Genomic DNA, 112,781 nt, shown 5'->3' with positions numbered 1-112,781 from the left:
CGTACGACCGAGATCGCCTCGGTGCTCGTGTACCGGTAGCCCCCGCGGAACTCGCTCGGGATGCCGGCCGCCGCCAGCGCGGCCGAGATCTGCGGCCCCCCTCCGTGCACGACAACCGGGAAGAGCCCCGCGTAGCGGAGGTAGACCATGTCCTCGGCGAAGGCCCGCTTGAGGGCGTCGTCGACCATGGCGTTGCCGCCGAACTTGACGACGACCACCGTGCCGGAGAAGCGCTTGAGCCAGGGCAGCGACTCGATCAGGGTGGCGGCCTTGACGGCCGCGAGCTCCTGCTCGTCGCTGTGCACCACGTCGGAGACGGCCATCAGCTGGAGTACGCGCTGTTCTCGTGCACGTAGTCGTGCGTGAGGTCGTTCGTGAGGATCGTCGCCTCGTGGCCGCCCGACCGGAGGTCGACGAGCACGTGGACGGCGCGCGCCGTCAGGTCGACGGCGTCGCTCGGTCGATCGGGCGCCCCCGCGTGGCAGACGCGGACGCCGTTCATGGAGACGTCGACGTCGTAGGGATCGAACTCGGCCGAGGTCGTCCCGATCGCCGCAAGGACGCGGCCCCAGTTCGGATCGTTGCCGAAGACCGCGGCCTTGAAGAGGTTGTTGCGGGCGATCGAGCGCCCGACCTCGACGGCGTCGTCGTCGCTCGCGGCCCCGACGATCTCGATGCGGATGTCGTGCGAGGCGCCCTCGGCGTCGGCCTGCAGCTGCTCGGCGAGGTCGGCGCAGAGCTCCGTCACCGCAGCCCGGAACTCCTCTGCATCGGGGACGACGCCCGACTCGCCGCTGGCGAGGAGCAACACGGTGTCGTTGGTCGACATGCAGCCGTCGGAGTCGAGCCGGTCGAAGGTGACCCGCGTCGCCGAGCGGAGCGCGTCGTCCAACCCGCCGTGGTCGACGTCGGCGTCGGTCGTGAGGACGACGAGCATGGTCGCCAGACCCGGTGCCAGCATGCCGGCCCCCTTCGCCATGCCACCGACCACCCAGCCGTCACCAGCCACCACGGCCTGCTTCGGCTTCGTGTCGGTCGTCATGATCGCCGTCGCCGCGTCGAGGCCGCCGTCGGCCGTCAGCGCCGACGCCGCGGCGATCGAGCCGGAGAGGACCTTGTCGCGGAAGACCTGATCGCCGACGCCGATGAGACCCGTCGAGCACACCACGACGTCGCCGGCCGACACGCCGAGCGCCTCCGCGACCGTCTCGGCGGTGGCGTGCGTCGTCTGGAAGCCGAACGGACCCGTGAAGCAGTTCGCGCCTCCTGAATTCAGCACGACGGCCTCGGCGACGCCGTCGCCGACCACCTGCTGCGACCAGAGCACGGGGTGGGCCTTGGCCCGGTTGCTGGTGAAGACCGCCGCCGCGCTCTTGCGGCGCCCGCGGTTGACGACGAGGGCGACATCGGGTCGACCGCTCGTCTTGAGGCCCGCCGTGACACCGGCGGCGACGAATCCCTGGGCTGCGGTGACGCTCACGGTGCCACTCCGTTCACGGTGAGGCCCGCGGTCTCGGGGAGACCGAGGGCGATGTTGGCGGACTGCACCGCGGCGCCCGCGGTGCCCTTCGCCAGGTTGTCGATGGCGCTGACCACGACCAGCCGGTCGGCGTCGACGTCGACCGCGAGTCCGATGAGGGCGGTGTTGGCGCCGACGGTGTCGGCCGTGCGCGGGAACTCGCCCGCGGGCAGGAGGTGCACGAACGGCTCGTCGGCGTAGGCGATCTCGTACGCGGCGCGCACGTCGCTCTCGCTCACGCCGGGAGCCAGCGTGGCCGTCGAGGTCGCCAGGATGCCCCGCGACATCGGCACGAGGACGGGGGTGAACGAGATGCTCACCTCGGTGGCGCCGGCGACGCGGAGGTTCTGCTGGATCTCGGGCACATGGCGGTGGGTGCCGCCCACCCCGTAGGCCGACGCCGAACCGAGGATCTCGCCGGCGAGGAGGTGCGGCTTCAGAGCCTTGCCCGCGCCCGAGGGCGCGACGGCGAGCACGGAGACGATGTCGGTGCTCTCGACGAGACCGGCACGGACCGCCGGAGCGAGAGCCAGGGTGATCGCGGTCACGTTGCAGCCGGGCGCCGCGATGCGACGCTCGCCGACGAGCGCCTCGCGCTGCCGCGTGCCGTCGGCGTGGACGAGCTCGGGGAGACCGTAGGCCCACGCCCCGTAGAACTCGGTGCCGTAGAACCGGGCCCAGTCGGCCTCGTCGGTGAGGCGATGGTCGGCACCGCAGTCGATGACGAGCGTCTCGGCGGGCAACTCGGCCGTGATGGCCCCGGACTTGCCGTGAGGCAGGGCGAGGAACACGACGTCGTGACCGGCGAGGTTCTCGGCCGTCGTCTCGACGAGGGTCAGGTGCGCGAGCGAGCGCAGCTGGGGTTGCAGCGCGATGAGCGGCTGCCCGGCGTTCTGGAACGCCGTGACGGTGCGCACCTCGAAGTCGGGATGCGCGGCGAGGAGCCGGAGCAGCTCGCCGCCGGCGTAGCCGCTGGCGCCGGCGACGGCAACGGAATGAGGCATGGGTCCACCCTAATGTTCGATTCGGTCGAGGATCGGGGGCGGCGACGCCTGGCGAGTGTCAGTCGCGGAGCGCCGCCCCGAATCGCTCGCCGGCCAGACGGACGGCGCCCTGCTTGGCCTCGGTCGCCTCGGCGGCCGTCAGGGTGCGGTCGTCGGACCGGAATCGCAGGGCGAAGGTCAACGACTTCGAGGCGTCGGGCAGCCCCGCGCCGCGGTAGTCGTCGACGAGACGGACCGTCTCGAGCAGCGCACCGGCGCCCTCGCGGACGGCGGAGAGGACCTCGCCCGCCGAGACGTCTTCGGCGACGACGAGGGAGAGGTCTTGCGTGGCGGCGGGGAACGACGAGATCGGGGTCGGCTGCAGCTCGACGTCGGCGAGGGCGATGACCCGGTCGAGGTCGATCTCGCCGACGGCGACGACCCGGGGCAGATCGAGGTCCGCCGCACGCTGGGGCAGCAGCTCGCCGGCGTGACCGACGACCTCGCCGGCCACGACGACCTCGGCCGTGCGACCGGGGTGCAGCGACGGGTGCGAACCCTGACGGAAGACGGCCTCGGCACCCGCTGCACGGACGGCGACGCGGAGATCGTCGAGCACGTCGGCGAGGGACGCCGGGAGGGCGGCCTGACCGGGCTGGCGGTCGATCGCCTGGCCGAGCGCGAGCACGGCCAGGTGCCGGGGCTGACGCGGGATGCTCGCCTCGAGCGACGCGAGCACCTCGACGGAGGGTCGTTCGGCGCCGAGCGGCACGCTCTCGGTGCCGTAGGCCCGGTCGGCCTCCGGCAGGAAGACGGTGCCGGTCTCGAACAGCGACAGGTCGACGAGCCCGCGTGACGAGTTGCGTCGGGCGATCTCGAGCAGACCCGGGACGAGCGAGCGACGCAGCTCGGGCGCGGCGACGTCGAGCGGATTGGCGAGCCGGACACCGGGGCCGCCCGCACCGTCGAGACCGCCGAAGGCGGCGTTCTGCGCGGAGCTGACGAACGGGTAGGCCGCGACCTCGGTGGACCCCGCGGCGGCGAGCGACGACGACACCTGACGGCGCAGCTTCTGCTCACGCGTGAGACCCCGCCCGGGAGGGGCGACGGGCAGCACGGACGGGATGCGGTCGTAGCCGGTGATGCGCGCGACCTCTTCGACCAGCGACGCGGCGTCGACCAGGTCGGGACGCCAGGACGGCGGTGCGACCGACCAGCCGTCGGCCGCCGGGACGACCTCGGCGCCGATCGACGTCAGCGCGTCGACGATCTCGGTCGACGTGTAGTCGACCCCGATCAGGCGGGAGGCGCGCTCGGCCCCCAGGGAGATGGCCGCTCGCGGAGCGGTCGCGTCGAGCGAGGAGCCCAGAGCGTCGGCGGTGCCGCCGCCCCATTCGACGAGGAGGTCGACGACGCGCTGTGCGGCGGGCGCCGAGACCCGGGGGTCGACGCCCCGCTCGAAGCGGCGCGAGGCCTCGCTCGGCAGCTTGTGCCGACGGGCGGACCGGGCGATCGAGATCGGGTCGAACGTGGCGGCCTCGATGAGGACGTCGGTCGTCGCGGTCGTGATCTCGGTGCGGGCGCCGCCCATGACCCCGGCGAGCCCGACGGCCCCGGTCGAGTCGGCGATGACGAGATCTTCGGGGTGCAGCGCGCGCGTCTTGCCGTCGAGGGTCTCGAGCTGCTCGCCGGTCTCGGCACGACGGACGGTCAGCCCGCCGTCGAGGGTCGCGAGGTCGTACCCGTGGATGGGCTGACCGAGTTCGAGCATCACGTAGTTCGTGACGTCGACCGGGAGCGAGACGCTGCGGACGCCGGCGAGACGGAGCCGAGCGGACATCCACGGCGGGGTGGCGCGCGAGGCGTCGACGCCTCGGACGACCCGCGTGACGAAGGTCGAGACGGCGGCGGCGCCTCGGACGGGAGCCTCGTCGCGGACCTCGACGGAGAAGCCCTCGCCCGGTGCGACCGAGACGGCCGCGGCGGGGTCGCGGAACGTCGCGCCCGTGGCGTGCGAGTACTCGCGGGCGACGCCGCGGATGCTGAACGCGTAGCCGCGGTCGGGGGTGACGTTGATCTCGACTGCGGCCTCGTCGAGCCCGAGGAGCGCGATGGCGTCCGTGCCGACCTCGGGGTCGAGGCCGAGCGACGAGAGCAGGAGGATGCCGTCGTGCTCGTCGCCCAGACCGAGCTCACGCGTCGAGGCGATCATGCCGTCGGACACGTGACCGTAGGTCTTTCGGGCGGCGATCGGGAACGGACCGGGCAGCACGGCACCGGGCAACGACACGACGACCTTGTCGCCGGCGACGAAGTTGTGCGCCCCGCAGACGATGCCGCGGACGTCGTCGGGACCGACGGCGACCTGGCACCAGTTGATCGTCTTGCCGTTCTTCTGCGGCTCGGGCACGAGTTCGAGCACCTGGCCGACGACGAGCGGACCCGTCACGTCGCCGACGTGCACGTCTTCCTCTTCGAAGCCGACGGACACGAGCGCCGCGTGGACGTGCTCGAGGCTGACGTCGCTCGGCAGGTCGACCCATTCGCCCAGCCAACTGATCGGTACCCGCATCAGACCACCATCCCGAACTGCTCGCTGAAACGGACGTCGCCCTCGACCATGTCGCGCATGTCGTTGAGGTCGTTGCGGAACTGCAGGGTGCGCTCGATGCCCATCCCGAAGGCGAAGCCCTGGTAGACGTCGGGGTCGATGCCCGCGGCCCGCAGCACGTTCGGGTTGACCATGCCGCAGCCGCCCCACTCGACCCAGCGCGCCCCGCCCTTGGCGTTCGGCTGCCAGACGTCCATCTCGGCGCTCGGCTCGGTGAAGGGGAAGTAGTTCGGACGGAGGCGGATCTGCGCCTCGTCGCCGAACATCGAGCGCGCGAGGTGCTCGAGGGTGCCGCGGAGGTTCGCCATGGTGAGCCCCCGGTCGATGGCGATGCCCTCGATCTGCGTGAAGACCGGCGTGTGCGTCGCATCGAGCTCGTCGGTGCGGAACACACGGCCGGTCGCGACGTTGTAGACCGGCAGCTGCTTGGAGAGCAGCGTGCGGATCTGCACCGGCGACGTGTGCGTGCGGAGCAGCAGGTGCTCGTCGACGGGATCGACGAAGAAGGTGTCTTGCATGGCGCGCGCCGGGTGGTCGGCGTCGAAGTTCAGCGCGTCGAAGTTGAACCACTCGTGCTCTAGCTCTGGGCCCTCGGAGACCTCCCAGCCCATGGCGACGAAGAGGTCGACCATGGTCTCTTGCAGGAGGGCCAGCGGGTGACGCGACCCCACCCGGCGACGAGACGGCAGGGCGGAGACGTCGACGGTCTCGTCGGCCAGCCGAGCAGTCTCTTCGAGCTCGACCAGCTCGGCCTCGCGGGTGGCCACGGCCTGGTTGACCCGTCCCCTGGCCTGGCCGACGAGCTTGCCCGCCGCGGCCTTCTGGTCGTTCGGCAGATCGCGCATCCCGGCGTTCATCCGCGCCAGGACGGACGCCTCACCCGTGTGCTGCGAGCGTGCGGTCTTGAGCTCGGCGACGGACGCCGCGGTCGAGATGGCGACCAGGGCGGAGTCGACCGCCGACGCGACGGCGTCTTCGGAGATGGGGACGGTGTCTGACACGAGAACCAAGCTTAGCGATCGTCGGGAGGCGACCCGCACCTCCTCGGCGCTCCGGGGAGGCGAGAGGGGGTGCAGGGAGGACCGGGTCAGGTCGATGTGGTCTGCGAGCCGCCCGTCGTCGCGTCGACGGACGGACGCCCGGCGCGCGCCAGCAGGCCGGGACCGCCGAGCCCGCCGCCGCGGGGCTTCTTCATCACGCCGCGGCGACCCGTCCGCCGGTCGACGATCCGGACGACGTAAGAGAACGCGAGGTTCGTCAGCAGGTACACGACGAGCACCACGGCGAAGAGGGTGAAGGTGTAGTTGCTGCCGTACGAGGTGCCGAGACGGTTCAGACCCCGACGCGTCAGCTCGACGTAGCCGACGATGTAGCCGAGCGACGTGTCTTTCAGGAGCACCACCAGCTGCGCCAGGATGATCGGCAGCATCTGGCGGAACGCCTGCGGGAACTCGATCGCGAAGCGGGTGCGCACGGGCGAGAGGCCGATGGCGAGACCCGCCTCGCGCTGCCCCTTCGGCAGGGCGGCGATGCCCGAGCGGAGAGCCTCGCCGATGAGGGCGCCGTTGTAGACGGCGAGTGCGGCGACGACCGCCCAGAAGGCTCCCGTCGAGAAGACGAGGAGGATGAACAGCATCATCAGCAGCACGGGCATGCCGCGGAAGAATTCGAGGACGATCGTCGTCGGAACCCGCACCCAGGCGGTGCGCGCCGTGCGGAGGAACGAGAACAGGACGCCGATGGCGACGGCCAGGACGGACGCCACCGCAGCGGCCCGCACGGTCGCGAGCCAGCCGCCCGCGATGTTCCGCCACAGGTTGCGGTCGAGGATGATGTCCCAGCGCGACGGGTCGAGCACGCTCGCCGTGACGGCGCCGTTCGCGCTGATGCGCGGGCGCCCGAGCAGGTAGACGAGGTACGCGACCAGGGCCAGCACCAGGACGACGCCGACCACCGAGATGATGCGCGACGTGCGGCGGGCCTTGGGACCGGGGGCGTCGTAGAGGACGTTCGTGCTCATCGCAGGACCGCGACCTTCTTCTCGACGAGGGCCGCGACGCGGCCCAGCGTGATGGTGACCACCAGATAGAACACGGCGACGGACACGAGCGTCGTGATGACCGCGTCGCCCCGGTCGTTGGCGATGAACCGGCCGGCCGCGAACAGCTCTGCGACGAAGAAGCCGCCGGCGACCGAGGTGTTCTTCGTGAGGGCGATGAGCACGTTGATCAGCGGCGGGATGACCATGCGGATCGCCTGCGGCATGATCACGAGGCTGAGCGTCTGGCCGAAGCCGAGGCCGATGCTGCGGGCCGCCTCGGCCTGCCCGACCGGCACGCCGTTCACACCGGAGCGGACTGCTTCGGCGACGAACGGCGACGTGTAGAGCGTGAGACCCACCACCGCGAGCGGGAAGTAGCCGATCCCGACGCCGAGGTAGGGCAGGACGAACGCGCAGAAGAACAGCACGAGAGTCAGGGGGATGTTGCGGATCGCCTCGGTGTAGACCGTGGCGAAGACCCGGAACGAGGCGACCGGCGAGATGCGGAGGGCCGCGACGACGAAGCCGATCACGATCGCGCCGACGGCGGACAGTGCCAGCAGCTGCAGCGTCGTGACGAACCCGCCCCAGAAGCGGGGCCAGTTCTCGGTCACGGCGTCGAAGCCGGGGATGACGTCCAAGGGGTTCACCGGGACTCCAGGTCAGAGGGCTGCCGAGAGGGCAGGAGGCGGTGGTGGGCACCGCGGGCGGGTCGCGCCGCGGTGCCCACCGGGGTGGTGACTAGTAGCGGTCGATCGCCGGGGGCTCGGGCGTCTCGAGCACGGCGCCCGCCGTGGACTCCCAGAGCTCGTCCCAGGTGCCGTCGTCTTCGGCCTCTTCGAGGGTGTCGTTGATGAACATGCGGAAGTCGGTGTCGTCGAGCGCCAGACCGATGCCGTAGGGCTCCTCGGTGAAGGGCTCGCCGACGACCTCGAACTCGCCCTCGTTCTGGTCGGCGAGACCGGCCAGGATCACGTTGTCGGTCGTCACGGCCGCGACCGCGCCGGTGCGGAGGGGCTCGAGGCAGTTCGAGTACGTGTCGGTCGCGATGATGTCGTCCGTGTACTCGGCGATGTTGGCCTCGCTGGTCGAGCCGCTGACCGTGCAGACGGCCTTGCCCTCGAGGTCTTCGGCGCCCTCGATGCCGTCGGGGTTGCCCTCGAGCACCAGCAGGTCCTGGCCGGCCTGGTAGTAGGGACCGGCGAACGAGACGACCTTCTTGCGCTCGTCGTTGATCGTGTAGGTCGCGATGACGAGGTCGACGTCGCCGTTCTGGATGAAGGGCTCGCGGTTGGCGGACACCGTCTCGACCCAGGTGATGCCGTCGGCGGGGATGCCCAGCTTGGCTGCGACGAGCTTGCCGATCTCGGCGTCGAAGCCCTGCGGGTTGCCGGAGCCGTCGTCGAGGCCGAACAGGGGCTGGTCGAACTTGGTGCCGATGGTGATCTCGCCGGCCTCGGCGAGGCGGGCCATCGTCGTGCCGTCTTCGAAGTCGGAGACCTCTTCGACCTCGACGGCGCTGTCGGGGGCGGCCGAGTCGGTGCAGGCCGACAGGCCGAGCACCGTGACGGCTGCTGCGGCTACGGCTACGAAACCTCTACTGAGTCGCATTCTGTTCTCCTTGCTGTGTGACCCGGACGCCGATCGGCGGACGGGGGCTCCGGGGTCGGGCCGCAGGACGGACACGCGGCGACGACGGGGTCTGTCGATCAGTGGGTGAGGATCTTCGACAGGAAGTCGCGCGCCCGATCTGACGTCGGCGCGGTGAAGAACTGCTCGGGGGTGCTCTCTTCGACGATCTCGCCGTCGGCCATGAAGACGACCCGATCGGCCGCCTTGCGGGCGAAGCCCATCTCGTGGGTGACGACGATCATCGTCATGCCGTCTTTGGCCAGCTGCACCATGACGTCGAGGACCTCGGTGATCATCTCGGGGTCGAGCGCGCTGGTCGGCTCGTCGAGGAGCATCACCTTCGGATCCATCGCGAGGGCGCGGGCGATCGCCACCCGCTGCTGCTGACCGCCCGAGAGCTGCGAGGGCATCTTCTGAGCCTGGTTCGCCACGCCGACGCGCTCGAGGAGCTCTATCGCCCGCTTCTCGGCCTCGGCCTTGCTGCGCTTGCGGACCTTGATCTGGCCCAGCGTGACGTTCTCGAGCACCGTCTTGTGCGCGAAGAGGTTGAAGCTCTGGAAGACCATGCCGACGTCGGCCCGCAGACGCGCGAGCTCGGAGCCCTCTTCGGGGAGGCGCGTGCCGTCGATCGAGATCGTGCCGTCGTCGATCGTCTCGAGCCGGTTGATGGCCCGGCACAGCGTCGACTTGCCCGAACCGCTCGGCCCGATGACCACGACCACCTCACCCCGGGAGACCGTCGTCGTGATGTCCTTCAGGACGTGCAGTTCACCGAAGTGCTTGTTGACGTGGTCGACGACGACGAGGGGTTCCATGCGACCACACAAACAGGTGGGTCTGACGGGCGCAAATTCACAGCGGATTCGTAACGCGATCGAAACGACACGGGCGGGCGCCTGTCGAGGCGACCCGCGCCTCCTGCAGGTCAGCTCCGGTGCGCGAAGGCGCTCTCGTAGAGGCAGACGGAGGCCGCGGTGGAGAGGTTCATCGACTCGGCGTGCCCGTAGATCGGAACGACGACGGCACGGTCGGCCAGCTTGAGGTCGTCGTCGGTCAGCCCTCTGGCCTCGTTGCCGAAGAGCCAGGCCGTCGGGGCCGAGAGGACGCCCTCGCTGCGCACCGCGAGCAGGTCGTCGCCCTTGACGTCGGCGGCCAGCACCTGGATGCCCGCCTCGGCGCAGCGCGCCACCACGGACGCGAGATCGGCGCCGACGGCGACCGGCACGTGGAAGAGCGAGCCCGTCGTCGCGCGGACCACCTTGGGGTTGTAGAGGTCGACGCTCCGACCGGTCATGATGACCGCGTCCGCGCCGGCGGAGTCGGCCGCACGGATGATCGTGCCGGCGTTGCCCGGATCGCGGACCTCTTCGAGGATGGCGATCAGACGGGGGCCGCCGTCGCCCGTGTCGGCGAAGACGTCTTTGACGGCGGTCGGGAACTGGCGGCAGACGGCGATGATGCCCTGAGGGGTCACCGTGTCGGACATCGCGGCGATGACCGCCTCGCTGACGAACTCGATCTCGAGCTCGGCCTCGCGGGCGGCCGCACCCACCTGCGGATGACGCTCGAGCGCCGTCGGCGTCGCAAAGAGATCGACGAGCAGTTCGGGCCGGAACGCGAGGGCCTCGGACACCGCCTGGGGGCCCTCGAGCAGGAACGACCCGGTGTCGGTGCGCGCGTCGCGCTTGGCCAGCTTCGCCACGGCGCGGACGCGGGGCGATCGGGGATTGTCGAGGAGGGAGGTGCTCACTCCCCCACTATGCCTCACCCGGCCTCGGGAGCCGGGACGCACGACGGCCCGGACGGTGAGACCGTCCGGGCCGGGGTGGTGCAGTGGCGCTGGTGACTACGCGGCAGCCTTGGGAGCCGAGGTGTCGGCGGGCAGCGCGGCCTTCGCGGTGGCGACGAGGCCGGCGAAGGTGGCGGGCTCGTTGACGGCCAGCTCGGCCAGGATGCGGCGGTCGACCTCGACGCCGGCCAGGGACAGACCCTGGATGAGGCGGTTGTAGGTCAGGCCGTTCTGACGCGACGCGGCGTTGATGCGCTGGATCCACAGACGGCGGAACTCACCCTTGCGGGCGCGACGGTCGCGGTACGAGTAGACGAGCGAGTGGGTGACCTGCTCTTTGGCCTTGCGGTACAGGCGCGAACGCTGACCGCGGTAACCCTCGGCACGCTCGAGGATCACACGACGCTTCTTGGCGGCGTTGACCGCTCTCTTGACTCTTGCCATTTTCTTGTTCCTCTACGTTCGTGTCAGCGGTCAGTGACCGAGAAGCTTCTTGGCGACCTTGGCGTCGGCGGGGGCGAGCACCTGGTCCTGGTTCAGGCGAGCCTTGCGCTTGGCGCTCTTCACCTCGAGGTTGTGTCGCATGCCGGCCTGCTGCTTCATGATCTTGCCGGAACCGGTGACCTTGAAGCGCTTCTTGGCGCCGGAGTGGGTCTTCTGCTTGGGCATGTCTTACTTACTTTCTTCTGTCGGTTCCGCCGGTGCGTCGGCCGGAACCTCGTCGGACGTCGGGTGCTTCGGCGCCTTGTTGGCCACCTTGCGAGCTTCTGCCTCGGCCTTGGCCTCGGACTTGTTCTTGTGCGGCCCGATCACCATGACCATGTTGCGGCCGTCGATGGTGGGGGTCGACTCGACGCTGCCCCACTCGGAGACGTCTTCGGCGAAGCGCTGGAGGAGACGGACGCCCTGGTCGGGACGCGACTGCTCGCGACCGCGGAACAGGATCATGGCCTTGACCTTGTCGCCGCCCTGGAGGAAGCCCTCGGCGCGCTTGCGCTTGGTCTCGTAGTCGTGCTTGTCGATCTTCAGACGGAAACGCACCTCTTTGAGGATGGTGTTCGCCTGGTTGCGACGAGCCTCCTTCGCCTTCTGCGCAGCCTCGTACTTGAACTTTCCGTGATCCATGATCTTGGCCACGGGAGGCTTCGAGTTGGGGGCCACCTCGACCAGGTCGAGTTCGGCCTCTGCTGCGAGACGCAGGGCCATGGCGATGGGGACGACACCGACCTGTTCTCCGGCAGGTCCGACGAGGCGGACCTCGGGGACGCGGATACGGTCGTTCGTACGGGGATCGCTGATGCGGAACTCCTCTGTCGTTGCTTCGTCACCCGCCGGACCGGTGGTCACGGCAGGGAAAGAGGAGTTTCGCGACGCGCTGCGCCATCCGAACGTCGTGCTCGGATGGTGCGACGGAACATCGCTGCACCCTGGCTGCCGACCCTCGAGGAGGATCGGCGGGGTACCAACAACCCGGTAACCTAATCGAACGGTCAAGCGCGGGTGGGAGAATCTCCACTTTCGCACCGAAGCAGATGCTTCGGAGCCTCGACGAGCTTAGCAGAGGATCTTCACGTGAGCCACACCCCCGAGCACTCCCCCGACTTCGCCTTCTCCGCCCCCGGCGACGAGGCACGCGACATCGCCGACGTGAACGCCGTGGAGGTGATCAACACCGTCGCCGTGCACCTGATGAGCGCGGCCGCCGTGAAGGTCGGGCTCGCCGACGACCCGCGCGCCCAGACCGACCTCGACGAGGCCCGCAAGCTCATCACCTCGTTGGCCGGCCTGATCACGGCCAGCGCACCCGAGATCGGCGATCAGCACGCCCGCGCCCTCCGCGACGGGCTGCGGTCGCTGCAGCTGGCCTTCCGTGAGGCGTCGGCGTTCCCCGACCCCATCGGCCAGGGACCCGGCGAGAAGTTCACGGGGCCGGTCAACTAGACCGCGCCTCCTGCCGCAGTCCCGCCGGGTCGGACCGCGGCGGAGCGTGCAGCCGCAGTCCGTCAGACGGAGACGACTTTCACGGCCATGCTGTCGACCCGGTCGGCGATGATCGCATCTGCGGCCCACGCCGTCTGAAGGCGGCCAAGCAGAGCCGTCAGCGCCTCGCGGTCGAGCCCGGCACGGACGCCCAGCTGCACGACGATCTCGGGGCCGCCCAGCCGGGCGCCCTCGTAGCCGGGGGCGATGACCAGGCCGGCCAGCGCCTCCTCGTCCGCCCCAGCGTCGAGGAAGGCCCGCAGCACGGTCTCGTCGGCGTGACTCGGCAGCCACGGCAGGTCTTGCGCGACCGCCCACAGGGCCGGTCGGCGCAGGGCGAACGCCGTGGGCGACCCCGGGTCGAGCACGAGCCGGTCGGTCGACTCGGACGCCGCCGCCAGGGCGATCCGCCGGGCGTCGGCCGGCACGGGACGCGCCGTGGCGCTCCAGACGGACAGCGCCGCCACCGAGGTGAAGGCGGGCAGCACGTCGCGCCCGTCGGGGCCCGCCACCGTCACGATGGACAGCTCCTGAGTCTTGTCGACCCGTCGCCCCTGCTCGTCGAGGTCCTCGTCGCCCGCGACCGCCACGAGGGGGACGAGCAGCCGCGCGGGTCGCAGCGCGTCGACGACGGTGTCTTCACCGACCTCGCCGAGGTGGAACCGCTTGAGAGCCTCGAGGAGGCGCGGGTCGGCCGAGCCGTCGTCACCGGCGAACGCCGTGTCGTGATGATCGAAGGTGCGACCCTCCCAGGGCCGACCGGCGCTGTCCGAGCCGGGCGTCGACATCAGTCGGAGGCGACGTCGAGGGCCGCGGCCAGCGTGAAGGCGCCCGAGTAGAGCGCCTTGCCGACGATTGCGCCCTCGAGGCCCTGCGGGACCAGCTCGCGCAGCGCGACGAGGTCGTCGAGGCTCGAGATGCCGCCCGATGCGATCACCGGGCGATCGGTGCGATCCATCACCTGACGCAGCAGATCGACGTTCGGCCCCTGGAGGGTGCCGTCCTTGGTGACGTCGGTGACGACGTAGCGGGCGCACCCGGCCTCCTCGAGACGGGCGAGGACCGTCCAGAGGTCGCCGCCCTCCTCCGTCCAGCCACGCGCGGCCAGCGTCGTGCCGCGCACGTCGAGCCCGACCGCGACGGCCTCGCCGTACTCGGCGATGACATGCGCCGCCCACTCGGGGTTCTCGAGGGCCGCCGTACCGAGGTTGATCCGCTTGACACCCGTGCCGAGGGCGTCTTCGAGGGAGCGGTCGTCGCGGATGCCGCCGCTCAGCTCCACGTTGATGCCCTTGACCTGCTTGATGACCTTCTTGATGACCGACCGGTTGTCGCCCCGCCCGAAGGCCGCGTCGAGGTCGACCAGGTGCAGCCACTCGGCGCCCTGGTTCTTCCAGTCGTCGGCCGCCGCGACGGGGTCGCCGTATCCGGTCTCGCTGCCGGCCTCCCCCTGGGTCAGACGGACGGCCTGCCCCCCGGAGACGTCGACGGCCGGGAACAGGGTCAGGCTCGGAGTCGTGCAGAAGTCGCTCATGTCGTCTCTCTCGCGGCGGCGCCGCGCGGATCGCGTCGGGGCCCCGCTGAGCGCGGGACCGGAGTCGGGTTCGGGAGGGTCAGAGTGTGCCGAGCCAGTTCGAGAGCAGCCGGATGCCCGGCCGCCCCGACTTCTCGGGGTGGAACTGAGTGGCCCAGAGCGGTCCGTTCTCGACGGCGGCGACGAAGCGGCCGCCGTGGTCGGCCCACGTGACGTGCGGCTGCGGGAACGGCGGGATCACGTCGAGGGTCCACGACTGGGCCGCGAACGAGTGGACGAAGTAGAAGCGCTCGTCGGCGACGCCGTCGAACAGCGTGCTGCCCTCGGGGACGTCGACGGTGTTCCAGCCCATGTGAGGCAGCACGTCGGCCTTCAGCTCGTCGACGACACCGGGCCATTCACCCAGCCCGCCCGCCGTCGCACCGCGCTCGACACCGCCCTCGAAGAAGACCTGCATGCCGACGCAGATGCCCATCACGGGTCGCCCGCCGGCCAGACGGCGATCGATGAGCTCGCCGCCGCGGACGGACTCGAGCGCGCTCATCACGGCGCCGAAGGCCCCGACGCCCGGCACGAAGAGGCCGTCGGCCGCCTGCACCCGGGCGCGATCGGCCGTCAGCTCGACGTCGGCCCCGGCGAGCTCGAGGGCCTTGACCGCCGAGTGGACGTTGCCGCTGCCGTAGTCGAGCACCACGACGGAGGGACGGGCCGTCACAGCGCGCCCTTCGTGGAGGGGATGCCGACCACCCGCGGGTCGGGCTGCACCGCCTGGCGGAGGGCCCGCGCGAAGGCCTTGAACTCGGCCTCGGCGATGTGGTGCGGGTCACGCCCGCCGAGCACCCGGATGTGCACCGTGATGCCGGCGTGGAATGCGATCGCCTCGAACACGTGGCGCACGAGAGACCCCGTGAAGTGACCGCCGATCAGGTGCAGCTCGAAGCCCTCAGGCTCGCCGCCGTGCACGAGGTACGGGCGACCGGAGATGTCGACGACCGCCTGCACCAGGGCCTCGTCGAGCGGCACCAGGGCGTCGCCGTACCGTGCGATACCCGACTTGTCGCCGAGCGCCTGACGGAGCGCGGTGCCGAAGGCGATGCCGATGTCTTCGACCGTGTGGTGCGCGTCGATGTGCGTGTCACCCGTCGCCGCCACCCGCAGATCGATCAGCGAGTGCTTCGACAGCGCCGTCAGCAGGTGGTCGAAGAACGGGACGGACGAGTCGATGCTCGACGAGCCGGTGCCGTCGAGGTCGAGCGACAGCGCGATGCGCGACTCGCTCGTCTCACGCTCGAGGGAGGCCACGCGGGTAGGGGTCTGTTCGGTCACGAGGAGAGCCTAATGTCGCGCAGCGCCTCGAGGAACGCCGTGGTCTCGGCCTCGGTGCCCGCACTGACCCGGAGGTGGTGGGGGATGCCGAGGTTCCGCACGATGATGCCCCGGGCGAGCAGACGCTCGAACACGTCGGCCGGATCGTCGACCCCGCCGAACAGCACGAAGTTCGACCAGGTCGGCCAGGGCTCGTAGCCGAGCTCGGTCAGCACCCGGACGATCCGGTCGCGTTGGGTGGCGATCTCGCCGACCATGGCGAGCATCTCGTCGGCGTGGGAGAGCGCGGCGATCGCGGCGGCCTGGGTCAACGACGACAGGTGATAAGGGAGGCGCACCAGACGGAGCGCGTCGGTCACGGCCGGATGGGCGGCGAGGTATCCGACTCGCGCCCCGGCGAAGGCGAAGGCCTTGCTCATGGTGCGGGAGACGATGAGACGCGGCCGGCCTTCGAGCAGGGTCAGAGCGGTGGGCTGGCCGACGGGCATGAACTCCGCGTACGCCTCGTCGACGAAGACGATTCCGTCGGTCGCATCGTAGGCGGCCTCGACCGTGGCGAGGTCGAGGGGCGTGCCCGTCGGGTTGTTCGGACCGCAGAAGAACACGATGTCCGGTTCGGTGCGACGGATCTCGGCGACCGCAGTCTCGGGGCTGATGGTGAAGTCGACGTCTCGCGCACCCTCGACCCAGGTGCTCCCGGTGCCCGCCGCGATGATCGAGTGCATCGAGTACGTCGGAGGGAAGCCGAGGACGCTCCGCCCGGGGCCGCCGAAGGCCTGGAGGATCTGCTGGATGACCTCGTTCGAGCCGTTCGCCGCCCAGATGTTGTCTCGGGTGAGGCCGTGACCCAGATAGGCGGCCAGGGAGTCCCGCAACTGCGTGAACTCGCGGTCGGGATACCGGTTCACCTCGAGGACGGCCTGCGCGATCGATGCGACGATGTCGCGTGCGACGTTCTCGGGAATCGGATGCGTGTTCTCGTTGACGTTGAGAGCGACCGGCACCCTGGTCTGCGGTGCGCCGTACGGCGTCAGGCCACGGAGGTCGTCACGGATGGGAAGGTCGTCGAGACTGAAGGACACCGCTCCATGGTAGGTCTCCATCAGACGGAGTCCCGAATCGTCGGCCCTCGGCTGGCAGCGGTCGCGACCCCTCGAGGTCTCTTCAGACGGAGCCGCAGTCGACCGTCCGTCAGTCGGAGTACTGAGCGGGGACGGCGAGAGACTGCCCTGCCGCGACCTCGGTGCTGCTGAGGTTGTTCAACTGCACGATGTCGCTGATGACGTCGCGAGGGTCTTTGGTGGGTGCGATCTCGGACGCGACCTGCCACAGGGTGTCTCCCCCGTCGACCGTGACGTAGTCGAACGACACCGCACCGGCGGTGTCCGATGCGACTGCACCGGGCCCGGCGAGGAGCACGCCGCCGACGACACTGGCGACGAGCAGACCGACGGCGGTGCTGACGACACGACGCCCCCGCCGGGTGATGCGCAGCCGGACGCGCGGGGGCGAAGAGAAGGAGGCGACGGCGTCGTCGGTGGGGGTGGGAGTGGCAGTGGTGGTCGTGATGGCGCTCATGAGGTGGTCCTTTCACCGCTAGAGGAGACGTCCGTGTTCGTGCCCGGCGATCGGCCGGGAACACCGGGCACGAAGACGTGTTCCGAACATATCTTCGATCAAGGTCGATTTCAACCCCGATGTTCGATTTTCTCGACGTGGATCGGCGACACACTCGAACATGTGTTTCGCCGAAGACGCCGCATCGGATACGGTTTCGATCGGTGGTCCGAGTAGAACAGCGACCACCGACATCCACGGCAGGAGACACATGAGCGACGCGCAGCGCACCCGGTCGACCGAGACGGGCTCGGTCACGCGCAAGGAGCTGACGGCCAAGCAGACGTCGATCCTGACGGCCATCCAGCAGAGCATCGGACAGCGCGGATACCCGCCGAGCATGCGGGAGATCGGCGACGCCGTCGGTCTGAAGTCGCTGTCGAGCGTGACCCACCAGTTGAACCAGCTCGAGCTCGCGGGTCGCATCCGACGCGATCCGAACCGGCCCCGCGCCCTCGAGGTCCTCTCGACCGAGGCGCCCGCCCTCGCACCCGTGACGAGCATCCTCACGACGAGCGACGACGGCGACACCGCGCACGTCCCGATGGTGGGGCGCATCGCCGCCGGCATCCCGATCACGGCCGAGCAGCAGGTCGAGGACGTGATGCCCCTCCCCCGCCAGCTCGTCGGCAAGGGCGACCTCTTCATGCTGCGGGTCGTCGGCGACTCGATGATCGACGCCGCCATCTGCGACGGCGACTGGGTCGTCGTCCGGCAGCAGAACTCGGCGGAGAACGGCGACATCGTGGCCGCCATGCTCGACGACGAGGCGACGGTCAAGGTCTTCCGTCAGCGTGACGGCCACACCTGGCTGCTGCCCCGCAACAGCGCGTTCGAGCCGATCGTCGGCGACCACGCTCAGATCGTCGGCAAGGTCGTGGCCGTGCTCCGGTCGGTGTGACCCCGACTCGACGAACGACGAAGCCCCCCGCCATTTGGCGGGGGGCTTCGTCGTGGTCGACTCGGTCGGCTCAGCTCGAGACGGCCTCGCGGTCGACGAACGGCGACAACCACGCCACGTCGCTCGGGTAGACCCGGGCGTGCACGCGCGTGCCGGCCTCCTCGTACGCCGTCTCGACGACACGACCCGAGTCGTGGAGATGAGAGACGACGTCGCCCCTGTCGTACGGCACGAGCAGCTCGAGTTCGACGTCAGGGGTCGGAAGGGTCGAGGCGATGCGCTCGAGGAGCTCGTCGATGCCCTCGCCCGTCCGGGCGGAGACGAAGACCGCGGTCGGGACGAGGCCCTGGAGCACGAGTCGCTGGTCGGGGTCGACCAGGTCGCTCTTGTTGAACACCACGATCTCGGTGATGTCGCCCCCGTCGACCTCGCTGACGACCTCGCGGACCGTCGCGAGCTGCGCCGCCGGATCGGGGTGCGAGCCGTCGACGACGTGGACGATGACGTCCGACGCCGCGACCTCCTCGAGGGTGGAGCGGAACGCTTCGACCAGCTGATGCGGCAGGTTTCGGACGAAACCCACCGTGTCGGCGTACGTGAACGGCCGGCCGTCCGTCGTCGAGCTCTTGCGCACCGTCGCGTCGAGGGTCGCGAAGAGGGCGTTCTCGACGAGCACGCCCGCACTCGTCAGCCTGTTGAGCAGGCTCGACTTGCCCGCGTTGGTGTAGCCGGCGATCGCGACCGAGGGCACCTCGTTGCGGTCGCGATTGGCCCGCTTGGCGTCGCGCGCGGGCTTCATCTCCTTGATCTGCCGACGGAGGCGCGCCATGCGCGTGTGGATCCGTCGCCGATCGAGCTCGATCTTGGTCTCTCCGGGGCCGCGGCTGCCCATTCCGGCACCCGCGCCTCCTACCTGGCCACCGGCCTGCCGCGACATCGAGTCGCCCCAGCCGCGCAGTCGGGGCAGCAGGTACTCGAGCTGCGCCAGTTCGACCTGCGCCTTGCCCTCCCGGCTCTTGGCGTGCTGACTGAAGATGTCGAGGATGACGGCCGTGCGGTCGATGACCTTGACCTTGACCACGTCTTCGAGGGCACGTCGCTGGCTTGGCGCGAGCTCCGTGTCGGCGATCACCGTGTCGGCGCCGAGAGCCGCGACGGTCATCCGCAGCTCTTCGGCCTTGCCGCTGCCGAGGTACGTGCTCGGGTCGGGGTTGGGCCGACGCTGCAGCAGCCCGTCGAGGACGACGGCGCCGGCCGTCTCGGCCAGGGCCGACAGCTCGCGGAGGGAGTTCTCGGCGTCGGAGAGCGAGCCCTGCGAGTAGACGCCGATCAGGACGACGTTCTCGAGCCGGAGCTGGCGGTACTCGACCTCGGTGACATCCTGGAGCTCGGTCGAGAGCCCCGCCACGCGACGGAGCGCCTGGCGATCGTCGCGGTCGAACTGGTCGCCGTCCGAGCCGGTGTCGTGCAGAGAGCGGGTCTGGATCGCCTGCGCAGGCGAGAAGACGGTGTAGGCGGAAGCCCGGGACGCCGCACGGTCGAGCACGCGGGCGACGACGTCGTCACCCTGCTCGGAACGCTCGGCATCGAGCGGGTTCGTGGGGAGGTCTGTCATCGGAGTGATACTAGCCCTTTCGTCAGGCAGTGAGCGGGGAGCCGATTCGGCCGCCCGTGGGGATTGTCGATAGGTTGTGGGCCATGGCGAGCGAGCACTACTTCTCTTCGGAACCGGAGAGCCTGATGCGGCGCCGGACCATCTCGGTGACCCTCGCGGGCCGCGAACTCGAACTCACCACGGCCGCGGGCGTCTTCAGCCCCGATCGGGTGGACGCCGGGACGGCCGTCCTCCTGGCCGACGTGCCCACGCCGCCGACCTCGGGTCATCTGCTCGATGTCGGATGCGGATGGGGGCCCATCACCCTGAGCCTCGCGTTGTCGTCACCCGACGCGACGGTCTGGGCCGTCGACGTGAACAAGAGGGTGCTGGAGCTCGTGCGCGAGAACGCCCGGGCCGCAGGCCTCGAGAACGTCAACGCCGTCGAGCCCGACGATGTTCCCGCCGACCTGCGGTTCTCGACGATCTGGTCGAACCCGCCCATCCGCGTCGGCAAGAACGAGCTGCACGGGCTCTTGACCAAGTGGCTCCCCCGACTGGAGGTCGGGTCGGACGCGTGGCTCGTCGTCCAGAAGAACCTCGGCGCGGACTCGCTGCAGAAGTGGATGAACTCCGAGCTGGGCGACGTCGTCGACGTGACCCGCGCCTCCACCAGCAAGGGCTACCGCGTCTTGACGGCCCACCGTCGCTGATCAGCGAGGCAGGCCCGACGACGGCGGTCAGATCTCGAGCGCCCCGTTGAAGACCAGATCGGCCGGACCGCTGAGCGAGACGTGCTCGCCGTCGTCCGTCGGCACGACCAGGACGCCGACCGTGCCACCCGGGACCTCGACGCGCCACTGATCGGGCGCCCCGGCACCGGCCCAGTGCCGCGTCGCGAGGGCCGCCGCCGCCGCTCCCGTGCCGCACGAGAGGGTCTCGCCGCTGCCCCGCTCGTGCACGCGCATGCGGATGTGGCCGATGCCGTCGACCACCAGGGGGTCGGCCGGGACGACGAACTCGACGTTCGCGCCCTCGACGGGTGCGGGGTCGAGGACGGGGAGGTACGAGAGGTCGAGCGCGTCGAGCTCGTCGTCGGTCGCCAGCGCGACGACGACGTGCGGATTGCCGACGGACAGCGACAGACCGGGGCGGGCCGCATGCAGCTCTCGAGCCCGCACCGTCGGCGACTCGTCGGAGAGCGACCAGAGGCCGAGATCGACCTGGAAGCCCGTCATACTGCGCTGGACGTGGCGCACCCCCGCCCGCGTGCCGATCGCCAGGGTGCCGCCCGGCTCGAGCGTCGCGAGGCCGCGGTCGGTCAGGTAGCGGACGAAGACCCGGATGCCGTTGCCGCACATCTCGGCCGCACTGCCGTCGGCGTTGTGGTAATCCATGAACCACTCGGCGGCCGGGTCTTCGGCCAGGGCGTTCCGGCCGTCGGGGAGGTGCTCGGACCGGACGGCACGGATCACGCCATCGCCGCCCACGCCGAAGTGGCGATCGGTCAACGCCCGGATCGCCACGGGGTCGAGGGGGAACTCGCCGTCGGGGTCGGAGAACAGCACGAAGTCGTTGCCCGTGCCCTGGCCCTTGGTGAACTGGAGAGTGGTGGTCACGCGTCGAGTGTATCGAGGGCCGCCTCGACGCCCCCGGGGTCGCCGGACCGCACCCAGCGGACGTCGGGGTACCGACGGAACCAGCTCACCTGACGACGCGCGTAACGGCGGGTCAGAGCCGCACTGGTCTCGATGGCGTCGGACTCCGTCAGCTCGCCGCGCAGCTGGGCGGCAGCCTGCGCGTAGCCGATCGCTCGACCCGCCGTGACGCCGCGCTCGAGACCGTGCGCGAGGAGACCGCGGACCTCGTCGACGAGGCCGTCGCGCCACATCCGCTCGACCCGGGCGTCGAGTCGCTCGACGAGGGCCTCTCGATCGTCGCGCACGCCGACGATGGCCGAGGGGCGCCAGCGGGCCGCCTCGTCGGGCAGGCGGGCCGAGAACGGCTCGCCGGTCAGCTCGCCGACCTCGAGGGCACGGACGAGACGGCGGATGTTCGTCGAGCCGATCTTCTCGGCGGCCAGCGGATCCCGGTCGCGCAGCAGGCGGAAGAGCGCACCCGGCCCCTGGGCCTCGCCGACGGCCTCGTAGCGCGCACGGATGGCCGGGTCGGTGCCCGGGAACCGGAGGTCGAACAGCACACTCGACACGTAGAGCCCCGAGCCGCCCACGAGCACCGCCACCGCACCCCGCCCGTGGACCTCGTCGATGACCGTCCGGGCGCGCCGCTGGTACCACTCGACGCTCGCCTCGTCGGTCACATCGAGCTCGTCCAGGAGGTGGTGCGGTATGCCCCGCCTCTCGGAGACCGGCAGCTTCGCGGTTCCGATGTCCATGCCCCGGTAGAGCTGCATCGCGTCGGCGTTGACGATCTCCGCCGGGCGACCGCTCGACCGGAGCCGCTCGGCCAGGTCGAGGGACAGCGCGGACTTGCCGGTGCCCGTGGCACCGACCAGGGCGATCAGCATCTCTCGTCGACCCCGCGGACTCAGCGGAGACCGTCGGCGGCGTCGTAGATGGGCGTCGTCGACACGCGCAGGGTCGGCAGACCCAACGACACCCTCGGTGCCCCGGAGGCGCCGGTCGAGCCGGTCGCGGACGCCGGCACCCCGCACGAGTCGGCCTGGGCGCGGTCGTAGGCGTCGCCTGCCCGCGTGCGTCGCACGTCGAAGACGGAGCCGATCGACGACTCGGCGAGGAGATGGAAGGGAGCCGCCCCGGTCACGTCGACCGTCACGACATCGCCCGGTCGAGGCGCCTCGACTCCGTCGGGGACGTCGAGGTGGACGAGACGGCTGTCTTCGGCCCGACCGGACAGCCGGTGGGTCTCGGCGTCCTTCCGACCCTCGGTCGCCGAGATGAGCACTTCGACCCTTCGGCCGACGAGAGCGCGGTTCTCGTCGAAGGAGATCCGGTCTTGGAGGGCCGTCAGCCGCTCGTAGCGTTCTTGGACGATCTCTTTGGGGATCTGATCGGCCATCTCCCCCGCGGGCGTGCCGGGTCGGACGGAGTACTGGAAGGTGAAAGCCGAGGCGAAACGCGCCTCCTCGACCACTCGGAGCGTGTCGACGAAGTCGGCTTCGGTCTCACCCGGGAAGCCCACGATGATGTCCGTCGAGATCGCCGCGTCGGGCATCGCGGCCCGGACCCGGTCGATGATGCCCAGGAACTTCGCGCTGCGATAGCTGCGTCGCATCGATCGGAGGATCGCATCGGACCCCGACTGGAGGGGCATGTGCAGCTGCGGCATCACCGCAGGGGTCTCGGCCATGGCGTCGATGACGTCGTCGGTGAAGGCGGCCGGGTGCGGGCTGGTGAAACGGACGCGCTCGAGGCCGTCGATGGCGCCGACGGCACGGAGGAGCTTGCCGAAAGCGAGGCGGTCGCCGAACTCGACCCCGTAGGAGTTGACGTTCTGACCGAGCAGGGTCACCTCGATGGCACCGTCGTCGACGAGGGAGCGGACCTCGGCGAGGATGTCGCCCGGGCGCCGATCGCGCTCTTTGCCGCGCAGCGTCGGCACGATGCAGAAGGTGCAGGTGTTGTTGCAGCCGACCGAGATGGAGACCCAGCCGGAGCTGACCGAGTCGCGCTTGGCCGGCAGGGTCGAGGGGAACACATCGAGCGATTCGAGGATCTCGACCTGCGCCTCGTCGTTATGACGAGAACGCTCGAGGAGCGTCGGCAGCGCCCCGACGTTGTGGGTGCCGAAGACGACGTCGACCCAGGGCGCGCGCTCGAGGACGGCCTCTTTGTCTTTCTGCGCGAGGCATCCGCCCACGGCGATCTGCATGCCCTCCCGCCGCCGCTTGACGCCCGCCAGCCGCCCCAATGTGCCGTAGAGCTTGTTGTCGGCGTTCTCTCGGACGGCGCAGGTGTTGATGACGACGACATCCGCTTCACCGTCGACGGCCGGCTCGTAGCCGGCGGCCTCGAGGGATCCGCTCAGACGCTCGCTGTCGTGCACGTTCATCTGGCACCCGAACGTCCGCACCTCGTAGGTGCGACGCGCGGGAGCCGCGAGGCCGTCTACTCGGGCTTCGGAGACCGGGGCAGGGAGAACCGTCGACATAGTCGGAGAGTCTACGGCCGCGGCCCCGGTCGACCGATCATCGGAAGCGGACGCCGCCCCGACCGCGAGGAAGAGCCTTCTCCACCGCCCGACGGATCGTCTCGGACCGATAGCCGCGGCGCATCAGGTACCCGTTCAGACGCCGCTCCGCGGTCGCCTGATCGAGCCCCTGCAACGACGTGGCGCGCTTCAGCGCCCACTCGTCGGCGCGTGACTGCTCGTCGTCGTCGTCGATCTCGGACATCGCCTGCTCGATGAGCTCGGGCGCGATGCCGCGACTGCGGAGCTCGCTCGTGACAGCGCCGCGACCGAGGCCCTTGCGCTCATGCTTGCTGCGCACCAGGTTCTCCGCGAGCTCCCGGTCGTTGAGCAGACCGACACCCTCGAGTCGTTCGACCTCGTCGCTGACGACCTGCTCGTCGAGGTCACGGGCTGCCAGAAGAGAGGCCATCTCAGCGGAGGAGACCCCTCGGCGCGCGAGGGCATGCATGCTGATGTTCTCCGCTCGGCTCCGCTGCGCGTCGAGCCCCTCGGGCTCTGGTTCGGGCTCGTCGTCTTCGTCGACCGGGTCGAGCGCGTCGACCGCTCTCGGCCCGGACCAGTGATCGGTGATCGCGGCCAGGGCGGCCGCAGTCGACCGGACGGCGTCAGACTCGGCCGGGACCGAAGCCGGCTTGCGCTTCGAAGCTCGAGCCGAGGCCGACTCGTGGCCCGACTGGGGCTCCGGCTCCGACTCCGAACGGGCGCTCGCGAATCGGAAGACGTCGTCTACGCCGTGACTCGTCGACTCGGCGGCGACATCATCTGCGGTCGACTCATGGCCGACCTCGTCGTCACTCGGCGCCGCATCGGCCCACTCGTCTTGAGGAGCACTGCCGCCGGCAGCGGGCTTCGACGCCCCTCGGCGACCGAACAGCGGCGTGACCGGAGCCAAGTCGACCGTCGAGTCGCCGTCGCCGGACGTGGTCATGCGCCCTTCCGTGCGGCGATCTTGGTCTCGATCGATGCGACGGGTTCTTCGACGGCCTTAGCGCCCCCGACACCGAGCTTGGCGAGGATCTTGTGCTCGATCTCGTCGGCGATGGCCTTGTTGTTGAGGAGGAAGTTGCGCGAGTTCTCTTTGCCCTGGCCGAGCTGGTCGCCCTCGTAGGTGTACCAGGCGCCGGACTTGCGGACGATGCCGTGCTCGACGCCGAAGTCGATCAGGCTGCCCTCTCGGGAGATGCCGACACCGTAGAGGATGTCGAACTCGGCCTGCTTGAAGGGCGGCGCCATCTTGTTCTTGACGACCTTGACCCTTGTGCGGTTGCCAACTGCGTCGGTGCCGTCTTTGAGGGTCTCGATGCGGCGGATGTCGAGACGCACCGAGGCGTAGAACTTGAGGGCCTTACCACCGGCTGTCGTCTCGGGGCTGCCGAAGAACACGCCGATCTTCTCGCGCAGCTGGTTGATGAAGATCATCGTGGTACCGGTCTGGCTCAGACCACCCGTCAGCTTGCGGAGCGCCTGAGACATGAGTCGCGCCTGGAGCCCGACGTGCGAATCGCCCATCTCGCCCTCGATCTCGGCCCGCGGCACCAGAGCCGCTACGGAGTCGATGACGATGAGGTCGATGGAGCCGGACCGGACGAGCATGTCGGCGATCTCGAGGGCCTGCTCACCCGTGTCGGGCTGCGAGACGAGGAGCGCGTCGATGTCGACGCCGAGCTTTCTCGCGTATTCGGGGTCGAGTGCGTGCTCGGCGTCGATGAAGGCCGCGATGCCGCCGTTGCGCTGCGCGTTGGCGATCGCGTGCAGGGTCAGCGTGGTCTTACCGGACGACTCGGGGCCGTAGATCTCGACGATGCGGCCACGGGGGATGCCCCCGATTCCGAGCGCGACGTCGAGCGCGATCGAGCCGGTGGGGATGACGGCCACGGGAGCACGCTCGTCGCTGCCGAGACGCATGACCGCGCCTTTGCCGAACTGGCGGTCGATCTGGGCGAGTGCGGTCTCGAGGGCCTTCTCGCGGTTCTCTGCTGAGGGCATGATGTTCTCCTTCGTGGTGGTCGTCCGTGCGCCTGTAGGCTGTCGCGTCGCCGCCGACCGGTGGGACAAGGTCTTCGTCGCTACGACAAGGCTGGTGCCGCCGGTCACTCCGGCGGCGGGAACGTCGATACGAGAACGCTACGGACGACCACCGACATCGGAGTCGACGCCGGCCACCGAAGTGGAGTTCTCGGACCGATCAGGTCCTGGGGAGGACGCTATCACCGGTACGAACACATGTTCGACTTCCATGGCGCGGCGTGTCGAACATCCGCACGATCACGGGCAGACGGGCGGAGGTGCGACGTCGAGCCTCAACGACGAGGCGCGGGTAGACCGACACCATGCCGTCTCGACTCCGGTACGCCCTCGGCGTCGCAGAGCGCGAGCCAGACGTCTCTCGGCGGGACGCCCTGCACGAGAGCCTGCTCGGCGGTGAGCTCGCCCACGGCCGACATCACGAGATCGCGCATCAGGATGCGCCCGTACGCCTCGCCGAACTGGTCCACGACGGCTCGGTGGAACTCGCTCTTGCGCATCAGTGGAGGGTACCTCTCTGTCGACGGGGCGGCGTGCTCAGCTGCGCCGCGCCTCCGGAGGGGCTCAGGAGACGACGAACGCCCCCGTCGGAGGACCGGGGGCGTTCGTGACGGGGTGGGGACTCAGCGCACCGCGAGATCGGTGTCGAACTCGGCGACGAGCTCGTCGGGGAGCGTGTCGGGGATGGGATTGAGACCCTCGATGACGGCCATGCGGTCGCCGACCTCGCGCATGATGACCGAGATGGGAGTCTCGAGCGCATCGGCGACGGAGGCGAGGATCTCGGAGCTGGCCTCTTTCTGACCGCGCTCGACCTCGCTGAGGTACCCGAGGGCCACGCTCGCCTTGCTCGCGACCTGGCGAAGGGTGCGGCCCTTCTGCAGACGGAAGTCGCGCAGGACGTCTCCGATTTCTTGACGAACCAGAACCATGGGACCCTCCTCCGAACGGACGCCCACCCTGACGGACTGTCGGGGGGTGGGATGGTGATACTAAAGCGCAGTTGGCTGTAACTGTAACCAGCGGGGACTGTGCGACCCTTGTGAACCTGCCAGATGTAACGAGACCGAAACGCGGTCTATTCCCTCGCGTCGACCAACCACGAGTGCAGAGCCGTGAGTGATTCGGAGACGGTGCCCCGTCGGATGGCCTCGCGGTCTCCCGTCAGGTCGAGGGCCACCACCCGCGTCTCGTCTCCCCAGGCGACACCGACGAAGACGACACCGGGATCGTGGCCGCCCTGCGGACCGGGGCCGGCGACACCGGTGGTCGCGAGGCCGATGTCGGTGGGGGTGCCGCCGGTCTCGACCACCCCGCGGACTCCCGCCGCCATGGCCTCGGCCACGTCGGGGTCGACGGGCCCGCGGTCGGCGAGCAGTCGGGCGTCGACGCCGAGCAGGGTGTGCTTCAACTCCGTCTGGTAGGCGACGACACCGCCGCGGACGACCGCGGATGCTCCGGGCACGGCGATCAGCTCGGCGATCAGCAGGCCGCCGGTGAGCGACTCGGCCACGCCGATCGTGAGCCGTCGACGGGTGAGCTCGGCGACGACGTCGCCGGCGAGCGTCATGACGGTCGACCGTGCTTCGCCGCCACCCTCAGGTAGTCGAGCCCGGAGACCAGGGTCGCCACGACCGCGGCCGTCATGAGGACTCCGTTGACCCAGTGCATGCCCGACCCGAGGAGGTTCCAGAGCGGGAAGAGCGCGAGGGTCACGGCGACGGCCTGCAGGACGGTCTTGAGCTTGCCGCCCCGGGACGCGGGGATGACCCGATCACGGATGACGGCGAATCGGAACACGGTGATGCCGATCTCGCGGACGAGGATGAGAGCCGTCACCCACCACGGGAGCTCGCCGAGGATCGAGAGGGAGACGAGGGCCCCGCCGATGAGGACCTTGTCGGCGATCGGGTCGACGATCTTGCCGAAGTCGGTGACGAGGTCGAGACCCCGGGCGAGCATGCCGTCGAGGCTGTCGGTGAGGATGGCGACCACGAACAGCGCGGCCGCGGCGATGCGCAACGAGCCGTCGGCGCCGTCGTCGATGAGGAGCCACGCCATGAACAGCGGCGCCATGAGGATGCGCACCACGGTGATGATGTTGGCGATGTTGGCTGTGCTCGCCGGGCCGGGGCCTCGGCGGGCCACCCGGCCTCGGAAGGGGAAGGTCGCGCCGCGGGGGGCGCCGTCGCTGTCGGTCACGTCAGTCTCTCCCGGTGAGGTTCCAGGCGTCTTCCGACCCCTCGTCGTCGTCGACCTCGGCGTAACCCCGCGTCATCGCCTCGACGGGGTCGTCGTCGATGGCCGCCCCGGCTCCGCCTCGACCGGGCTGCGCCGGACCGGCATCGCCCCCGCCGCGGATCTTCGTCAGGACACCCGACAGCTGCTCGGTCGTCACGAGGACGTCGCGGGCCTTCGACCCCTCGGAAGGACCCACGATGTCGCGGGACTCCATGAGGTCCATCAGGCGACCCGCCTTGGCGAAGCCCACCCGCAGCTTCCGCTGCAGCATCGAGGTCGACCCGAACTGCGTGCTGACCACGAGCTCGACGGCGGCGAGCAGCAGCTCGAGGTCGTCGCCGATGTCGCCGTCGATCTCCTTCTTCTCGACGACGGCCGCGACGTCAGGCCGGTAGTCGGGACGGGCCTGACGGGTCACGTGCGCGACGACCTGGGCGATCTCGCTCTCTTGCACCCAGGCGCCCTGCACACGCATCGCCTTGGACGCACCCATCGGGAGGAACAGCCCGTCACCCTGGCCGATGAGCTTGTCGGCGCCGGGCTGGTCGAGGATGACGCGGGAGTCGGTGACGCTCGAGACGGCGAACGCGAACCGCGAGGGGACGTTGGCCTTGATCAAGCCCGTCACGACGTCGACCGACGGACGCTGGGTCGCGAGCACCAGGTGGATGCCGGAGGCGCGGGCCAGCTGGGTGATGCGCACGATGCTGTCTTCGACGTCACGCGGCGCGACCATCATGAGGTCGGCCAGCTCGTCGACGACGACGAGGAGATAGGGGTAGGGCTTCAGCGTGCGAGCGCTGCCCGCAGGCAGCACGATCTCGTCGTTGACCACGGCGCGGTTGAAGTCGTCGATGTGCCGGAACCCGAAGCTGGCCAGGTCGTCGTAACGCATGTCCATCTCTTTGACGACCCACTGCAGCGCCTCGGCCGCCTTCTTCGGGTTCGTGATGATGGGGGTGATGAGGTGCGGCACGCCGGCGTAGATCGAGAGCTCGACGCGCTTCGGGTCGATGAGCACCATGCGGACGTCGGCCGGCTTGGCGCGCATCAGCAGCGAGGTGATCATCGAGTTGACGAAGCTCGACTTGCCCGAGCCGGTGGCACCCGCGACCAGGAGGTGCGGCATCTTCGCGAGGTTCGCGACGACGTAACCGCCCTCGACGTCCTTGCCCACGCCGATGGTCATGGGGTGGGTGCTCTTGGCGGCGGCCGACGACCGGAGCACGTCGCCGAGGGCGACGATCTCCTTGTCGGTGTTCGGGATCTCCACCCCGATGGCGCTCTTGCCCGGGATGGGCGACAGGATGCGCACCTCGTTCGAGGCGACGGCGTACGCGAGGTTCTTGGTGAGCGCTGTCACTCGCTCGACCTTGACGCCGGGACCGAGTTCGATCTCGTAGCGGGTGACCGTGGGGCCGCGCTTGAGACCGGTCACCTTGGCGTCGACGTTGAACTGGTCGAGCACAGAGGTGATCGAGGCGACGATGGCGTCGTTGGCCTCGCTGCGGGCCTTCGCGGGCTCGCCGACGGCGAGGGTCGTCACGGCCGGTAGACGATAGGGCACGTCGTCGGCGGACGGGTCGACGGACTCGAGCGACGGAGGCGCCGGCTCGTCGAGGTCGGGGGCGAGGAACGCGGAGGCGGCGTCGCTCTCGCCCTCGGCGGGGATGGCCTCGGGGACGGGGACGGGGAGCACGGTCGTCGCCGCGGTGGGCTCGGGGTGCAGGGGGATGTCGATGCCCTGGGCGCGGACGGCGTCTTCGGCCCGGTCGAGATCGGCCAGGAGGTCGGAGGAGAAGACGTCGGTCTCGGCCGTGGCGGGAGACGCCTGGGGAACGGGCGGTGCGGCCGGGGTCGTGTCGAGCTCTTCGAACGCCGGTCGGCGCTTCTTGCGGCGGCCGATCACCTCGGTCGGAGCGGTCGCGGCGGCGGGCCGGACGAGCGGGGTGTCGTACGCCGGGTCGTCTTCGCGCTGCCCGGGGTTGCGTCGCCACCAGGGCAACGACTCCGGCTCGCCGCCCGCGTCGGCGGACTCGGCGGCGGCCGCCGCCGCAGCCGCCCGGTCGTCGACGGTCTCGCCGAAGAGGTACGAGTAGAGCTCGCCGAGTCGACGACCGATGCGGTTCGGCGGCGTCTTGGTGATGATCAGGATCGAGAAGGCGAGCAGGACGACGACCAGCGGGACCGCCACCCACTCGGTGGCCAGGGCGACGAGCCAGGATGCGACGACCCAGCCGAGGACCCCTCCCCCGGTGGCGAGGGCCGGCATGCCGTCGGAGGCCTCGGGCTGACCGCCGAAGATGTGGCAGAGGGCGCTGATCGACACGAGCGACAGACCCAGCCCGATGCCGATGCGCGTGTTGTCGTGGACCGAGGAGGGATGCCGGAAGAGCCACCCCGCGAAGAGGATCATGATGACCGGCAGGGCGTAGGCCACCCGGCCGAAGAGACCGCCGAACGTGTACGCGTCGAAGCCGATCGCGAGGGGACTGGTCGGGTTCAGCCACTCGACGACACCCCCGGCGATCGCCAGGAGCACGAGGAAGAACGGCACGCCGTCTCGACGCTCGCTCTTGTCGAGCGTCTCGCGGCCCAGCAGCCGGAATGCGGCGCCGGTCATGTGCGCCAGCCCCATCCAGGCCGCCGCGAGCGGGTTCGGCCCCTCTCGGGCGGGCGCGGGCGCCGGCGTGGTGGGCAGCTTCTTCGTGGCCTTGGTCGCGTCACGCGCCGAGGACGCACGCGAGCCCGAGCGGGAGCGCGGGGTCGACTTCGTGGGCGTGGCCATGGGCTCCACGGTACCGCCCACCACCGACGCCGGTCGGATCCGGTCGCGTGTGTCCGGGTGCCCGACCGGGAGGCGACCTCAGACGGCGATGACGACCGGCACGATCATCGGTCGGCGCCGATGCTTCGTGTTGACCCAGCGACCCACCGTCCGTCGCACGACCTGACTGAAGGCGTGGGTGTCGCGCACGCCGTTCTCAGCCGCCTCGGCGAGGGCCGCGACGATCTTCGGGGCGACGTCGTCGAAGACCCGGTCGTCTTCGGCGAACCCTCGCGACTGGATCTCGGGGCCGACGACGACCCGGCCGGTGGACGCGTCGATGGCGACGAAGACCGAGATGAAGCCCTCTTCGGACAGGATGCGTCGGTCTTTCAGATCGGCGTCGGTTATCTCGCCCACGGTCGAGCCGTCGACGTAGACGAAGCCCAGGTCGAGCTGCCCGACGACTCGGGCGATCCCGTCGCGGAGGTCGACGACGACGCCGTCCTGGCCGAGGATCGTGTTGCCGGGCGCCACACCCGTTCGTTGAGCCAGGGCGGCGTTGGCGTACAGGTGGCGGTGCTCGCCGTGCACGGGCAGGACGTTCGTCGGCCGGAGCACGTTGTAGCAGTACAGCAGCTCGCCCGCCGAGGCGTGCCCCGACACGTGCACCTTCGCGTTGCCCTTGTGGACGACCTTCGCCCCGAGCTTCGTCAGCCCGTCGATCACGCGATACACCGCGTTCTCGTTGCCCGGGATGAGGCTCGACGCGAGGATGATCGTGTCGTCGGCGCCGATCTCGATCTGGTGCTCGAGGTTGGCCATCCGGGCCAGCACGGCCATCGGCTCGCCCTGCGATCCCGTGCTCATGTAGACGATGCGGTCGTCGGGCAGGTCTCGCGCCTTCTTCGCGTCGATCAGCACCCCGTCGGGCACCGTCAGGTACCCGAGGTCGGCCGCGATGCCCATGTTCCGGACCATCGACCGCCCCATGAACGCGACCCGGCGGCCGTTGGCGTGCGCCGCGTCGAGCACCTGCTGCACGCGGTGCACGTGACTCGAGAAGCTCGCCACGACCACGCGCCGGGGAGCCCGCCGGATGACGTCGTCGAGCACCGGTCCGATGTCGCGCTCGAGAGCGGTGAAACCGGGCACGTCGGCGTTCGTCGAGTCGGGGAGGAAGAGATCGACCCCCTCTTCGCCGAGCCGGGCGAAGGCGCGCAGGTCGGTGATCCGCCCGTCGAGGGGCAGCTGGTCCATCTTGAAGTCGCCGGTGTGCAGCACCAGACCGGCGGAGGTGCGGATGGCGACGGCGAGGGCGTCGGGGATCGAGTGGTTGACCGCCACGAACTCGAGCTCGAACGGCCCGAGCGTCTCGCGTCCGCCCTCGGCGACCGTGAGGGTGTACGGGCTGATGCGATGCTCCTTGAGCTTCGCCTCGATCAACGCGAGCGTCAGCTGCGAGCCGATCAGCGGGATGTCGGCCCGCAGCCGCAGAAGATACGGCACGGCGCCGATGTGGTCTTCGTGACCGTGCGTCAGCACCACGGCCAGGATGTCGTCGAGCCGGTCGCGGATCGGCGCGAAGTCGGGGAGGATCAGATCGACGCCCGGCTGGTGCTCTTCGGGGAAGAGCACCCCGCAGTCGACCACGAGCAGCTTGCCGTCGATCTCGTAGACGGTCATGTTGCGACCGATCTCGCCCAGACCGCCCACCGGGATGACGCGGAGCGTGCCGTCTTCGAGCGGCGGCGGGGTCTGGATCGTGACGGGCATGAGGTCCTTCGGGAGTGGTGGGGCTCGAGCCCCGGGATGTCGCGGCGACCGAGGAGGCGCGGCTCAGCGGGTCGTGCCGTGCACCTTGGGCAGGGCGCCACCCGCCGCGGCGTTGCGATCGGGTCGGAACCGGCTGAGGTCGAGCCCCGGGATGGCGCCGACGTGCGCGAGCTCGTCTTCGATGAGGGCCGCCTCGCTGTCTTCGGGGCCGACGAGGGGCAGTCGGACGCGCGGGCTCGAGATGCGACCCAGCCCGTGCAGGATGTACTTGGCCGCGACCGTGCCGGGCACGTGCGTCATGACCGCGCGGACGAGCGGTTCGAGCATCTGGTGGGCCTGGGTCGCCGTGTGCAGGTCGCCCGCGTTGACCGCGTCGATGATGGTGCGGTACGGGGCCGCGGCGATGTTGGCCGTGACGCCGATGAGGCCCGAGGCGCCGATGGCCAGGTGCGGCAGCACGTTGGCGTCGTCGCCGGAGAAGTAGAGCAGGTCGGTCTGGTTCAGCACCCGGCTGACCTCGGAGAAGTCGCCCTTCGCGTCTTTGACCGCGACGATGTTCGGGTGCTTGGCCGCGCGGAGGATCGTCTCGTACTTGATCGGGATGCCGGTGCGACCGGGGATGTCGTAGAGGATGACAGGCAGGTCGGTCGCATCGGCGATCATGCGGAAGTGCGTGAGCACACCGGCCTGCGTCGGCTTGTTGTAGTACGGGGTGACGATCATGACGCCGTCGGCGCCGGCCTTCTCGCTGGCCTTGTAGAGCTGGATCGCGTGGGCGGTCTCGTTCGAGCCGCCGCCCGTGATGATCTTGGCGCGCCCGGCCGAGACGGACTTGCCGACCTCGACGAGACGGAGCTTCTCGGGGTCGGTCAGGGTGCTGGTCTCGCCAGTGGTGCCGGTGACCACGATGCCGTCCGCCCCGGCGGTGATGCAGTCGTCGATGTGCTTCTCGACGGCCGGCCAGTCGACCTCCCCGTCTGCGGTGAAGGGGGTGACGAGGGCCACGAGGACCTGACCGAAGGGGTTGATGATGTTCGACACGGAACCAGCGTACTTGCTCTCGTCGGCGGCGAGGCGGGGACGGGCCGGAGCGCCGTCCCCGCCTCTCGGCGGTCAGGGCGCGACGCGACCGTTCGTGCCGAACGCGGCGTACGTGAGCGGCATGAGCTCGGCCCAGATGTCTTCCATCTTCTCGGCGCACATCTCGATCTCGCGCTGAGGGAACGACGGGAAGTGCGTGCCCTCGCGCTTGGTCCGCAGGCTGAGGAAGTTCATCAGCGACCGCGCGTTGACCGTGACGTACATCGACGAGTAGATGTTCAGCGGCAGGACGATGCGGGCGACCTCGCGGGCGACCCCGGCGTCGAGCATGCGCTTGTACGAGGCGTACGCCTCGCGCGAGGTGCGCTCGGTCTCGGCGCGCACGAGCTCGCTCTGCTCGGGGGTGCCGGGCAGGAAGTCGTAGGCGCCGGGCTTGCCGACCTGCTGCAGGTTGCGCTGCGCGGAGGGGACGTAGAAGACCGGGTTCAGCTCGCGGTAGCGGCCGCTCTCTTCGTTGTAGCTCGCCATGCGGTGCCGCATGAACTCGCGGAACACGAAGATCGGCGCCTGGACGTAGAAGGTCATCGAGTTGTGCTCGAACGGCGAACCGTGGCGGTCGCGCATCAGGTAGTTGATGAGCCCGGCGCCCTTGGTCGCCTGGGCGCCGTCGGCGGACGCCTGCGCGCCGTCGAGGGTCAGCTCGCCCATGGTCGAGACGCGGGCGGCGAAGAGGACGTCGGAGTCGTGGGCGCTCGACCGGACCAGCTCGACGGTCACGTCGGAGCGGAACTCGACGGCGGATTCGGGGGTGGACGGGGCGAGGGGTTCGGCATCGGTCACGGCGTCGACTCTACAACCGGTGACGGGGTGCTCCGAGGGCGACCGACGGACCCGCACCGCGCCTCCTCGGCACCCGGTCGACACCGAGGAGGCGCGCCTAGGCTCTCGAGGAGGGCGCGGTCGCGCCTCGCCGCCGATCGAGAGCAGGACCCATGAACGACGCCCCCCGGACGGTCCTGATCGCCGGAGCCTCCGGCCTGATCGGCACCGAGCTCTCGACCCAGCTGCGCGCCGCCGGTCACACCGTGCTCTCGCTCGTCCGCGGCGAGCCGCGCGACGACACGCAGTTCACCTGGATTCCCTCGGCCGGAGTCGTCGACACGACCCTGTTCGATCGAGCGGACGTCGTCGTGAACCTGTCGGGCGCCTCCTTGGGCCGTCTGCCCTGGACCCGCGGTTACAAGCGCGAGATCGTCGGCTCGAGGGTCGACGCCACCCGGACTCTCGTCGCGGGCATGCGCGCCGCGTCGACGCCGCCCACGGTTTTCCTCAGCGGCTCGGCCGTGGGGATCTACGGCGACCGCCCCGGCGACCGGCTGACCGAGTCGAGCCCACGCGGCACCGGGTTCCTCAGCGATGTCGTCGCCGAATGGGAGCGGACCGCGCTGACCGCACCCGACGGCGTGCGGGTCGCGCTGATGCGCACCGGGCTCGTCGTGGGCCCCGGCGGCGCGCTCGCGCCCCTCCTCCCCCTCACCCGCTTCGGTCTCGGCTCGCGGCTCGGCACCGGCGACCAGTTCTGGCCGTGGATCAGCCTGCACGACGAGGCGGCCGCGTTCGTCCACGTGATGGCCTCCGAGCTCGACGGCCCGATCAACCTGGCCGGACCCACCCCGGCGACGAGCGACGCCCTGACACGTCGACTCGCGCACGACCTGTCGAAGCCGTACGCCCTCACCGTGCCCGAGTTCGTCATCTCGACCGCGATGCAGGAGGCCGGTCGCGAACTGCTGCTGCCCAGCCAGCAGGTCGTGCCCGAGAAGCTGCTCGCCGACGGCTTCGTGTTCCGTCACCGGACGGTCGACGAAGCCGTCGATGCGCTCGCCGCCGGTCTCTGACGGGTCGACGACGAGGCGCAGGCCGGAGAGCCGAGGAGGCGCGGGTCAGGCCCTGCCGCGCCGACGCAGCGTGATGGCCCAGCGGATCGCCTGTCGCGCCCGACGCCGATCACCGCACGCATCGTAGGCGAGACCCAGCCGGAACCAGGCGCGGTAGTCGTCGGGGGCCTGCTCGACCGCCTCGCGGTAGGCCGGGAAGGCCTCGTCGGCGGCGGCGCGGTCGTACCGGCCCGAGGGCCTGCGCGGCACGTCGTCGACGGGCAGCTGGTCGGCGGCGCCCAGCTCGCGCACGATCGCCTGGGTCGCCAGACCGAAGCGGATCTCGGCCACGAGGGCGAAGACCCCGAGGAGCGGCAGGACCACGAGACCCACGCCGAGACCGACGGCGACCGCCTCGCCCGTGGCGAAGAGGGCGACGGCCCGCTGACCGACCAGCACGATGTAGAGCACGAGCAGGGCGGCCATCACGAGGGCCGCGACACGGCCCTTCACGGGCAGGCGCGCATCGGTCGGCGGGCGCGCAGGGGTCGGCGGGCGCGCATCAGTCGAGGGGCAGGACGCTGTCGAGCCCCACGACGACACCGCTGACGGTCGGCGCGGCCGACATCGCGACGAGCAGCCCCTGCTCGTAGGCGCGCTGGGACAGCGTGTCGTGCGTGAGGGTGAGGGTCTCGCCCTCGCCGCCGAAGACGACCTCCTGCTTGGCGACGACCCCGCGGAGGCGGAGGCTGTGCACCGGCACGCTCGCCACCTGCTGCCCGCGGGCCCTCTGGTCGGACGAGGGGGCCGAGACCGGCCCGAGATCGCGACGCGCCTCGGCGATCAGCTCGGCGGTGCGCACCGCCGTGCCCGACGGGGAGTCGACCTTGCCCTGGTGGTGGGTCTCGACGATCTCGACCGACTCGTAGAACCGGGCGGCCATCGTGGCGAACCGGGTCGCGAGCACCGACCCGAGTGAGAAGTTGGGGACGACCAGGACACCGGGGCCGTCGACGTCGGCGACGATCGTCGAGAGGCGGGCGATGCGCTCGGCGCTCCAGCCCGACGTGCCGACGAGCACGGGGATGCCCGCCCGCACGACGTGCTCGACGATGCCGGGGCTCACGGCCGGGTGCGTGACGTCGACTACGAGATCGGCCCCGACGACGCGGTCGAGATCGTCTCGGGACGAGAGCCCGGCGTGGAGCTCGAGGTCGGGCGTGCGCTCGATGAGATCGACGATGAAGCCCCCGAGCGTGCCCGTGGCCCCGACGACGGCGATGCGGGAAGTCATTGGTCAAACCTACCGGGCGACGGACCGTCGAATACGATCGGGGGATGCCTCGATTCCGCGAGATGCCCGTGAGCTCGACCCCCGCCTCCTCGTTGCTGTCGGAGTACTTCGACGAGCGGGCCGCGACGTTCCCGGTCGCGCAGGGCAGCTATCACACGGCCACGCCGGTCGACGCGACCTTCACTCCCCCGGCCGGCGTGTTCGTCGTGGCCGTCGCCGACGGGGCGGCCGACGCGAGCGTCCGCGACGCGGGAGGCGTCGGCGACGTCACACCCGACGGCGACGACGCGCTGGCCTGCGGCGGTGTCCGCCGACTCGAGCCGGGCGCCGACGGTCGGGTCCGCTACGAGGTCAAGCACCTCTTCGTGCGACCCGTCGCCCGCGGTCGGGGTCTCGGTCGTCTCGTGCTCGCCGAGCTCGAGCGCCGCGCGATCGACCTCGGCGCCGAGCAGCTCGTGCTCGACACGAACGACAGCCTGGAGGCGGCCGGCGGCCTCTACCGCGCAGCGGGCTACTCGCTGATCGAGCCGTACAACGACAACCCGAACGCGACCGCCTGGTACGGCAAGACCGCCCGCTGACCGGTCGGTCGAGCGATCGGACCGAGGGCTCTCACCGACCGCTCGGACCGTTCGGTCAGATCGACTGGTCGACGGGCAGGCCCGTCCGCAGCTCGACGGGCAGGTGCCCGAGGTCGTTGTGGGTGACCAGCTCGGGCGGCTTCGCCGAGCGCACGCGGATGATCGTCAGACCGGCATTGGCCTGGTTGACGCCCATCCAGCGCCAGGCCGGCGCCCCGAAGACCTCGCGGACGAACCAGCCGATGACGAAGTTGTGGGTGATCAGCAGATCGTGCCGGTCGTCGCGCGCGGGCGTCAGCCACTCGGAGACGGCGTCGGCCATCTGCGCCTGACCGGCTTCGATCTCGTCTTCGGTGACTCCGCCGAAGAACGGCTTGTACGCCGCCGGCATGTCGGGGGTCGGCCCCGACGGCACGCAGTCGAAGAGCAGCGTCGACGGCTGGGATTCGAGGGCGGGCAGTCGCTCGGTCATGATGCGCGCGGTCTCGGCCGCCCGCTCGAGGGGCGAATGCCAGGCCGCGTCGAACGGCACGCCGCCGAGACGCTCGGCGATGAGTCGCGCCTGACGCTTGCCGCGCTCGGAGAGCGGACCGTCGGGCAGCCCGTGCTCGGCGTCCTGCTGTTCGCCGTGGCGCACGAGGTAGAGGTAGTGGGACACCGTCGTCTCCTGGTTCATCGGATGGCGGACGACGTCGGGACCGTCGCCGCTCGGGTGGGGAGCGTCGTCTCGTCGACCTCGCCGACGACCACGGTCGACAGCGGGCCCGAGCGCAGGGCGGCGGCCAGGTCGCGGACGTCGTCGGTCGGCACGGCCGCGAGTCGGGCCAGCGAGGCGTCGAGATCGACGAACTCGCCCATCGACAGCTCGGCGCGACCGAGGCGGTTCATCCGGGTGTCGCTGTCTTCGAGAGCGAGAGCCGCGGCGCCGCCCAGCTGACCGAGCGCACGGCGGTGCTCGTCGGCCGTGATGCCGTCGGTCGCGACCTCGTCGAGCTGCTCGAGCATCAGGCGGGCCACGTCGCCCGCGTTGGCCGGCGCGCACCCCGCGTAGAGGCCGAACAGACCGGCGTCGGAGTAGCTCGGGGCGAACGAATACACCGAGTAGGCCAGACCGCGGCGCTCTCGCACCTCTTGGAAGAGCCTCGACGACATGCCGCCGCCGAGCACGGAGTTCAGCACGGCCATGGCCGAGCGGCGGTCGTCGGTCACCGGGAGGCCCGGGAAGCCGAGGAGGAGCGTCGTCTGCTCGAGGGGTCGGCGCACGATGACGAGGGGCTCGCCCTGCTGCGGCGCCGTCTCGGCGCCGGTCGCCGGACGACGGGGCACAGGAGGCGCGGTGTCGGTGGACCAGTCGGACCGCCCGATCGCGGCCTGGAGACGCTCGACGAGGTGATCGTGGTCGACGGCGCCCGCGACCGTCACGACGAGGTCGCGCGGGCGGTACGTGCGGAGGTAGTGCCGGTGGACCTCGTCTCGCGAGGCGCTCCGGATGCTGCCGGGCGACCCGCCGATCGGTCGACCGAGCGAGTGGTCGCCGAAGACCGACTCGAACAGGCGCTCGCCCCCGACGTCGCTCGGGTCGTCGTCGGCCATCGCGAGCTCGTCGAGGATGACGCCGCGCTCGGTCTCGAACTCGAGGGGATCGAGGACCGACGAGGTCACCATGTCGGCGAGGGAGTCGACCGCGTCGTCGAGGTCGACGTCGCGGACCCTGGCGTAATAGCAGGTGCTCTCTTTGCCGGTGGCGGCGTTGTGCTCGCCCCCGACGGACTCGAAGGCCACGGCGATGTCGAGGGCCGACCGGGTGGGTGTGCCCTTGAAGAGCAGATGCTCGAGGAAGTGGGTCGACCCCCGGTCGCCGTCGCCCTCGTCACGGCTGCCGACGGCGACCCAGAAGCCGACCGTGGCGCTGCGGGCCCCGGGCATGCTCTCGCTGAGGATGCGCACCCCCGTGGGGAGCACCGTCCGCCGCACGAGCGAGCCGCCCGTCGCCTCGAAGGAGAGCTCGACCTCGTCGAGGGGCAGTGCGACCGGTCCGTTCATCGAGGCGAGCCTACCGCCCGCCCCTGACACCCGAATTGGGGGACGGAATGCGGACAAACAGACGGGTTGGTCTGTCCTCATCGGTGTTACAGTCGTCACACCGCAGTCGACCCGTCCCCCCACGAGAGACGGCTGCGGCGGCTGGTCGGACATCATCGCAAGGTCCGGAGCGCGCGTCCCCCACGCGGCTCTAAGCCGATATGTTCCAAGGAGCCACGCTGTGACGGTCGATTCCCCCCAACCGGCCGTCCAGCGTCTCCCTGGCCGACCCCGCGCCGACCAGAAGACGCCCGGCGCCCGCGCCCGCGTCCTCACGACCGCCGATCGCCTCTTCTACGACGAGGGCATCCGCGTCGTGGGCGTCGACCGCCTCATCGCCGAGTCGTCGGTCACGAAGGCGACCTTCTACAAGCACTTCGGCGCGAAGGACACCCTCGTACTCCAGTTCCTCGCCGTGCGGCACGATCGCGACGTGGCCGCTCTCGCCGAGACCGTGTCGTCCGCTCCCGACGGCGTCGCCGCCGTCCGCAGCTTCGTCGACGCCTTCGCGACCCGACTCCAAGAGCCCGGCTTCAGAGGCTCCGCCTACGCCAACGCGGCGGCCGAGTTCAGCGACCCGACCCACCCCGTCCGCGTCGCCATCAGCGAGCACCGCGAATGGCTCACCGACGCGCTCGTCGAGCTCTTCAAGAACGCCGGCCACCCGATGCCGGGCGATGCCGCCGACGACTTCCAGCTCGCACTCGACGGCGCCGAGGTCGGCGCCTACGCCGGCGACGCCATCGCCGCCTCCGCGTCGTTGCGCCGCACCGCGGACCGCCTGCTCGACGCCTGACGCGCGCCGCGCCTCCTCGGCCCTCCCCGGACCTCTCCCCCGCTCACGTCACGCACGCGATCCCGCGCCTGACCGGAAGGGTGTGAAGATCGCGACCGTTTCGTCTCGCGAGGGGGCTCAGGGCGCTGCTGGTCGGTGTTTTCGGCACGATCGGTCGGGTTCGGCACGCCGGAGCGAGCCGCGCCGGTCGGGTTCGGCACGCCGAAGCGCCTCGCGCCGGTCGCCTCTGTGAGCCGACGCCGGAACCGCCGGTGCACCCCGGGATCGGACGGTGCCCGAGGTGGGCGGTCGTCTTACGCGGAGACCCGATCGAGGTCGAGCACCTGGAGGCGCGTCAACTGCACGCGGACGGCCTGCGCCAGCTCGTACACCTGCTTCGCATTCGTCGCGCTCGCGACCGGGGCCACGACGTTGGGCTTCGTGAGCAGCCAGGCCAACGAGATCGCGGCGGTCGACACCTCGTGCACCGAGGCGATCCGGTCGAGCTCGTGCAGGATGCGCAGCCCGCGTTTGGTCAGCTGCTTCGCGAGATCAGGACGACGCTGCGACCCGGCGAAGTCGGCACGGGTGCGGTACTTGCCGGAGAGGAATCCGCTCGCCAGGGCGAAGCGCGGCATCACACCGAGACCCAGCTGACCGGCCACTCGGGCGAGACCCTTCTCGTACTCGCCGCGGTTGAGCAGGTTGTACTGGTTCTGGAGCGCGACCATCGGCGCGACCCCGAGCATTCCCGCGGCGATCCGGGCCTCGTAGAGCCGGTTGCCCGAATGATGGGAACCGCCGAAGTACCGGACCTTGCCGGCGCGGATCAGGTGGTCGACGGCGAGGAGGGTGCGCTCGAACGCCACCTCGGTGTCGTCGACGTGGAGGTACAGCAGATCGATGCGGTCGGTGCCGAGGCGCTCGAGCGAGGCCTCGACGGCGCGCTCGATCGCCTTCGGCGTGAGACCCGGGTTGTCGGCGCTCTTGCCGACCTTCGTCGAGACGACCATGTCGTCACGCGATCGACGATCGCGCATCCAGGAGCCGATCATGATCTCGCTGCGCCCCCCGGCGTACGAGTCGGCGGTGTCGACGAAGTTGCCGCCGAGATCGAAGTAGGTGTCGAGGACCGCGCGCGTCTCGGTCTGGTCGGCCGTCCAGCCGAAGACGTTCCCGCCGAGCGCGAGGGGGAACACCCGGAGATCGGACGTGCCGAGTCGACGGCGCGGCTGGATGATGCCCAGATCGACCGGAACGGTGGCCTGGTCAACCGCGGCAGCATGCTGCGACCGGGGGCGGACGGCACCGGAGGGGACGGCTTCTGAGCGGACGGCCGCGTCGGGCTCGGCGGCGGCCGCCTGTGCGGTCGTGGCCGTCGAGTCGGTCACCGACAGTCCTCCTCCGCTGGCGCACCCTCACCCGTCTGAGCTGGACGGATGCCAGGGTCTGCGCCTCATCGTCAGAATACGACCCCGGCCCTCGTCGCGCGCGCCGCCGCACCGAATCGTTACGTGAAGAATCGTCCTATTTCCACTCGAGCCTGAGACGACCCGCTCATGGGCCCGGAACGCCGACGAGCCCGCCGCGACACGAGGTCGCGACGGGCTCGTCGGTTCAGGCGGGTGCTACGCGTCGACCGACTCGTCGGTCGACGTCTCGGTGGCGCCGCTCGAGTCGGTGTCGGCCGACTCGGCGACGACCGGAGCGAGCGAGAGCTTGCCGCGGTCGTCCGTCTTCGTGATCTCGACCAGGATCTTCTGGCCGACTCCGAGCACGTCCTCGACGTTCTCGACGCGCTTGCCACCGGCGAGCTTGCGGACCTCGCTGATGTGCAGCAGGCCGTCCTTGCCGGGGAGGAGCGAGACGAAGGCACCGAACGACGCGATCTTGACGACGGTTCCGAGGAACTGCTCGCCGACCTCGGGGTTGGTGGGGTTCGCGATCGCGTTGACCTGGGCACGAGCGGCCTCTGCCGACGGGCCGTCGACGGCACCGATGTAGACGGTTCCGTCTTCTTCGATGCTGATGTCGGCGCCGGTGGTGTCCTGGATGGAGTTGATCGTCTTGCCCTTCGGGCCGATCAGCTCGCCGATCTTGTCCTGCGGGATCTGGACCGAGATCACGCGGGGCGCGGTCGGGGCCATCTCGTCGGGAGCGTCGATCGCGGAGTTCAGGACGCCGAGGATGGCGGTGCGCGCCTCCTTGGCCTGCTTCAGCGCGGCGTCGAGGACGGCGGTCGGCAGACCGTCGAGCTTCGTGTCGAGCTGGATGGCCGTGACGAACTCGGACGTGCCGGCGACCTTGAAGTCCATGTCGCCCAGGGCGTCTTCGGCGCCGAGGATGTCGGTCAGCGCCGCGTAGCGCGTCTGGCCGTCGACCTCGTCGGAGACGAGGCCCATGGCGATGCCGGCGACGGGGGCCTTGAGGGGCACACCGGCGTTCAGCAGCGACAGGGTCGAGGCGCAGACGGAGCCCATCGACGTCGAGCCGTTGGAGCCGAGGGCCTCGGACACCTGACGGATGGCGTAGGGGAACTCCTCGCGGCTCGGCAGCACCGGCACGAGGGCGCGCTCGGCCAGGAAGCCGTGCCCGATCTCGCGACGCTTCGGCGAACCGACGCGGCCGGTCTCACCGGTCGAGTAGGGCGGGAAGTTGTAGTGGTGCAGGTAGCGCTTCTTGGTGACCGGGCTCAGCGAGTCGATCTGCTGCTCCATCTTGAGCATGTTCAGCGTGGTGACGCCCATGATCTGGGTCTCGCCGCGCTGGAAGATGGCCGAGCCGTGCACGCGCGGGATGACCTGGACCTCGGCGTCGAGCGGGCGGATGTCGGCCAGGCCGCGCCCGTCCATGCGGATCTGCTCGGTGAGGATGCGGTCGCGGACGACCTTCTTCGTCGCCGACTTGTAGGCGGCGCCCACCTGGCCGTTGGCCGTCTCGGGCAGCTCGCCCGCGGCGACCTTGGCCGCGATGGCGTCCTTGACGGTCGCCTTGAGGGCGTCGTCGGCGTCCTGGCGCTCGATCTTGCCGGCGATCTTGTAGACCTCGGCGAGCTCGGTGCCCGCGGCGGCCGTGACGGCCTCGAGGACCTCGTCGGTGTAGGGCAGGAAGACCGGGTAGTCGGCGATCTCCTTGGCGGCCTGCGCGGCCATCGTGGCCTGGGCCTCGACGAGCTGCTTGAGGAACGGCTTGGCGGCTTCGAGACCCTGGGCGACGACGGCCTCGTCGGGCTTCGTCGCGCCGCCCTGGATGAGACCCCAGGCGTGCTCGGTGGCCTCGGCCTCGACCATCATGATCGCGACGTCGTCGTTGCCGGCGGCGTCGGTGACGACGCGACCCGCGACCGTGAGGTCGAAGACGGCGTCGGCCAGCTGCGAGGCCTTCGGGAAGGCGACCCACTGGTCGCCGATCAGCGCGAGGCGCACACCGGCGATGGGGCCGGAGAACGGCAGACCGGAGATCTGGGTGGAGGCGCTGGCCGCGTTGATCGCGAGAGCGTCGTAGAACTCGTCGGGAGCGATGCTGAGCACCGTGATGACGACCTGGACCTCGTTGCGGAGACCCTCGACGAACGAGGGGCGCAGGGGCCGGTCGATGAGACGGCAGACGAGGATGGCCTCGGTCGAGGGGCGGCCCTCGCGACGGAAGAACGAGCCGGGGATCTTGCCCGCGGCGTACGAGCGCTCTTCGACGTCGATGGTCAGCGGGAAGAAGTCGAAGTTGTCCTTCGGCTTCTTGCTGGCGCTGGTGGCGGACAGCAGCATGGTGTCGTCGTCGAGGTAGGCGGCGACGGCTCCTTGGGCCTGCTGGGCGAGACGACCGGTCTCGAATCGGATGGTGCGCTTGCCGAACTTGCCGTTGTCGAGCACGGCTTCGCCGAACTTGATCTCTGGACCCTCCATGTGGGGGTTTCTCCTCTTTGTTTTGAATCGATGCCCCGTGTGGGCCTCGATGTCGTACCGGGAGCGGGCGGCGTGGACGGCATGAGGACATGCACGTGCAGCAACGCGACGGAGGCGGTGGCACGTCTGGCCAACAGTGAAGACGGTCGGACCCCGCCTCCGATCGCGACTCGATGCGTCGATCGGGGCATTCCGCCTGCCACCACCGGTGACCAGCAGCCGTACCGGCCTGCTCCGAGCGCGATCCTAGCACCCGGGTGTGACCGCCTCACGGAGCCGGAGCGGGCGGCGCGCCCCGAGGACGAAGAACGGCCCCCGCCCTGCTGAGCAGGACGGGGGCCGTCGTCGAGACGTTCGGAGCGCGAAGACTAGCGGCGCAGGCCGAGACGACCGATGAGCGTACGGTAGCGCTCGATGTCGACCCGGGACAGGTAGCCCAGGAGTCGGCGGCGCTGACCCACGAGGAGCAGCAGACCACGACGCGAGTGGTGGTCGTGCTTGTGCTCTTTGAGGTGCTCGGTGAGGTCGAGGATGCGCTGCGTCATCATGGCGACCTGGACCTCGGGGGATCCGGTGTCGCCGGGGTGGGTCGCGTATTCTTCGATGATCCGGGTCTTGACGTCAGGTGCGAGTGCCATAGGTGGATCCCCTTTCAGTTCGTTGCGCGGTGCCCGTCACCGGATGTGCGAGCTCTCTTGTTCCGCGGCCGTTCAGACGGCAACCTGAGGAGCCTACCAGACAGGGGCGGCGGACCGGGCGCCCGCGGGTCGACGCCGGCGGCGACGGGGCAGGGCCAGACCCACGAACACCGCGCCGATGACCGCGCCCAGCGTGTTCATGACCAGGTCTTGCGGGTCGGAGAACCGGGTGGCCGACAGATAGGCCGCCTGGTACCACTCGATGCCCACGGTCGCCGCGAAGCCGACGACGATGCCGACCCACCAGAACCGCCTGGGCAGCAGCAGCGCCGGGAACATGCCCATCGGCACGAACATGGCGACGTTCGCCGCGGCCTCGACCCGGGCGAAGGTGATCCACGACGTCTCGTCGTGCCGGGCGAAGAGGTCGAGGGCGCGCCAGAGCAGCTCGGTCGTACCGGGCCCGTAGACGCTGGGGCGCAGCGTCATCCACGCGACACCCGCCAGATAGACGAGGGTGAGCAGGAGGAGGACGGCACGACGCATGACTCCATGGTGACGGACGCGACCTGGGGATCGGGGCCGCGCCGGCGGAGTTCATCCTCCAGGACGACGCCGGGCGGGCGGGTGCGGGGCCGGCGACCCGAGGAGGCGCGGTGCCAGGGAGCCGCGCACCGCGCCTCCTAGGCTCGTCGCGTGGACCTCGTCGCCGAACTCTGGAGCCGCGTCACCCTCGTGGCGCAGCCGCTCCCCCTCCCCTGGCTGCTCGCCGCCGTCGCCGTCGGCCTCGCGGCCGTGCTCGTGCCGGGCGCCTGGCACACCGTGCGGCACGCCGTGACCGTCGTGCACGAGGGCGGCCACGGACTCGCCGCGGTGCTCACGGGGCGGCGGCTGTCGGGGATCCGCCTGCACTCGGACACCTCGGGGCTGACCGTGTCGCGCGGGCCGCGCACCGGCCCCGGCATGGTGCTGACGCTGCTCGCGGGCTACACCGCGCCGGCGATCGCGTCGCTCGGCGCGGCCTGGCTGCTGTCGGCCGGCTACGCCGCCGGGCTGCTCTGGGCGCTGCTGCTGCTGTTGGCGCTGATGCTCGTGCAGATCCGCAACTGGTTCGGTCTCTGGGTGGTGCTCGTCGGGGCGGCCATCGTCGTCGCCGTCACCTTCTTCGCCTCGCCGCCCTGGCAGAGCGCCTTCGGCGTCGCCCTGACGGCCGTGCTCGGCTTCGGCGCTCTGCGGACCTCGCTCGAGCTGCAGCGGAGTCGCCGCCGCTCGCGCACGACGGGGTCGGACGCGGACCAGCTGGCCGCCCTGACCCGCGTACCCGGGGTCGTCTGGGTCGGCGTGTTCGTGATCGTCGCCCTGGTCTGCCTGGCCGGCTCGGCCGGGCTGATCTTCCCCCAGACGATCGAGCTGGCGCGCTCGCTCGGCTGAGCCGGGTCTCCGGCGGCTGAGTCGGGTCTCGGCCGCTCGGGTCAGGCCGGGCGGGTCGGGCCGGGCCGGGCCGGCGCGGATCAGGCCGGGGCGGAGCCGAGCGCGTGGACGGGGAGGCGCGGCGCCAGACGGTCGCGCCCGCCGAGACCGTCCAGCTCGAGCAGCACGGCCAGCCCGACGACCTCGTACCCGGCGCGCTCGAGCAGCGTGACGGTCGCCTCGGCGGTGCCGCCGGTGGCCAGGACGTCGTCGACGACCAGCACCCGCGTGCCCTTCGGCAGCTGACTGGGGCGCAGCTCGAGGGTCGCCTCGCCGTACTCGAGGGCGTAGCTCTCGCTCAGCACCTCGCCGGGCAGCTTGCCCGCCTTGCGGACGGTGAGGACGCCGACGCCCTGCTCGATCGCGATGCCGCCGGCGAGTGCGAAGCCGCGGGCCTCGATGCCGGCGACCGCCTGGAACGACCCGTCGAACGGTTCGCTGAGGGCCGTGGTGACGGTCGCGAAGGCGTCGGCGTGGGAGAAGAGCGGGGTCACGTCGCGGAAGAGGATGCCCGGTTTCGGGAAGTCGGGGACGACGGCGATCAGGTCGTCGAGGAGGGCGGAGACGTCGGTGGTGGACATTCACACGAATGTACCGGGCGTAGCATCGCGCCATGAATGTGGGACAGTCCCCCCGCCTGCTGGGCCTCGTCGCCGCCGCCGTCGTCATCGCCGGCGGCGTCGCGATCGTCGTCGTCCAGTCCGGCCTGCCGAACCGGGTCTCGGGTGCGGACACCGCGCCTCCCTGGCCGGTTCCCGCCGTGGCCGATCGACCCGCCCGCGCGGCGGCGGCCGGTCTGACGAACGTCTGGGGCGAGGACCTCGCGATGCACGTGCACAGCCACCTGTCGATCACGGTCGACGGCGAGCCCGTCACCCTGCCCGGCGACATCGGCCACGACGCCGATACGAAGTTCGCGGCGCCGCTGCACACCCACGACACCACGGGCATCGTCCACGTCGAGTCGCCCCGGCGGGAGACCCTCGTGCTCGGGCAGCTCTTCACCGAGTGGGACGTCGACCTCGACGCGACGAGCATCGGCTCGCTGGGCGCGGACGACGGGTACGCGCTGACGACGTTCGTCGGTGGTTCCCGCTACCCGGGCGACCCGGCGGGCATCCCCCTCGGCGACTTCGACGACATCGCTCTGGTGCTCGCGCCGACGGGCGAGACCGTCACCGCGCCTCCCGCCTTCGACTGGCCCGACGAGTACCGCTGACGCCCGCCGCCGCCCGGCCTCACCCGGGGCCGGGAGCGCCGGGCCAGCGGACCGGGACGGGGAGACGGAGCGGCGTCGCCTCGGCGGGCGCACCGGAGGCGATCGCCGCGATGAGTCGTGAGGCGGCGACACGGCCGAGGTGCTCGCCGTCGACGTCGATCGCGGGGACGCCCTGCAGACCGAGGGCGTCGACGACCATCCGCTCGGAGCTGACGACGGGCGCCGCGGCGACGCCTGCCCCTCCGCCGCGGAGGACGAACATCACGCCGAGGCCGATGGCCGTGGCGTAGGGCACGACGGCATCGGCGCCCGAGGCCATGACGTCGGCCGCCGCCCGCACGCCGGCCTCGAACGTCGCCGGGTACGGACCGAGGACGGTCAGCTCGGCCCGGCCCCGGGCGGCCTCGACGACCGCGGCCGTCCGCTGCAGATTCTGCCACGAGCCGTCGGGGCCGCCGAGGTAGACGATGCGCCTGCGGCCCTCGTCGGCGAACCGCGAGACGAGCGATCCGAAGGCCGTGGCCGTGTCGGCGACCACCGAGGAGGCGCCGGTCACCTCCCGATCGACCAGCACGGTGGGCTTGTGGGCGATCGCCGCCCGCACGACGTCGTCGGGCCCGCGGGGCGCCACGACGATGAATCCGTCGACCTGGTGCGACAGGCGCTCGAACGCCGTGAGCTCGGCGACCCCGGCGAGGGGGTGCACGGCCACCGTGAGCTGCAGGTCGGCCTCGCCCGCCTCGGCCTGAGCCCCGGCGATGATGGGGGTGAAGAACGCGTTGTCGAGCGTGGGCACGACGACCGCGACGACGCCCGTGCGACCGCGGGCGAGCTGGCGGGCCGCGCGGTTGGGCACGAACCCGAGCTTCTGGGCCGCCGACAGCACCCTGGCCGCGGTCTCGGGGGCCACGAGCTCGGGGCGGCTCAGCACCCGCGAGGCGGTCGCCTTCGAGACCCCGGCGAGCGTCGCGACGTCGGCGAGCGTGGCCAGTCGCCCCGGGCCGCTCATCGCCCGCCCCCGCCGCTCGCGCGCCACCCCGTCGTCATGCCGTCAGCCTAGGGCGTCGACTGAAACCGGTCTCGCAGGGGGCGTCGCGGGTTTTACACGTTGTTTACACGGACGGGACGGTTCGGGCGCTGCACGCCCCTAGGGTCGATGTAACCGGTTGCATCGCTCGGACCCTGAGCGGCGATCCCGACACCGGCCGCACCCGCCACACCGATCGGAGGCACCCCCGTGACGTCCCGCAAACCCGCGCTGCTCCTGCTGCTGCCGGGTCTCCTCCTGCTCGTCGTGGGGTTCGCCGTGCCGTCCCTCGCGATGCTGTTCGCGCCTCCCGGGGTCACCGCCGTCGAGATCGTCGGTCGCCTCGGCGGGATGCTCACCGACCCCTACGATCTCCGCATCATCGGTCGGACGGTCGGGCTCGGCCTGATCGTCACGGTGATCTGCGTGTCGCTCGGGTTCCCGATCGCTTACCTGCTCGCCCGCTCGACGTCGCGCTGGTCGGGCGTGCTGCTGGCCCTCGCGATCTTCCCCCTGCTGCTGAGCAACGTCGTCCGCACCTTCGGCTGGCTCGTGCTGCTCGGCAAGAACGGCGCCATCGGGCAGCTGCTGACCACCCTCGGACTCGTCGACGAGGCGCCGCAGCTGCTCTACACCGAGCTCGCCATCGTGCTCGGCCTGACGCAGCTCTTCCTGCCGCTCGCGATCATCTCGTGCTATTCGGCGGTGGCCCAGGTCGACCCCGGTCTCGACGACGCCGCGCGCGGTCTCGGCGCGAGCCGCACCCGCACCTTCTGGAGCATCGTCGTGCCGTTGTCGCTGCCGGGGGTCGTCGTCGCCGCGACCCTCGTCTTCGCCGGCTCGGTGACGGCGTACACGACGCCCTACCTGCTCGGGGGCTCCGGTCAGCGGATGCTCGCCACGCAGCTCTTCTCGTACTCGAGCGTCACGATCGACTGGGCCGGCGCCTCCGCCACCGCCCTGATCATGACCGTGCTCGTCTTCGCCGTCTCGGGGCTGTCGACCCTCGTCGCCCGGAAGGGAGCCACCTCGTGAAGACCCGCCGCCCCGTCGCCGGTTCGCTCGCCGTCGCCGGCTACGTCGTCATGATCGTTCCGATCCTGTTCGTCGTCGCCACCGCCTTCACCTCGGGCAGCACGCTGAGGTTCCCGCCGCAGGGCTTCTCGCTGCGCTGGTTCGAGGCCGCGCTCGGCTACGACCCGTTCGTCTCGGCGCTGCTGTCGAGCCTGCAGCTCGCCCTCGTCGCCACCGTGCTCGCGCTCGCCGTCGGGGTACCCGCCACGCTGGCGATCCACCGCGGCCGACTGCCCGGCAAGGGGCTGGTCGAGGGGCTGTTCCTGTCGCCGCTTATCGTGCCCGAGCTCGTCGTCGGGCTCGCGCTCTACCAGCAGCTCGTGATCGGGTTCCGGCTCGACAACTTCCCGGTGCTCCTGATCGGGCACACCGTGCTGATGCTGCCCTACGCCGTGCGGGTGACCGGGGCCTCGCTCGCTCTCGCCGACCCGGCGCTCGAGGAGGCCGCCCGCGGTCTCGGCGCCTCGCCCCTCCGCGCCTTCTTCACCGTGACGCTGCCCCTGCTGCGACCCGGCATCTTCTCCGCCGCGCTGCTCAGCTTCGTCACGTCGTTCAACAACGTGCCGCTGTCGCTGCTGCTGCAGAGCCGCGACTTCCGCACCCTTCCCGTCACGATGCTCGACTACGTGCAGCAGAGCTACGACCCCATGGTCGCGGCGATGGCCACGCTGATCCTCGCGGGCACCGTCGTCATCGCAGTCATCGCCGAACGCACCGTCGGCTTCGCCAAGATCTTCGGAGGCATCAACAGATGAGCACCGCAGCAGAATTCGTCGCCGTGAGCCAGGTCTTCGGCGACTTCACCGCCGTCGACTCGATCGACCTCGCCATCTCCGAGGGCAGGCTCACCACGCTGCTCGGCCCGAGCGGCTGCGGCAAGACCACGAGCCTCCGCATGCTCGCCGGCTACTCGGCGCCGACGTCGGGCACGATCAGGATCGGCGGGGTCGACAGCACCCGCACCCCGCCCGAGAAGCGCGACCTCGGCATGGTGTTCCAGTCGTACGCGCTGTTCCCCCACCTGTCGGTCGCCGAGAACGTCGGGTACGGCCTCAAGCTGCGCGGCGTCGACACCGCCGAACGCCGTCGGCGCGTGATGGAGACCCTCGACCTCGTCGGACTCGCGCACCTCGCGGGCAGCAAGCCGAAGAAGCTCTCCGGCGGTCAGCAGCAGCGCGTGGCGCTGGCCCGGGCCATCGCGATCCGCCCGAAGCTGCTGCTGCTCGACGAGCCCCTGTCGAACCTCGACGCCCGGCTGCGGGTGCAGATGCGGGCCGAGATCCGCCGTATCCAGGGCGAGACCGGTCTCACCGTCGTGCTGGTCACCCACGACCAGGACGAAGCGCTCGAGATGAGCGACGACATGGTGCTGATGCGCGCCGGTCGCATCATGCAGCAGGGCGCCCCGCAGCAGGTGTTCCCGAACCCCGCGAACCGCTTCGTCGCCGAGTTCCTCGGGTACGAGAACTTCGTCACGGCCGCCGACGGCACCTCGCTGGCCGTCCGACCCGAGCACCTCGCGGTCACCCCCGGCGGCCCCGCAGGAGGCGCGGCACACGACGGTCTGCAGCTCGCCGGCCGCGTCACCGACGTCGCGTACCGCGGGGTGGACCTCCTGGTGACCGTGCAGGCCGTCGACGCCGCCGGAGCGGACGTCCGACTCGTCTCCGACGTCCGCAGCACCGGCGTGGAGACGATCGCGATCGGCGACCCGGTGACCGTCTCGGCGCCGGCCGGGCGACTCGTCGCGGTCGCCGACTGACACCCGGGGGCTGCGGCGCCGACCCGCGCCTCCTCGGCTCCCCCTCCCTCTGCTCTTCAGCGTTCCCCTCCCGACCGGTCTCACCGAGACCGCCCCGAAAGGACACGACCATGACCACCACCATCCGCACCCGCCTGGCGCTCGTCGCCGGCGTCGCCGTGACCACCCTCGTGCTCGCCGGCTGCTCGTCGAGCGGCGACGAGCCCGACGCGAACAGCATCACCGTCAGCACCTTCCCGTTCGGGGTGGAGGAGTTCCAGGAGGCGGTGATCGACCCGTTCACGGAGGAGACCGGCATCGAGGTCGTCGTCGACACCGGATCGAACTCCGACCGCCTGTCGCAGCTGCAGCTCGCCGGCGGCGAGCCCGAGGTCGACGTGATGCTCATCTCCGACTACTACGCGGCGCTCGGGCAGGAGGACGAGCTCTTCCAGCAGGTCGACGCCTCGGCCGTCCCGTCGCTCGACGAGATCGCCGACTTCGCGACGGAGGAGGAGTACGTCGGGCCGGCCTACAGCTACCAGCTGAACGGCACGATGTACTCGACCGACGAGCTGACCGCCGACGAGGCCGCCTCGTGGAGCCTCTACGGCGACGACGACCTGTCGGGCCGGGTCGCTCTGCCCGACATCTCGGTCACCGCGGGCCAGCTGATGGTCTCGGGCGTCGCCGACGAGTACGGCGACGGACCCTACGACATCGACGCCGCCCTCGAGCAGCTCGGCGAGTGGGCCCCCGGCGTGCTGCAGTTCTACAGCTCGTCGACCGAGGTCACGAACCTGCTGACCCAGGGCGAGATCGTCGCGGCCGACTCACTGAGCGGGTTCGCGACCGACCTGGTCGCCTCGGGCGAGCCCGTCGCCTGGACCGCCCCCGAGACAGGGCGCTACATGGCGACCAACCGCGCGATGATCCCCACCGGCGCCGAGAACGTGGACGGCGCGAACCGCTTCATCGACTACCTGCTGTCGGAGGAGGCGCAGACCGCGTCCGCCGAGATCGTCGGCGACCTGCCCGTCAACCCGTCGGCCACGGTGCCCGACTCGATCGAGGCCGTCGTGGGCGACATCGCCGCCGACCCCGTCGCCGCCGGCTACTCGACCCTCGACCCCACCGAGCTGGTGCCGACCCGCTCGGAGTGGGTCGACCGCTTCGCCCGCGAGGTGACGTCGCGCTGATGGGTGAGACCGCACTGCCCGGACGCGACCTGCCCGGGGCCGCACTGCCCGGACGCGAGCTGCCCGGGGCCTACCTCGACCGGCTGCCGAAGACCGATCTGCACTGCCACCTGATCGGCACGGTGCGGGCCGGCACGTTCGCCGAGCTCGCCCGTCGCGAGGGGCTCGCCCTGCCGGCCGAGCCCGAGCGCATCTTCGCCGACATCAACTCGCTGCCGCCCGACCCGGCCCTCTACCGCGACACCCGCATCCCGGTGCCGCAGGGGCGGAGCGCCGACGAGCCCGAGGTGTCGTACTCGCTGTTCCAGGCGTCGAACTGGGTCGTCGAGGTGCTGCGCGATGCCGACGACCTGACGCGCATCGTCTACGAGGCCTTCGAGGACGCCCACCGCAGCAGCTCGACGCGTCATCTCGAGCTGTTCTTCGACGCGGTGCCGCCGCACCTGGAGTCGCTCGGGTACGCGGGCTCGGTCGAGGCGTACGCCGAGGGCATCCGGATGGCCGAGCGCGACTTCGGCATGACCGGGCGGATGATCCAGGGCATCGACCGCAGCCGGAGCGGCGAGCACGCGCTCGCCCTCGTGCGGCAGGTGGTCGACAACCCGCACGAGTACGTCGCGGGCATCGGTCTCGACAACCTCGAGACCTCGGGCCCGCCCGAGCGGTTCGTCGACGCCTACCGGCTCGCGGGCGAGGCCGGGCTCGGCCGGACGGCGCACTCGTCGGAGCACTCCCCCACGGCCGTCAACACCGTCACCTGCCTCGATCTGCTCGGCTGCGACCGCATCGACCACGGGTACTACGTGCTCGAGGACGACGACGTCGTGGCGCGGATGCGCGACGAGCAGGTGGCCTTCACCGTCGTCTCGACCACGTCGCGTCGCTCGTGGCGACCGTGGCGACGCGCCTCGATCGAGGCGATGCTCGCCGCGGGCCTGAACGTCGTGCCCGCGTCGGACGACCCGGGCATGTTCCCGACGACCCTCGCCGCCGAGTACCGCATCGTGCACGAGCAGATCGGCGCCACCGCCGACCAGGTGCGGGTCATGGCCCTCGCCGGGGTCGACGCGAGCTGGCTGCCCGCCGCCGAGAAGCAGACGCTGCGCGCGGACTTCGAGCGCGACATCGCCGCGCTCGACAGCGAGTTCGCGCTCGTCGGCTGACGAGGCGAGCGCTCGTCGGCTGACGAGGCGCGCGCTCGTCGGCTGACGAGGGTCGCGCCCGTCGACCGACGAGGCGCGCCTCGTCAGCTGACGACGGTCAGACGCTGGGTGGGGCGCGTCATCGCCACGTACAGGCTGGCGTTGCCCCGCTCGGCACCGGTCCGGATGCGCTCGGGGTCGACGACGACGACGGAGTCGAACTCGAGGCCCTTCGCGGTCGCCGGGCTGAGCACGGAGACCGGCTTGGTCAGCGAGGCCGTGCCCGCGGCGACCAGGCCGGGCAGCGCCGCCGACAACGCGTCGACGAGCGTGGCGACGGCCTGCGCGGGGGCGACGACCGCGAGGGTCCCGTCGCCGTCGATCTCACGGTCGGCCCGCACGGCGTCGACCGTGGCGCGGACAAAGTCGTCTCTCGAGGAGGCGCCGGTCACCTCGAGCACCGGCCACTCGCTCGAGCGCACCGACCTGCTCGGGGTGATGCGCAGACCGGTCGCCTTCGCGACGTGCTCGGCGTACTGCACGATCTGCGTCGGGGTCCGGTAGTTGACCGTCAGCTCTTCGAGAGTCCACGGGGCGCTGGTCGGGGCCTCGGTGCCGCGACGACGACGACCCAGGAGGCTCTGCAGGGCGCGGTCCCACGAGTCGGCCGACGCCGGGCTCGACGCCTGCGCGATGTCGCCGACGACGGTGAACGACCGCAGCGGGCACCGACGCGACAGCAGACGCCACTGCATCGGCGAGAGCTCCTGCGCCTCGTCGACCACCACGTGGCCGAAGGCCCAGGTGCGGTCGCCGGCCGCACGCTCGGCCGTGGTCATCGAGGCGGCCCGTTCGGCGAACCCGCCCGCGATCTGCTCGGCCGACACCATGCCCTCGACGCCCATGTTCTCGATCGCGCGCTCGGCGTTCTCGATGTCGCGCTTGCGCTGCTGCTTGCGCGCCAGCTTGTCGGGGTCCACGCCGGCCTGGAACTCGCCGAGCAGCTCGGCCGCCTCGTCGAGGAGGGGGACGTCGGAGATCGTGAACTCCGAACCCCGGGGGCGCTGCAGCAGGGCGCGCTCGGCGGGGCTCCAGCGCGGGGTCAACGACGCCAGCCAGTTCGGCCGGGCGTAGAGGTCTTCGACGAGCTTCTCGGCCGAGAGCGGCATCCACGCCGTGTTCAACAGCACCCGCACGTCGTACGACTGGCGGATGTCCTCGCGGAGCACCGCCTCGTCCGATTCGTCGACGGTCGTGCCGTGCTCGCGCATCTGAGCGACGAGCAACCGGGTGAGGGCCGACAGGGCGCCCTTGTTGAACGTGACGCGAGCCTCGTTGTGCGGCTTGCCCCGTTCTTGGGCACGACGCATCGCGTCGCCCACGAGGTCGGGCTGGACGACGAGGCGCTCGCCGTTGATGTCGATGGTCGTCGACTCGGTCGGGCGCACCTGCCGCGACCGGACCGCACGGCGGATCAGGTCGGCCATCTCGGCGCGGCCCTTGATCGCCGCCGTCTCGGGCGCGTCGTCGAGCTGGGTCTCGAGGCCCGGGTAGAGACCGCCGAGGCTCGACAGCACGACGCCGCTCTCGCCGAGCGACGGCAGCACCTGCTCGATGTACCGGAGGAACGACCGCGACGGGCCGACCACGAGCACACCCGAGCCGCGGAGGCGCTCGCGGTGCGAGTAGAGGAGGTACGCGGCGCGGTGCAGCGCGACGGCGGTCTTGCCCGTGCCCGGTCCGCCCTGGACGACGAGCACGCCGTCGAGCGGTGCGCGGATGATGCGGTCCTGTTCGGCCTGGATGGTCGCCACGATGTCGGTCATGCGCCCGGTGCGCTGCGCGGTGAGGGCGGCCATGAGCGCGCCCTCGCCCTGCAGCTGCACGTCGTCGCGGTCGAGCAGGTCGGGGTCGAAGACCTCGTCCTCGAGCCGGGTGACGGTGCGCCCGTCGAGGGTCAGGTGACGCCGGGCCCGCACGCCCTGCGGAGTCGCCGCGGTCGCCTGGTAGAAGGCGGCCGCACCCGGCACGCGCCAGTCGAGCAGGATCGGGTGGTGCAACCGGTCGCGGAGGCCGATGCGGCCGATGTAGCGGTACCGACCGCCCTCGCCGGCCTCGGCCGGGGCGTCGACGTCGCCGCTCTGACCGAGCTCGTCGGGCTCCTCCAGCTCGAGGCGCCCGAAGGCGAGCCGCTCGTCGACGGCGCCGAGCTGGGCGATCGTGTCCTCGTAGAGCCGCGCGTACGAGTCGCGCTCGCTGCGGCTCTGGTGATTGCCCCCGACGGTCTCGCGCCGCACGGTCTCGAGACGCCCTCGGGCGTCGGCTTTCAACTCGTCGAGTCGCGAGTAGAGCGTGCCCACGTAGGCGCGTTCGCGGTCCAGCTCAAAAGACAACAGTCACTCAACCCTTCGGGAAAGTCGGCGTGTCAGTCTACCTGCCGCCGGACGACCGAACGCCCCCGCCGGGTGGCTGGGGGCGCTCGGTCGACACGGCGGTGTGCCGGTCAGAACTCCTCGTGGGTCTCGGGGTCGCCGTCCCACAGCCGACCGCGCTCGAGGCCGCTGATGGCCTCGACCTCGGCCGCCGTCAGCTCGAAGTCGAAGACGTCGAGGTTCTCGCGCTGGCGACCGGGGTCGGCCGACTTCGGCACCGGGACGGCGCCGAGCTGGACGTGCCAGCGGAGCACGACCTGCGTCGGGGTCTTCCCGTGCGCGGCAGCGATGTCCGTGATGACCGTCTCACTGAGCAGCTCGCTCTGCTTCGCGAGGGGGCTCCAGCTCTCGGTCACGATGCCCATGCGCTCGTGGACGGCCCGGAGGCCGGCCTGCGGGAAGTACGGGTGCAGCTCGATCTGGTTGACCGCCGGCACGACGCCGGTCTCGTCGGCCAACCGCTGGAGGTGAGCCTCGGTGAAGTTCGAGACGCCGACGGACGAGACGAGGCCGTCCTCCTGCAGCTTCACGAAGGCGCGGAACGAGTCGACGTACTTGTCGACCCGCGGCAGCGGCCAGTGGATCAGGTAGAGATCGACCCGCTCGAGGCCGAGGGTGCCGAGGCTCTCGTGGAAGCTCGCGATGGTCTCGTCGTAACCGTGGTGCCGACCGGGCAGCTTGGTCGTGATCACGAGCTCGTCGCGGGGCACGTCGACCCGTCGGACGGCCTCGGCCACCGCGTCTTCGTTGCCGTAGTTGAGCGCCGTGTCGATCAGGCGGTAACCCGACTCGATGGCCGTGGCGATCTGCCCGGCGCCCTCGGCGCCGTTCATCCCGTACGTGCCGAGCCCGAGGCTCGGGAGGGTGCGACCGTCGTTCAACCCGACGGAGGGTGCCGAGGCCGCCGTCATCAGCTGACGCCGAGCAGGTCGATCACGAAGATGAGGGTCTTGCCCGAGAGCGAGTGACCGCCGCCGGCGGGGCCGTACGCGAGGTGCGGGGGGAGGACGAGCTTGCGACGTCCGCCGACCTTCATGCCGGGGATGCCCTCCTGCCAGCCGAGCACGAGCGCCGCGAGCGGGAAGTTGATCGGCTCGCCGCGGCTCCACGACGAGTCGAACTCCTCGCCGGAGTCGTACTCGACGCCGAGGTAGTGCACGTTGACGGTCGAACCGGACTTCGCCTCGTCGCCGTCGCCGACGGTGATGTCGACGATCTGCAGCTCGGTGGGGGCGGGGCCCTCGGGGGCGTCGATCTCGGGCTTGATGCTGGGGTCGTGAGTCATACCGACCATCCAACCACCGACGGACCCGACCAGACGAAGGAGGGTCGACCGCTCGTGTCCTCCCTGCGAGGCTCGAGTGGTCGACCCACCGTCCGTTCGCACCGAGATCTGCTCATCGATGCGAACGAATGGACGATACCTCCGCTCCCGGGCCGCGCAAAATCGACGATGATGGAGTCTTGTCCACTCCTCCCGGCGCACCGCGACGACCGCTCTTCGTCGACCTGACGCCCCTCCGCGCGAGCCCCGCCTTCGCCCGGCTCTTCGTCGGCAACACCGTCAGCGGCATCGGCACGCAGCTCACCGTCGTCGCCGTCGGCCTCGAGGTCTACGACATCACCCGCTCGACCTTCGCCGTGGCCCTCGTCGGCGTGTTCTCGCTCGTGCCGATGATCGTGGCGGGCCTCTACGGCGGGATGCTCGCCGACGCGTTCGACCGACGGAAGGTGGCCCTCGTCGCGGCCGTCTTCGCCTGGCTGTCGACGGCGGCGATCGCCCTGCACGCCTGGCTCGGGGTCCGCGAGGTCGCGCTGCTCTACCTGCTCGCCTGCGTCAACGCCGTCGCCGTCGCCGGGACGATGATCGCGACCTCGCGGGCGGCGATCGTGCCCCGCCTGCTGCCCACGCGCCTCCTCCCGGCCGCCGCAGCCCTCGGCGGCATCGGCACCGGCCTGATGCTGACCGTCGGCCCCGCTCTGGCCGGGGTGCTGGTCGCGGGGGTGGGGTTCCCGCTCACGTACAGCGTCGACGTCGTGCTCTTCTCCTTCGCATTCGTCGGCATCCTCACGCTGCCGCCCATCCGACCCGAGGGCGAGACCAGCCGACCCGGCCTGTCGTCGCTCGCCCAGGGCATGCGGTTCCTGCGGAGCTCGCCGAACATCCGCACCACGTTCGTCGTCGACCTGATCGCCATGACCTTCGGACAGCCGCGGGTGCTGTACCCGGTCGTCGGCACCCTGGTGATCGGAGGAGGCGCGGTGACCGTCGGAGCCCTCACCGCCTCCTACGCCGTCGGCTCGCTGCTCAGCAGCGTGTTCTCCGGCCGTCTGGGGCAGGTGCGGCTGCAGGGCCGGGCGGTCAACCGCTCCATCGCGGTCTACGGCGCTTTCATAGCGGCCTTCGGGGTCGTCCTGGCGCTGACGCCGATGCGAGCGGGCGGCGCTCTCGGCGACGGTCTGGCCGACGCCCGACCGGTCGCCCTCGTCGCGGCCGCGATCGCCTTGGCCGGGGCGGGTGCGGCCGACAACGTCAGCTCGATCTTCCGCTCGACGATCCTGCAGGCCGCGGCGCCCGACTCGATGCGCGGGCGCCTGCAGGGGATCTTCATCGTCGTCGTCACCGGCGGGCCCCGCCTCGGCGACCTGTTCGTCGGACTCGTCGCCGCGGTCGGCGTCGCCTGGCCGCCGCTGCTCGGCGGAGCGCTCGTCGTCGTCCTGCTCGGGGTGGTGGCCCGGCTGACGCCGTCGTTCCGCCGTTACGACGCGACCGCGCCGACGCCCTGATCGCGCGCCCGGCGGGACGACGGGCAGGACGCCCGGAGGGACGACGGGCGCGGTCGGCGAGGGAGGTGCGCGGCCGTCACCACTGCGGAGGCAGCGGACGCCCCCACTGGTCGTAGTACACCGGCTGCCGCCCCCGGCCCGCGCCGTCGTAGCCGCTGCCCATCGGGCGCCCCGATCCGTCGACCCAGGGCGTGCCGTCGGGACGCGGCGCGTGATCGGCGAACGCGGTGGCGGGCGCCTGCAACGCGGCCCGGCTGGCGCCGAGCGCCTGCAGCAGCTCGGCCTCGTCGCGGCCGGCGACCGCGTCGAGCTCTCGGCGCCCCTTGAGCATCCGCTGCCGGGTCGACGCCAGCCGGGTGGCGTCCGATACGAAGCGCTTCATGGCGGGACCGAGGCCGTTCGCCGCGGCCCAGCGGCGGGCGCGGCGACGCCCGGCGGAGGTCGAGAGCATGGCGACCTCGTCGGCGCTGAACCAGCCGACGGCCGCGTACTCAGCGAGGCGGGCGTGCGTGGTTCGGCGCTCGCTGCGGCGCAGGAAGATGACGAGCCCCACCATCGCCGCGAAGATCGGCACCTGCACCAGCAGGTAGTAGGCGAAGAACGCCCCCCCGACGACGACGAGCGCGCCGTTCCAGAGGGCGTGCAGCGCGATGGCCGGGACGAGACCCGCGAAGAAGAAGCCGATGGCGCCGAACGGGCCCGTGCGACGGACGGCGTAGCCGAGGGCGACGCCGGTGCAGGCCGTGTACATGACGTGGGCGAAGGGCGACATGATCGCCCGCACCAGGAACGTGAACACGAGCCCCTGGCTGCCGGTCGCGAGGTCGTCGGCGACCTGCACGGCGAAGTACTGGATGTTCTCGACGAAGGCGAAGCCGGCCGCCACCGTGGCGGCGTAGACGATGCCGTCGACCGGGCCGTCGAAGTGGCGGCGGAAGATCCAGAGCACCAGCAGCACCCCGAAGCCCTTGGCGGCCTCTTCGACGACGGGCGCCTGCACGACCGCCCCGAAGAGATCGGCGGAGTCGCCATCGGCGAGACCGAAGACGGCCCGGACGTTGCCGACGACGATGTCGACCACGAGCGCGGTGCTCACGGCGACGGCTGCGCCCCAGAGGAACGCGAACAGCAGCGCGACCCGGGGCTCGGGCTCCCACCGGTCGACGAGCCAGATGCCGACCAGCACGATCGCGAGCGGCACGAAGGCGAGCAGCGCGCCGGCCGCGATCAGCGACGGGCGGAGGAAGATCAGGAAGTACACGACCACGGCGAGCGCGAACACCCCGATGACGGTGAACCCGACCGCGAGCGCCACCGTGCTCGCGACGCGGGGCCGAGGAGGCGCGGGTCGGCTGAACACCGGCTGCACCGGGTACCACACCGGCTGCGGGTTCGGCGTGACGGTCGACGACCTGGGGTGGTCGTGGCCGCGGGGATCGTTCCAGGTCATGCCTCGACCTTAGGGGCAGCCGGGATCGGCCGAGCGGCCGGGGCGGGCGACGGGCCGGCGGTATCCTCGGGGGATGTCGTCGACCCGGTCCCTGCCCGAGGACCCGACGATGCTCCGCTACGTCGTCATGCGGGTCTGGCACGACTTCCTCCGGCATCGCACGATCGATGCGGCGGCCTCGCTGACGTTCTTCGCCCTGCTCGCCCTGGTGCCCACGGCCCTGGCGCTCGTGTCGGGCGTCGCCCTGTTCGTCGACGACGGGCGTGACGCGGTCGAGGAGATCCTCGTGGTCGCGAGGTACATCCTCACGCCGAACGCGGTCGAGTCGCTGCGCAGCCCGCTCGAGCAGATGCTGAGCCTGTCGAGCCCGGGGCTCGCGTTCGCCATCGGCCTGTGGCTGACCCTCTGGTCGCTGTCGGCCTACGCCACGGCGTTCGGTCGGGCGATGAACACCGCCTACGAGGTCGAGGAGGGGCGACGCATCTGGAAGTTCCGCGGCCACATGATGATCGTGACGCTCGTGCTGATGGTCTCGCTCGCGCTGATCGCGGTGATCCTGCTGGTGACCCCGACCCTCAGCGATGCGGTCGCCGGTCGTCTCGGCATCGGCCGCCCCTGGACGGACCTCTACAACGTGCTCAAGTGGCCGGTGCTGGTCGCCCTCGCCGTGCTGTCGGTGGCCGTCCTCTACTTCTTCACGCCGAACGTCCGACCGCCTCGCCTGCGCTGGGTGTCGTACGGCGCCATGGTGGCGCTCGGCGGCTGGGCGCTCGCGACCGCGGGCTTCGCGACCTACGTGCTGACGGTCTCCAACTACGACCGCTTCTACGGCTGGGTCGGCGGCGTCGTCGTCGTGCTGCTCTACGCGTACATCAGCAACTTCGTGTTGATCATCGGGGGCGAGCTCGACAGCGAGATCCTCCGCATGCGTCAGCTGCGGCGCGGGGTGAAGGCCGAGGAGGTCATCCCGCTGCCGATGCGCGACACGGCGCGCAATCACATCCTGGCGCGCAACCTCGCCTGGGACATCCGGGTCGGCCGCGCCATCCGCGAGCGGTCGCTGCGCGAGAACGGCGGGGTGCTCGACCCCGACGAGCTGCGGCGGCTGCACCTGCGCTCCGAGCACGAGCAGGCGGCGGCCGACGCCGAGCGGGAGCACGCGGCGGAGCGCTCCGAGCAGACCGACACGACCAGCCACGCGCCCTCGACCCCCTGATCAGGAGGCTCCGGTCGCGAGGCCTCCGTCGGAGGGCTGCGACCTGCAGGAGGCGCGGTGCCGGTGCGACCGGCACCGCGCCTCCTTCGCCGCCGTCGCCTCCGGCCTGCCGCGCCCGCCTCAGCCGGCGGTCTCGTCGGCGGGGTTGCGCGCCCCGGCCGAGTTGGCCGCCCGGGCCACCGCCGCGGCGGGGTCGTCGACGTCGATGATCGGGATCGAGCTCGTGACGGCCTCGAGCCCCGAGAGGCGCGCGGGCGACAGGACCTTCTGCACCTGCGCCTCGCTCATGAGGCCCGCGGCGACGACGAGCGCCGAGATGGAGCCGTTCGTGGTCAGCGCCGTGTGGGCGATCGCCGCGGCCGCCGCGTAGCCGATGTAGGGCGTGAGCGCCGTGACGCTGCCGACGTTGGTGTCGACCTGCTGGCTGAGCCGCGCGCGGTTGGCCTCGATGCCGTCGACGCAGTTGACCCGGAGCGTGCGGCAGGCGTAGGTCATCCACTGCAGACTCTGCATCACCGAGTGCGTGATGACCGGTTCGAAGGCGTTCAGCTGCAGCTGACCGGCCTCGGCCGCCATCGTGACGGTGAGGTCGGCCCCGGCCACCGAGAACGCCACCTGGTTGACGACCTCGGGGATCACGGGGTTGACCTTGCCGGGCATGATCGACGAGCCCGCCTGGCGGGGCGGCAGGGTGATCTCGCCGAGGCCCGCCTGCGGCCCGGACGACAGCAGCCGCAGGTCGTTGCAGATCTTCGAGAGCTTGATGGCGCTGCGCTTGAGGGCGCCCATCAGCGTCATGAAGACGCCCGTGTCGCTCGTCGCCTCGATGAGGTCGGGTGCGGTGACGAGGTCCATGCCCGACAGCTCGCCGAGGTGGCGGCGGACGGCCTCGGCGTACTGCGGGTCGGCGGTGATCCCGGTGCCGATGGCGGTCGCGCCCAGGTTGATCTCGCCGAGCAGCGGCACGACGTCGCGCAGCCGCTGCACGTCTTCGCCGAGGGTGTGGGCGAAGCCGACGAACTCCTGGCCGAGGGTCATCGGCACGGCGTCCTGCAGCTGGGTGCGACCGACCTTCAGCACGTCGTGGAACTCGGCGCCCTTCGTCGCGAACGACGTCGCGAGCAGGTCGAGCTCGTCGAGCAGGCGGCGGAGCGTCAGCACCATGCCGATCTTGATCGACGTCGGGTACGTGTCGTTCGTGCTCTGGCTGCGATTGACGTCGTCGATGGGGTGCAGCCGCGCGTAGTCGCCCTTCGCGTGACCGAGCAGCTCGAGCGCCCGGTTCGCGATGACCTCGTTGCTGTTCATGTTGGTCGACGTGCCGGCGCCGCCCTGGATGACCCCGACCGCGAACTGGTCGTGCAGCGCCCCGCCGCGGATCTCGACGCACGCGCGTTCGATGGCCTCGGCCTTGGTGCGGTCGAGCACGCCGATCTCGACGTTGGCGCGGGCCGCCGCCTGCTTGACGAGCGCGAGGGCGATGACGAGGTCGGGGTAGACCGAGATCGGCCGTTGCGAGATCGGGAAGTTCTCGAGCGCGCGAGATGTGTGGATGCCCCAGTAGGCGTCTGCGGGGACCTCCCGACTGCCCAGCGAATCGGTCTCGGTGCGGGTGGCTGCTGCTGTCTCGTGCGTCACGGGTGGTGCGCCTCCGGTCGTCAGTCGGGCCCGGTCGTCGTCGATCGGGCGGTGACCACGACTGTACCGGCGCGGGCCCTCACGGGGCGGCGGGCCGAGGAGGCGCGGGTCGGGTCGACCCGCGAGGGTTCAGCTGTGGAGGGCGGGCACGATCAGGTAGATGCCGAACAGGACGCCGAGCGCGCAGACCACGAAGCAGGCGTAGCCGGCGATCGTGCGCACCCGTGCGCGGTCGTCGACGGCGAGCAGGCGCAACCCGAACGAGTAGAGCGACACCAGGGCGGCGGCGGAGAAGAGCGCGACGAGCGCGACCACGACGAATGCGGACCAGTCGATCATCAGCGCACCTCGTCGTCGGTGGTGGAGCCGCTGCGCGTCGCGGCGGAGGCCGGTGGATCGTCCATCCGGACGAACGGCGCCTCGACACCGGCCGCCGGCGTGTCGACGCGTCCGCGGCGGTCGGCCCGGCGGGCCCGACGCCGCGAGAGGACGGACGTCGCGGCGACGTCGACCTCGATGGCCGAGCCCTGGTCGTGCGGCCGACGGCGCGAGACGACGAAGATGCCGGCGATGACCGTGGCACCGACGACGGCGTCGATCACGAGGCCGGGGAGACCCCACGACGCGATGAACGCGGCGACGGCGCCCACGGCGGCGGATGCCGGGAGCGTGATGAACCAGGCGACGACGATCTTGCCGGCCGTGCCCCACTGGATCTTCGAGCCGCGGCGACCGAGACCGGCGCCGATGATGGAGCCGCTGGCGACCTGCGTCGTCGACAGGGCGAAGCCGAGGTGGCTCGACGCGAGCACGGTGGCCGTCGTGGACGCCTCGGCCGAGAAGCCCTGCGTGGGCTTGACCTCGGTGAGACCGCCTCCCATGGTCTGGATGATGCGCCAGCCCCCGGTGTAGGTGCCGAGCGCGATGGCGAACGCGCAGACCACGACGACCCAGAACGGCGGGCCCGAGTCGGGGGCGAGCAGACCGCCCGCGATCAGCGTCAGGGTGATGACGCCCATGGTCTTCTGCGCGTCGTTCGTGCCGTGCGCCAGGGCGACCAGCGACGAGGTGAAGATCTGGCCGTAGCGAAACCCGCCCCGCTCGCTCTTGTCGTCGCGCCGTCTGGTGATCGTGTACGCCAGGCGCGTCGCCGTGTACCCGACCACCCCGGCGATGAGCGGCGCGAGCAGCGCCGGCAGCACGACCTTCGACAGGACGACGCCGAAGTCGACCGAGCCGAGCCCGGCACCCACCAGCGCGGCGCCGATCAGACCGCCGAAGAGCGCGTGCGACGAGCTGGACGGCAGACCGCGCAGCCAGGTGAACATGTTCCAGACCACGGCGCCGATCAGCCCGGCGAAGATCATCTCGGGGGTGATCAGGACTCCCCCGTCGCCCTCCCGGATGATGCCGCCCGAGACGGTCTTGGCGACCTCGGTGCTGAGGAACGCGCCGACGAGGTTCAGCACCGCGGCCACGGTGACCGCGACCCGGGGCTTCATCGCCCCGGTGGCGATCGGCGTCGCCATCGCGTTCGCGGTGTCGTGGAACCCGTTGGTGAAGTCGAAGAAGAGGGCCACCGCGATGACCAGGACGACGATGAGCGTGATATCCACCGGCTGAGTGTCACAGCTGGGTGAACGGCGGTCAACTCGGAGGTGGACGCGAGGTGTCTCGCGGGCGGTGCCGAGCGGTGGCCGTCGGTCGTCAGACGTGCGGCACGAACTCCTGCCAGGCGCGGCGGCGCTCGCCCCGTGGATCGTGCTCGACGCGGTCGCGCACGTCGATGATCAGGGTCCGACGACGGAACGGGTCGTAGGTGGGCCAGCCTTCGACCGACCCCGTGCGGACGAACTCGAGCCATCGTGCGCGGGTCCGGGCCGAGGCCCGCACGAACGCACGACGCCCGCCGAGCAGGCTGAGCGCCCAGCCGAACGGGGAGCGCATCCGGTCGTAGACGCCCCAGAGCTCGAGCCCGTGGAACGCGTCGAGACCCGCGACCCGCAGGATCCGCGTGGTGGCGTCGAACCGGTAGAAGCGGACGGGCTGGTGCACCGCGTGCCGCTCGGCCACCTTGACGCTGGGGAACCAGAACGCGAAGTCCCCGCCGAAGTCGAGGGCGGCGGGGCGCGACGGGAGCCCCGGGTAGTGCTTCTTGATCTCGCGTCGCGACTTCTTCTTCGTCGCCGCGAAGATCGCCCGGATGCGCGGCTTGGTCGTGGCGAGGATGTCGCGTCGCCCCGTGAAGACCGAGCCCTCGCGGTCGTTCGTCCCGATGATCAGCGGCACGGGATGCGCCCGCCCCGCCTTGAACGCGTCGAGAGGGCGTTCGGGCAGGAACCCGCCGTCGATGACGGGGCTGAAGCAGATCGTGCCCGGATCCTCGTCGGGGATCCTCAGCTGCAGCTGACTCGCGGCCCGGACGATCGCCCCCGTCGGCGCGACGGCGAGCAGCTCGGCCGCGTCGTCGACCGAGGTCGACTCGAGGTCGTCGTCCCGCAGGGCGTGGGTGAGGATCTCGAGGAACTCCCCCGCCCAGCGCCGGGTGACCTCGGGCGGGTAGACGGCGTTCGGCGGCGAGCTCTGAGCGATCACCCCGGCGAACAGCCCGCGAGCGCGCGGCACCGTCATGAGCGTCGTCACGGCGTTGCCGCCCGAGCTCTCGCCGGACAGCGTCACGCGATCGGGGTCGCCGCCGAACGACCGGATCGTGTCGCGGATCCACTCGAGGGCGGCCACCTGGTCGCGCAGCCCGAGATTGGACTCGAGCGGGCGCTCGGGGGTGGCCCAGTGCGTGAAGTCGAGGTAGCCGAACGCGCCCAGCCGGTAGTTGAAGCTCACGTAGACGATGCCGCCCTCGCGGACGAGCGTCTCGCCCTGCCTCGGGTGCTCGCGCGACGAACCGACGCTGTACGCGCCGCCGTGCACGAAGACCAGCACGGGCAGGTCGTCTCCCGCGGCGCTGCCGTCGGGCGCGATCACGTTGATCGTGAGGCAGTCCTCGCTGAGCGGCGTCGTCGCGTCGACGCCGACGAACTGCACTCTGTCCTGCGGGGCGGCGGGCCCGAACCGGGTCGCGTCGCGGACGCCCGCCCAGCCCGGGGCGGGCTCGGGGGCTCGGAACCGGAGGGGCCCGACAGGAGGCGCGGCGTAGGGGATCCCGCGCCACGCGACGACGCCGCGCTCGCGGAGTCCGCGGACGGACCCCTGCGGGGTCGTTCGGACGAGGTCGTCGGCGGGGGCGCTCACCCGACGATGCTACGAGGGCGGAGGCGCCGGTTCGGCCGCGTTCATCCGACGTTCTCCTAGCGGCGCGCTGACAGGATGGAGGCATCTCCTTGCAGTCGCTGCATCCGACGCGGCTGCCCGACACGACGGGACGGTCGCCTCCGCATGGAACTCGCCGAGCTGCTGATCATCCTCACGGGCTCTCTGATCGTCACCGCCTTCGCCCGCTGGCGCGGCCTGCCGGCCCCGTTGCTGACCGTCGGCGTCGCACTGCTCGTCTCGTTGATCCCCGGTGTGCCCGACGTCGAGATCGACTCGGAGCTGATCCTGACCGTGGTGCTGCCGCCGCTGCTCTACTCCGCCGCCCTCGACGTCTCGCTGCTCAACTTCCGCGAGAGCCGGGCCCAGATCGCCCGGCTGGGCGTCGGCGCCGTCGTCGTCACCGCCTTCGCCGTGGGCGGCGTGGCCTACCTGATGATCCCCGACATGACCCTGCCGGCCGCACTGCTCGTCGGGGCCGTGGTCGCGCCTCCTGACGCGGTGTCGGCCGCCGCCATCGGGCGGAGGCTCGGTCTGCCCCGCAAGGTGATGACCGTGCTGTCGGGCGAGAGCCTCATCAACGACGCGGCGTCGCTGACGCTCGTGAAGGTGTTCCTCGCCATCGTCGGCGGGGCCAGCCTCACGGTGTGGGACGACCTCGGCATCTTCGCGCTGGCGATCGGGGTCGGGGTGGCCGTCGGTCTCGTGCTCGGCTTCGTCGCGCACCGGGTGCGGATGCGCATCGACGACCCGGTCATCGAGAACGTCATCGGACTGCTCCTGCCGTTCGTCGCCTACATCACGGCGGAGGAGCTCGGCGGATCGGGCGTGCTCGGCGTCGTCGCCGCCGGGCTCTACGTCGGCTTCAACTCGCCGCGGACGGGCTACGCGACCCGGCTGCAGGAGCGCCCGTTCTGGTCGGCGGCGGACGTCGTCCTCGAGGGCTTCGTCTTCGCCCTCATCGGGCTGCAGCTGCGGGCCGTGGTGCTCGACGTCGCCGACAGCGAGCGGGGTCTGGGGCAGAGCGTCGGGGTCGCGCTCGCCGTGCTCGCGGTCGTCGTGCTCGTCCGCCCCGTGTTCGTCTTCGGCAGCCACTACGCCGCGCGCGCCGCCCGCTACGTGTTCCTGTCGCCTCTGCTGCGGAGGCTCCGCAGGGTGCCCGCGCTGCGGAGGGCCCGGGCTGCGCCCGCTCTCCGCGCGGTCCGCTACCGGCCGCAGCCCCGGATGGACTGGCGGCAGCTCACGGTCATCTCGTGGACGGGCATGCGCGGCGTGGTGACGCTGGCCGCGGCCGTGTCGATCCCCGCCGTCACCCAGTCGAGCATCGCGGTGCCGGCCCGCGACACGATGTTCCTGATCGCGTTCATCGTGACCGTGGGGACCCTGCTGATCCAGGGCCTGACCCTGCCCGTCGTGATCCGCGCCCTCGGGGTCCGCGACGAGACCCAGCGCGACCGCGACCTCGCCGCCGAGCTCGAGATCTTCGCGACCAGCACGGAGGAGACGATGGCGTACGTCGAACGCCGCCGACCTGTGTGGGAGGAGCGCTGGGGCGCGGAGCTCACCGACCGCGCCGTCCGCTCGACCACCACGCGTCTGCTGCGTCAGAACGAGGCCCTGCAGCGCACCGCGGTCGACGACGCCGACGAACGCGAGGCGAACGGCCCGACGGACGACCAGGCCCGCAGGAGGCGCGAGGCACCGCACGCGATCGGCACCATCCGTCGGGAGCTGCTGGCCAAGCGTCGCGAGGTCGTGCTCCGCGAACGCGACGCGGGCAACCTCGACGAGGAGGTCATGCGGCGGGTGCTGCTCGGGCTCGACGCGGAGGAGCTCGCCATGGACACCTCGGCGCTCGCCAGCACGAGGTCCTGAGGGGTCGACGGGCGGAGACCGCGGCGTACCCTGGAGGACGGCGGACGAGGCGAGAGCAGGCGGCAGTGACGGACACGACGGCGGGATCGACGACGGGCGGATCGGCGGGAGGCGCGGCGGACGACGGCGCGGGCGGCGCGGATCGAGCCGGTCGGACCGGGCCCGGCCGCTTCCGTCGGTGGTACTCGACCCTCCACCCGTCGCTGCAGCTGATCGGGCTGCAGCTCTGGCTGCCGCTGTTCTTCATCGTCGGCTTCTGCCTCTGCTACATCGCGGCGTTCCATGCGCCGCATCCGCACGACGTGCCGGTGGCGATCGTCGGCTCGTCGTCCGAGCTGCAGACGACCCTCGACGAGCGGCTGCCCGGCGCGATCGAGCTGCGCTCGTACGACGACGTGGCGGAGGCGCGGTCGGCGGTCACGAGCGGTCGCGTGGCGGTCGCCTACGATCCGGGCGACGACGCCCTCTACACGGCGAGCGCGCACCAGTACCAGGTCGCCGCCCTGATCCCGGCCATGCTGACGCCGGTGATCGAGGCGGAGGGGGCGGCGGCGCCCGCGGTGACCGACCTCGCCCCGCTGCCCGCCTACGACGAGTACGGCACGGTCTCGCTCTACCTGATGCTCGCCTGGTGCATCGGCGGCTACATGGTCGCCATGTTCATCGGGCTGATGGGCGCGCCGCTGCGTCACCGCACCCGCACGACCGTGATCGTCGTCGGCGGGGCGGTCATCTCGCTGATCACGAACGTCCTGGCCGGGCCGGTGGTCGGCGCCGTGCAGGGTCACTTCCTCGAGCTCTTCCTGCTGGGCTGGGGATGGATCATCGCGATCGGCCTCGCCGTCAACGGCATCAGCTACTTCGTCGGTCGGTTCGTCGCCCTGCCCGCGATGATCGTCTTCGTCTTCCTGTCGATGCCGGCCTCGGGCGGGGCCTACCCGTCGTGGTTCATGCCCCAGCCGTTCGCCTGGCTGAACAACGTCGTGGTGGGCAGCGGCATCACCGAGATGCTGAAGCGGGCCCTCTACGACGTCGGCCCCGGCTACGGTCGCGGACTCACGATGATGCTGGCCTACGCGGTCGCGGGGGTCGTGCTGATGGTCACCGGCAAGAAGTGGTGGGAGCGACGTCGGATCCGCCGCATCGTGACGGGTCGCACGACCATGTTCGCGGACGCCCAGAACGCGAACCGCGACTTCCTGGTCGCCGAGCGCGACGAGGTGCTGCGACGCCACGGGCTCGTCTCGACCGACACCGGCACGATCAACACCGTCGGCGTCGACGAGCGCGGCGACCTGGACGACGGCACGTCGGGCGACATGTTCCTCGGTTCGCCCGGCGGCCTCGAAGACGACACCCTCGACACGCGGCCGATCCCGACGAGACCCCGCCGGTAGGCTGACCGGTCGTGAACCGATCCGCCCTGCACCGCCTGCTCGTCGCGGTCGTCGTCGTCCTGCTGGTCGCCGCCGCCGCCCTCTACGTCCTGAGCGTCACGCTCGCACCGGGCGGCCGTGACGTCGCCGGTCTCTTCGTGGGCTACGCGTGGGGCGCGGTCGTGCTGGCCGTGCTGGTCGGCGTGGTCGACTTCTTCGTCCGCTCGAGCGGCTCCCGGTCGCACCGCGGCGAGCGCTGACCCCGGCCGATCAGGCGGACGGAGCGCCGACGGGCGGCATGCCGTCGGGCAGAGGCCGATCGGAGGCGACGCTCGCGAGGTCCTCGCCGAAGGTGAACTCGTGCGAGACGGCGCCGCCGGCGAGCACGGCCGGGAGCCACACGCGCGCGTCGCTCCACATCTCGTCGAGCGGCAGATCGTCGAGCGCGAACCAGGCGGGGGCGAGCTCGTCGCTCTCGACGGGCTCGCCCGACCAGCGCGTCGTGACGAACACCGTCGAGCGCTGACTCCACGACTCGCGGTGCGGGAACAGATAGAGCAGATCCCCGCGGCGGTCGAGGTCGCCCGGCTGCACGACCACGCCCGCCTCCTCCGCGATCTCGCGGACGATCGCGTCGAGCGCCGACTCCCCCGCCTCGAGCTTGCCGCCGAGACCGACGTACCGCCCCGTGCCGAGACCGCGCTTCTTACGACCGAGCAGCACCTCCGTCCGCCCCTCGACCCTGCGGAGGAGGTAGGCGACGCACACTCGGTAGACCATGCGCCGAGGCTAGCGGCCCCGCGACCGTCGAGGCGCTCGCGCGTAGGCTCGTCCGCATGCCCGAGACACCCGACGCGCCCCGAGGGGGCGTGCCCGAGTTCCGTGGGGCCGGTCGCAGCCTCGAGGTGCTGCGGGCCGAAGCGCACGACGAGCTCGCGGCCCTGATCGAGCTCCGGTGCCGCAACGGCGAGGACCCGTGGGACGTCATCCCCGGTCTGCCCACCGTCGACGAGCAGGTCGTCATCTCGATCCGCGCCGCGGCGCGAGGCGTCGACGGGGTGCCCGTCGCGGGCGGGCTGGGCACGACCGACGAGCTGAGGTTCCTCCGGACGGTCGCGCTCTGGCACCCCGAGCTGTCGCGTGCCGTGTGGTCGCTGATGGGCCGGATCGACGCCGCTTCGCACTGAGCGCGCATCGCGGCCTTCAGTAGGGTTGGCGGATGGCTTCCGTCCCCGCGCCCCGCGCTCCGAAGAGACCCGTCACTCGCAGCCACCACGGCCACGACTTCGTCGACGACTACGAATGGCTGAGGGCGAAGGAGGACCCGGAGGTCCTCGCGCATCTCGAGGCCGAGAACGCCCACACGACCGCGGAGACCGCGCATCTCGCGGGTCTCCGCGAGACCGTGTTCGACGAGATCAGGAGCCGCGTCCAAGAGACGGACCTCGGCGTCCCCGTCCGGGAGGGCTCGTGGTGGTACTACTCGCGGACGGCCGAGGGCTCGCAGTACGGCATCCACTGCCGGGCGCCCATCGCCGGCCCCGACGACTGGACTCCCCCGGTCTTCGGCGCCGACCGCCCCGCCGAGGGCGAGCAGGTCCTCCTCGACGGCAACGTCGAGGCCGACGGACACGACTTCTTCTCGCTCGGCAGCTTCGACGTCTCCCCCGACGGCCGACTGCTGGCCTACGCGGTCGACACCGAGGGCGACGAGCGCTACACCCTGCGGATCCGCGACCTCGAGTCCGGCTCCGACCTGGACGACGAGATCGCCGACACCGCCCCGGGCGCCCTCTTCGACGCCACCGGTCGCTACGTCTTCTACCCCACGGTCGACGAGTCGTGGCGCCCCGACACCATCTGGCGTCACGAGGTCGGCCGGGCGGCCGACGACGTCACCGTCTTCACCGAGCCCGACGACCGCTACTGGATCGGCGTGGGCCTGACCCGCAGCCGCCAGTACCTCGTGATCGACATCGGCTCCAAGATCACCAGCGAGACCTGGCTGCTCGACTCGAGCGACCCGACGGGCGAGTTCCGCGTCGTGTGGCCGCGCCGCGAGGGCGTCGAGTACGAGGTCGAGCACGCGATCGTCGCGGGCAGCGACCGCCTCCTCGTCGTCCACAACGACGGCGCCGAGAACTTCGAGCTGGTCGACGTGCCGGCCGACGACCCCACCTCGACCACCGACCGCCGCGTGATCATGCCGCACCGCGCCTCCGTCCGGCTCGAATCGGTCGACGCGTTCGCCGGCCATCTGGTCGTCGAGTACCGTCGCGATGCACTGCCCCGCTTCGCGGTCGTCCCGCTCGACGCCGACGGCTACGGCGACGTGACCGAGGTCGCGTTCGACGAGCCGCTCTTCGCCGCGGGCGTCGGCGGCAACCCCGAGTTCGCCCAGCCCACCGTCCGATTCGGCTACACCTCGTTCGTCACCCCGTCGACCGTGTACGACCTCGACGTGCGCACCGGCGAGCGTCGCCTGCTCAAGCGGCAGAACGTGCTCGGCGGCTACGACCCCGCCGACTACGAGCAGTCGCGCGAATGGGCCACCGCGGCCGACGGCACGCGCGTGCCCGTGTCGCTGGTCTGGCGCCGCGACGCCGTGCCGACCTCGGGCCCCGCGCCCGTCCACCTCTACGGCTACGGCTCGTACGAGCACAGCATCGACCCGGGCTTCAGCGTCGCCCGCCTGTCGCTGCTCGACCGCGGCGTCGTCTTCGCCGTGGCGCACGTGCGCGGCGGCGGCGAGCTGGGTCGCGCCTGGTACGAGGGCGGCAAGACGCTGACGAAGAAGAACACGTTCACCGACTTCGTCGACGTCGCCGACCACCTCATCGCCGAGGGCCGCACCACGCCCGAGCTGCTCGTCGCCGAGGGCGGCAGCGCCGGCGGCCTGCTGATGGGCGCGGTCGCCAACCTCGCGCCCGACCGCTTCGCGGGGATCGTCGCCGCCGTGCCCTTCGTCGACGCGCTCACGAGCATCCTCGACCCCGATCTGCCCCTCACGGTGATCGAGTGGGACGAATGGGGCGACCCGCTGCACGACGCCGAGGTCTACGAGTACATGCGCGGCTACAGCCCCTACGAGAACGTGCGCGAGGGCGTCGCCTACCCGCGCATCCTCGCCGTGACCTCGCTCAACGACACCCGCGTGCTCTACGTCGAACCCGCCAAGTGGGTCGCCCGGCTGCGCGACGTCGGCGCGCCCGTGCTGCTGAAGACCGAGATGTCGGCCGGGCACGGTGGCGTGAGCGGTCGCTACGAGTCGTGGCGCGAGCGCGCCGTCGAGATCGCATGGATCCTCGACGTGCTCGGTCGCGCCTAGGCGGCCGACCCGGGCGGGCCGGCCCGACCCGCGGACTCCGAGGAGGCGCGGGTCGGCCGGGCCGGCGGCCGTCGGCAGGTCAGCCCTCGGCCCCGAGGCCCCTCGCCAGCTTCGACCGCGACGACGAGACGACGGCCCCGGCGGCGAGGACACGCTGCTCGACCGCGTCGAGCAGACCCTCGCCCGGCTCGCCGTCGACACCCGGCGCGAGCTCGACCTCCCACTCGCGCCAGCGACGCTCGGCGCCCGACGCGAGTCGCGTCGCGGTGACCACGTCGTCGGCGACCTCGGCGAGGGCCGAGTCGTCGTCTGCCAGCAGCATCAGCACCGAGCGGTTCGTCGCCAGCCGGAGCACGGGGCGCACCGAGCGCCCGTCGAGCACGCCGGCGACGAGTGCCAGCAGGTCAGCGGGCACCGGCTCGTCGGCGGATCCGAGCGGCCAGTGCACCTCACGACGGCCCGTCGTGCCGGCCTGCGGCGGCAGCTTGAGGTGCCAGCCCTCGTCGCCTCCGCCCTCTCGCCTCCTCAGGGTCGTCCGGGCGGCGACGAGCGCGTGGTCGTCGGTGTCCCAGTAGGTCGCCACCAGCTCGACGGCGGGTCGCGGCTCGGTGCGCCCGACGACGAGCCCTCCCCCGGAGACCCCGCCCAGGTCGGGGACGACGGCAGTCTGGTCGACGTCGTACTTGCGCTCGATCTCGGTCTGCTCGGTGCGGCTCATGCCTCCAGTTGTAGCCGGTCGCCGGGTGCGGGGCGAGCGGCCCGCCCCGTGAGGGAGGCGGGACGACGTCGTCGAGCCGCGCGCGCCTCCTCGGGGGCTCGCCGCGCCTCCTCTGCCACGCCGCCTCGGGGGCTCGCCCCGCGCCTCCTCGGCCACGCCGCCTCGGGGGCTCGCGCCGCGCCTCCTCGGCCGGGCGGGCGTAGGGTCGTCGCATGAGCGACGTGGCACCGAGTCTGGCCGGATGGATGGCGCGACAGCGCTGGTACGCGACGAAGGGGCGGACGCCCGCGTTGCGGGTCATCGGGTCGTACGAGTCCGATCTCGGCGACGCGCTCGCCCTGACTCTGCTGATCATCGACGAGGCCGGCGACACCCCCGTGCTGTACCAGGTGCCGCTGGTGAGCCGCGAGGCACCGCTTCCCGGCGGCGACGCGGCCTTCATCGGCTCGGCCGACGGCCGCTACCTCTACGACGGGCCGCACGACCCCGCCTACGCCCGCGAGCTGCTCCGCACGATGACGGACGAGGCGCGCATCGACGGCGCCGACGTCTCCGTCGAGGGCACCCGCATCGTCGACCCCGGCACGGTGCGGCGCTCGCGCGTGCTCTCGGGCGAGCAGTCGAACACCTCGATCATCTACGACGTCGAGGGCGGACCGGTCGAGCACGTGATCGCCAAGGTCTTCCGCGTGCTGCACCACGGCGACAACCCCGACGTCACCACCCAGGCGTCGCTGACCCGCGGCGGCTCGACCCACGTGCCGTCGTCGTTCGGCTCGCTGCGCGCCACCTGGACCGACCCGGGCCGAGACGGCGGGACCGCCACCGGGCACCTCGCGTTCTCGCAGGAGTTCCTGCCCGGGCTCGACGACGCCTGGCGCGTCGCGCTCGCGGCCGCGGCGGCCGGGACCGACTTCACCGCCGAGGCGCACGACCTCGGCGTGGCCGTCGCCGAGATGCATGCCACCCTCGCCGTCGAGCTCGGCAGCGTCGCCGCGGGGCCCGACGAGATCGACGGCGCCCTCGTCAGCATGCGCCGGCGCATCGCCACGGCGGCCCGAGAGGTGCCCGAGATCGCCGAGCACGAAGCCGCCATCTCGCGCGTCTACGACGCGGCCGGTCATCTCGCCTGGCCCGACCTGCAGCGCATCCACGGCGACCTGCACCTCGGACAGGCGCTGCTGTCGCCCGAGCGCGGCTGGATGCTGATCGACTTCGAGGGCGAGCCGCTGCGCCCCATGCCCGAGCGCTCGCGTCCCGACCTGCCGATCCGCGACATCGCCGGGATGCTGCGCTCGTTCGACTACGTCGCCGGGTCGCTCGCCCACGAGTCGACGCCGGTCGACGCGCGCGACTGGGCCCACGACGCCCGCAAGGCCTTCGTCGACGGCTACATCGCATCGTCGGGTGTCGACATCCGCGCGGCCCGCGCACTGCTCGACGCCTTCGAGATCGACAAGGCCGTGTACGAGGCGATCTACGAGAGCCGCAACCGGCCCGACTGGATCAGCATCCCGCTGACCGCTGTCGCCCGCCTGGCGGCGCGGAGCACGCCCGCCGCCGGCTGACGGTCGCGTCTGCCGGGCCTGCCGGGCCGAGCCGAGGAGGCGCGGTGCCGGCCTTCGAGGACCGGCACCGCGCCTCCTGACGCACTCGACGAAGTGACGCGAAGCGGCGCCTCGGCTCACCCGAAGGGGCCCTTCGAGTCACCTCGATGCACAGGGGGCCGCGGCCCCTGCAACGAAGTGACGCGAAGAGGCGCCTCTGCGCCCCGAAAGGGCCGAATCGAGTCACATCGTTGGGGGCGGACGCGGGGCGCGGCGCCTGGGCTCGCCAGAGCGCCCGTTCGAGCCACCTCGATGCGCTCGGGCCACCGCCCCCGAAACGAGGTGACTCGAAACGGCGCCTCGACGCCCCGGAGGGGTCGTTTCGAGTCATCTCGACGCTCCGCGGCGCGCGGCGCGCGCCTACGGCCGGGGGATGTTCCGCAGGTTCGACCGGGCCATCGCGACCGCCTCCCCCGCGCCGCCGTTCATGACGATCTTCGACAGGGCGAGCGAGAACCCCTTGACCTGAGCGCCGCTGATCGTCGGCGGCAGAGACAGCGCCTTCGGGTCGGTGGCGATGTCGACGAGGGCGGGTCCGTCGTGCTCGAACGCCGCCTCCAACGCCGTGCGGAGATCGCGCGGGTCGTCGACGTGCACCGCGTGGATGCCGATCGCCCTCGCGACGGCCGCGTAGTCGGTGTACGGCACGTCGACGCCGAAGTCGGGCAGCCCGTCGACGAGCATCTCGAGCTTGACGAGCCCCAGCGTGCTGTTGTTGAACACGACGATCTTCACCGGCAGCCGGTACATCTGCGCCGTGACCAGCTCGCCCATCAGCATCGACAGCCCGCCGTCGCCCGAGATCGACACGACCTGCCGCTCCGGGAACGCCATCTGCGCTCCGAGCGCATGCGGCAGCGCGTTCGCCATCGACCCGTGCAGGTACGACCCGAAGATGCGTCGCTCGGGCGTCGGGGTGATGTACCGGGCGGCCCAGACGTTGCCCATGCCGGTGTCCGCGGTGAAGATCGCGTCGTCGGCGGCGACCTCGTCGACCAGAGAGGCCGCGTACTCGGGGTGGATCGGCCGCATCCCCTCGACGTCCTTCGTGTAGGCGCCGACGACACCCGACATCAGCCGCTCGTGCTTCTTGAGGGTCTTCTCGAGGAACCTCCGGCTCCTCTTGCGGCGGACGAGGGGCATCAGCGCACGGAGGGTCGGCGCGATCGCCCCGTGGACGGGCACGTGCACGTCGGCCCGACGACCGATCACCTCGGCCTTGACGTCGACCTGCGCGATCGTCACCTCGTCGCCGTCCGGCAGGAACTGCGGGTACGGGAAGTCCGTGCCGAGCAGCACGAGCAGGTCGGCGTCGTGGATGCCCGCGTGGGCCGCCCCGTAGCCGAGCAGCCCGGTCATGCCGACGTCGAACGGGTTGTCGTACTGGATGACGTCCTTGCCGCGCAGACTGTGCCCGATCGGCGCGCCGATCAGGTCGGCGAGCTCGATGATCTCGTCGTGCGAGCCCCGACCGCCCTCGCCGACGAACAGCGCCACCGTCTTCGCCCGGTTGATGGCATCCGCCAGAGCCTCGACGTCCGCGGCGGCGGGGACGAGCTCGGCGGCCCCGACGGTCACGGGGGTGGGCACGCGACCGGCGGCGTCCAGCTCGGCGATGTCTCCGGGCAGCGTGATCACGCTGACTCCCTCGCCCGCCAGGGTGTGGCGGATCGCCGACGCGACGACGCCAGGCGACTGCGGCGCCGTCGAGATCATCTCGCTGTAGCCCGAGCACTCGACGAAGAGCCGGTCGGGGTGGGTCTCCTGGAAGTACCCCGAGCCGATCATCGTGCTCGGGATGTGACTCGCGATCGCCAGGACCTTCGCCCGGCTGCGATGGGCGTCGTAGAGACCGTTGATCAGGTGCAGGTTGCCGGGGCCGCACGACCCCGCGCAGACGGCCAGCTCGCCGCTCATCTGCGCGTCGCCGGAGGCCATGAACGCGGCGGCCTCCTCGTTGCGGACGTGCACCCAGTCGATGCCGCCCTTCGCCGACCCCCCGGTCCGCCGGACGGCGTCGACGATCGGGTTGAGGCTGTCGCCGACGATGCCGTAGATGCGCCGGACCCCGGCGGAGACGAGCTGGGCGATGATCTGATCGGCGACCGTGTCGGCCATGGGGTTCCTCCTCGTGGTGTGCCTGATGCGGCTCCCAGCCAACTCCCCCGCCGCTCACCGGCGACCAGGCTTAGGCTCGGGTCATGAGTGACACCGCCACCGCCTACGTCCCCGCCGCCGGATCGATCACGATGTTCAGCACCTCGTGGTGCGGCTACTGCGCCCGCCTCAAGCAGCAGCTCGGCAAGCAGGGCATCGCCTACACCGAGGTGAACATCGAGGAGGTCCCCGGCACCGCCGAGATCGTCCAGAGCGTCAACGACGGCAACCAGACCGTGCCGACGATCATCTACCCCGACGGCTCGACGGCCACGAACCCGTCGCTCGCCGACGTGCAGGCGAAGCTCGGACTGTAACCGCGCCTCCTTCGCCATCCCGACGAACCGACGGCTGCCTCGCATCGATGCGAGGCAGCCGTCCGTCGTTCGGCGGGCGGACCCGACCGGAGCCGAGGAGGCGCGGTGCGGGCCCTGCGGATCAGCTCTGCGCGCGCGGGGCGAAGAACTCGATCTGGTTGCCGTCCGGGTCCTTCACCATGAGGGCGTGACCGAAGTCGGCGTCCTGCAGGTCGGACTCGATGCCGGCCGCCGTGGCCTGCTCCTGCCAGGCGACGACGCCGTCGCGGTCGGCGACGGCGAGACCGATGTGGTCGAGCCCGGGGGTGGTCGGGTTCGAGACGTCGGCCGAGCCGTGCGTGTAGGCGGTCACCCCGAGGATCTGCCCGTTGCCCACCGGGAACAGGTGGCGGTCGAGGCCGTCGAGCTGGATGCGGCCGACGGGCTCGGCGCCGAGCAGCTTCTCGTAGAACGGCAGGCTGGCGTCGAGGTCGGACACGGTGATGGCGACGTGGGCGTAGCCCTGGATCTCGGGCATGGTGTGCTCCTAGGGGTCGAGTGCGGGTTCAGGATCCACTGAACCCGCGCTCTCTGGGAGACGACCCCCGCACTGCGCGCAGGGGACAGCGGCCGGCTCGCTGCCGGCCGCGCCGCGAGTCAGCCGCCGAGGGCCTCGGTCAGCATCGCGATCAGGGCGTCGAGCTGCACGTCGGTCGACGCCGCGAGCTCGCTGTCGTCGCCGTCGAGGGCCCGGGCGGCGAGCCCCGCCTTGCTGTCGATCAGCTCGGCGATCTTGGTGTCGATCGTCTGAGCGGCGATGACGCGCCACGCGGTGACCGGCTCCTCTTGGCCGATGCGGTGCACGCGGTCGATGGCCTGCGTCTGCTCGGCGTCCGTCCACGACAGCTCGGCGAGCACGACGTTCGAGGCGACCTGCAGGTTGAGCCCGACGCCGGCCGCGGTCAGCGAGCAGACCACGACGGCGACCTCGGGGTCGTTCACGAAGGCGTCGATCTGGCGCTGGCGCACCGCCGGCGTCTGGTCGCCGCGGATCGACGCGTACTTGATCCCGCGCTTGGCGAAGGTCGCCTCGGCGGTGTCCATGACGTCGATGTGCTTGGCGAAGAAGACGACCTTGCCGACGTTCCGTGCCAGCTGCGCGGTGTAGTCGGCGGCGAGCCCGGCCTTCGCCTGCCCGATGCGGCGCACCATGCTGAAGACGTTCTCGCCCGACGACGACGAGCGGCTGTCTTCGAGCTCCCATCGAGCGACCTGGCGGACGAGGTCGTGGTCGACGCCGTCGACGCGGACGCCGGAGGTGCGGGTCGACAGGGCGGACCGGTACCGCTCGACGAGGCGGCGGGCCAGCTCGCGCTCCGCCTCGCGGATCGAGCGGCCGACCTCGTCGTCGAGCTCGACGGGCAGGTCGGCGACGCGGCGGGCCGGGATGTCGGCGGCGACGTCGACCTTGCGGCGGCGGACGATGCCCATGTCGATGACGATCTCGCGGGCCGACGAGAAGAAGCCGGGGTCGGCCGGGGTGAGACCGGCGTCTTCGAGGCGTTCGAGCAGCTCGGCGTTCGGCTTCTTCTCGCCGATCCAGCCGAGGAACTCCCAGATGGCGCGGAAGTCCTCGATGTCGTTGATCAGCGGCGTGCCGGTGAGGGCCATCAGCAGCGGGTGGGCCGTGCGCTGACGGATGCGCTGCGACAGCTGCATCACGTGGCGGGACCGCTGCGACTCCTTGTTCTTGATGAAGTGGGCCTCGTCGACGATCATGCCCTTGAAGCCGAGCTCGCCGAGCCAGCCGACGTGGCGGTCGAGCACCTCGTAGTTGACGATGACGACGTCGGCGAACGCGTCGAGGTTCTCGCCGTCGCCGTGGATGACGGTGGCGCTGCGCGTCGGGGTCCAGAGCTGGACCTCACGGGCCCAGTTCGTCTTCACGACGTTGGGGACGACGACCAGCAGCGGATAGGCGTCCGCCGCCTGGGCGGCGAGGAGGGCCTGGGCGGTCTTGCCGAGACCCGGCTCGTCGGCGAGCAGGTAGGTGCGGTGACCCTGTCGGGCCGACTCGACGAGCTGCGCCTGGTGCTGCATCAGCGTGGCGCCGGCCGGAGCGTCGACGGTGGTGGGGTCGGGCAGCGGCATGCAGGCGGGCCCGCCGCCGGCGCCGTACTCGAACGACTTGAAGAGGGGGCCGAAGAGCTCCCAGTTGGCGAGTCGCACGGGGTGCGCCTCGCGGGCGACCTCGGCCAGCGAGAAGTCGGGCGGCAGGAACGGGTTGGCCAGCTGACGCGAGATGACCGACTGCGGCACGACCTGACGCTCGGAGGCGACGGGGGCCGGGGCCTTCTCGGTGACGATGACCAGCTCTTCGGGGGCGAGCTCGAGACCGGCCGACATCTGCAGATCGCGCTTCAGCGCCTTCGCGGCCTCGGAGACGACGGCCTCCTCGGCGAGGAGCGCGATCAGCGACGTGTCGCGGGCCGCGGTCTTGGCGAGGATCTGCGCGACGCCGTCGAGGCGCTTCATTTGCTCGGCGCGCTCGGAGTCGCTGATCGCCTTGTCGACCTTGACACGCGCGCGCTCCTCTCGCATGAGCAGCGCGACGACCTGGAACTTGGTGCGCGACGAGGGCTTCACCTGGCCCCGCTGGGCCGCGGCCTCGACCTCGCGCACGGCGCGGGCCAGGACGGGGATCAGCCCGTCGTTGTCGACCTCGCGGCGACGGTTCGAACGGGTGGCGGTGCGTGTTCCGCCCGATTGACGTTGGCCTGGTCGAGCCAAGGCTCCTCCTCGTGGTCGACGCGGGCGTCGACGGTGCTGTGTCGTCGTGGCGACGACGGTGCGAGCAGGTCGGCGCCCGATGCGCGCGACCGTGCCCGCGGTGGGGCTGGACGTGGATGCAGCTGTGGTGTCCGTAGAGAGACGGGTCACCACGCCCCGACGGGACCGACGGGCACGAGCGGACCGGACGAGGGCGGGGCCTCGTGGCGGGCCGGGTCGGTCGACGACGCGGGCGGTGATGCTGCGGTCAGTTTACGCGCACGCGGGCGACCGACGCCACCCGCGCCTCCTCGTGTGTCGCGACGGTCAGTCGCCGGCGTCCGACTCGGCGACCGGCAGCCGCAGAGCCCCGACGGCGGCGGCGATCAGCTGCACGGCCTTGCGGCGACCGGTCTCGGTTCCGAGGGTCGCCTGTCCGCCGGCGTGGGCGAGCAGCTGCGAGGCGACGGCCGGCGCCAGGCGCTCGGCCCACTGCGGCACGCGGTCGCTCCAGACACGGGCGACCTCGTCGGCCAGGCGCTCGCAGGCGCGTGCCTCGGGGTCGTCGCCGTTGCCGCGGTGCCACTGGCCGGTGACGACGAGATGCGCGACGAGGGCCGCCGCGTCGCGGGCCGGGTGACCCACCCCGGCCGTGTCGATGTCGAGCACGCCGGTGACGCGCCACGGCTCGGCCGGGTCGACGAAGAGCTGCTCGAGATGGAGGTCGCCGTGGATGACGGTCAGCGGGTCGCCGACCCAGCTCGCGCGGCGCCGGTCGATCTCGGCGTAGACCGCGTCGATCTCGGCGGCCCGCCGCGGGAGCTGCCCGAGCAGCGTGGCGCGGTGCCAGCCGCCGTGGTCGAGCGCGTCGGACTGCGCGGGCGCCACCACCGGCACGGTGGCCGTCAGGCGCCCGATCTCGACGAGCTGGTCGACGAAGCGCGGGTCGTCGGCGAGGGCGAGCACGTGCCGCCCAGCCGGCTCGCCGGGCACCCGCTCGAGCACGAGCAGCCCGTCGGCGCGTGAGGCGAGCACGGCCGGCACCGGGACGCCGCTGCTGCGGAACGCCGTGTGCAGGTCGACGATCGGGGCCACGCGATCGGGGCGGATCACCTTGAGGAACAGCGTCGCCTCGGCGGAGTCGAGCCGGATGACGGCGCGCTTGCCCGGTCGGTAGGCCGCGACCGTCAGCGTCGGCGACGTCACGACGATGCCGAGGGCGGCGAGCGACTCGACCACGCGGTCGGGGAACGTGACGCCGGCGAGCGCGGGCAGCATCGGGTCGGCCGGGTAGGCCCAGACGGCGAGGGGCCGCCCGGTGCCGGGGTCGGTGGCGATCACCGACGAGCCGTCGGCGGCGCGGGCGTCGGTGTCGATGAAGGTCAGCACGGTGGCCGTCGCACCGAGGGCGTCGACGGTGTCGACCTCGTAGCCGTAGAGGAACCCGGCGCCGGAGGGCTCGACGGAGTGCGGTCGGAACGAGACGACGGTCACACCGGAGTTCGCGAACGCTGCAGGGAGGATCTCAGCCGAGTTGGGCCACACCCCGTCAGTGAACCAGCCCGCGCGACGGGCACCGTGCGCGCAGGGCCGCGGGGTGACCGAATCGTGATGGACCGCTCACGGCGATCGGTAGTCTGGGCCCGTGCCGTCCCGTCGCGTGAGACCCCTGCCGAGGGGGTTGCCGCGCATGGGAGTGGCGTCGCGCATCCGCCAGTCGAAGCGGACGCCCCTGCTGCAGGTCGTCAAGACCTCGGCGGCGGTCATCGCCGCCTGGTTCGCCTCGGTGGCCCTGCTGCAGCAGCCGCTGCCGATCTTCGCCGCCATCGCCGCGCTGCTCGTGGTGCTGCCGAGCGTCAACCAGTCGTTCGTCCGCGGTCTCGAACGGAGCGTAGGCGTCATCGCGGGGGTGCTGATCGCCTTCGCCGCCGGTCTCGTCTTCGGCGACGCGACCTGGATCGTGCTCGTGATCGTCGTCGTCAGCCTGCTGGTCGCGTGGGCGTTCCGGCTCACGCCGAGCTCGGCGAACCAGGTGCCGATCTCGGCCATGCTCGTGCTCGCCATCGGCGCGCAGACCCCCGACTACGCGCTCGACCGGGTGCTCGAGACGATCATCGGCGCGGCGATCGCCCTCGCGGTGAACGCCCTGATCGTGCCGCCGGTGCTGCTCGCGCCCGCGCATCTCGCGGTGGGCCGTCTCGCCCGCGACATCGCGTCGGTGCTCGACGAGACCGCCGCCGTGCTCTCCGAGCCGGTCGACGCGGCGCGGCTGCGGGCGGGACTCGACGATGCCCGTGCGCTGCGCGCAGCCCAGGCCCGCGCCTCCTCGGCGGTCACGGCCGGTGTCGAGAGTCTGCAGCTGAACCCCCGGGCCAGCCGCAACCGCTCGGTGCTCGAGGCCGACGGGGCGCTGCTCGACCGCCTGACCGTGCTGGTGAACCGCGTGGTCGGCATGGTCCGCTCGGTGCACGACAACTACGACCCGGGGCTGGCGGACGACCCCGTGGTGCAGAGCATCGCCGAAGACCTCCGTCGTGCGGCGCACGACGTCCGCCTCCTGGCCCGGACCACCGAGGAGGCGCGCCCGGCCGACACGGGCCGGCCCGCCTCGTCGACGCCGTCGCCGTCGCCCGACGACACCCCGGCGCTGACCTCGCCGGTGCAGGTGCTCCGCCCCGACCCCGACAACTGGGTGCTGGTCGGGTCGCTGCTCGAGGACCTCCGCCGTGTGCGCGAGGAGATCATCGGCTGACCGGCCCCGCGCCTCCTCCGGGCCCGCCCTGCACAGCTCGGATGAGGAGCGCCTGGCAGCGCGCGTTCCCGAGCGGACGGAAGTGCCCGTCGACCGGGAACTCGAGATTGGTCGCACCGGGCAGCACGCTGCCCTCGGTGACGTGCGCGTCGAACCGCGACGCCATCGAGGTGATCCGCGCGTTCGCGTCGACCTGGTCGGCCAGGCGGAGGAGGGCCGCGTCGCGCGGCGAGAACGCCCGCAGCGCCGGGTTCGGCAGCACCGTCGACCACCGCGTGCCCGAGAACGGGCTGTTGACCGTCACCATGCGGGCGATGCGCCGGTCGACGTCGGTCGAGACCATCATGGTCTTGCCGATGAGACCGCCCTTGCTGTGTCCGAGCACGATGACGTCGCGGAGGTCGTGCGCATCGAGCACCGCCTGGGCCGCCTCGGCGGTCGTCGCGATCGGGCGCCGGTTGTGGCGCATCCCCGGCACGACCACCACCGGATGCCCCAGGGCGTTCAGCCGATCGGCGATCGGCCGGAGGAACCGCCACGTCTCGTAGACGCCCGGCAGCAGCAGCACGGGGGCGCGATCGCCCTCGCGGTAGGCCCGGGGGACGGATCGCTTCGACGGCGGGTCGAGATGGACCCGCCAGACGAAGGCGTAGTCGAGCACGAGGCACCGGACGAACCGGCGGAGACCGACCCGGCGTCGCCCCGGCCGTTCGCGGGAGGGGGCGTTCGTCATGACCTCAGGCTAGGCGCGGCGGTGGGTCCGTGCCTCAGAGCTGGCCGAGCAGTTCGCTCTCGGAGCAGGCGAGGCTTTCGACGATCTCGACCGACATGGCCAGGGCGGCGTCCCATTTGCTGCAGATGCTCGCCCACGGCGGCGGGAAGAGCGCGGCGTCGTGCAGCAGCTGCAGCGCGAAGTCGCCGTGCCCGGCCCGGGCGGCAGCGCTCGCGGCGTCGGGCAGCGACCCGACGATGCTCCGCACGACCAGCACGCGGTGGTCCCACTCCATCAGCTCGATGTCGTCGAAGGCGCCCCAGGCGCTCTCGATCTCGCGCCGCAGTCGGACGATCTCCGTCGACTCCGCGGCCGTGACCGTGGTCCTCGCAACCATGCGCCCCCCTCAAGGCCTGACCGACCCGACTCCGCGGGCCCATCGATGTCGTCCGATGCCGACGGGTATCGACTCGTCCGCTATCGAGAAACTATCACCCGCGCACGCAGCAGGGAACCGGTTCCCTCGCCGCCCCTCCCCCCAGAACTGGGAGCACGCCGCACATCACCCCCGGGGTCGTCCCCCGCAATCTGAGAGGACCCGGCCCCGGGGGTCTATCGTCCACGACGCACCCACCGGTGCGACGCACCCGCCGGTGCACAGACTCCGAAACGAACCCACGACGAACGGGAGACATCATGTTCCAGGGATCCGACACACTCCGCGACAACATGCAGAAGGTCCTCGTGGACCTCATCGAGCTGCACCTCCAGGGCAAGCAGGCCCACTGGAACCTCCTCGGCTCGAACTTCCGCGACCTCCACCTGCAGCTCGACGAGATCGTCGACGCAGCCCGCGAGTTCTCCGACGAGGTCGCCGAGCGCATGCGCGCCGTGTACCTCATCCCCGACGGCCGCTCGGCCATCGTCACGAAGAACACCAGCCTCGAGGAGTTCCCCGCCGGGCCCGTCGAGACCACCGCCGTCGTCGACCTCATCGTCGACCGCATGTACGCCGTCACCGAGACGATGCGCACCGTGCACGACGACGTCGACGACGAGGACCCGACGACGGCCGACGTGCTGCACGGCATCCTCGAGCGCCTCGAGCAGCTCGCGTGGATGACCGGCGCCGAGAACCGTCACCCCGAGAAGGACGCCCGCTCGCCCAAGACCCGCGATCGTGACGAGTCGGCCGCGGCCGAGGGTCTCGACCGCGTCGGCGCCATCGCCAACTGACCCGACCACCCCCTGACGGCACCGTCCTGGACCGCGCGACCCGCGCCTCCCGGGCGGTGCCGTCTCTCGTCCAGAGGATCGACACCATGAGCACGAGCTACGACCACGTCATCGTCGGCGGCGGCATGACCGCAGACGCCGCGGCGAAGGCCATCCACGAGACCACCCCCGAGGCGACGATCCTGATCGTCAGCGCCGACGTCGACGCCCCCTACACCCGACCCGCGCTGTCGAAGAAGCTCTGGATCGACCCCGACTACACCCCCGCCGACAACGACCTCGGCACCGTCGAGGCGTCGGGCGCCGAGCTGCGCCTGGGCACCATGGTCGAGTCGATCGACCGCGAGGCCCGCACCGTCACGACGAGCGACGGCGACACGGTCGGCTACGGCCGTCTGCTGCTGGCCACCGGCGGCAGTCCGACCGCGCTCGACCTGCCCGACGACGACCGCGTCGTGTACTTCCGCACCGCCGCCGACTACCGGAGGCTGCGCGAGCTCTCGGGCGACGGACGCCACGTCGCCGTGGTCGGCGGCAGCTACATCGGCACCGAGATCGCCGCCGCCCTCGCGCGGAACGACACGCGGGTCACCCTCGTGTTCCCCGACGACGTGCTCGGCGGGTCGATCTTCCCGGCTCCGATCGCGGCGACCTTCGAGAAGGCGTTCGAGGAGGCGCGGGTCGAGCTGGCCCGCGGTCGTCGCGTCGAGAGCGGCACGGCCGACGACGCCGGGGTGCACCTCGTGCTCGACGACGGGTCGACCCTCGACGCGGACGCCGTGGTGGTCGGACTGGGCATCTCGCCCGACGACTCGCTCGCGGCCGACGCCGGTCTCGACACCGACGACGGCGTCGTGGTCGACGAGAGGCTCCGGACCTCGGACCCCAACGTGTTCGCAGCCGGCGACGTCGCGGACTACCCCGACGCCATCCTCGGTCGGCGCCGTGTGGAGCACGTCGACAACGCGAAGTCGCAGGGCGCCGCGGTCGGCCGCATCATGGCCGGTTCGGACGAGGTCTACGACCACACGCCGTACTACTACTCGAAGGTCTTCGACATCTCGTACGAGGCCGTCGGCACCCTCGACGCCTCGCTCGAGACGGTGCTCGACGACAAGGGCGAGGGGCGCGCCGTGGCCTACTACCTCGGTGAGGACGGCGTCGAGGGCGTGCTGCTCTGGAACGTCGAGGGCGCTCGGGACGCCGCCCGCGAGGTCGTGCGCGAGTGCACGCCCGGCGACGTCGAGCTGGCCGGCCGCATCTGACGGTCGCGCACCCGGCAGGCGGGCGGCCCGGTCGACACGGGCCGTCCGTCTCCTGACGGGCCGTCCGCCTCCTGACGGGCCGTCCGCTCGGCCTGACGGCTCGTCCCCTTCGGCCGGTGGGCCGTCCGCTCAGCCGAACAGGAAGCTCTCGCGACCGCGGCGGTCGAGCTCGACGGTGAAGAGGCCCCCGCTCAGCGGAGCACGGGCCAGCTCGTCGTCGCTCATGTTCTCGCGGGCCGAGCCGACGAGGAGCGTCGACATGTCCGGGCCGCCGATCGCGATGCCGGTCAGCTGCGGCGCCGGGAACTCGATGCGGTCGATGAGATCGCCGTCCTGGTCGAGGTGGACGACGACGCCCTCGCCGTAGATCGCACCCCAGAACTCGCCCCGCTCGTCGCGCACGAGACCGTCGTGCATGCCGCCGCTCGTGAACGGCACGACCTCGGCCAGGTCGCCCTCGGGGCCCCACTGAGCCTGGAAGATGGTCTTCACGCCGGTGTCGGTGAACCACATGGTGCGGCCGTCGTCGTTCCATTCGAGCCCGTTGAAGGTCGTGAAGCCGCCGCGGAGGCGCGTCACGGCCTCGTCGGGGCCGATCCGGTACATCAGGCCGTCGGGGGCCTCGTCGGTGACGTCCATCGCGCCGACGACGAAGGCGCCGAACGGGTCGCACTTCCCCTCGTTGAAGCGGATGCCGTCGTGCCGGTGCGGCAGGTGCGCGATCTCGTGCAGGTCGCCGCCCTCGTCGTCGGTCGTGACGATGCGGTCGCCGAGCGCCATGATCAGTCCGCCACCCCGGCGACGCTGGAAGCTCGCGAGGGGCGCGGGCAGCTGCGTCGTGCGGTCATGCGTCCCGTCGGCGCTCGTGCGGTGCAGCACGCCGGGCGTGATGTCGCACCAGATCCACTCCGCGGCGTCGGCGTCCCAGACGGGGCTCTCGACGAGCACCGCCTTCGCGTCGAGGAGGAGGCGGGGCTCGGTCGTCGTTCCGGTGGGGAGGGCCATCCCTCCGGTCTATCAGGCGACCGCCGACCGCGGCGCCTTCTGTCCCCCACAGGGCCGCCCGATCCCCCCCCGGCTCACAGATGGCTGCGAGGTCGAGCACGAGGAGGCGCGCCGGGCCACCGTAGACGACGTGACCGATCTCCTGGACAGACCCGACGACACCGCCGCCACCACCGACCCCGGAGCCGCGCGCGCCGCCGGCGAGTGGCACCGACCCGAGCCCCGAGAAGACGGCTACATCGCCCTGCGGTCGTACGGGGCGATCGGCGACGGCCGGACAGTCGCCCTCGTGGCCCGAGACGGGCAGATCGACTGGCTCCCGATGCCCGAGCTGAACTCCGACCCCGTGTTCTCGGGCATCGTCGACGCCGGGAAGGGCGGTCGCATCGAGCTGCGGCCGGTCGACGACGACTTCGAGGTGCAGCGCCGGTACGTCGCGAACACCAACGTCCTCGTGACCCGCTTCCGCACCTCCACGGGCGTCGTCGAGGTGACCGACGCCCTGGTCACCGGCATCGCGGGTCGACTCCCCTGGGCCGAGCTCGCCCGACGGATCGACGGGGTCGAGGGCTCGGTCGACATGCGCTGGGCCGTCGTGCCCGGCAACACGTTCGGCACGCATCCGATCCGACGGTTCGACACGCTGCACGGGCCCGTCCTCCGAGCGGCCGACATCAACATCGCCCTGGTCGGCTTCGGCCACGGCCGCATCGACTCGACCGAGCCGGGCGACGGCGAGACGCACGGGGGCCCGCACCGCTTCTGGGGCGAGTTCACGACGGAGCCGGGGTCGCGCTCGCTCCTGTGCCTCTGCGGCGTCGAGGACGAACCCCTGCACCTGCCCGATCCGCACGTCGTCGACCAGGGGATCGACCGCACCATCGGCAACTGGCAGACCTGGTCCGACGAGTTCAACTGGGACGGCCCCTGGGCCGAGCAGGTCCAGCGCAGCGCCCTCGCCCTGAAGCTCCTCATCTACAGCCCCTCCGGCGCGATCGCGGCGGCGGCGACCGCCGCGCTGCCCGAGAACTTCACCGGCGACAAGAACTGGGACTACCGGTTCGCATGGGTGCGCGATCTCGCCTACACGGTGAACGCCCTCGTCCGCTTCGGCCTCCGCGAGGAGACCCAGGCGGCCGTGTCGTGGATGCTCTCGGCCCTCAAGGCCAACGGCCGCACGATGCACATCTTCCTCAACCTCGACGGCACCGTGCCCGACGGCACGCACGAGACCGGATCCGAGGGCTGGCGCGGCATCGGGCCGGTCTACAAGGGCAACCCGGCCGGTGAGCAGCTGCAGCTCGGCACCTTCGCCGACATCCTGTCGATCATGAGCCAGTACGCCGACGACGGGAACATCCTCGACGTCTCGACCGGCGACCTCCTCGCGAGCTTCGCCGACGACGCCTGCCGTCGCTGGCAGGAGAAGGACTCGGGCATGTGGGAGCTCGGCGACGAGCAGCACTACGTCAGCAGCAAGATGGGCTGCTGGCAGGCGATCGACTCGGCGCTGCGGCTGACCGAGATCGGTCAGATGCACCCCGACCCGGACGACCTCGAGCACTGGAAGAAGAACCGCGACCTCATCGTCGAGTGGATCGACGAGCACGGCTGGTCGGAGGAGCTCGGGGCGTACGTGATGTACCCGGGCAGCGACAAGCTCGACGCCTCGGTGCTGCTGCATGCCCCCAGCGGCTTCGACCGCGGCGAGCGCATGTCGAGCACCATCGACGCCATCCGCCGCGAGCTCGGGGCGGGGCCGCTGGTGTTCCGCTACAGCGACGTCCACCAGGAGGAGGGCACCTTCGTGGCCTGCGCCTTCTGGATGGCGAGCGCCCTCGCCTGCGTCGGCCGGCAGGAGGAGGCGGTGGCCCTGATGGACGAGCTCGTCGACCAGACCAACGACCTCGGTCTCATGACCGAGATGATCAGCGCCGACGACGGCCAGTTCCTCGGCAACATGCCGCAGGGCCTCAGCCACCTCGCGCTGGTCAACGCCGCCATCACCATCCACGAGCTGAGCACCGACGCGACCGACGACCAGAAGGAGGCCCCATGAGCAGCCCCGCACCCACCCCCGTCCCGACAGCCGCCGAAGACGAGCTCGCTCTCGTCGACGCGTGGTGGCGGGCCGCCAACTACCTCACCGTGGGGCAGATCTACCTGATGGAGAACGCGCTGCTCACGCGGCCGATCGCGCGCGACGACATCAAGCCGCGCCTCCTCGGTCACTGGGGCACGTCTCCGGCGCTGAGCTTCGTCTACGCGCACCTGAACCGCGTCATCCGCCGGGACGACCGCGATCTGCTCTACGTCTGCGGCCCGGGGCACGGCGGGCCCGCCATGGTGGCGAACACGTACCTCGAGGGCACGTACTCCGAGCTGTTCCCCGAGATCACGCCCGACGCGCGGGGGCTGCAGCGGCTCTTCAAGCAGTTCTCGTTCCCGGGCGGCATCCCGTCGCACGCGGCTCCCGAGACGCCCGGTTCGATCAACGAGGGCGGCGAGCTCGGCTACTCGCTGAGTCACGCGTACGGCGCCGTGCTCGACGACCCCGATCTCGTGGCCGTCTGCGTGATCGGCGACGGCGAGGCCGAGACGGGGCCGCTGGCCACCAGCTGGCATGCGAACAAGCTGCTCGACGCCCGCCACGACGGCGCCGTGCTGCCGATCCTGAACCTCAACGGCTACAAGATCGCCAACCCGACGGTGCTCTCGCGCATCCCCGAGAGCGAGCTGCTCGAGCTGATGCGCGGTTACGGTCACGACCCGATCGTCGTCGCGGGCGGCTTCGACGGCGAGGATCCGATGCGGGTGCACGAACGGATGGCGGCGGCCCTCGACCGGGCCTTCGCCCGCATCGACGAGCTGCAGCAGGAGGCGCGCACCGGCGACGGCGGCGAGCGCCCCCGCTGGCCGATGATCGTGCTCAAGACCCCGAAGGGCTGGACGGGGCCCGCGATGGTCGACGGAGAGCGCATCGAGGGCACCTGGCGCGCCCACCAGGTGCCGCTGAGCGGGGTCCGCGAGAACGACGAGCACCGTGAGCAGCTCGACGCGTGGATGCGCTCGTACCGACCGGACGAGCTCTTCGACGACGACGGGCGCCCCGTCGCCTGGCTCGGCGATCTCCGGCCCGAGGGCGAGAAGCGGATGAGCGCGATCCCCGTCTCGAACGGCGGGCTGGTGCGTCGCGATCTCACCCTGACCGACTACCGCCGGCACGCCGTCGAGACGTCGGACGATCGCCGGACGCAGGCCGAGGCCACGCGCGTGCTCGGCCGGTGGCTGGCCGAGATCGTGCGAGACAACCCCTCGACGTTCCGGCTGTTCGGGCCCGACGAGACCGTGTCGAACCGACTCGACCCGGTGTTCGACGTGACCGACCGGGTCTGGTCGGCCGACGTCTGGCCCGACGACGAGCACGTCGCCCGCAGCGGGCGGGTGATGGAGGTGCTGAGCGAGCACCTCCTGCAGGGGCTCATGGAGGGCTATCTGCTGACCGGGCGGCACGGGCTGCTGAACACCTACGAGGCGTTCGTGCACATCGTCGACTCGATGTTCAACCAGCACGCCAAGTGGCTCGAGAGCGCCGACGAGATCGACTGGCGCGCCCCCATCTCGTCGTTCACCTACCTGCTGTCGTCGCACGTCTGGCGGCAGGATCACAACGGGTTCTCGCACCAGGACCCGGGGTTCCTCGACGTGGTGGTCAACAAGCAGGCGCACCTCGTGCGCATCTACCTGGCCCCCGACGCCAACACGCTGCTCGCCGTCGCGGACCACGCGTTCCGCACCACGGACACCGTCAACGTCATCGTGGCGGGCAAGCAGGAGTCACCCGCGTGGCTGTCGCTCGCCGAGGCGGAGGAGCACGTGCGCCGCGGCGTCGGCATCTGGGAGTGGGCCGGCACCGAGGGCACGCCCGTCGACGGCGTCGACCCCGACGTCGTGCTGGCCTGCGCCGGCGACGTGCCGACCCTCGAGACCGTCGCCGCCGCCGATCTGCTGCGTCAGGTGCTGCCGTCGCTGCGCACCCGCGTGGTCAACGTCGTCGACCTCATGCGTCTGCAGGACGTCCGCGAGCACTCGCACGGGTTGACGAGCGACGACTTCGACGCGCTCTTCACGACCTCGAAGCCGGTCGTCTTCGACTTCCACGGCTACCCGTCGCTCGTGCACCAGCTGACCTACCGGCGCACGAACCACGACGAGCTGCACGTGCGGGGTTTCCAGGAGAAGGGCACCACGACCACGCCCTTCGACATGGCCATGCTCAACGACATCGACCGGTACCGGCTGGTGCTCGACGTGCTGCACCGCGTGCCGGGGCTGGCCGACGAGCACCCCGAGCTGGTGGCCGACTTCGAGTCGCGCCGCGAGGCCGCCCGGGCGTACGCGTACGAGCACGGCGAGGACCACCCCGACGTGACCGGTTGGCAGTTCGGCGCCTGAGGCGTGAGACAAGCCGCCGCGCCGGGCGTACGGTCGGGCGCATGACGCCGAAGGACGAGACTCCCCCGCAGCTGAAGAACCCCGACATGTACGAGGCGCTCCGCGACGAGGGGGCGTCGAAGGAGAAGGCTGCGCGCATCTCGAACGCCGCCGCCCAGAAGGGCAGCAGCGAGAAGAAGGTGGCCGCCAAGGGCGGGAAGTCCGGTTCGTACGACGACTGGACGGTGGAGGAGCTCAGGGGACGCGCGAAGGAACTGGGCGTGACCGGCTACTCCGACCTGAAGAAGGCCGACCTGATCGAGGCGCTCCGCGAACACTGACCGTCGCGGTCAGCCGGCCTTCTCCTTCGGGGCCGCCTTCTTGTCGGAGGTGGACGAGGCGGGCTTCTTCCTCGCCGCGGAACCCGCCCCTCCGGATGTCGACCCCGAAGTCGCCTTCTTCGCGGACTGCTTCTTCGCAGGCGACTTCTTCGCCGCGGGCTTCGATGTCGACGACGAGGCGGCCGGCTTCTCGGCAGCGGCGGGCTTCTTCGCGGGCTTGCGATGTCCGCCCGACCGGTTCTTCTCGACCGACTGGCGCAGCGCCTCCATCAGGTCGATGACCTCGCCGCCCTCGTCGTCGTCCTCCGGCTTCTCGCCGAAGGTGGCGTCGGTGTCGAGCGACTCGCCCTCCTCCAGCTTCGCGTCGATCAGCTGGCGCAGCTCCTCCTGGTAGTCGTCGCTGAAATCCGCCGGCTCGAAGTCGTCGCTGAGCGAGTCGACGAGCGACGACGACATGTCGAGCTCCTTGTCGCTGATGCGGGTCTGCTTCTCGAGCGCCGGGAACCGCGCCTCCCGCACCTCGTCGTCCCAGAGCAGCGTCTGCAGCATCAGCACGTCGCCGCGGACGCGCAGGGCCGCGAGCCGGGTCTTCTGCCGCAGCGAGAAGTGGACGATGGCCGTGCGGTCGGTCTCCTCGAGGGTCCGGCGCAGCAGCACGTAGGCCTTCGGTGACGTGCCGTCCGGTTCGAGGAAGTAGCTGCGGTCGAACATGATCGGGTCGAGCTGATCGCTGGGCACGAACTCGAGCACGTCGATCTCGCGCGACTTCTCCTCCGGCAGCGACTTCAGGTCGTCACCCGTGATCACCACGGTGCGGTCGCCGTCGTCGTACGCCTTGTCGATGTGCTCGTAGTCGACGACCTTGCCGCAGATCTCGCACTTCCGCTGGTACCGGATGCGGCCACCGTCGGCGTCGTGCACCTGGTGCAGAGAGACGTCGTGGTCCTCCGTGGCGCTGTACAGCTTGACGGGCACGTTCACGAGCCCGAACGTGATCGCGCCCTTCCAGATCGATCGCATGCCCGACATCTTTCTCCGCATGGCCTCCGAATGCCCGTCTGCGGGGTACACCCCGTGAGCGCGGGAGGCGCGGTGCGAGCACCGTGGACGGCATGAGCCAATACGACAAGAAGAACCCGGTCGACCTGTACCCCGCCCCGCCGTTCCCGAAGCAGGAGCAGTCGCTGCCGGGCGAGGCCTGGAAGATGGACCCGAAGCCCGACCACGGCGAGACCAGCTACGTCGGCAAGGAGCGCCTCACCGGCTTCCGCGGCATCGTCACCGGCGGCGACTCGGGCATCGGTCGCGCCGCCGCGATCGCGCTCAGCCGCGAGGGCGCCGACCTCGTGCTCAGCTACCTGCCCAGCGAGCAGGAGGACGCCGAGGAGGTGCGCGACCTGCTCGAGGGCGAGGGCCGCCGCGCCGTGCTCGTGCCCGGCGACATCTCGGACGAGCAGTACTGCCGCGACCTCGTGCAGACCGCCGTCGACGAGCTCGGTGGGCTCGACACCCTGGTCATGGTCGCCGGCCGGATGAAGAGCAACGACGACATCCTCACGCTCACCACCGAGGACATCGACTCGACCATCAAGACCAACGTCTACTCGCTGTTCTGGCTGACCCAGGCGGCCATCCCCCACCTCGAGCCCGGCTCGTCGATCGTGACGACCGGCTCGGTGCAGGGCACCCAGCCGAGCCCCGACAAGATCGACTACGCGCTGACGAAGGGCGCCATCGGCGTCTTCACTGCCGGTCTCGCGCAGCAGCTGGCGCCCAAGGGCATCCGCGTCAACCAGGTCTCCCCGGGCCCGGTCTGGACCCCCCTGCAGCCCGGCTCCGACGACGCCGAGACGGTGTCGGAGTTCGGCGGCCAGGCGCCGTTCGGCCGCCCCGGCCAGCCGGCCGAGCTCGCCGCCGCCTACGTGCACCTGGTCAGCCCCGAGTCGAGCTACACCTCGGGCGCGACCATCACGATCGCCGGAGCGATGCCGGCGGTCTGACACCGCGCCTCCTCGGCTCCGTCGTTCCACCACGGCCCGTCCTCCCGCTCGTGCGGGGTGGCGGCCCGCGGCCGAGGGGGCGGGCCCCCGTGGCGGGCGGGGGGTCGGCGCCGCCCCGCCCCCGACGACACGGACCCGCCGCAGCCGGGTAGAACGAGAACCACACGACACGAGGAGGCGCGCGATGGCGGGCAAGGGACGCGGCGAGACGGTCGAGGTCGGCGGGCACCGGTTGCAGCTGACGAACCTCGACAAGGTGCTCTATCCCGACGCCGGCACGACCAAGGCCGACGTGCTCGGCTACTACGCCGCAGTCGCGGAGTGGATGCTCCCGCACGTCGAGGGTCGGCCGGCCACCCGAAAGCGCTGGGTGAACGGCGTCGACGGCGAGGTGTTCTTCGAGAAGAACCTGCCCGACTCCGCGCCCGACTGGGTCGCCCGGCACACCATCGAGCACAAGGACCACGCCAACGTCTACCCGATGGTGAACGACGTCGCGACGCTCACCTGGCTGGCGCAGGTCGCCGCGCTCGAGGTGCACGTGCCGCAATGGCGGTTCGGCCCGAAGGGGGCGCAGCGGAACCCCGACCGGCTGGTGCTCGACCTCGACCCGGGCGAAGGCGTCGGCCTCGCCGAGTGCGTCGCCGTGGCGAAGCTGCTGCGGCCCATCGTCGAGGGCATGGGACTCGAGCTGATGCCCGTGACCAGCGGCAGCAAGGGCGTGCACCTCTACGCCCGGCTCGACGGGAAGCAGACCAGCGCCCAGGTCGGCGAGGTGGCCCACGAGCTGGCCCGCGCGATGGAGGCCGATCACCCCGACCTCGTGCTGAGCACGATGGGCAAGGCCGACCGCCGGGGCAAGGTGCTGCTCGACTGGTCGCAGAACAACGGCAACAAGACGACGGTCGCTCCGTACTCGCTCCGTGGGCGGACGCGGCCGACCGTCGCGATGCCGCGCACCTGGCGCGAGCTCGCCTCGAAGTCGCTGGTGCAGCTCGAGTACACCGACGTGCTCTCGCGGCTGAAGCGGCGTGGCGACCCCCTGGCCGACGTGTCGGCGCACGTGCCGGTGCCGTCGGGCGAGCTGGGCGAGGACTTCCGCAACACCGAGGCCCCCGACCACGACCCGTCCGAGAAGACCCGCGACCGCCTCGAGGTCTACCGCTCGAAGCGCGACGCGTCGAAGACCGCCGAGCCCGTGCCCGCCGAGGCCCCGGCCTCGACCGACGGCACGAGCTTCGTCATCCAGGAGCACCACGCCAGCTCGCTGCACTGGGACTTCCGCCTCGAGCACGACGGTGTGCTGGTCAGCTGGGCGCTGCCGAAGGGCGAGCCCGACGACCCGGGTGCGAACCACCTCGCCGTCCAGACCGAGGACCACCCGCTCGAGTACGGCACCTTCGAGGGCACCATCGCGAAAGGCGAGTACGGCGCGGGCGAGGTCACGATCTGGGACTCGGGCGAGTACGACCTCGAGAAGTGGCGGGAGGGGAAGGAGGTCATCGTCGTGCTGCACGGCGAGCAGCGCGGCACCCGACGCGTCGCGCTGATCCACACGGGCCACGGCGGTGGGCGCGCCGAGTCGAACTGGCTGATCCACCGCATGAAGGACGACGCCGACGGCAGCGCGAAGAGCGGCGGCAAGAGCGGTGGCGGCAGCAGCGGCAGCGGCAGCGGCAGCGGCAGCGGCAGCGGCAACGGTAAGAGCGGCAGCCGCAGCGGCAGCGGCGAGAGCAGCGGCGGCGGCGAGAGCAGCGGCGGCGGCTCGCGCGTCGGCAACTCCTCACGGGTGTCGCATTCGCGCGGCGACTCCCCCGGGAAGTCGGGCCGCGCCTCCTCGGCTCGCGACGGGAAGCAGGAGTTACCCGCACCCGAACACGCACCCGCACCCGCAACCGCGCCCGACCCGGTCGCACCGATGCTCGCCACGACGGGCGACGCGCACGACCTGGCCGACGGCGACTGGGCGTTCGAGATGAAGTGGGACGGCATCCGCGCCGTCGCGATCGTGCACGACGGAGCCGTCACGTTCACCAGCCGAAACGGCAACGACCTCACCCCCGCCTACCCCGAGCTGCAGGAGCTCGCCGAGCGGGTCGACAGCGAGGGAGGCGCGGTCCTCGACGGCGAGATCGTGGCAGTCGACGAGAAGGGTCGCCCCGACTTCGGCCTGCTGCAGCGCCGCATGGGGCTGAGCCGCCCGCGCGACATCGCCCGGGTCGCCGCCGAGGCGCCGGTCCGGTACCTGCTCTTCGACGTGATGCGGGCCGAGGGCCGGTCGCTCGTGCGAGACCCGTACGACGATCGGCGCGAGGTGCTGACGCGCATCGTCGACTCGGGCGGGACGATCGACGTGCCCCCGGCGTTCGACGGCGATCAGGAGGCGGCGGTCGCGACGTCGGAGCGGCTCCGGCTCGAGGGGGTGGTCGCCAAGCGCCGCGACGCCGCGTACAGCGTCGGGCGGCGGTCCAGGGCCTGGATCAAGATGAAGCACCACCAGACGCAGGAGGTCGTGATCGCCGGGTGGCGGCCCGGTGCCGGGCGTCGGGCCGACGGGGTCGGCTCGCTGCTGATGGGGGTGCCCGGCGACGAGGGGCTGATGTACGTCGGGCGCGTCGGCACCGGCTTCACCGACCGCGAGCTCGACGAGCTGCTGCCGTCGTTGCGCGCGGCGGAGCGCAAGACCAGCCCGCTGGTCGGCGTGCCGCCGGCCGACGCGCGCGACGCCCACTGGGTGACGCCGTCGCGGGTCGGCGAGGTGTCGATCGCCGAGTGGACCTCGACCAGGCGGCTGCGTCAGCCCTCGTGGCGCGGCTGGCGCCCGGACAAGTCGCCAGAGGACGTCGTCCGCGAGGGGTGAGTGGCGCGGCGTGCGGTCTGCGCGACCCGGCCCGCGCCTCCCGCCGCCGCCACACCGCCACACCGCCACGAACTCGACATCCCGCCACCGAATCGCGTGGCGGCATGTCGAGTTCGTGGCGGCGTACGGTGAGGGCGGGGTATCACTCGGGGTCCTCCGGGTGTTGAGTGCAGCATGAGCACACCTCCCCCGGCCCCGAGCGACGACGCCGCGAGCCTGCGCGGCCGGCGCGTCGTCCTCGTCGTGGCCGTGCTGGCGTCGTTCGTGGCGTTCCTCGACGGCTCGATCGTGACGGTGGCGCTGCCCGCCATCGCGCGCGAGCTCGCGGGCTCGGGCACCGGGGCCACCGCCGGCGCCGACCTCGCCCTGCAGCAGTGGGTGGTCGACGCCTATCTGCTGGCCCTCGGCTCGCTGATGCTCGTGGCCGGCTCGCTCAGCGACACCTTCGGCCGCGTGCGGGTGCTGCGGGCCGGTCTGATCGCGTTCGCCGTCACGAGCGTGCTCGCCGCCCTCGCGCCCGACCCCGGTCTGCTGATCGCCGCGCGCGCTCTGCAGGGCGTGGCGGCGGCGCTGCTCGTGCCGAGCAGTCTCGCGCTGATCACGTCGACGTTCAGCGGCCCGGCACAGGGCCGGGCCATCGGCAGCTGGACGGCCTGGACGGGCGTCGCGTTCCTGATCGGCCCGCTGACCGGCGGGGCCCTCGTCGACACGATCGGCTGGCGCTGGGTGTTCGCCGTCGTGGTCGTGCCCGTCGTGCTGACCCTGCTGCTGATGACGCGCCTCCCCGGCGATGCGCACCGCGGCTCGGTCGGTGCTCCCCCGCGCGTGGACGCGATCGGCGCCGTGCTCGCCGCGGTCGGTCTCGCCGGCCCGGTCTTCGCGCTGATCGAGGGGCAGCGGGTCGGCTTCGGCGCCTGGTTCGTCGTCGTGCCGCTGGCCGTCGGCCTCGCCGCGCTGGTCGCCTTCGTCTGGTGGGAGCGCCGCGCCCCCGCCCCGATGATGCCGCTCTCGCTCTTCCGCACCCGCGCCTTCACGGTCGGCAACCTGGCCACCGTGGGCGTCTACTCCGCCCTGAACCTGGGCACGCTGACCATCCCGCTCGTCGTGCAGGAGCTCGCGGGGCTCTCGGCCACGCTCGCCGGGCTGGTGACCCTGCCCACCACGATCGTGTCGCTGCTGTTCTCGACCCTGTTCGGCACCCTCGCCGCCCGGCACGGCCCGCGCCCGTTCATGACCGTCGGGCCCCTGATCACGGCGGCGGGGTTCCTCTGGATGCTGCTCGTCCGCGAGCCGATCGACGTCTGGTGGCAGATCGTGCCGGGCGTCGTCCTGTTCGGATTCGGTCTGGCAGTGACGGTCGCACCGCTCACCTCGACGGTGCTGTCGCAGATCCCGGCCGCGCAGTCGGGGATCGCCTCCGCCGTGAACAACGCGATCTCACGGGTCTCCGGGCTGGTCGCGGTCGCGTTCCTGGGCGTCATCGCCGGAGGCGCGCTGACGGTCGACGGGTTCCATCGCGTCGTCGTCGTGGTCGCCCTGCTGCTCGGGGCGAGCGCGGTCGTCTCGTTCGTCGGTCTGCGGGGCGGGGCCCGCACCTCCTGACATCCCGCCCGGTCGACGGACGAGCCGCCCCACGCCCGGCAGGAGGCGCGGTGTCAGACCCCGAAGCGGCGCCAGGAGGCGTCCTGCTGGGCCAGGCGACGGAGCGCGAGCAGCAGCGGCTCGACGAGCACCGTGCCGAGCACGACGTACTGCACGGCGGCGTCGACCGAGTCGACCGGGATGCCGGCGATCTCGGCCTCGGCGACCGTCGCCATGGCCTCGGCGTAGCCGTCCAGCCGGCCGTCGGGCAGATCGAAGCCGGCCGCCTCCAGCCCGGAGATCGCGACCTCGAGGGCCGCGAGGACGTCGTGCGAGCCGGGGTCGATCGTCCACCCCCAGCCGTCGACGAGGGCACGGGCGCGACCGACGTCGAGCCCGTCGACGGCGGTCGGGGTCACCGCCCCCTGGGCGACTCCGAGCATCTCGGCGACCGAGTCGTGCTCGGCGTCGAGCTGCTCGAGCACGCTGCGCGCCGTCGCGACGCTGAGGCCGCCGACGCCCACGAGGGCCCGGACGAGCCGGATGCGGCGCACGTGGTCGTCGCCGTACTGCGCCTGGGTGGCGCTCGTGCGCTCGCCCTCGGGCAGCAGACCCTCGCGCAGGTAGTACTTGATCGTGGCGACCGGCACCCCGGTCGTCTCGGCCAGCTGGGAGATGCGCACGGTTCCCCTTGACATTGGATAGCGGGACTCTCCATTATTGGAGAGCCGCACTATCCATCTAAGGAGAGACCATGACGAGAGTCAAGCCCAAGCCGAGCCGCACGACGCACGAGCACGACGGCGAGCTCGTGGTGTTCCTGATCGGCATGACCGTCAACCGCTGGTGGCGACCCGACCGCTGGCTGCCCGTCTTCCGCGCCATGACGCCGATGCTCACGGAGCTCATGCGCGACCCCGACAGCGGCCTCGCCGGCTTCCGCGTCACGATCGGCCGCGGCGGTCCGGTGCTCGTCCAGTACTGGACGTCGCTCGAGAAGCTCTACGCCTACGCGAGCTCGCCCGATCAGGCGCACCGCCCGGCCTGGACGGCCTTCAACCGTCGCGCCCGCTCGGCCCCGGGCGCCGTCGGCATCTGGCACGAGACGTTCGTGGTCGACCGCGCCGAGAGCATGTACGTCGACAGCACCGTGTCGGGTCTCGCGCAGGCGACGCGTTCGGTCCCGGTCGGTCCGCGCAGCGACACGGCACGGGCCCGCGCGGCGAGCGGTCGTACGCCGGGGTCGACGGGCCCGGCCCGCGCCTCCTGACGTGTCCCCCGACGGGGCCGCCGTCGGCGATCCGCGCAGGGGCCCGCGCGTAGCGTGACGGACGTGCCGCACTACGCCATCATCGCCCCGATCGACGCCCTCGTCGTCGGAGACCGCCACACCGTCGGGCGCCTGCCGCTGCACGCCACCGTCGTGCCGCCGTTCACCGCCCTGTCGGGGCGCCACGCGGTCGAGGAGGCCGTCGCGGGCGTCGCCGCGGGCACCCAGCCCATCCCCACGGCGATCGGCGCCACGGCCCGGTTCGGGCGCGACAGCGACACGCCGGTCGCCCTGGTCGAGCCCGAGCTGCTGACCGCGCTGCACACCAGCCTGCTCGCCGCGCTCGAGTCGATCGGCTGGGCCGCGGACGACCCCGATCGGAACGGCGCGGGGTATCGACCGCACGTCACGGCGACCCGGCAGGCGGCGTTGTCGGTCGGCGCCGTGCTCATCCTCGATCACCTCGCGGTCATCGACCTCGACCGCGACCAGGCCACGGTCGTCTCGGTGGCGGCGCTGGCCGGCGCACCCGCCTGACCCCGAGGGGGCCGACGACCAGCCGGTCCCCCGCGCGGGCGGACGCCTCGGCCCCGCTCGGCCCCGCTCAGGCGCGCGTCAGACCCAGCAGCCGGATGACGTCGTCGACCTCTTCGGCGGGTGCGCGCCCCGCGTCGACGACCACGTGCCGCTCGTCGGCCTGCGGCGGCTCGAGCGTGGCGACCTGGGAGTCGAGCAGAGCGCTCGGCATGAAGTGCCCCTCGCGCGACGCCATGCGGTCGCCGAGCATCTCGCGGGTGCCCCGGAGGTAGACGAAGACGACGTTGTGCTCGCGCAGCACGTCGCGGTACTTGCGCTTCAGCGCCGAGCAGGTGATGACGCCCGGCACGCCCGCCATGGCGTGCTCGATGATCCACGACGACACCGTGTCGAGCCAGGGGGCCCGGTCGTCGTCGTCGAGGGGCGTGCCCGCGGCCATCTTGGCGACGTTCTCGTCGGGGTGCAGGTCGTCGCCCTCGTAGAAGTCCCAGCCGAGCTGCTCGGCGAGCATCGCGGCGAGCGTCGACTTGCCCGAGCCGGAGACGCCCATCACGACCAGCACGGGATCGGTGGCGTACGGCCCCGAGGAGGCGCGACCCGCGTTCTCGACGACGGCCATCAGACGACCCCGCCTGCCGACACGGGCGTCTCGCTGCTCGGAGTGGTGGGGGCGGCGGGTGCCGCAGCGCTGGGGGTCATGCTGTCGCGTCCTTTCGAGGACGCGTCGTCGCGACCTCGTCGTCAGGGGGATGGTGCGGGTTCGAACGGGCGGGGCCTCGCGCCGGCCACCCGTCGATCTGGCAGTCTTGAGGCGCGAGTCGATCTGATCGATGCTGATAAATCAGATTTATGGAGTCTGCCACAGGGCGACCCACCCGGCAAGGCGCCCTCGCCCCGATCCCAGGAGCTGACGATGACGCCCGGACTCCAGTCATCCCGTGAGCGCGGTCTGCACGCTCAGGTGGTCGACGTCCTCGGTCAGGAGATCGTCGACGGTCGACTCGGTCCGGGGTCCATCGTGAACCTCGACGAGCTCGCCGTCCGATTCTCGGTCTCCCGCTCGGTGCTGCGCGAGTCGCTCCGGGTGCTGCAGTCGCTCGGCATGGTCGAGCCGCGCCAGCGGGTCGGCACCCAGGTGCTCCCCCGCGCCTCGTGGGATCTGATGAGCCCGCAGATCATCGTGTGGCGCGGCCGCGGGCCCGAGTACCACACGCAGATGCGCGAGCTGCTCGAGCTGCGACTCGGCCTCGAACCGGTGGCCGCCCGCCTCAGCGCGGGGCGGCTCGACCCCCTGCAGGCGGCGCTCGTCCGCCAGGCGGCCAGCGCGATGGTCGAAGCCGGCGTCGAGGGCGACGGGCGGAAGTACCTCGAGGCCGACATCGCGTTCCATTCGGCGATCCTGCACGGCTCGGGCAACGCCGTCATCGGCCACTTCGCCACGACGGTCGAAGCGCTGCTGCGTACCCGCACCGAGGAGCGACGCTTCACCATCACCGAGTACACCCCCGCCAGCGCCGCCCGGCACCACGCCCTGGCGGACGCCCTCGCCGACGGCGACGCCGACGGGGCCTTCGCCGCCGCGCAGGCGCTGATCACGGCCACCGTGGCCGAGTTCGACGACGAGCGCGAAGCGGCCCCTGGCCTCTGAGACGACGCGCCGAAGGGGTCAGTCGATCACCTGCACGTCGGTGAAGGCGCCCTCCTCGACCAGCTGCGCCGCGCCTCCTGCGGGGGCGATGCTCCACAGCCCGGGGGTGGCACCGCTGGCGAGCCCGACGAAGAGGACCCCGTCGGCGTCGGCCGCGATGCTGCCGGGTCGCGTCTGGCTCTGCAGGGCGAGACCGGTGGCGGGCACCACCGTGCGGACGCCGCTCGGCGAGGTGACGGCGACGTCCTTCGTGGCGAGGTCGGCCGTGCACGGCGGGCGATTCGCGCCCTGCGGCAAGCAGAACGTCGTCGCCTGCAGCGAGTAGAACGAGCCGTTCAGACCGTAACCGCCCGCGGCGTAGATGGTGCGGTCGGTGAGCGACGGGCTGCCGCCCGAGGTGCCGGAGCCGTCGTCCGTCGACCAGAACTGGAGACCCACGGCGCCGCCGCTGTTGGCCTCGAAGTAGTTCGTGCGACCGGCGCCGGCGACGAGGTCGGCGAGACGGGTGGTGCCCTGCGAGAAGGTGCTCTCGACCGGGGCGCCGCCGCCGGCCGGGTAGGTGCGCAGCACGCTGGTGTACAGCACGACGACGTCGCCGTTCGCCCGCACGGTCAGCTGCAGGGGCGCCGAGGGGAACGACTCGGCGACCGTGCGGCGGGTGCCGTCGACGCCGAACTCGACGAGCGCGCCCGAGGCGGTGAGCAGGTACGCGACGCCCTTCGGCGACACATGCAGCTCGTCGGAACCCGCCAGCCCGGTGGCCAGGGTGACCGGGGCCGCCCGGGTGGAGGGGTACCGGACGAGAGTGCCGGCCGTCGAGTCGAGCACCGTGACGTCGCCGTTCGCGGCCACGTCGTAGCCGCCGGGTGCGGCCGGCGCCGCAGCGACGTCGAGGGGCGACGAGTCGACGGTCGGGAACACCACGATGCGTCCGTTCGTCACGGCGAAGACGGCGGTCCCCTCGTCCACGGGGGTGACGGGCGCGGTCGCGGGCGTGAACGACACCGCGGCGGCGACGCTCGAGACCGACGCGTTCCGCGCCCTGACCTCGAGACGCGCGCGGCTGCCGGGGGTCAGCCCGGTGATGCGAGCGGTCCGCACCGTCGGGCCGACTCGGATCGTCCGTCCGACGGCGTGCCCGCCGACCGAGACGAGGGTGACCGAGTAGCCCGCGAGGGCCGGCGAGCCGGACGACGCCGGGGCCTTCCAGCCCACGTCGACGGAGGTCGCCCCGACCGCGGTGGCCGTGACCGACCGCGGGGCGGAGGGGGCCCTGACGACGGCCTTCTTCTTCGGGCCGGTCGCGGTCTTCGGGCCGGTCGCGGTCTTCGCCGCGGTCGCGGTCTTCGGGCCGGTCGAACCCTTCGCGCTGCTGGTGCTGCTCGTGCTGCTGGTGCTGTTCGTGCCCGAGGGGGCTGCGACGGCCGGGGCCGCCACCCCCAGAGACAGGATCGCTGCCACGGCGACGATGCCGGTGAGTCGGTTCATGGGGGGTGTTCTCCTGACGGGTGGCGGGTTCGGGTTCCGCCAGAGGCGACGATATCGCCCGCGGAGCCGGTCCCCCAAGAAGGGGACCGGGTGACTCCCGCCCACCCGCGGATGACTCTCGGCCGGCCCGACACGTCCCGTTCACCCCGTGGACGCCTCGGCAGGGCAGCATGCCCGCATGATCGCGATGAGCGCCCGTGTGACGCCGACCACCGGCAGCGACTCCGTGCGCCTGCTCGAGCGCAGCCTCCGCAGCCACTACGAGAGCCTCCCGATCGCCGCGCACCAGTACCTCGTGCGCTTCTCGGACGGCCCCGTGCTCGTCACCGACGAGGTCGGCTCGCTGCGGCTCGACGTCGTCGTGGCCGACGAGCGATCGGCGCGTCACTTCGAGGACTCCCTCCGCTCCGAGCTCGCCATCCGCACGCTCGACGACTCGCTCGCCGTCAGCTGGTCCCGCGACGCGCACGCACCGCTCCCCCTCCGCTGAGCCCGTCGCGGCGTCGTCGCCCGGCGCGCCTTGACCCCGCCGAGGAGGCGCGGGTCAGCCCTCCGCCGCGGCGATCAGCTTCGACATGGTCCGGTGCAGCACCACCAGCTCGTCGCGCTCGACCCCGAGGCGCTCCATCATCCGCGCCGGGATCGACTCGGCCTCGGCCCGGAGGGCGGCACCGGCGGGGGTGAGTGCGATGGCGAGCGTGCGCTCGTCCGTCGACCCGCGCCTCCTCGTCACGAGCCCCTGCGCCTCGAGCCGCTTGACCAGCGGCGAGAGCGTGCCGGGGTCGAGACGCAGCGCCGTCGCCAGGTCTTTGAGGGCGAGCGCGGGGCCCTGCCAGAGGGCGAGCATCACGAGGTACTGGGGGTGCGTCAGCCCGAGCGGCTCGAGCACCGGGCGGTAGGCGGCGACGACGCTGCGGGACGCGACGGAGAGCGCGAAGCAGATCTGACTCTCGAGGGCGAGCGGGTCGACCTGCGGACGATCGGCCGCGGGCGGGCCGGTCGGCACCGCCTGAGCGATGGGCGTGGTCACCGCTCGGCCTGCGGTGCCGGGCAGTGCAGCATCGTCCGCACACCGGAGCGGTCGACGACGTGCTCGTCCATCGGGTGGCCGCAGAGCGGGCAGGCTCCCCCGTGGACGGGCGGCACGAGGGGCGCCTCGTTCTTGAGCCCGAGCTGCGCCCCGCCGATGTACGGACGCAGACGCCGGTTGAGCCCCTCGATCAGGTCGCCGAAGCGGCTGCCGTGCTCGTAGCTGCGGGGTTCGCGGTCATCTCGTCTCGGGCTCACGATCAGTTAGTGTACCAATGATTCGCACACCAAGCGATGTCCTGACGCACGAGCGGCCCGCCGCACGGATGCGACGGGCCGCCCTGTGGTGCAGCTGGGTCGGACTACGGCGTCATGCCCCGACCTTGAGACAGCAGCTGGTGCGCCTGCGTCGCGAGCTCGCCGCGCACGAGCACCTCGTAGCTGCCGGCCTCCATGGTCTTGGTCGACGCGAAGTCGCGACGTCCCCGCAGGGCGGCATGCCCGACGAAGCCCCAGAGGGCACCCCAGAGGGCGCCGCCGCCCACGGCGATCAGCAGGATGCCGATGAAGGCGACGTTCGTGGCGAACAGACCGAAGAGGAGACCGAGGAAGAGCCCGAACCAGGCACCTCCCCCGGCGCCGCGTGCAGCGGCCCCTCCCTTGGTGAGACGACCGGAGACGTTCTCGACGGTGCGGATGTCGTGACCCACGATGGAGACGCTCTCGACCGGGAACCCCTGATCCGAGAGCAGGTCGACCGCGGACTGCGCGTCTTCGTAGCGGGTGAACGTCGCGAGCGTCTGCGGGTGACCGGCGCCGGCGAACGCCCCGGTGCCGCGCGGACCGGGCGTGCCCTCGGTGGTCGTCGGACGCCCGGCGACGGGAGGGACGGCAGGGCCGGCGGGGGCGGATGAACCGGGCACCTGGGCCTGACCGGGCTGCGGCGTCGCCGGAGTCCGCCCGGGCTGCGGCTCGGAACCGGCCGCGGGCGTCGGCGCGTACTCACCGTAGGCCGGACGCGGACGAGTGTCGGGGGCGGGCGCGGTCACCTCGGGTCGCGCCTGGGGGTCCGGCTCGTGGGAGGCGGGGGTCGCGTTCGGTTCGGGTGTGCTGCCGGTGCCGGGCTGGTCGTTGCTCATGCATCAGTTCTACCGTCGCGCCCGGAGGCGTGGAGCGGATATGCAGAGCGCTCCCAGAAAGAGATCGGGGGCGATGCCGGCTGCGCAATGGTGACGCCGTGGTGAAACGACGAAAGGCACCCGCTGAGCGGATGCCTTTCGGTGTTGGTGGATCTGAGGGGACTCGAACCCCTGACCCCCTGCATGCCATGCAGGTGCGCTACCAGCTGCGCCACAGACCCATGTTCAGTTGTCTTGCTTGTCGTGCCCCTTGCGAAGCAACTCGTCAACCCTACTACAGAAATCGAGCGGTGCTGAACACGGCCCACTTTGACCACCGCCCGGCGCCTCCTCGGCCTGCTCCGCCCGTCGCGGATCCGGCCCGAGACATGCGAGAGGTGAACGACACGCCGCGATGCGGTGTCTCCTTCACCTCTCGGTGTTCGACGGGACGGGGCGCGTCACGCCTCGTTCTGAGCGGGCTCGGGCAACTCGATCGGAATCGTGGGGCAGTCGCTCCACAGACGCTCGAGCGAGTAGTACTGACGGTCTTCGTCGTGGAACACGTGCGCGACGATGTCGCCGAAGTCGAGGAGGATCCACCGGCCCTCGGCGCGACCCTCGCGACGGAGCGTCTTGACGCCGGCCTCGAGCATCTTGTCTTCGATCTCGCCGGCGATCGCGACGACGTTGCGCTCGCTTCGACCGGAGGCCAGCAGGAAGATGTCGGTCAGAGGCAGCGGCTCGGAGACGTCGAGCGCGACGAGGTCGTCGGCCTGCTTGTCGTCGGCGGCGCGGGCCGCGATCTGCAGGAGCTCGATGGCGCGAGGAGTGGCTGTCACGGATGCCTTACGTGTCGGTGGTGCGGAGGATGACGAGGGTCACTGACCCAGGATGCCCGTCGCGAAACCCGCGACGACCACACCGATGATACCTGCTCCGATGATGCCCCCGCCGATGCCGAGGAACAACGGCAGTCGACTCGACTTCGGCTGCGACGCCGCGAGCACGACGGCCCGGGTCGAGGTGTGGGTGCTGATGGCCCGACTGGCCCGCACGGGCACGGCGTCGGTCTCGGCGTTCTCGGCGTCGCCCTGCTCGAGGAGGCGGTCGATGTCGGCGTTGTCGACACGGGCCTGCGACCCCGTCGCGCCGAGGCTCCGCGGCAGGTCGATCGACCCGGTGATGATGATCTCGCCGGTCGCGTTGAGCGCCCCGGTGACGTCGGCGATCTGCTGATCGGTGAGGATCAGCGCGTTCGTCTGCCCGGTGTGCGTGCCGAGCGCGCGACCGGGAGCCGTCTCGTCGTCGGGCGCCGCGCTCTGACTCGTCCAGTGGCCGACGGGCGGCACGAGGCCGTTCGACTCGGGCGCCGACGCGGGGACGGTCGGGACGATCGGGCGCACAGCGGCGGGAGCCGCCGGCGCGGAGTCGTCGCGGCGTTCGAACGACGCGGGCCGCAGCGCGGGGGTCTGCCCCGAGGAGGCGCGGGTCGAGTCGTCGGCATCGCCGTCGGTCGCCCCGTCGACGGGCCCCGACGGGTTCTGACCGGCGGGCGTGGGGAGCGGGGACGAGTCGGCGACGGAGGAGTCGTGGTCGCCACCGACACCCGATGCGCCACCCGGCGCGATGAACTCGTCGACGGTGCTGAGCGCCTCGGAGAGGGGTCGGCGCGGCTCGGGCCCGGGAGCCTGGAGCGGCACGGGCTCGGCGGGCCGGCCCGACTGCGACTCGCGGAGCGCCCGCAGCTCGCGGCGTGTGAGTCCACGCTCGGGCGACGAGACGGAGCCGGGGGCCGGGACGGAGGCCGGTGCCTGGTCGGCTGACGACACGGGGTCGGGGGCCGACGCCGGCGCGACTGCGGGCTCGGGAGCCGAGTCCGGGCTGGCCGGGCTGGGAGCCGACGCGGGCTCAGGAGCCGATGCGGGCTCAGGAGCCGATGCGGGCGCCGCCGGACTCGGAGCCGACGAGGGCTCGGGAGCCGAGGCGGGCGTCGGCATCGACGCCGGAGCGGCGGTCTGAGACGACGACGGGGCGCCGACGGGGACGGCGCCGGTGATCGCCTGGCCCGCCTCGCGCGCACGCTCGAGGTCTCGAACCTGCCGTCGGGTGAGAGGCGGCTGGCCGTCGGACGAACTCATGCAACGCTCCGATACAGGTGGTGCTTGGAGATGTACTGGACGACCCCGTCGGGGACCAGGTACCAGACCGGGGAGTCTCGGGCGACCCGAGCGCGGCAGTCGGTCGACGAGATGGCCAGCGCGGGGACTTCGAGCAAGCTTACGTCGCTCTCGGGCAATCCGGAAACGGTGAGGTCGTGACCCGGCCGGGAGACCGCGACGAAGTGCGCGAGGTCCCAGAGCTCCTGGACGTCCTTCCAGTCGAGGATCTGCGCCACGGCGTCGGCGCCTGTGATGAAGAAGAGCTGCGCGTCGGGTCGCTGGGCCCGGACGTCGCGCAGGGTGTCGATCGTGTAAGTGGGCCCGTGCCGGTCGATGTCGAGCCGGCTGACGGTGAACATCGGGTTCGACGCGGTCGCGATCACCGTCATGAGGTACCGGTGCTCGCCGTCGGTGACACCCGTCTTCATGTAGGGCTGACCCGTGGGGACGAACAGCACCTCGTCGAGGTCGAACGACGACGCCACCTCGCTGGCGGCGACGAGGTGGCCGTGGTGGATGGGGTCGAACGTGCCGCCCATGATGCCGACGCGGGGTCGACGGACCGACTCGGTCGCGCCTCCATCCGACGACTCGTCACCGGTCGACGTCGCGCCCGACGACGACATCGGGCTGTCCGCCGCGACCATGGTGTCCGTCTCTCGCGTCAGTGCGATTCGGGGTGGCCGTATTCGTCGATGGGCCCGGCCTTGTGCTCCTGCGTCTTCGCCTTGCGGGGGCTTCGGTTCGCGACGTCGCGGTAGCTCCACACGACGTAGCCGAGGAACAGGAAGAAGACGCCGAACACCAGCGAGATCACGACCGGGGGCGCCAGCAGGGGCGCGAGTTCTTCGTGGGCCGCGGCGAGCAGTGTGACGTCGAGCATGGGTACTCCGTTTCGAGAGGACGATCCGGGACAGTCTAGCCGCGCACCTGGCCGCTGCCGCGCACGATCCATTTGGTGCTCGTCAGCTCGCCGAGTCCCATCGGCCCTCGGGCGTGCAGCTTCTGGGTCGAGATGCCCACCTCGGCGCCGAAGCCGAACTCGCCGCCGTCGGTGAACCGCGTCGAGGCGTTGACCATCACCACCGCGCTGTCGACCTCGGCCAGGAACCTCTCGGCGTTGGCGTGGTCGTTGGTGACGATGCTCTCGGTGTGACGCGTCGACCAGCGGTCGATGTGCGCCATGGCCGCGTCGAGGTCCGCGACGACGGCGACGGCGAGGTCGAGGCTCATGTACTCGGCCGCCCAGTCGTCGTCCGTCGCGGGCACGACGCCCGCGACGAGCCCCTGGGTCCGCTCGTCGCCGTGCACGGTGACGCCGGCCTCGTGCAGGGCGGCGACGATCGACGGCAGCAGCCGTTCGGCGGCGGACTCGTGCACGAGCAGGGTCTCGAGGGCGTTGCAGACGCTCGGCCGGCTCGTCTTGGCGTCGAGCACGATGTCGATGCTCATGGCGGCGTCGGCCGTCTCGTCGAGGAACACGTGCACCACACCGGCCCCGGTCTCGATGACGGGCACCGTCGAGCGTTCGACCACCGTGCTGATCAGCTGCGCGCTCCCCCGCGGGACGAGCACGTCGACCAGGCCGCGCGCCGTCATCAGCCAGCCGGCGCCGTCGCGTCCGAACTCGTCGACGGTGACGACCGAGTCGGCGGGGAGTCCCGACCCGACCAGCGCCTCCTGCACGATCTCGACGAGGGCCGCGTTCGTGTGCAGCGCCGCACTGCCGCCCCGGAGGACCGCCGCGTTGCCGCTCTTCAGCGCGAGGGCGGCGATGTCGACGGTGACGTTCGGCCGGGCCTCGTAGATGGCGCCGACGACCCCGAACGGGACGCGGACCTGATCGAGGCGGAGGCCGTTCGGCAGCACGCGCCCGCGCACGGTCTCGCCGATCGGGTCGACGAGGGTCGCGACGAGCTCGGTGGCCGCGGCGAGTGCCGCCAGCCGGTCGCCGTCGAGGCGGAGACGATCACGCAGCGACTCCGACAGACCGGCCTCGGCGGCCGCCTCGAGGTCGAGGGCGTTCGCGGCGACGATGCGAGGCTCGGCGGTCACGAGTGCACGGGCGATGGCCCGGAGGGCCGCGTTCTTCGCGTCGGCCGTCGCCGTGGCCAGCACGCCGGACGCGGACCGGGCCGCGGTCAGCTTGTCGACGAACGCGGGGGCGACGACTTCGGAGGGCGACATGCCCCTGATCTTACGGTTTCGCGGCCTCGAAGAACGTGCCGACGTCGTCGCCCGACAGCGCCCGCGAGACGTTCGCCGTCGAGGTCACGAGCACCGGGGTGCCCGCCTCGGCGGCGTAGCGCGCGGCGGCCACCTTGGTGCCCGCCCCGCCCGTGCCGACGCCCGCGGCGCCGACGTCTCCGAAGGTCACGCCGGTCAGCTGATCACCGAAGGGCACGTCGGTGATCTTCACCGCTCCGGGCTCGTGCGGCGGTCGGGTGTAGAGGGCGTCGACGTCGCTCAGCAGCACGAGGGCGTCGGCGGCGATCAGCTTCGAGACGAGGGCCGCGAGGCGGTCGTTGTCGCCGAAGCGGATCTCCTGGGTGGCGACGGTGTCGTTCTCGTTGACGATCGGCAGGATGCGAAGGTCGAGCAGGCGCGACATCGCCCTCTGGGCGTTGCTCCGGTGGGTCGGGTTCTGGATGTCGCCGGCCGTCAGCAGCACCTGTCCGGCGACGATCGAGTACCGCCGGAGGCTCTGCTGGTAGCGGTAGATCAAGACGTTCTGCCCGACGGCGGCCGCGGCCTGCTGGGTCGCGAGATCGGTCGGTCGCGAGTCGAGCCGCAGATGCGGCATGCCCGTGGCGATCGCCCCCGACGAGACGAGCACGATCTCCGCGCCCCGCCCGTAGGCGGCCGCGAGGGCGTCGACGAGCGGCTCGATCTGACCGGCGTTGTCGCCGCTGATCGACGACGAGCCGACCTTGACGACGATGCGCCGAGCCGACGCGATGCCGGCCCGGTCGGTCACCCGGGGGCCCTCACGGCGGTCCGCCGACGACGCCGTGTCGCTCATGCCTTGTCGTCGCCCTCTTTCACGAGGAAGCCCTCGTCGTCCGTCCAGATGCCCGACGCGCGCTCGCGCTGCAGCTCGGCGCGGGCCTCGGCCTTGGCGTCCATCCGCTCGAAGTACTCCTCGCGGCGCTGGTTGCGCGTCGGGCGGTCGTTCTTGATCAGACGCGGGTCGGTGCCGCGCGCGCTGGTCATCAGCTCGGCGGTCGACGTGAGGGTCGGCTCCCAGTCGAAGACGATGCCGCCCTCGGGCCCGATGACGACCGTCGAACCGGCCTGAGCGCCGGCCTTGAACAGGGCGTCCTCGACGCCGATCGTGTTGAGCCGGTCGGCCAGGTAGCCGACGGCCTCCTCGTTGTTGAAGTCGGTCTGCACCACCCAGCGCTGCGGCTTCTCGCCCAGGATGCGGTAGACGTTGCCGTACGTGCCGCCCTCGACCCGGATGACGAACGGCTTCTCGTTGACGGCGCGCGGTCGCATGACGAGCCGAGGAGGCGCGGGTCGGGCGGCGATCTCGGCCCGGCTGGTCTCGACCACCTCGGCCAGCGCGAACGAGAGGTTGCGGAGACCCTCGTGGCTCACCGCCGAGATCTCGAAGACCTTGTAGCCGCGCGCCTCGAGCTCGGGCGTGACGAAGTCGGCGAGCTCGCGGCCGTCGGGGACGTCGACCTTGTTCAGTGCGATCAGCTGCGGGCGCTCGAGCAGGGGCAGCTGCCCCTCGGGCACCGGGTACGCCTCGAGCTCACCGAGGATGATCTCGAGGTCGGTCAGCGGGTCGCGGCCGGGGTCGAGGGTCGCGCAGTCGAGCACGTGCAGCAGGGCCGAGCAGCGCTCGACGTGACGGAGGAACTCGAGACCGAGCCCCTTGCCCTCGCTCGCGCCCTCGATGAGACCGGGGACGTCGGCGACGGTGTAGCGCGTCTCGCCCGACTCGACCACGCCGAGGTTCGGGTGCAGCGTCGTGAACGGGTAGTCGGCGATCTTGGGCTTCGCCGCCGAGAGCGCGGCCACGAGGCTCGACTTGCCGGCCGACGGGTAGCCCACCAGCGCGATGTCGGCCACGACCTTGAGCTCGAGCAGCACGTCGCCCTGCCAGCCGGGCGTGCCGAGCAGCGCGAAGCCGGGGGCCTTGCGCTTGGTCGACGACAGCGCCGCGTTGCCGAGGCCACCGATGCCGCCCTGCGCGGCGACGAAGCGCATGCCGGGCTCGACCATGTCGATCAGCTCGGTGCCGTCTTCGGACTTGACCACCGTTCCGACCGGCACGGTCAGCTCGAGCAGCTCGCCGTTCGTGCCGCTTCGGTGGTCGCCCATGCCGAAGCCGCCGTTCTCGCTCGAACGGTGCGGCGCGCGGTGGAAGCCGAGCAGCGTCGTGACGCCGGTGTCGCTGACCAGCACGATGTCGCCGCCGTGCCCGCCGTTGCCGCCGTCGGGGCCGGCGAGGGGTTTGAACTTCTCGCGCTTGACGGAGACGCAGCCGTTGCCGCCGTTGCCGGCGCGGAGGTGCAGGGTGACGTGGTCGACGAATGTGGCCATGGGTGTGCAGTCATTTCGGTTCTCGGGGGCCGGGGATGGACTCCCGGGTCGAACACGTATGGGCGAGCAACGCTCGCCCATACGGTGTGTCGCAGCTGGTGCCGCGCCTCGCGGAGGAGGCTCAGGCGCCGGCGACGATGTTGACGACCTTGCGGCCGCCCTTGTTGCCGAACTCGACGGAGCCGGGTGCGAGGGCGAAGAGGGTGTCGTCGCCGCCGCGGCCGACGTTGGCGCCGGGGTGGAAGTGGGTGCCGCGCTGGCGGACGATGATCTCGCCGGCGAGGACGACCTGGCCGCCGAAG

The 112,781-nt window shown here is 71.3% G+C and carries 110 protein-coding genes and 1 tRNA gene (1 of these 111 running past the window's edge); 35 read left to right on the top strand and 76 right to left on the bottom strand.

What is annotated here, in order from left to right; genetic code table 11:
* From argB to infC, 13 genes are all read right to left on the bottom strand, one after another.
* Window positions 1-323 carry the 5' portion of an acetylglutamate kinase gene (gene argB, locus SOM13_RS02275; protein WP_320478778.1) on the bottom strand. The gene continues 673 nt to the left of window position 1, outside the view, so 323 of the gene's 996 nt are visible here — the first part of the coding sequence; it begins with the start codon at window positions 321-323; the stop codon falls past the left edge of the window.
* Complete coding sequence (argJ, locus tag SOM13_RS02270) at window positions 323-1,480, bottom strand: bifunctional glutamate N-acetyltransferase/amino-acid acetyltransferase ArgJ (protein WP_320478777.1); 1,158 nt, start codon at window positions 1,478-1,480, stop codon at window positions 323-325. The genes argB and argJ overlap by 1 nt, the downstream gene beginning before the upstream one ends.
* Entirely contained in the window at window positions 1,477-2,523 is a 1,047-nt protein-coding gene (gene argC / locus SOM13_RS02265) for an N-acetyl-gamma-glutamyl-phosphate reductase (protein ID WP_192060158.1), read from the bottom strand. Before argC ends, argJ begins: the two co-directional genes overlap by 4 nt.
* Window positions 2,524-2,581: 58 nt before the next feature.
* Window positions 2,582-5,074 (bottom strand): phenylalanine--tRNA ligase subunit beta, encoded by a 2,493-nt coding sequence (pheT, locus tag SOM13_RS02260; protein ID WP_320478776.1) that lies wholly within the window; start codon window positions 5,072-5,074, stop codon window positions 2,582-2,584.
* Window positions 5,074-6,114: a phenylalanine--tRNA ligase subunit alpha gene (gene pheS / locus SOM13_RS02255; RefSeq protein ID WP_192060156.1), complete on the bottom strand. Its 1,041-nt coding sequence runs from the start codon at window positions 6,112-6,114 to the stop codon at window positions 5,074-5,076. The genes pheT and pheS overlap by 1 nt, the downstream gene beginning before the upstream one ends.
* 86 nt (window positions 6,115-6,200) lie before the next feature.
* Window positions 6,201-7,133 carry an amino acid ABC transporter permease gene (locus SOM13_RS02250; protein ID WP_192060155.1) on the bottom strand — a complete coding sequence of 311 codons (933 nt, stop codon included), beginning with the start codon at window positions 7,131-7,133 and terminating at the stop codon, window positions 6,201-6,203.
* Window positions 7,130-7,795 (bottom strand): amino acid ABC transporter permease, encoded by a 666-nt coding sequence (locus SOM13_RS02245; protein ID WP_192060218.1) that lies wholly within the window; start codon window positions 7,793-7,795, stop codon window positions 7,130-7,132. Before SOM13_RS02245 ends, SOM13_RS02250 begins: the two co-directional genes overlap by 4 nt.
* Before the next feature lie 100 nt (window positions 7,796-7,895).
* Entirely contained in the window at window positions 7,896-8,765 is an 870-nt protein-coding gene (locus SOM13_RS02240; protein ID WP_192060154.1) for a glutamate ABC transporter substrate-binding protein, read from the bottom strand.
* Between the two features lie 98 nt (window positions 8,766-8,863).
* Window positions 8,864-9,601 (bottom strand): amino acid ABC transporter ATP-binding protein, encoded by a 738-nt coding sequence (locus tag SOM13_RS02235; protein WP_320478775.1) that lies wholly within the window; start codon window positions 9,599-9,601, stop codon window positions 8,864-8,866.
* Between the two features lie 110 nt (window positions 9,602-9,711).
* Window positions 9,712-10,536: a TrmH family RNA methyltransferase gene (locus tag SOM13_RS02230; RefSeq protein WP_243213758.1), complete on the bottom strand. Its 825-nt coding sequence runs from the start codon at window positions 10,534-10,536 to the stop codon at window positions 9,712-9,714.
* Between the two features lie 96 nt (window positions 10,537-10,632).
* Window positions 10,633-11,019 carry a 50S ribosomal protein L20 gene (gene rplT, locus SOM13_RS02225; RefSeq protein ID WP_192060152.1) on the bottom strand — a complete coding sequence of 129 codons (387 nt, stop codon included), beginning with the start codon at window positions 11,017-11,019 and terminating at the stop codon, window positions 10,633-10,635.
* Window positions 11,020-11,049: 30 nt separating this feature from the next.
* Window positions 11,050-11,244: a 50S ribosomal protein L35 gene (gene rpmI, locus SOM13_RS02220; protein WP_043596704.1), complete on the bottom strand. Its 195-nt coding sequence runs from the start codon at window positions 11,242-11,244 to the stop codon at window positions 11,050-11,052.
* Window positions 11,245-11,247: 3 nt separating this feature from the next.
* Window positions 11,248-11,922 carry a translation initiation factor IF-3 gene (gene infC / locus SOM13_RS02215; RefSeq protein WP_243213760.1) on the bottom strand — a complete coding sequence of 225 codons (675 nt, stop codon included), beginning with the start codon at window positions 11,920-11,922 and terminating at the stop codon, window positions 11,248-11,250.
* Between the two features lie 225 nt (window positions 11,923-12,147).
* On the opposite strand from infC, the gene SOM13_RS02210 reads away from it, so the two are divergent.
* Window positions 12,148-12,516: a DUF1844 domain-containing protein gene (locus tag SOM13_RS02210; RefSeq protein WP_243213761.1), complete on the top strand. Its 369-nt coding sequence runs from the start codon at window positions 12,148-12,150 to the stop codon at window positions 12,514-12,516.
* A gap of 62 nt (window positions 12,517-12,578) precedes the next feature.
* Here the strand turns inward: SOM13_RS02210 and SOM13_RS02205 are convergent, their stop codons facing one another.
* The 6 genes from SOM13_RS02205 to SOM13_RS02180 all read right to left on the bottom strand — a co-directional run bounded on the left by SOM13_RS02205 (window position 12,579) and on the right by SOM13_RS02180 (window position 16,993).
* Window positions 12,579-13,343: an SseB family protein gene (locus SOM13_RS02205; protein WP_320478774.1), complete on the bottom strand. Its 765-nt coding sequence runs from the start codon at window positions 13,341-13,343 to the stop codon at window positions 12,579-12,581.
* Window positions 13,343-14,089: a bifunctional 1-(5-phosphoribosyl)-5-((5-phosphoribosylamino)methylideneamino)imidazole-4-carboxamide isomerase/phosphoribosylanthranilate isomerase PriA gene (gene priA, locus SOM13_RS02200; RefSeq protein ID WP_192060149.1), complete on the bottom strand. Its 747-nt coding sequence runs from the start codon at window positions 14,087-14,089 to the stop codon at window positions 13,343-13,345. Before priA ends, SOM13_RS02205 begins: the two co-directional genes overlap by 1 nt.
* 79 nt (window positions 14,090-14,168) lie before the next feature.
* A complete protein-coding gene (gene hisH / locus SOM13_RS02195) occupies window positions 14,169-14,804 on the bottom strand; it encodes an imidazole glycerol phosphate synthase subunit HisH (protein WP_320478773.1) in 636 nt (211 codons plus the stop codon).
* Window positions 14,801-15,415 (bottom strand): imidazoleglycerol-phosphate dehydratase HisB, encoded by a 615-nt coding sequence (gene hisB / locus SOM13_RS02190; protein ID WP_192060147.1) that lies wholly within the window; start codon window positions 15,413-15,415, stop codon window positions 14,801-14,803. Before hisB ends, hisH begins: the two co-directional genes overlap by 4 nt.
* Window positions 15,412-16,497: a histidinol-phosphate transaminase gene (locus SOM13_RS02185; protein WP_192060146.1), complete on the bottom strand. Its 1,086-nt coding sequence runs from the start codon at window positions 16,495-16,497 to the stop codon at window positions 15,412-15,414. Before SOM13_RS02185 ends, hisB begins: the two co-directional genes overlap by 4 nt.
* A 109-nt stretch (window positions 16,498-16,606) precedes the next feature.
* The gene (locus SOM13_RS02180; RefSeq protein WP_320478772.1) at window positions 16,607-16,993 is read right to left on the bottom strand and encodes a LysM peptidoglycan-binding domain-containing protein; all 387 of its coding nucleotides are present in this window, start codon (window positions 16,991-16,993) and stop codon (window positions 16,607-16,609) included.
* 250 nt (window positions 16,994-17,243) lie between these two features.
* Here SOM13_RS02180 and lexA point away from each other — a divergent pair, with 250 nt between their 5' ends.
* Window positions 17,244-17,933: a transcriptional repressor LexA gene (gene lexA / locus SOM13_RS02175; protein WP_243213765.1), complete on the top strand. Its 690-nt coding sequence runs from the start codon at window positions 17,244-17,246 to the stop codon at window positions 17,931-17,933.
* Window positions 17,934-18,003: 70 nt separating this feature from the next.
* On the opposite strand, the gene hflX is transcribed toward lexA, so the two are convergent.
* Window positions 18,004-19,548: a GTPase HflX gene (hflX, locus tag SOM13_RS02170; RefSeq protein ID WP_243213767.1), complete on the bottom strand. Its 1,545-nt coding sequence runs from the start codon at window positions 19,546-19,548 to the stop codon at window positions 18,004-18,006.
* An 83-nt stretch (window positions 19,549-19,631) separates the two neighbouring features.
* On the opposite strand from hflX, the gene SOM13_RS02165 reads away from it, so the two are divergent.
* Complete coding sequence (locus tag SOM13_RS02165; RefSeq protein ID WP_243213768.1) at window positions 19,632-20,240, top strand: class I SAM-dependent methyltransferase; 609 nt, start codon at window positions 19,632-19,634, stop codon at window positions 20,238-20,240.
* A gap of 27 nt (window positions 20,241-20,267) precedes the next feature.
* Here the strand turns inward: SOM13_RS02165 and dapF are convergent, their stop codons facing one another.
* The 13 genes from dapF to thyX all read right to left on the bottom strand — a co-directional run bounded on the left by dapF (window position 20,268) and on the right by thyX (window position 34,390).
* Window positions 20,268-21,146, bottom strand: coding sequence for a diaminopimelate epimerase (dapF, locus tag SOM13_RS02160; RefSeq protein WP_320478771.1), 879 nt, complete (start codon window positions 21,144-21,146; stop codon window positions 20,268-20,270).
* Window positions 21,143-22,054, bottom strand: coding sequence for a tRNA (adenosine(37)-N6)-dimethylallyltransferase MiaA (miaA, locus tag SOM13_RS02155; RefSeq protein ID WP_320478770.1), 912 nt, complete (start codon window positions 22,052-22,054; stop codon window positions 21,143-21,145). The genes dapF and miaA overlap by 4 nt, the downstream gene beginning before the upstream one ends.
* A gap of 20 nt (window positions 22,055-22,074) precedes the next feature.
* Entirely contained in the window at window positions 22,075-23,658 is a 1,584-nt protein-coding gene (gene miaB, locus SOM13_RS02150) for a tRNA (N6-isopentenyl adenosine(37)-C2)-methylthiotransferase MiaB (RefSeq protein ID WP_320478769.1), read from the bottom strand.
* 37 nt (window positions 23,659-23,695) lie between these two features.
* Complete coding sequence (locus SOM13_RS02145; protein WP_320478768.1) at window positions 23,696-24,628, bottom strand: regulatory protein RecX; 933 nt, start codon at window positions 24,626-24,628, stop codon at window positions 23,696-23,698.
* Window positions 24,625-25,686, bottom strand: a complete 1,062-nt coding sequence (gene recA, locus SOM13_RS02140; RefSeq protein WP_192060137.1) for a recombinase RecA — start codon at window positions 25,684-25,686, stop codon at window positions 24,625-24,627. The genes SOM13_RS02145 and recA overlap by 4 nt, the downstream gene beginning before the upstream one ends.
* A gap of 314 nt (window positions 25,687-26,000) precedes the next feature.
* Window positions 26,001-26,225, bottom strand: a complete 225-nt coding sequence (locus tag SOM13_RS02135; protein WP_243213773.1) for a DUF3046 domain-containing protein — start codon at window positions 26,223-26,225, stop codon at window positions 26,001-26,003.
* Window positions 26,226-26,348: 123 nt separating this feature from the next.
* Window positions 26,349-26,657, bottom strand: coding sequence for a helix-turn-helix domain-containing protein (locus SOM13_RS02130; protein ID WP_192060135.1), 309 nt, complete (start codon window positions 26,655-26,657; stop codon window positions 26,349-26,351).
* Window positions 26,658-26,803: 146 nt separating this feature from the next.
* Window positions 26,804-27,295 carry a nicotinamide-nucleotide amidohydrolase family protein gene (locus SOM13_RS02125; protein ID WP_320478767.1) on the bottom strand — a complete coding sequence of 164 codons (492 nt, stop codon included), beginning with the start codon at window positions 27,293-27,295 and terminating at the stop codon, window positions 26,804-26,806.
* A complete protein-coding gene (pgsA, locus tag SOM13_RS02120) occupies window positions 27,292-27,927 on the bottom strand; it encodes a CDP-diacylglycerol--glycerol-3-phosphate 3-phosphatidyltransferase (protein ID WP_320478766.1) in 636 nt (211 codons plus the stop codon). The genes SOM13_RS02125 and pgsA overlap by 4 nt, the downstream gene beginning before the upstream one ends.
* A 1-nt stretch (window position 27,928) precedes the next feature.
* Complete coding sequence (locus SOM13_RS02115; protein WP_320478765.1) at window positions 27,929-30,754, bottom strand: DNA translocase FtsK; 2,826 nt, start codon at window positions 30,752-30,754, stop codon at window positions 27,929-27,931.
* A 78-nt stretch (window positions 30,755-30,832) separates the two neighbouring features.
* On the bottom strand, window positions 30,833-32,509 hold the full coding sequence (locus SOM13_RS02110; protein WP_320478764.1) for a ribonuclease J: 1,677 nt from the start codon (window positions 32,507-32,509) through the stop codon (window positions 30,833-30,835).
* A gap of 63 nt (window positions 32,510-32,572) precedes the next feature.
* Window positions 32,573-33,550, bottom strand: coding sequence for a 4-hydroxy-tetrahydrodipicolinate synthase (gene dapA / locus SOM13_RS02105; RefSeq protein ID WP_320478763.1), 978 nt, complete (start codon window positions 33,548-33,550; stop codon window positions 32,573-32,575).
* Window positions 33,551-33,622: 72 nt separating this feature from the next.
* Entirely contained in the window at window positions 33,623-34,390 is a 768-nt protein-coding gene (gene thyX, locus SOM13_RS02100) for an FAD-dependent thymidylate synthase (protein WP_192060130.1), read from the bottom strand.
* Between the two features lie 152 nt (window positions 34,391-34,542).
* Between thyX and SOM13_RS02095 the strand changes: the two genes are divergently transcribed.
* On the top strand, window positions 34,543-35,448 hold the full coding sequence (locus SOM13_RS02095) for a TIGR01777 family oxidoreductase (protein ID WP_320478762.1): 906 nt from the start codon (window positions 34,543-34,545) through the stop codon (window positions 35,446-35,448).
* A 45-nt stretch (window positions 35,449-35,493) separates the two neighbouring features.
* Here SOM13_RS02095 and SOM13_RS02090 read toward each other — a convergent pair whose 3' ends face one another.
* Window positions 35,494-35,940 carry a tetratricopeptide repeat protein gene (locus SOM13_RS02090; protein ID WP_371740706.1) on the bottom strand — a complete coding sequence of 149 codons (447 nt, stop codon included), beginning with the start codon at window positions 35,938-35,940 and terminating at the stop codon, window positions 35,494-35,496.
* 49 nt (window positions 35,941-35,989) lie between these two features.
* Window positions 35,990-36,721 (bottom strand): 4-hydroxy-tetrahydrodipicolinate reductase, encoded by a 732-nt coding sequence (gene dapB, locus SOM13_RS02085; RefSeq protein ID WP_243213780.1) that lies wholly within the window; start codon window positions 36,719-36,721, stop codon window positions 35,990-35,992.
* A gap of 44 nt (window positions 36,722-36,765) precedes the next feature.
* Here dapB and SOM13_RS02080 point away from each other — a divergent pair, with 44 nt between their 5' ends.
* The gene (locus SOM13_RS02080; RefSeq protein ID WP_320478761.1) at window positions 36,766-37,302 is read left to right on the top strand and encodes a GNAT family N-acetyltransferase; all 537 of its coding nucleotides are present in this window, start codon (window positions 36,766-36,768) and stop codon (window positions 37,300-37,302) included.
* Window positions 37,303-37,357: 55 nt separating this feature from the next.
* Here the strand turns inward: SOM13_RS02080 and SOM13_RS02075 are convergent, their stop codons facing one another.
* Both SOM13_RS02075 and SOM13_RS02070 read right to left on the bottom strand, forming a co-directional pair.
* Window positions 37,358-37,960 carry a histidine phosphatase family protein gene (locus SOM13_RS02075; protein ID WP_192060126.1) on the bottom strand — a complete coding sequence of 201 codons (603 nt, stop codon included), beginning with the start codon at window positions 37,958-37,960 and terminating at the stop codon, window positions 37,358-37,360.
* Between the two features lie 14 nt (window positions 37,961-37,974).
* Window positions 37,975-39,345, bottom strand: coding sequence for a pitrilysin family protein (locus tag SOM13_RS02070; protein ID WP_320478760.1), 1,371 nt, complete (start codon window positions 39,343-39,345; stop codon window positions 37,975-37,977).
* A 220-nt stretch (window positions 39,346-39,565) separates the two neighbouring features.
* Between SOM13_RS02070 and SOM13_RS02065 the strand changes: the two genes are divergently transcribed.
* Complete coding sequence (locus tag SOM13_RS02065) at window positions 39,566-40,180, top strand: TetR/AcrR family transcriptional regulator (protein WP_320478023.1); 615 nt, start codon at window positions 39,566-39,568, stop codon at window positions 40,178-40,180.
* Window positions 40,181-40,473: 293 nt separating this feature from the next.
* Here the strand turns inward: SOM13_RS02065 and SOM13_RS02060 are convergent, their stop codons facing one another.
* From SOM13_RS02060 to SOM13_RS02045, 4 genes are all read right to left on the bottom strand, one after another.
* The gene (locus SOM13_RS02060; RefSeq protein WP_320478759.1) at window positions 40,474-41,550 is read right to left on the bottom strand and encodes an aldo/keto reductase; all 1,077 of its coding nucleotides are present in this window, start codon (window positions 41,548-41,550) and stop codon (window positions 40,474-40,476) included.
* 237 nt (window positions 41,551-41,787) lie between these two features.
* Window positions 41,788-44,061: a polyribonucleotide nucleotidyltransferase gene (locus SOM13_RS02055; protein ID WP_192060123.1), complete on the bottom strand. Its 2,274-nt coding sequence runs from the start codon at window positions 44,059-44,061 to the stop codon at window positions 41,788-41,790.
* 368 nt (window positions 44,062-44,429) lie between these two features.
* The gene (gene rpsO, locus SOM13_RS02050; protein ID WP_192060122.1) at window positions 44,430-44,699 is read right to left on the bottom strand and encodes a 30S ribosomal protein S15; all 270 of its coding nucleotides are present in this window, start codon (window positions 44,697-44,699) and stop codon (window positions 44,430-44,432) included.
* Between the two features lie 93 nt (window positions 44,700-44,792).
* A complete protein-coding gene (locus SOM13_RS02045; RefSeq protein WP_192060121.1) occupies window positions 44,793-45,245 on the bottom strand; it encodes a VanZ family protein in 453 nt (150 codons plus the stop codon).
* A gap of 150 nt (window positions 45,246-45,395) precedes the next feature.
* Between SOM13_RS02045 and SOM13_RS02040 the strand changes: the two genes are divergently transcribed.
* The gene (locus SOM13_RS02040; RefSeq protein ID WP_320478758.1) at window positions 45,396-46,130 is read left to right on the top strand and encodes a M50 family metallopeptidase; all 735 of its coding nucleotides are present in this window, start codon (window positions 45,396-45,398) and stop codon (window positions 46,128-46,130) included.
* 80 nt (window positions 46,131-46,210) lie between these two features.
* Here the strand turns inward: SOM13_RS02040 and SOM13_RS02035 are convergent, their stop codons facing one another.
* Window positions 46,211-46,750 carry an adenine phosphoribosyltransferase gene (locus tag SOM13_RS02035; protein ID WP_243213789.1) on the bottom strand — a complete coding sequence of 180 codons (540 nt, stop codon included), beginning with the start codon at window positions 46,748-46,750 and terminating at the stop codon, window positions 46,211-46,213.
* A 32-nt stretch (window positions 46,751-46,782) separates the two neighbouring features.
* On the opposite strand from SOM13_RS02035, the gene SOM13_RS02030 reads away from it, so the two are divergent.
* The gene (locus tag SOM13_RS02030) at window positions 46,783-47,388 is read left to right on the top strand and encodes a hypothetical protein (RefSeq protein ID WP_320478757.1); all 606 of its coding nucleotides are present in this window, start codon (window positions 46,783-46,785) and stop codon (window positions 47,386-47,388) included.
* A gap of 19 nt (window positions 47,389-47,407) precedes the next feature.
* Here SOM13_RS02030 and SOM13_RS02025 read toward each other — a convergent pair whose 3' ends face one another.
* Window positions 47,408-48,397, bottom strand: coding sequence for a LacI family DNA-binding transcriptional regulator (locus tag SOM13_RS02025; protein WP_243213790.1), 990 nt, complete (start codon window positions 48,395-48,397; stop codon window positions 47,408-47,410).
* A 228-nt stretch (window positions 48,398-48,625) separates the two neighbouring features.
* Here SOM13_RS02025 and SOM13_RS02020 point away from each other — a divergent pair, with 228 nt between their 5' ends.
* From SOM13_RS02020 to SOM13_RS02000, 5 genes are all read left to right on the top strand, one after another.
* Complete coding sequence (locus tag SOM13_RS02020; RefSeq protein ID WP_320478756.1) at window positions 48,626-49,450, top strand: ABC transporter permease; 825 nt, start codon at window positions 48,626-48,628, stop codon at window positions 49,448-49,450.
* A complete protein-coding gene (locus SOM13_RS02015) occupies window positions 49,447-50,244 on the top strand; it encodes an ABC transporter permease (protein ID WP_320478015.1) in 798 nt (265 codons plus the stop codon). The genes SOM13_RS02020 and SOM13_RS02015 overlap by 4 nt, the downstream gene beginning before the upstream one ends.
* A complete protein-coding gene (locus SOM13_RS02010) occupies window positions 50,241-51,251 on the top strand; it encodes an ABC transporter ATP-binding protein (RefSeq protein WP_243213795.1) in 1,011 nt (336 codons plus the stop codon). The genes SOM13_RS02015 and SOM13_RS02010 overlap by 4 nt, the downstream gene beginning before the upstream one ends.
* A gap of 110 nt (window positions 51,252-51,361) precedes the next feature.
* Entirely contained in the window at window positions 51,362-52,429 is a 1,068-nt protein-coding gene (locus SOM13_RS02005; RefSeq protein ID WP_243213796.1) for an extracellular solute-binding protein, read from the top strand.
* Window positions 52,429-53,592, top strand: coding sequence for a hypothetical protein (locus SOM13_RS02000; protein ID WP_320478755.1), 1,164 nt, complete (start codon window positions 52,429-52,431; stop codon window positions 53,590-53,592). Before SOM13_RS02005 ends, SOM13_RS02000 begins: the two co-directional genes overlap by 1 nt.
* A gap of 83 nt (window positions 53,593-53,675) precedes the next feature.
* On the opposite strand, the gene SOM13_RS01995 is transcribed toward SOM13_RS02000, so the two are convergent.
* From SOM13_RS01995 to SOM13_RS01985, 3 genes are all read right to left on the bottom strand, one after another.
* Window positions 53,676-55,967: a HelD family protein gene (locus tag SOM13_RS01995; RefSeq protein ID WP_320478794.1), complete on the bottom strand. Its 2,292-nt coding sequence runs from the start codon at window positions 55,965-55,967 to the stop codon at window positions 53,676-53,678.
* A 107-nt stretch (window positions 55,968-56,074) separates the two neighbouring features.
* Window positions 56,075-56,914, bottom strand: a complete 840-nt coding sequence (locus SOM13_RS01990) for an aldo/keto reductase (protein WP_320478011.1) — start codon at window positions 56,912-56,914, stop codon at window positions 56,075-56,077.
* Entirely contained in the window at window positions 56,914-57,288 is a 375-nt protein-coding gene (locus tag SOM13_RS01985; RefSeq protein WP_243213800.1) for an FKBP-type peptidyl-prolyl cis-trans isomerase, read from the bottom strand. Before SOM13_RS01985 ends, SOM13_RS01990 begins: the two co-directional genes overlap by 1 nt.
* Window positions 57,289-57,467: 179 nt before the next feature.
* Here SOM13_RS01985 and SOM13_RS01980 point away from each other — a divergent pair, with 179 nt between their 5' ends.
* Complete coding sequence (locus SOM13_RS01980; RefSeq protein WP_320478754.1) at window positions 57,468-58,790, top strand: MFS transporter; 1,323 nt, start codon at window positions 57,468-57,470, stop codon at window positions 58,788-58,790.
* Between the two features lie 76 nt (window positions 58,791-58,866).
* On the opposite strand, the gene SOM13_RS01975 is transcribed toward SOM13_RS01980, so the two are convergent.
* The gene (locus SOM13_RS01975; protein WP_320478753.1) at window positions 58,867-60,240 is read right to left on the bottom strand and encodes a PrsW family intramembrane metalloprotease; all 1,374 of its coding nucleotides are present in this window, start codon (window positions 60,238-60,240) and stop codon (window positions 58,867-58,869) included.
* 73 nt (window positions 60,241-60,313) lie between these two features.
* Between SOM13_RS01975 and SOM13_RS01970 the strand changes: the two genes are divergently transcribed.
* The gene (locus SOM13_RS01970; protein WP_192060106.1) at window positions 60,314-61,456 is read left to right on the top strand and encodes a YihY/virulence factor BrkB family protein; all 1,143 of its coding nucleotides are present in this window, start codon (window positions 60,314-60,316) and stop codon (window positions 61,454-61,456) included.
* Window positions 61,457-61,576: 120 nt separating this feature from the next.
* Here SOM13_RS01970 and SOM13_RS01965 read toward each other — a convergent pair whose 3' ends face one another.
* The 4 genes from SOM13_RS01965 to SOM13_RS01950 all read right to left on the bottom strand — a co-directional run bounded on the left by SOM13_RS01965 (window position 61,577) and on the right by SOM13_RS01950 (window position 66,343).
* Window positions 61,577-63,094, bottom strand: coding sequence for an aspartate ammonia-lyase (locus tag SOM13_RS01965; protein ID WP_192060104.1), 1,518 nt, complete (start codon window positions 63,092-63,094; stop codon window positions 61,577-61,579).
* Between the two features lie 129 nt (window positions 63,095-63,223).
* Complete coding sequence (locus tag SOM13_RS01960) at window positions 63,224-63,433, bottom strand: hypothetical protein (protein WP_192060101.1); 210 nt, start codon at window positions 63,431-63,433, stop codon at window positions 63,224-63,226.
* Window positions 63,433-64,710: an inorganic phosphate transporter gene (locus SOM13_RS01955; RefSeq protein ID WP_320478752.1), complete on the bottom strand. Its 1,278-nt coding sequence runs from the start codon at window positions 64,708-64,710 to the stop codon at window positions 63,433-63,435. The genes SOM13_RS01960 and SOM13_RS01955 overlap by 1 nt, the downstream gene beginning before the upstream one ends.
* A gap of 91 nt (window positions 64,711-64,801) precedes the next feature.
* Window positions 64,802-66,343: a carboxylesterase/lipase family protein gene (locus SOM13_RS01950; RefSeq protein WP_320478751.1), complete on the bottom strand. Its 1,542-nt coding sequence runs from the start codon at window positions 66,341-66,343 to the stop codon at window positions 64,802-64,804.
* 144 nt (window positions 66,344-66,487) lie between these two features.
* Here SOM13_RS01950 and SOM13_RS01945 point away from each other — a divergent pair, with 144 nt between their 5' ends.
* From SOM13_RS01945 to SOM13_RS01935, 3 genes are all read left to right on the top strand, one after another.
* Window positions 66,488-68,236: a cation:proton antiporter gene (locus SOM13_RS01945; protein WP_192060095.1), complete on the top strand. Its 1,749-nt coding sequence runs from the start codon at window positions 66,488-66,490 to the stop codon at window positions 68,234-68,236.
* Between the two features lie 65 nt (window positions 68,237-68,301).
* Window positions 68,302-69,633 carry an ABC transporter permease gene (locus tag SOM13_RS01940; RefSeq protein WP_320478006.1) on the top strand — a complete coding sequence of 444 codons (1,332 nt, stop codon included), beginning with the start codon at window positions 68,302-68,304 and terminating at the stop codon, window positions 69,631-69,633.
* Between the two features lie 11 nt (window positions 69,634-69,644).
* Window positions 69,645-69,872: a hypothetical protein gene (locus tag SOM13_RS01935; protein ID WP_192060091.1), complete on the top strand. Its 228-nt coding sequence runs from the start codon at window positions 69,645-69,647 to the stop codon at window positions 69,870-69,872.
* A gap of 10 nt (window positions 69,873-69,882) precedes the next feature.
* Here the strand turns inward: SOM13_RS01935 and SOM13_RS01930 are convergent, their stop codons facing one another.
* Window positions 69,883-70,392, bottom strand: coding sequence for an 8-oxo-dGTP diphosphatase (locus SOM13_RS01930; RefSeq protein WP_243215740.1), 510 nt, complete (start codon window positions 70,390-70,392; stop codon window positions 69,883-69,885).
* A gap of 56 nt (window positions 70,393-70,448) precedes the next feature.
* On the opposite strand from SOM13_RS01930, the gene SOM13_RS01925 reads away from it, so the two are divergent.
* Together SOM13_RS01925 and SOM13_RS01920 are read left to right on the top strand one after the other, a co-directional pair.
* Complete coding sequence (locus SOM13_RS01925) at window positions 70,449-70,799, top strand: hypothetical protein (RefSeq protein WP_192060087.1); 351 nt, start codon at window positions 70,449-70,451, stop codon at window positions 70,797-70,799.
* A gap of 32 nt (window positions 70,800-70,831) precedes the next feature.
* Window positions 70,832-72,940 carry a S9 family peptidase gene (locus SOM13_RS01920; RefSeq protein WP_320478750.1) on the top strand — a complete coding sequence of 703 codons (2,109 nt, stop codon included), beginning with the start codon at window positions 70,832-70,834 and terminating at the stop codon, window positions 72,938-72,940.
* Between the two features lie 79 nt (window positions 72,941-73,019).
* Here the strand turns inward: SOM13_RS01920 and SOM13_RS01915 are convergent, their stop codons facing one another.
* Complete coding sequence (locus SOM13_RS01915; RefSeq protein ID WP_320478749.1) at window positions 73,020-73,658, bottom strand: CYTH domain-containing protein; 639 nt, start codon at window positions 73,656-73,658, stop codon at window positions 73,020-73,022.
* Window positions 73,659-73,870: 212 nt separating this feature from the next.
* Here SOM13_RS01915 and SOM13_RS01910 point away from each other — a divergent pair, with 212 nt between their 5' ends.
* On the top strand, window positions 73,871-75,226 hold the full coding sequence (locus SOM13_RS01910) for a maltokinase N-terminal cap-like domain-containing protein (RefSeq protein ID WP_320478748.1): 1,356 nt from the start codon (window positions 73,871-73,873) through the stop codon (window positions 75,224-75,226).
* Between the two features lie 399 nt (window positions 75,227-75,625).
* Here SOM13_RS01910 and SOM13_RS01905 read toward each other — a convergent pair whose 3' ends face one another.
* Window positions 75,626-77,383, bottom strand: a complete 1,758-nt coding sequence (locus SOM13_RS01905; RefSeq protein ID WP_320478747.1) for a pyruvate dehydrogenase — start codon at window positions 77,381-77,383, stop codon at window positions 75,626-75,628.
* 83 nt (window positions 77,384-77,466) lie between these two features.
* Here SOM13_RS01905 and SOM13_RS01900 point away from each other — a divergent pair, with 83 nt between their 5' ends.
* The gene (locus SOM13_RS01900) at window positions 77,467-77,739 is read left to right on the top strand and encodes a mycoredoxin (protein ID WP_055794805.1); all 273 of its coding nucleotides are present in this window, start codon (window positions 77,467-77,469) and stop codon (window positions 77,737-77,739) included.
* 121 nt (window positions 77,740-77,860) lie between these two features.
* Here the strand turns inward: SOM13_RS01900 and SOM13_RS01895 are convergent, their stop codons facing one another.
* From SOM13_RS01895 to SOM13_RS01885, 3 genes are all read right to left on the bottom strand, one after another.
* Window positions 77,861-78,256: a VOC family protein gene (locus SOM13_RS01895; protein WP_192060075.1), complete on the bottom strand. Its 396-nt coding sequence runs from the start codon at window positions 78,254-78,256 to the stop codon at window positions 77,861-77,863.
* 119 nt (window positions 78,257-78,375) lie between these two features.
* Entirely contained in the window at window positions 78,376-80,508 is a 2,133-nt protein-coding gene (locus SOM13_RS01890; RefSeq protein ID WP_320478746.1) for a DEAD/DEAH box helicase, read from the bottom strand.
* A gap of 306 nt (window positions 80,509-80,814) precedes the next feature.
* On the bottom strand, window positions 80,815-82,032 hold the full coding sequence (locus SOM13_RS01885) for an aminoglycoside phosphotransferase family protein (protein ID WP_320478745.1): 1,218 nt from the start codon (window positions 82,030-82,032) through the stop codon (window positions 80,815-80,817).
* A 100-nt stretch (window positions 82,033-82,132) separates the two neighbouring features.
* On the opposite strand from SOM13_RS01885, the gene SOM13_RS01880 reads away from it, so the two are divergent.
* Complete coding sequence (locus tag SOM13_RS01880; RefSeq protein WP_320478744.1) at window positions 82,133-83,239, top strand: FUSC family protein; 1,107 nt, start codon at window positions 82,133-82,135, stop codon at window positions 83,237-83,239.
* Here the strand turns inward: SOM13_RS01880 and SOM13_RS01875 are convergent.
* Together SOM13_RS01875 and SOM13_RS01870 are read right to left on the bottom strand one after the other, a co-directional pair.
* A complete protein-coding gene (locus SOM13_RS01875) occupies window positions 83,229-83,972 on the bottom strand; it encodes an esterase/lipase family protein (RefSeq protein ID WP_192060069.1) in 744 nt (247 codons plus the stop codon). The two genes, SOM13_RS01880 and SOM13_RS01875, sit on opposite strands and share 11 nt — an antisense overlap.
* 34 nt (window positions 83,973-84,006) lie before the next feature.
* Window positions 84,007-84,348: a hypothetical protein gene (locus SOM13_RS01870; RefSeq protein ID WP_192060067.1), complete on the bottom strand. Its 342-nt coding sequence runs from the start codon at window positions 84,346-84,348 to the stop codon at window positions 84,007-84,009.
* Window positions 84,349-84,647: 299 nt separating this feature from the next.
* Between SOM13_RS01870 and SOM13_RS01865 the strand changes: the two genes are divergently transcribed.
* Window positions 84,648-85,187, top strand: a complete 540-nt coding sequence (locus SOM13_RS01865; protein ID WP_192060065.1) for a Dps family protein — start codon at window positions 84,648-84,650, stop codon at window positions 85,185-85,187.
* An 86-nt stretch (window positions 85,188-85,273) separates the two neighbouring features.
* Window positions 85,274-86,452, top strand: coding sequence for an FAD/NAD(P)-binding oxidoreductase (locus tag SOM13_RS01860; protein ID WP_320478743.1), 1,179 nt, complete (start codon window positions 85,274-85,276; stop codon window positions 86,450-86,452).
* Between the two features lie 129 nt (window positions 86,453-86,581).
* On the opposite strand, the gene SOM13_RS01855 is transcribed toward SOM13_RS01860, so the two are convergent.
* A complete protein-coding gene (locus tag SOM13_RS01855; RefSeq protein ID WP_320478742.1) occupies window positions 86,582-87,457 on the bottom strand; it encodes an SMP-30/gluconolactonase/LRE family protein in 876 nt (291 codons plus the stop codon).
* Between the two features lie 238 nt (window positions 87,458-87,695).
* Here SOM13_RS01855 and SOM13_RS01850 point away from each other — a divergent pair, with 238 nt between their 5' ends.
* Genes SOM13_RS01850 through SOM13_RS01840 form a run of 3 tightly spaced genes read left to right on the top strand, consistent with a single transcriptional unit; the run spans window position 87,696 to window position 92,232 of the window.
* Window positions 87,696-89,516 (top strand): glycoside hydrolase family 15 protein, encoded by a 1,821-nt coding sequence (locus SOM13_RS01850; protein ID WP_320478793.1) that lies wholly within the window; start codon window positions 87,696-87,698, stop codon window positions 89,514-89,516.
* The gene (locus SOM13_RS01845) at window positions 89,513-91,912 is read left to right on the top strand and encodes a phosphoketolase family protein (protein ID WP_320478741.1); all 2,400 of its coding nucleotides are present in this window, start codon (window positions 89,513-89,515) and stop codon (window positions 91,910-91,912) included. The genes SOM13_RS01850 and SOM13_RS01845 overlap by 4 nt, the downstream gene beginning before the upstream one ends.
* A gap of 41 nt (window positions 91,913-91,953) precedes the next feature.
* Window positions 91,954-92,232 carry a DUF7218 family protein gene (locus tag SOM13_RS01840; RefSeq protein WP_320478740.1) on the top strand — a complete coding sequence of 93 codons (279 nt, stop codon included), beginning with the start codon at window positions 91,954-91,956 and terminating at the stop codon, window positions 92,230-92,232.
* A 9-nt stretch (window positions 92,233-92,241) separates the two neighbouring features.
* On the opposite strand, the gene SOM13_RS01835 is transcribed toward SOM13_RS01840, so the two are convergent.
* Window positions 92,242-93,252 (bottom strand): Ku protein, encoded by a 1,011-nt coding sequence (locus SOM13_RS01835; RefSeq protein WP_320478739.1) that lies wholly within the window; start codon window positions 93,250-93,252, stop codon window positions 92,242-92,244.
* 92 nt (window positions 93,253-93,344) lie between these two features.
* Here SOM13_RS01835 and SOM13_RS01830 point away from each other — a divergent pair, with 92 nt between their 5' ends.
* The 3 genes from SOM13_RS01830 (at window position 93,345) to SOM13_RS01820 (ending at window position 98,694) form a co-directional block, all read left to right on the top strand.
* Entirely contained in the window at window positions 93,345-94,232 is an 888-nt protein-coding gene (locus tag SOM13_RS01830; protein WP_192060053.1) for an SDR family oxidoreductase, read from the top strand.
* A 184-nt stretch (window positions 94,233-94,416) separates the two neighbouring features.
* On the top strand, window positions 94,417-97,092 hold the full coding sequence (locus SOM13_RS01825; RefSeq protein WP_320478738.1) for an ATP-dependent DNA ligase: 2,676 nt from the start codon (window positions 94,417-94,419) through the stop codon (window positions 97,090-97,092).
* Between the two features lie 174 nt (window positions 97,093-97,266).
* Entirely contained in the window at window positions 97,267-98,694 is a 1,428-nt protein-coding gene (locus tag SOM13_RS01820; RefSeq protein WP_320478737.1) for an MFS transporter, read from the top strand.
* Between the two features lie 53 nt (window positions 98,695-98,747).
* Here SOM13_RS01820 and SOM13_RS01815 read toward each other — a convergent pair whose 3' ends face one another.
* Window positions 98,748-99,356: a MerR family transcriptional regulator gene (locus SOM13_RS01815; protein WP_320477991.1), complete on the bottom strand. Its 609-nt coding sequence runs from the start codon at window positions 99,354-99,356 to the stop codon at window positions 98,748-98,750.
* 71 nt (window positions 99,357-99,427) lie between these two features.
* Here SOM13_RS01815 and SOM13_RS01810 point away from each other — a divergent pair, with 71 nt between their 5' ends.
* On the top strand, window positions 99,428-99,943 hold the full coding sequence (locus SOM13_RS01810; RefSeq protein ID WP_320478736.1) for a DUF4188 domain-containing protein: 516 nt from the start codon (window positions 99,428-99,430) through the stop codon (window positions 99,941-99,943).
* A 63-nt stretch (window positions 99,944-100,006) separates the two neighbouring features.
* Window positions 100,007-100,480 carry a 2'-5' RNA ligase family protein gene (locus SOM13_RS01805; RefSeq protein WP_192060043.1) on the top strand — a complete coding sequence of 158 codons (474 nt, stop codon included), beginning with the start codon at window positions 100,007-100,009 and terminating at the stop codon, window positions 100,478-100,480.
* A gap of 67 nt (window positions 100,481-100,547) precedes the next feature.
* On the opposite strand, the gene SOM13_RS01800 is transcribed toward SOM13_RS01805, so the two are convergent.
* Window positions 100,548-101,099 (bottom strand): gluconokinase, encoded by a 552-nt coding sequence (locus tag SOM13_RS01800; protein ID WP_192060041.1) that lies wholly within the window; start codon window positions 101,097-101,099, stop codon window positions 100,548-100,550.
* 294 nt (window positions 101,100-101,393) lie between these two features.
* On the opposite strand from SOM13_RS01800, the gene SOM13_RS01795 reads away from it, so the two are divergent.
* Window positions 101,394-102,128, top strand: a complete 735-nt coding sequence (locus SOM13_RS01795) for a FadR/GntR family transcriptional regulator (RefSeq protein WP_192060039.1) — start codon at window positions 101,394-101,396, stop codon at window positions 102,126-102,128.
* Between the two features lie 18 nt (window positions 102,129-102,146).
* Here SOM13_RS01795 and SOM13_RS01790 read toward each other — a convergent pair whose 3' ends face one another.
* Window positions 102,147-103,616: a fibronectin type III domain-containing protein gene (locus tag SOM13_RS01790; RefSeq protein ID WP_320478735.1), complete on the bottom strand. Its 1,470-nt coding sequence runs from the start codon at window positions 103,614-103,616 to the stop codon at window positions 102,147-102,149.
* A gap of 178 nt (window positions 103,617-103,794) precedes the next feature.
* Between SOM13_RS01790 and SOM13_RS01785 the strand changes: the two genes are divergently transcribed.
* Window positions 103,795-104,106 carry a hypothetical protein gene (locus SOM13_RS01785; RefSeq protein WP_192060035.1) on the top strand — a complete coding sequence of 104 codons (312 nt, stop codon included), beginning with the start codon at window positions 103,795-103,797 and terminating at the stop codon, window positions 104,104-104,106.
* A 54-nt stretch (window positions 104,107-104,160) separates the two neighbouring features.
* Here the strand turns inward: SOM13_RS01785 and SOM13_RS01780 are convergent, their stop codons facing one another.
* From SOM13_RS01780 to SOM13_RS01725, 12 genes are all read right to left on the bottom strand, one after another.
* A complete protein-coding gene (locus SOM13_RS01780; RefSeq protein ID WP_320478792.1) occupies window positions 104,161-104,622 on the bottom strand; it encodes a MarR family transcriptional regulator in 462 nt (153 codons plus the stop codon).
* Between the two features lie 20 nt (window positions 104,623-104,642).
* Window positions 104,643-104,903, bottom strand: a complete 261-nt coding sequence (locus SOM13_RS01775) for a hypothetical protein (RefSeq protein ID WP_192060033.1) — start codon at window positions 104,901-104,903, stop codon at window positions 104,643-104,645.
* Between the two features lie 104 nt (window positions 104,904-105,007).
* The gene (locus SOM13_RS01770; RefSeq protein ID WP_244636932.1) at window positions 105,008-105,784 is read right to left on the bottom strand and encodes a general stress protein; all 777 of its coding nucleotides are present in this window, start codon (window positions 105,782-105,784) and stop codon (window positions 105,008-105,010) included.
* A gap of 145 nt (window positions 105,785-105,929) precedes the next feature.
* Window positions 105,930-106,005, bottom strand: a tRNA-Ala gene (locus SOM13_RS01765).
* 219 nt (window positions 106,006-106,224) lie between these two features.
* Window positions 106,225-106,605: a ribosome silencing factor gene (gene rsfS / locus SOM13_RS01760; RefSeq protein WP_192060030.1), complete on the bottom strand. Its 381-nt coding sequence runs from the start codon at window positions 106,603-106,605 to the stop codon at window positions 106,225-106,227.
* Between the two features lie 39 nt (window positions 106,606-106,644).
* Window positions 106,645-107,904 (bottom strand): hypothetical protein, encoded by a 1,260-nt coding sequence (locus SOM13_RS01755; RefSeq protein WP_192060028.1) that lies wholly within the window; start codon window positions 107,902-107,904, stop codon window positions 106,645-106,647.
* The gene (gene nadD, locus SOM13_RS01750) at window positions 107,901-108,551 is read right to left on the bottom strand and encodes a nicotinate-nucleotide adenylyltransferase (RefSeq protein WP_320478791.1); all 651 of its coding nucleotides are present in this window, start codon (window positions 108,549-108,551) and stop codon (window positions 107,901-107,903) included. Before nadD ends, SOM13_RS01755 begins: the two co-directional genes overlap by 4 nt.
* A gap of 38 nt (window positions 108,552-108,589) precedes the next feature.
* A complete protein-coding gene (locus tag SOM13_RS01745) occupies window positions 108,590-108,808 on the bottom strand; it encodes a hypothetical protein (RefSeq protein ID WP_192060026.1) in 219 nt (72 codons plus the stop codon).
* 35 nt (window positions 108,809-108,843) lie between these two features.
* Window positions 108,844-110,112: a glutamate-5-semialdehyde dehydrogenase gene (locus tag SOM13_RS01740; protein ID WP_192060024.1), complete on the bottom strand. Its 1,269-nt coding sequence runs from the start codon at window positions 110,110-110,112 to the stop codon at window positions 108,844-108,846.
* Between the two features lie 10 nt (window positions 110,113-110,122).
* Window positions 110,123-110,947 carry a glutamate 5-kinase gene (proB, locus tag SOM13_RS01735; RefSeq protein WP_192060021.1) on the bottom strand — a complete coding sequence of 275 codons (825 nt, stop codon included), beginning with the start codon at window positions 110,945-110,947 and terminating at the stop codon, window positions 110,123-110,125.
* Window positions 110,944-112,479: a GTPase ObgE gene (gene obgE / locus SOM13_RS01730; RefSeq protein WP_192060019.1), complete on the bottom strand. Its 1,536-nt coding sequence runs from the start codon at window positions 112,477-112,479 to the stop codon at window positions 110,944-110,946. The genes proB and obgE overlap by 4 nt, the downstream gene beginning before the upstream one ends.
* Before the next feature lie 121 nt (window positions 112,480-112,600).
* Window positions 112,601-112,781: 50S ribosomal protein L27 (locus SOM13_RS01725; protein WP_320478734.1), on the bottom strand; the 181-nt coding region annotated here is incomplete at its 5' end.

Source organism: Frigoribacterium sp. CFBP9030, assembly GCF_034045195.1.
Classification (GTDB): Bacteria; Actinomycetota; Actinomycetes; order Actinomycetales; family Microbacteriaceae; genus Frigoribacterium.
This window is presented reverse-complemented; position numbering and strand designations above follow the sequence as displayed.

Bases quoted from the DNA above. Each gene is read 5' to 3' on its own strand.
- SOM13_RS02045 (WP_192060121.1), bottom strand. From the start codon at position 45,245: ATGCGTCGTGCCGTCCTCCTCCTGCTCACCCTCGTCTATCTGGCGGGT.
- SOM13_RS01865 (WP_192060065.1), top strand. From the start codon at position 84,648: ATGTTCCAGGGATCCGACACACTCCGCGACAACATGCAGAAGGTCCTC.
- dapB (WP_243213780.1), bottom strand. From the start codon at position 36,721: ATGACTTCCCGCATCGCCGTCGTCGGGGCCACGGGCACGCTCGGGGGC.
- SOM13_RS01770 (WP_244636932.1), bottom strand. From the start codon at position 105,784: ATGAGCAACGACCAGCCCGGCACCGGCAGCACACCCGAACCGAACGCG.
- SOM13_RS01785 (WP_192060035.1), top strand. From the start codon at position 103,795: ATGATCGCGATGAGCGCCCGTGTGACGCCGACCACCGGCAGCGACTCC.
- SOM13_RS02070 (WP_320478760.1), bottom strand. From the start codon at position 39,345: ATGAACGGACCGGTCGCACTGCCCCTCGACGAGGTCGAGCTCTCCTTC.
- SOM13_RS01970 (WP_192060106.1), top strand. From the start codon at position 60,314: ATGTCGTCGACCCGGTCCCTGCCCGAGGACCCGACGATGCTCCGCTAC.
- SOM13_RS02030 (WP_320478757.1), top strand. From the start codon at position 46,783: ATGAATGTGGGACAGTCCCCCCGCCTGCTGGGCCTCGTCGCCGCCGCC.
- SOM13_RS02110 (WP_320478764.1), bottom strand. From the start codon at position 32,509: ATGCCCGTCACGATCCAGACCCCGCCGCCGCTCGAAGACGGCACGCTC.
- SOM13_RS02205 (WP_320478774.1), bottom strand. From the start codon at position 13,343: ATGTCGACGCCCGGCTCGGACAGCGCCGGTCGGCCCTGGGAGGGTCGC.
- SOM13_RS01915 (WP_320478749.1), bottom strand. From the start codon at position 73,658: ATGAGCCGCACCGAGCAGACCGAGATCGAGCGCAAGTACGACGTCGAC.
- priA (WP_192060149.1), bottom strand. From the start codon at position 14,089: ATGAGCGACTTCTGCACGACTCCGAGCCTGACCCTGTTCCCGGCCGTC.
- SOM13_RS01810 (WP_320478736.1), top strand. From the start codon at position 99,428: ATGACGAGAGTCAAGCCCAAGCCGAGCCGCACGACGCACGAGCACGAC.
- SOM13_RS02115 (WP_320478765.1), bottom strand. From the start codon at position 30,754: ATGGCCACGCCCACGAAGTCGACCCCGCGCTCCCGCTCGGGCTCGCGT.
- SOM13_RS01795 (WP_192060039.1), top strand. From the start codon at position 101,394: ATGACGCCCGGACTCCAGTCATCCCGTGAGCGCGGTCTGCACGCTCAG.
- SOM13_RS01975 (WP_320478753.1), bottom strand. From the start codon at position 60,240: ATGACCTGGAACGATCCCCGCGGCCACGACCACCCCAGGTCGTCGACC.
- proB (WP_192060021.1), bottom strand. From the start codon at position 110,947: ATGAGCGACACGGCGTCGTCGGCGGACCGCCGTGAGGGCCCCCGGGTG.
- SOM13_RS02125 (WP_320478767.1), bottom strand. From the start codon at position 27,295: ATGACGCTCGCCGGCGACGTCGTCGCCGAGCTCACCCGTCGACGGCTC.
- SOM13_RS02010 (WP_243213795.1), top strand. From the start codon at position 50,241: ATGAGCACCGCAGCAGAATTCGTCGCCGTGAGCCAGGTCTTCGGCGAC.
- SOM13_RS01960 (WP_192060101.1), bottom strand. From the start codon at position 63,433: ATGATCGACTGGTCCGCATTCGTCGTGGTCGCGCTCGTCGCGCTCTTC.
- SOM13_RS02095 (WP_320478762.1), top strand. From the start codon at position 34,543: ATGAACGACGCCCCCCGGACGGTCCTGATCGCCGGAGCCTCCGGCCTG.
- rplT (WP_192060152.1), bottom strand. From the start codon at position 11,019: ATGGCAAGAGTCAAGAGAGCGGTCAACGCCGCCAAGAAGCGTCGTGTG.
- SOM13_RS01740 (WP_192060024.1), bottom strand. From the start codon at position 110,112: ATGTCGCCCTCCGAAGTCGTCGCCCCCGCGTTCGTCGACAAGCTGACC.
- rpmI (WP_043596704.1), bottom strand. From the start codon at position 11,244: ATGCCCAAGCAGAAGACCCACTCCGGCGCCAAGAAGCGCTTCAAGGTC.
- SOM13_RS01905 (WP_320478747.1), bottom strand. From the start codon at position 77,383: ATGGCCGACACGGTCGCCGATCAGATCATCGCCCAGCTCGTCTCCGCC.
- SOM13_RS02130 (WP_192060135.1), bottom strand. From the start codon at position 26,657: ATGGTTCTGGTTCGTCAAGAAATCGGAGACGTCCTGCGCGACTTCCGT.
- SOM13_RS01925 (WP_192060087.1), top strand. From the start codon at position 70,449: ATGCCCGAGACACCCGACGCGCCCCGAGGGGGCGTGCCCGAGTTCCGT.
- SOM13_RS02165 (WP_243213768.1), top strand. From the start codon at position 19,632: ATGGCGAGCGAGCACTACTTCTCTTCGGAACCGGAGAGCCTGATGCGG.
- SOM13_RS01840 (WP_320478740.1), top strand. From the start codon at position 91,954: ATGACGCCGAAGGACGAGACTCCCCCGCAGCTGAAGAACCCCGACATG.
- SOM13_RS01910 (WP_320478748.1), top strand. From the start codon at position 73,871: ATGAGCGACGTGGCACCGAGTCTGGCCGGATGGATGGCGCGACAGCGC.
- SOM13_RS01820 (WP_320478737.1), top strand. From the start codon at position 97,267: ATGAGCACACCTCCCCCGGCCCCGAGCGACGACGCCGCGAGCCTGCGC.
- SOM13_RS01900 (WP_055794805.1), top strand. From the start codon at position 77,467: ATGAGTGACACCGCCACCGCCTACGTCCCCGCCGCCGGATCGATCACG.
- SOM13_RS02025 (WP_243213790.1), bottom strand. From the start codon at position 48,397: ATGAGCGGCCCGGGGCGACTGGCCACGCTCGCCGACGTCGCGACGCTC.
- SOM13_RS01845 (WP_320478741.1), top strand. From the start codon at position 89,513: ATGAGCAGCCCCGCACCCACCCCCGTCCCGACAGCCGCCGAAGACGAG.
- SOM13_RS02005 (WP_243213796.1), top strand. From the start codon at position 51,362: ATGACCACCACCATCCGCACCCGCCTGGCGCTCGTCGCCGGCGTCGCC.
- SOM13_RS01875 (WP_192060069.1), bottom strand. From the start codon at position 83,972: ATGACGAACGCCCCCTCCCGCGAACGGCCGGGGCGACGCCGGGTCGGT.
- SOM13_RS01790 (WP_320478735.1), bottom strand. From the start codon at position 103,616: ATGAACCGACTCACCGGCATCGTCGCCGTGGCAGCGATCCTGTCTCTG.
- lexA (WP_243213765.1), top strand. From the start codon at position 17,244: ATGAGCGACGCGCAGCGCACCCGGTCGACCGAGACGGGCTCGGTCACG.
- rpsO (WP_192060122.1), bottom strand. From the start codon at position 44,699: ATGGCACTCGCACCTGACGTCAAGACCCGGATCATCGAAGAATACGCG.
- SOM13_RS01745 (WP_192060026.1), bottom strand. From the start codon at position 108,808: ATGCTCGACGTCACACTGCTCGCCGCGGCCCACGAAGAACTCGCGCCC.
- SOM13_RS01825 (WP_320478738.1), top strand. From the start codon at position 94,417: ATGGCGGGCAAGGGACGCGGCGAGACGGTCGAGGTCGGCGGGCACCGG.
- SOM13_RS01895 (WP_192060075.1), bottom strand. From the start codon at position 78,256: ATGCCCGAGATCCAGGGCTACGCCCACGTCGCCATCACCGTGTCCGAC.
- SOM13_RS02145 (WP_320478768.1), bottom strand. From the start codon at position 24,628: ATGACCACGTCCGGCGACGGCGACTCGACGGTCGACTTGGCTCCGGTC.
- obgE (WP_192060019.1), bottom strand. From the start codon at position 112,479: ATGGCCACATTCGTCGACCACGTCACCCTGCACCTCCGCGCCGGCAAC.
- SOM13_RS01945 (WP_192060095.1), top strand. From the start codon at position 66,488: ATGGAACTCGCCGAGCTGCTGATCATCCTCACGGGCTCTCTGATCGTC.
- recA (WP_192060137.1), bottom strand. From the start codon at position 25,686: ATGCCCTCAGCAGAGAACCGCGAGAAGGCCCTCGAGACCGCACTCGCC.
- SOM13_RS02180 (WP_320478772.1), bottom strand. From the start codon at position 16,993: ATGAGCGCCATCACGACCACCACTGCCACTCCCACCCCCACCGACGAC.
- SOM13_RS02250 (WP_192060155.1), bottom strand. From the start codon at position 7,133: ATGAGCACGAACGTCCTCTACGACGCCCCCGGTCCCAAGGCCCGCCGC.
- nadD (WP_320478791.1), bottom strand. From the start codon at position 108,551: ATGTCGTCGTCGGGCGCGACGTCGACCGGTGACGAGTCGTCGGATGGA.
- SOM13_RS01755 (WP_192060028.1), bottom strand. From the start codon at position 107,904: ATGAGTTCGTCCGACGGCCAGCCGCCTCTCACCCGACGGCAGGTTCGA.
- hflX (WP_243213767.1), bottom strand. From the start codon at position 19,548: ATGACAGACCTCCCCACGAACCCGCTCGATGCCGAGCGTTCCGAGCAG.
- SOM13_RS01830 (WP_192060053.1), top strand. From the start codon at position 93,345: ATGAGCCAATACGACAAGAAGAACCCGGTCGACCTGTACCCCGCCCCG.
- miaB (WP_320478769.1), bottom strand. From the start codon at position 23,658: ATGTCGACGGTTCTCCCTGCCCCGGTCTCCGAAGCCCGAGTAGACGGC.
- SOM13_RS02235 (WP_320478775.1), bottom strand. From the start codon at position 9,601: ATGGAACCCCTCGTCGTCGTCGACCACGTCAACAAGCACTTCGGTGAA.
- argC (WP_192060158.1), bottom strand. From the start codon at position 2,523: ATGCCTCATTCCGTTGCCGTCGCCGGCGCCAGCGGCTACGCCGGCGGC.
- SOM13_RS02080 (WP_320478761.1), top strand. From the start codon at position 36,766: ATGCCTCGATTCCGCGAGATGCCCGTGAGCTCGACCCCCGCCTCCTCG.
- SOM13_RS01930 (WP_243215740.1), bottom strand. From the start codon at position 70,392: ATGGTCTACCGAGTGTGCGTCGCCTACCTCCTCCGCAGGGTCGAGGGG.
- SOM13_RS01990 (WP_320478011.1), bottom strand. From the start codon at position 56,914: ATGACGGCGGCCTCGGCACCCTCCGTCGGGTTGAACGACGGTCGCACC.
- SOM13_RS02055 (WP_192060123.1), bottom strand. From the start codon at position 44,061: ATGGAGGGTCCAGAGATCAAGTTCGGCGAAGCCGTGCTCGACAACGGC.
- pheT (WP_320478776.1), bottom strand. From the start codon at position 5,074: ATGCGGGTACCGATCAGTTGGCTGGGCGAATGGGTCGACCTGCCGAGC.
- SOM13_RS02240 (WP_192060154.1), bottom strand. From the start codon at position 8,765: ATGCGACTCAGTAGAGGTTTCGTAGCCGTAGCCGCAGCAGCCGTCACG.
- miaA (WP_320478770.1), bottom strand. From the start codon at position 22,054: ATGCTGATCGCCCTGGTCGGTGCCACGGGCACCGGCAAGTCCGCGCTG.
- SOM13_RS01855 (WP_320478742.1), bottom strand. From the start codon at position 87,457: ATGGCCCTCCCCACCGGAACGACGACCGAGCCCCGCCTCCTCCTCGAC.
- SOM13_RS02000 (WP_320478755.1), top strand. From the start codon at position 52,429: ATGGGTGAGACCGCACTGCCCGGACGCGACCTGCCCGGGGCCGCACTG.
- SOM13_RS01985 (WP_243213800.1), bottom strand. From the start codon at position 57,288: ATGACTCACGACCCCAGCATCAAGCCCGAGATCGACGCCCCCGAGGGC.
- SOM13_RS01835 (WP_320478739.1), bottom strand. From the start codon at position 93,252: ATGCGATCGATCTGGAAGGGCGCGATCACGTTCGGGCTCGTGAACGTG.
- SOM13_RS01920 (WP_320478750.1), top strand. From the start codon at position 70,832: ATGGCTTCCGTCCCCGCGCCCCGCGCTCCGAAGAGACCCGTCACTCGC.
- SOM13_RS02135 (WP_243213773.1), bottom strand. From the start codon at position 26,225: ATGCGCAAGAGCGAGTTCCACCGAGCCGTCGTGGACCAGTTCGGCGAG.
- SOM13_RS01860 (WP_320478743.1), top strand. From the start codon at position 85,274: ATGAGCACGAGCTACGACCACGTCATCGTCGGCGGCGGCATGACCGCA.
- SOM13_RS02035 (WP_243213789.1), bottom strand. From the start codon at position 46,750: ATGTCCACCACCGACGTCTCCGCCCTCCTCGACGACCTGATCGCCGTC.
- SOM13_RS01800 (WP_192060041.1), bottom strand. From the start codon at position 101,099: ATGGCCGTCGTCGAGAACGCGGGTCGCGCCTCCTCGGGGCCGTACGCC.
- SOM13_RS01870 (WP_192060067.1), bottom strand. From the start codon at position 84,348: ATGGTTGCGAGGACCACGGTCACGGCCGCGGAGTCGACGGAGATCGTC.